Genomic DNA, 115,343 nt, shown 5'->3' with positions numbered 1-115,343 from the left:
CAGTAGAATTTGACGAGCCGCTGGTTGTCATCGAATAACGAGGCGAACATGCTGGATAAAATTGTCATCGCTAACCGTGGCGAAATCGCACTGCGTATTCTTCGTGCCTGCAAAGAGCTGGGCATCAAGACCGTCGCGGTGCATTCGACCGCGGATCGCGATCTGAAACACGTACTGCTGGCAGACGAGACCGTGTGCATCGGTCCGGCGCCGTCAGTCAAAAGCTATCTGAACATCCCGGCGATTATCGCTGCTGCCGAAATTACCGGCGCGGTCGCTATCCACCCGGGTTACGGCTTCCTGTCCGAGAACGCCAACTTTGCCGAGCAGGTTGAGCAATCCGGCTTTATCTTCATCGGCCCGAAAGCCGACACCATTCGCCTGATGGGCGATAAAGTCTCCGCGATCACCGCGATGAAGAAAGCGGGCGTACCGACCGTACCTGGCTCCGACGGCCCGCTGGGCGACGATATGGATAAGAACCGCGCCCATGCGAAACGCATTGGCTACCCGGTTATTATCAAAGCGTCTGGCGGCGGCGGCGGTCGCGGTATGCGCGTTGTGCGCAGCGACGCCGAACTGGCGCAGTCCATCTCCATGACCAAAGCGGAAGCGAAAGCCGCGTTCAACAACGACATGGTCTACATGGAGAAGTACCTGGAAAATCCGCGCCACATCGAAATTCAGGTGCTGGCGGATGGTCAGGGCAACGCTATCTATCTGGCAGAGCGCGACTGCTCCATGCAGCGTCGTCACCAGAAAGTGGTCGAAGAAGCGCCGGCACCGGGCATTACCCCGGAACTGCGCCGCTACATCGGCGAGCGCTGCGCGAAAGCCTGTGTGGATATCGGCTATCGCGGCGCGGGTACGTTCGAGTTCCTGTTTGAAAACGGCGAGTTCTACTTTATCGAGATGAACACCCGTATTCAGGTAGAGCATCCGGTTACCGAGATGATTACAGGCGTTGACCTTATCAAAGAGCAGCTGCGTATCGCTGCCGGTCAGCCACTCTCTATCAAACAGGAAGAAGTCGTGGTCAAAGGCCATGCGGTGGAATGCCGTATCAACGCCGAAGACCCGAACACCTTCCTGCCAAGCCCGGGTAAAATCACGCGCTTCCACGCGCCGGGCGGTTTTGGCGTTCGCTGGGAATCGCACATTTACGCCGGTTATACCGTACCGCCGTATTACGATTCCATGATTGGCAAGCTCATCTGCTACGGTGAAAACCGCGATGTGGCGCTGGCCCGTATGCGTAACGCCCTGCAGGAGCTGATCATCGACGGCATCAAAACCAACGTTGATCTGCAGACCCGCATCATGAACGATGAAAACTTCCAGCACGGTGGGACGAACATCCACTACCTGGAGAAGAAACTGGGCCTGCAAGAGAAATAAGCCCCGTTTCCCTGCTCAAGGCCAGCTTTGCTGGCCTTTATTTTTTATGGCTCCCCTGAAAGGCCAGGGTACAATCGCCGCTTTCTTCACTGACAGGGTATGACAATGGACAAACGTTTTGTTCAGGCCCATAAAGAAGCGCGCTGGGCGCTGTGGCTGACCCTCCTCTATCTCGCGGCCTGGTTAGTGGCGGCTTACTTACCTGATACGCAGCAGGGCTTCACCGGTCTGCCGCACTGGTTTGAAATGGCCTGCCTGCTGGTGCCGCTGCTGTTTATCTTGCTCTGCTGGCTGATGGTGCGTGTTTTCTTCCGCGACATGCCTCTGGAGGATAACGATGCAGCATGACGTGATTTTGCCGCTCGTAGCCTATCTGCTGGTGGTGTTCGGCCTGTCGCTGTATGCGATGCGGCGGCGCAGCAGCGGGAATTTCCTGAACGAATATTTCCTCGGCAGCCGCTCGATGGGCGGCGTGGTGCTGGCGATGACCTTAACCGCTACCTATATCAGCGCCAGCTCGTTTATTGGCGGGCCGGGAGCGGCGTATAAATACGGTCTCGGCTGGGTATTGTTGGCGATGATCCAACTGCCCGCCGTCTGGCTGTCGCTCGGCGTACTCGGCAAAAAGTTCGCGATTCTGGCGCGGCGCTATAACGCGGTGACGCTCAACGATATGCTCTACGCGCGCTTTCAGAGCCGCCTGCTGGTCTGGCTTGCGAGCCTGAGCCTGCTGGTGGCGTTTATCGGCGCGATGACGGTGCAGTTTATCGGCGGCGCGCGCCTGCTGGAAACCGCAGCGGGCATCCCTTATGAGACCGGCCTGCTGATTTTCGGCGTCAGCATCGCGCTCTACACGGCGTTCGGCGGCTTTCGCGCCAGCGTGCTTAACGACACGCTGCAAGGCCTGGTGATGTTAATCGGCACAATTGTGCTGCTGGTGGGCGTGGTACATGCCGCAGGCGGGCTGCACAGCGCGGTGGATAAGCTCCAGCATATCGATCCGCAGCTGGTTTCGCCGCAGGGCGCGGACGATATGCTGTCGCCGATGTTTATGACCTCGTTCTGGGTGCTGGTCTGCTTTGGCGTCATCGGACTGCCGCATACGGCGGTACGCTGCATCTCTTATAAAGACAGCAAAGCGGTGCACCGCGGAATTATTCTCGGAACGGTCGTAGTCGCGATCCTAATGCTCGGCATGCACCTTGCGGGCGCGCTTGGCCGCGCGGTGCTGCCGGATTTACACGTACCGGATCTGGTTATCCCGACCTTAATGGTCACCGTACTGCCGCCCTTCGCCGCCGGGATATTCCTCGCCGCGCCCATGGCGGCCATTATGTCGACCATTAACGCACAACTGTTGCAGTCATCGGCGACGATCGTCAAAGATCTGTGGCTGAATCTGCGCCCCGCGGAGATCCACAACGAAAAACGCCTGAAGCGGATATCATCGCTGATTACGTTAATCTTAAGCGTTCTGCTGCTGCTCGCCGCGTGGCGGCCGCCAGAGATGATTATCTGGCTTAACCTGCTTGCCTTTGGCGGGCTGGAAGCCGTGTTCCTCTGGCCGCTGGTGCTCGGACTGTACTGGGAGCGCGCCAACGCCGCAGGGGCGCTGTCGTCGATGATTGTCGGCGGCGTGCTTTACGCCCTGCTGGCCACCTTTAAAATACAGCTGCTCGGCTTTCATCCGATCGTGCCGTCGCTGCTGTTAAGTTTGCTGGCTTTTGTGGTGGGTAACCGTTTCGGTCGCCCGGCCGCGCAGGCCGCGTCTGTTTCTACTGCTAATGAATGAGTAATGCCATGCCCTGGATCCAACTGAAAATTAACACTACCGGCGCTCATGCCGAAGAGATTAGCGATGCGCTAATGGAAAGCGGCGCGGTCTCCGTGACCTTCCAGGACACCCACGACACGCCGGTGTTCGAGCCGCTGCCGGGTGAAACCCGTCTGTGGGGCGATACGGACGTTATCGGCCTGTTCGACGCCGAAACCGATATGCAGGACGTGGTCGCGATGCTGGAACACGCGCCGCGTCTCGGCGCGGGTTTCGCCCATAAAATCGAACAGCTGGAAGACAAAGACTGGGAGCGCGAGTGGATGGATAATTTCCACCCGATGCGCTTTGGCGAGCGTCTGTGGATCTGCCCGAGCTGGCGCGACGTGCCGGATGAAAACGCCGTGAACGTGATGCTCGATCCGGGCCTTGCCTTCGGCACCGGCACGCACCCGACGACCTCGCTTTGTCTGCAATGGCTGGACGGACTCGACCTGGCAGGTAAAACCGTTATCGATTTCGGCTGCGGCTCCGGCATTCTCGCCATCGCGGCGCTGAAGCTGGGCGCGGCGAAAGCGATTGGCATCGATATCGACCCGCAGGCCATTCAGGCGAGCCGTGATAACGCCCAGCGTAACGGCGTCTCTGAGCGCCTTGAGCTCTATCTGCCGGAAAACCAGCCGTCGGATATGCAGGCCGACGTGGTGGTGGCTAATATTCTCGCCGGCCCGCTGCGTGAACTGGCGCCGCTGATTAGTGTACTGCCGGTACAGGGCGGCCTGCTGGGGCTGTCCGGCATTCTGGCAAGCCAGGCGCAAAGCGTGTGCGAAGCGTATGACGGGCTGTTTACGCTCGATCCGGTCGTGGAAAAAGAAGAGTGGTGCCGCATCACCGGCGTGAAGCGATAACGTCTTGCCTGCTTCTTCGGGAGCGTCATCAATGATAAAAAAGCGCGGGATTTGCCGCGCTTTTTATTTTTTTATACACCGTTTTGATTTCTGGGCGCATCGCCATAACCGTATAATAACTGCGTGAAATGATTTATTTCACGAATAAAAACTCACTAATTATTCACGCAGAGAATTTGTTTATGGCTACGAAAATTGCTCGTTCGGTTCTGCTTACGCTGAGCCTGCTTCCCGCCCTGGCGATGGCCTCACACTGGAGTTATGAAGGCGAAGGCGCTCCCGAGCACTGGGGAGAGCTGGAGCCGGATTTCAGCCTGTGTCAGAAAGGCATGAACCAGTCACCCATTGATATCGACAATACGTTAAAAGCCCACGTCGTGCCGCTGAAAACCCACTATGTCGATGGCCCGTCGCTTATCCTCAACAATGGCCACACCGTGCAGGCGACACTGCCTGAAACCACGCAGGATAGCGTCACGATCGATGGCGTTGCCTATCGCCTACAACAGTTTCACTTCCACGCGCCGAGCGAAAATACCCTGCACGGCAAACACTTCGATCTGGAAATGCATCTGGTGCATAAAAACGCGGCGGGCGAGCTTGCCGTAGTGGCGGTGATGTTTAAGACCGGCGCGGCAAACGCCGAGCTTGAGAAACTCTGGCAGGCGCTTCCTGAGCACGCCGATGCCAGCCAGCCTCTGACTACAGCCATTGATATCAACAAGTTGCTGCCACAGGACAAAACCTATTACCGCTTCAGCGGCTCGCTGACAACGCCGCCGTGCAGTGAAGGGATCGCCTGGCTTGTCGTTAAACACCCTCTGACGCTCTCAGCGGCGCAGCTCGACAAATTCAAACAGCTTATGCATCACGATAATAACCGTCCCGTACAGCCTCTCCACGGACGCGTAGTCGTAGAATAATCCACTGCGGGCGGAAAAATCCGCCCATCTTTTCTCCAGCGTTTGCGCCCTTCTGCGGGAGATTAACCGGCCCCATAACGAGAGCCAGATCGCATTTTATCGCCTTTTTTGCGTATTTTATCGCCGTTTATAGCGCCTCACAGCGGACCGTTTCGTTAAAAAAAGAACGAATTCCGGGATTTTTTTAAAGCGCACTTTTTCATCACTTTTATTTAACGCAATGATTGTTAAGCCTAATTTATTAGGGGAATCCGTACACGCGCCGATTCATTGATCTGTCGCATCGGATTGTTCAAAGTTTGGCCTTTCATCTCGTGCAAAAAATGCGTAATATACGCCGCCTTGCAGGCACAGTATGGTCATTTCTTCACTCATGCGTATCGGACACTACCAGCTCAGAAATCGCCTGATCGCAGCACCGATGGCTGGCATTACAGACAGACCGTTTCGGACGCTGTGCTACGAGATGGGGGCAGGATTAACCGTCTCTGAGATGATGTCCTCTAACCCGGAAGTCTGGGCGAGTGATAAATCCCGGTTGCGGATGGTGCATGTGGATGAGCCCGGTATTCGCACCGTGCAAATCGCCGGCAGCGTGCCCGAAGAGATGGCGGAAGCCGCACGTATTAATGTGGAAAACGGCGCCCAGATTATTGATATCAATATGGGTTGCCCGGCTAAAAAAGTGAATCGCAAACTGGCAGGTTCAGCCCTTCTGCAATACCCGGAACTGGTGAAGTCTATCCTGACCGCGGTAGTTAACGCAGTGGACGTTCCCGTGACGTTGAAGATTCGCACCGGCTGGGATCCGGCTAACCGTAACTGTGTAGAAATTGCCCAATTGGCTGAAGAATGTGGTATTCAGGCGCTGACGATTCATGGCCGCACCCGCGCCTGTTTGTTTCAGGGCAACGCAGAATACGACAGCATTCGGACAGTTAAGCAGAAGGTCTCCATTCCGGTTATTGCGAATGGCGACATTACTTCCCCGCATAAAGCCAGAGCTGTGCTCGACTATACAGGGGCAGATGCTCTGATGATAGGTCGCGCGGCTCAGGGAAGACCCTGGATCTTTCGGGAAATCCAGCACTATCTGGACACTGGGGAGCTGCTGTCGCCACTGCCTCTGGCAGAGGTTAAGCGCTTGCTATGCGCGCACGTTCGGGAATTGCATGACTTTTACGGTCAGGCAAAGGGGTACCGAATTGCACGTAAACATGTGGCCTGGTATCTCCAGGAACATGCTCCAGATGACCAGTTTCGGCGCACATTCAACGCCATTGAGGATGCCAGCGAACAGCTGGAGGCGTTGGAGGCATACTTCGAAAATTTTGCGTAAACAGAAATAAAGAGCTGACAGAACTATGTTCGAACAACGCGTAAATTCTGACGTACTGACCGTTTCTACCGTTAACTCTCAGGATCAGGTGACTCAAAAGCCCCTGCGTGACTCGGTAAAACAGGCACTGAAGAACTATTTTGCTCAACTGAACGGTCAGGATGTGAATGACCTGTATGAGCTGGTACTGGCTGAAGTAGAACAGCCCCTGTTGGACATGGTGATGCAATACACCCGCGGCAACCAGACCCGCGCTGCGCTGATGATGGGTATCAACCGCGGTACGCTGCGTAAGAAACTGAAAAAATACGGCATGAACTAAGTTCGCTTAGTTAACTTGCTGATTAAAAAGGCGCTAACCGGCATGGGGAAGCGCCTTTTTTGTTTTCTGCTTCCTGTTGGCCGTCTTTCTCCCGCCTGGCCTGACAAATAGCGGCACCGCGCTACACTAATGACAATATCGTGCCAGAAATATCGGCGCCGTAGCGACATTGCTGAACACGGTTATACCTGTCAAATCCATTGTCATTCAGGGGTCTTAAATCACTTTCGCCGGGTTTTCGGCAGTGATAATGTTCAGCTCCCTTTGTCCCCACAGGCCCATCAGGCAAGGCCTGAGGATGCACGACCCTTTTTTGGATGAGACGCCATGCTGGTTAGTCATTACGACAATATCCTTGTTGTAACCTCGTTTATCGTGGCCATTCTGGCTTCAAGCACCGCGCTGAATATGGCTGGACGCGTGACCACCAGCAGCGGCTATGTCGCGCGCGTCTGGCTGGTTGGCGGCAGCGTCGCCATGGGGATCGGCATCTGGGCCATGCATTTTATCGGCATGCTGGCGATGAGCCTGCCGGTGACGCTGAGCTATGACCCGCTCATCACAGCGCTGTCGCTGCTGATTGCCATTGGTTCGTCGCTGTTCGCGCTGCAACTGGTGTGCGGCGCCGACTTAAACGTCTCGCGTCTTGTCCCCGGCACGCTGGTGCTGGGCTGCGGGATTGCGGCGATGCACTATACCGGCATGGCCGCGCTGCTGGTGGAGCCCGGTATTGTCTGGTCATGGGGCTGGGTGGCGCTGTCGGTCATCATTGCCCTGCTGGCCTCTGCGGCCGCGCTGTGGCTGACCTTCCGGCTGCGCCAGGATGTCGGACGCGTAGCGCTGATGCGCGCGGGCGCCGCCGTTATTATGGGTATAGCCATCGCGGGTATGCATTATACTGGCATGCTGGCGGCCAACTTCCCCGGCCATACGCACGCCACGCACATGGGCGTGAATACCCGCTGGCTGGCGCTCGTCGTGACGCTGGTGACCCTCGCCATTCTTGGCATTACGCTGCTGGTCTCGATGTTTGACGCGCGCCTGCAGGCGCGCACCTCGCTGCTCGCCTCTTCGCTTGCCGAAGCCAACAAGGAGCTGGCCCAGCTGGCGCTGCACGATACGCTGACCCGTCTGCCGAACCGCGTGCTGCTGGAGGATCGTCTCGATCAGGCCATCCATAAAGCCGATCGCGAAGCGAGCCGCTTTGCGCTGATGTTTATGGATCTCGACGGCTTCAAGGCGGTGAATGACGCTTACGGGCATAACACCGGCGACCGGCTGCTGGTTGCCGTCACCGAGCGTCTCAGGGAGCTACTGAAAGGGCAGTTTACGCTAGCGCGCATCGGCGGTGATGAGTTCGTGCTACTGGCGGAAACCGACGAGCCCAATGACGCGGCAGCGCTCGCCAACGCGCTGGTACATGCCATCGATAAACCGTTTTCGCTTGAGCCCTATGAACTGGTAGTGACGCTGAGCGTCGGCATCGCGTTCTACCCTCACGACGGCAAAAATGGTCGCGAGCTGATGTTTAACGCCGATGCCGCGATGTACCACACCAAGCATACTGGCCGTAACGGCTACAGCTTTTTCCAGCCCTCAATGAACACTCAGGCGCAAACCCAGCTTCAGCTGATGAACGATCTCTGGCTGGCGCGCGAGCGCAAAGAGCTGCGCCTGATGTACCAGCCGAAGTTTCAGGCGCCGTCCGGGCCGGTGGTCGGTTTTGAGGCGCTGCTGCGCTGGCAGCATCCGCAATACGGGCTGCTCTCCCCCGACGCCTTCCTGCCGCTCGCGGAAAAAACCGGGATGATTATCAGCATTGGCGAGTGGGTGCTGGATGAAGCCTGCCGCCAGTTGAATGCGTGGCACGAGGCGGGCCACCCGCAGTGGTCGGTCGCGGTCAACCTTTCTACCATGCAGTTTGAACAGCCGGATCTGGTGGAAATGGTGATGGGCTGTCTTGAGCGCCATCAGGTCGCGCCCGATAAGCTGATTCTGGAAGTGACAGAAACCACGGCGATGAGCAACCCGGATGAGAGCGTACGCCTGCTTACCCGGCTCACCGAGCTGGGCGTGAAGGCGTCTATCGATGACTTCGGCACCGGCTATTCGAGCCTGCTCTATCTGAAGCGGCTGCCCGCCAGCGAGCTGAAAATTGACCGCGCGTTTGTCAATGAACTGCGCGCCGAGGGCGAGGACGCGACGATTGTCTCTGCTATCGTCGCGCTGGCGAAAACCCTTAATTTGCGTGTCGTCGCCGAAGGCGTGGAAACCGTCGAGCAGCAGCAGTTTCTTACCGAGCTGGGCTGCAATACGCTCCAGGGCTATCTGCTCGGCAGGCCGTTGACGCCGGATGTGATCACCCGAGAGGGCGATAATCTGGAGCATCCGCAGACGGCGACAACCGTTGAACAACGCGAGCCTGGCTGAACTTTCCCCGGAGGTTAAACACCGCCGTTATTGCGCGATTAAAACCGCCGCGTCGTTATTTTCTGGGCGCGGCAGCATCCGCAACATATTGTCCACCAGCACGGGCGCTAATCTGAAAAGATCGCAAGTATCGGGCTGAAATAACCAGTTTTTCAGAATACCACTCAGGCAGCCGTGTAAAATCGTTAACATAATATCGACATCAAGCGAGCCTGCTATTTTGTTCTCCGCAATGCCCTGACGCAATAATTCCCCGACATAACGCCGGCTAAACCCAATTCGCTCGCGGATGTCGGCCTCTGAGGTCATCGAGTCATCAAATTCACATTTACGATACAGAATTTGCAACAACGCGCGCTGGCGCGGCGTGCTGGCGATATATTGCAGCGCGGCGATAAATGTCTCCCGTAATAAGAGCAAGGGGTCGCGCCAAACCTGCGCCGGAATCTGCGCACGAATAATGTCTCTTACGGGCAATTGCTGCTGCCAGATTTCATTAAACAGCTCCGCTTTGCTGGTGAAGTGCCAGTACACCGCACCGCGCGTCACTTCTGCGGCGCGCGCGATATCAGCAAGCGTGGTATGCGCCACCCCGCGCTCGGCAAACGTAAAGATAGCGGCATCGATCAACTGCTGGCGCGTTTTCAGCGCCTCTTGTTTGGTTCTCCGGGCCATAAATCACCTCGCCTTTTCCTGGCTGATATCCATTAAATTCTTTCCGGCGTTTTATCACAGCTTCTGTATTAAGACCTGTGATTTTTATATATAGATTTAAAGAATGATTTAATTAATTAGATGCGACAGCAAAATACATTTCTTGCACGAAATAATTTTACGCAGCCAGTAACAACTTAATTTCAGAAATCATAAATTTAAAAACAAATGAAGACCTTCCTTTGCTTTCTGATGCTTTTGCGATGTCCGATTAAATAAGGATTGCTGACACAGGCGCTCAATTATTTGTACGATAGCGCTCTGTTATTTTCATCTCACCCTTATTCCTGCTACCGGCCTGACGGTGGATATCGTATTACTGCTAATAAAGGAACAGCAATGACCAATTATGCCAGGCTTCTGCTTATGCCCCTTGGCCTGTACCTCTGTGCGTCAGGGATGACAGGTTGTGATAATCAAGCCGATAACGCCGCCGCAGCCTCTGCGCCTCAGGTGACGGTTCATGTGGTACAGCCAGCGTCCGTGGCGGTCGTCACCGAACTGCCGGGCCGCACCCGCGCATATCGCGTAGCGCAGGTGCGACCGCAGGTAAGCGGCATCGTCCTTAAGCGAAATTTCACCGAAGGCGCGGATGTCGAGGCCGGTCAATCGCTCTACCAAATAGATCCGGCGATGTATCAGGCCGCATGGCAAAACGCGCGGGGCAGCCTCGCCAAAGCGCAGGCCGCCGCCGAGATGGCGCGTCTGACGGTGCGACGCTACGCGGCGCTTACGGGAACGCAGTACATCAGCAAACAGGAGTATGACGAAGCGGTGGCGAACGCCCATCAGGCTGAGGCAAGCGTCGCGGCGGCGCAGGCTGCGCTGGAGAGCGCCCGTATTAACGTGGCCTGGACGAAAGTGACCTCGCCAATTAGCGGACGCATCGGCAAATCGAGCGTGACCGAAGGGGCGCTGGTCACCAGCAGTCAGGCGAATGAACTGGCGACGGTGCAGCAGCTCGACCCGATGTACGTGGATGTCACGCAGTCCAGCACCGATTTTCTGCGTCTGAAGCAAGCCATGGCGCAGGGGCAGGTTGAGAAAGAGAGCGATGCCGGTAACGTCGAGCTGGTGATGGAAAACGGCGATGCCTACCCGCTCAAAGGCAAACTGCAATTCTCCGACGTGACCGTGGATGAAAGCACCGGCTCGATCACACTACGGGCGATTTTCCCCAACCCGCAGCATCTCCTGTTGCCGGGCATGTTTGTTCGCGCCCGCATTCATGAAGGCGTGCAGCCTGACGCCATCCTTGTGCCGCAGCAGGGCGTCACCCGCACCCCGCGCGGCGAGGCGATGGTGATGGTGGTGAATGAGAAAAACCAGGTGGAAAACCGCATCGTCACCACAGGCCAGGCTATCAAAGAAAACTGGCTGGTTACCGGCGGACTTAAAACGGGCGAGAAAGTTATCGTCAGCGGATTGCAGAAAGCGCATCCGGGCGCCGTCGTGACACCCGTTACCGCGCCTGCGAAGTAAGGTGACGTCATGGCTAACTTTTTTATTCAACGTCCCATCTTCGCCTGGGTTCTGGCGATCATCATGATGATGGCGGGCGCACTGGCGATTTTACAGCTCCCCATCGCCCAGTATCCGACGATTGCGCCACCGGCTATTGCGGTCTCGGCAACCTATCCGGGCGCTGACGCCCGGACGGTGCAGGATACCGTGACGCAGGTTATCGAGCAGAATATGAACGGCATCGATAACCTGATGTATATGTCTTCCACCAGCGATTCGGCGGGCGGCGTGACCGTCACGCTGACGTTTACCTCCGGCACCGATCCCGATATCGCGCAGGTACAGGTGCAGAACAAGCTGCAACTGGCGATGCCACTGCTGCCGCAGGAGGTACAACAACAGGGCGTGAGCGTCGAGAAGGCCAGCAGCAGTTTCCTGCTGGTGGCCGGTTTTATCAGCGACAATCCGCTGCTGACGCAGGAGGATATCGCCGACTACGTCTCCTCCGATGTGAAAGACACCATCAGCCGCACCAATGGCGTGGGTGACGTACAGCTTTTCGGCGCGCAGTACGCCATGCGCATCTGGCTTAATCCGCATGCAATGAATAACTACCAGCTCACGCCGCTGGACGTTATCAATCAGCTGAAAGCGCAGAATAACCAGATAGCCGCAGGCCAGCTGGGCGGCACCCCCGCCGTACCGGGCCAGCAGCTGAACGCCTCGATCATTGCCCAGACGCGCCTTAAAGATCCGCAAGAGTTCGGCCGCGTGATGCTAAAAGTGAATCCGGACGGCTCGCAGGTGCGTCTGCGCGATGTGGCGCGCATTGAACTTGGCGGTGAAAACTACAATATGCTGACCAAAATTAACGGTCAGCCTGCGACGGGTCTTGGGATCAAACTCGCCACCGGCGCCAATGCGCTTGATACCGCGAACGCTATCAAAACCACGCTCGCCGATTTGCAGCGCTATTTCCCGCAGGGCATGAAAGTGGTTTACCCCTACGACACCACGCCATTTGTGAAGATCTCCATTCACGAGGTGGTGAAAACCCTGTTTGAAGCCATTATCCTGGTTTTCCTGGTGATGTATCTGTTCCTGCAGAACCTGCGCGCGACCCTTATCCCGACCATTGCCGTGCCGGTGGTGCTGTTGGGCACCTTTGCGGTGCTGGCGGCATTCGGCTATTCCATCAACACCCTGACGATGTTCGGGATGGTCCTGGCGATAGGGCTGCTGGTGGATGACGCCATCGTCGTGGTGGAAAACGTCGAGCGCGTGATGGTGGAGGAGAAACTGCCGCCCAAAGAGGCGACGCAGCTGTCGATGTCGCAGATCCAGGGCGCGTTGGTGGGGATTGCAATGGTGCTCTCCGCGGTCTTCGTGCCGATGGCGTTCTTTGGCGGCTCTACTGGCGCTATCTACCGCCAGTTTTCCGTGACTATCGTCTCTTCAATGGCGCTGTCAGTCCTGGTGGCGTTAATTCTCACGCCAGCCCTGTGCGCCACGCTGCTCAAACCGGTAAGCGATGACCACCACGCGCAAAAAGCGAAATTTTTCGTCTGGTTTAACGCGCGTTTCGATCTGAGCGTTAACCACTATACGCAAAGCGTGGGCGGTATCCTGCGCAAAACGGGGCGCTACCTTCTGCTGTATCTGCTGATTGTCGTCGGGATGACGGTGCTGTTTGTCCGCCTGCCAACCTCCTTTTTGCCGGAAGAGGACCAGGGCGTGTTTATGACGATGGTGCAGCTGCCGTCCGGTGCGACGCAGGCGCGCACCCAGCAGGTGCTCGACCAGGTAAGTCATTATTACCTGAATGACGAGAAAGCGAATGTCGAGTCCGTGTTTACCGTCAGCGGCTTTAGCTTCAGCGGCCAGGGACAGAACGCCGGGATCGCGTTTATCAGCCTGAAACCCTGGGAGGCGCGCGCCGGTCAGCAAAATAGCGTTGGGGCGATTGTCGCCCGCGCCAGCCATGCGTTCAGTAAAATCCAGGACGGGCTGGTGTTTCCGTTTAACCTGCCAGCCATTCTTGAGCTGGGCACTGCGACGGGCTTTGACTTCGAGCTTAAAGATCAGGCCAACCTCGGGCATGACGCGCTGACGCAGGCGCGTAATCAGTTGCTCGGCATGGTGCGTGAGCATCCGGATCTGCTGACGCGCGTTCGCCCGAACGGCCTTGAGGATACACCGCAGTTCAAACTGGATGTCGATCAGGAGAAGGCGCAGGCGTTGGGCGTCACTATCCCGGATATCAACCAGACGATTATGACCGCGCTGGGCGGCACATACGTGAATGACTTTATCGACCGGGGCCGTGTGAAAAAAGTCTATGTCCAGGCCGATGCCCCGTTCCGTATGCTACCCTCGGATATCGAGACGCTGTACGTGCGCGGCAGCGGCGGCGACATGGTGCCGCTCTCGGCGTTTACGACGGCGCACTGGATTTATGGCTCGCCGCGCCTGGAGCGCTATAACGGGATGCCGTCGATGGAAATACTGGGCGAGGCGGCCGCAGGTCGCAGCACCGGCGAAGCAATGGCGATGATGGAAAACCTCGCCAGCAAACTGCCTGCGGGTATCGGCTACGACTGGACGGGGCTTTCTTATCAGGAGCGGCTTTCCGGTAACCAGGCACCCGCGCTGTACGCTATCTCGCTGGTTGTGGTGTTCCTGTGTCTCGCGGCGCTTTATGAAAGCTGGTCGATTCCGTTTTCAGTGATGCTGGTGGTGCCGCTCGGGATTATCGGCGCGCTGCTGGCGGCGTCGCTGCGCGGGCTGAATAATGACGTCTATTTCCAGGTGGGCCTGCTCACGACGATCGGGCTGTCGGCAAAGAACGCCATTCTGATTGTCGAGTTCGCCAAGGATCTGATGGAAAAAGAGGGCCGGAGCCTGACGGAAGCAACACTTGAGGCGGTGCGCTTGCGTCTGCGTCCCATTCTGATGACCTCGCTGGCGTTTATTCTCGGCGTGCTGCCGCTGGTACTCAATCATGGCGCGGGCAGCGGCGCGCAGAACGCGGTCGGCACGGGTGTGATGGGCGGAATGCTGAGCGCCACGCTGCTCGCCATTTTCTTCGTACCAGTCTTTTTCGTGGTGATCCGTCGGCGCTTTATGAAACACGACGGCAAACCGTAAACCAGGTAAACAAGGCGCCTTGATGGCGCCTATGTTTTATTCCGCTTATCCTATTCCTCGCATGGCATTATCATTAAAAATCACGCAACCCATTACCGGCATTAGAGTATTATTCCGGGCTCGTTGCTACCGGTTCGATACAGACAAGTCTTATTCTCCATAATCTCTTCACATTAGCCCTGAATGACGCGGCGCTTTTCCATCTTTTTTACATTTCACATGAATTGCAATTATTGTCTGCTCAACGGGCGCCTGAACGCGTGATAACCTTCTTGTATTGTCCGCGCCCGATAAATTATTTATCAACTCATATCGTTTCGGGAGAGCGGTTTATTCTGTAGAGGTGAATAATGAAAAGATTCGTTCCCGCCGCGCTGCTGTGTACTTTACTGGCTGGCTGCGCGCATGATTCTCCTTGCGTCCCGGTGTATGACGATCAGGGCCGTCTGGTGCATACCAATACCTGCATGAAAGGCACAACGCAGGATAACTGGGAAACCGCGGGTGCCGTCGCGGGTGGCGCCGCCGCGCTTGCCGGGTTAACAATGGGCATTATCGCGCTGAGTAAATAAGGCAATGCCTGGCGGGTCATTTCTGCGCCCGCCTCGCTGCTTTAAAACGGTGCAGCCTCCGCCATAAGGTAAAATTTTGGCATTGCTTTGGCGCATAATAAAAAACGCCTTTGATTCACCTTTTGTTTTTAAACCTCATTGCTGCTTAATTTTATTTTATCGCGTGAGTTATCCCACAGGCTTTCCCATTGCTTGTTCCTGCAATATTAACGCAGGAAATCACTCGCCCGCTCCCCCGAATAAAACCCGCCTTATTTTGCTCCAAAATGTGGCGTACATTGTCTTTTTGCACTTTTTCAGTGCGCTTATTTTTTCCTTTTATGTCTACACTTCGCTTAATACATCAGCGCACTGCGTTTTCCGGCTGTTGTAAACCTGGCATTCCCTTTGCTTTACCCCCTATGGCTTACGCCACAGACAGCAAACTGGCGCCTCCCGGTCGCCTTATATCTATAACGATAATTCTCGCCACACAGGATGCATTATGAAGAAGATGATGATCGCCACTCTGGCCGCCGCTGGCACGCTGTTCGCCGTTGTTAATCAGGCCCATGCCGGCGCCACGCTGGACAGTGTGAAAAAGAAAGGTTTTGTACAGTGCGGCATCAGTGACGGTTTGCCGGGCTTTTCCTACGCGGACGCCAGCGGCAAATTTACCGGCATCGACGTTGATGTCTGCCGCGGCGTGGCCGCCGCTGTCTTTGGCGACGCCTCAAAAGTGAAATATACCCCGCTGACCGCGAAAGAGCGTTTTACCGCGCTGCAATCCGGCGAAGTGGATGTTCTCTCCCGTAATACGACCTGGACCTCATCGCGCGACGCGGGCATGGGTATGGCTTTCACCGGCGTAACCTATTACGACGGCATCGGCTTTTTAACCCATAACAAAGCGGGCCTGAAAAGCGCCAAAGAGCTGGACGGCGCGACGGTGTGTATTCAGGCGGGCACCGATACCGAGCTGAACGTGGCGGATTACTTTAAAGCCAACAAGATGAAATATACGCCGGTGACTTTCGACCGTTCCGATGAATCGGCCAAAGCGCTGGAATCGGGCCGCTGCGATACGCTCGCCTCCGACCAGTCTCAGCTTTACGCGCTGCGTATTAAGCTCAGCAACCCGGCGGAGTGGATCGTGCTGCCAGAAGTTATTTCCAAGGAACCGCTGGGCCCGGTCGTTCGTCGCGGCGATGAAGAGTGGTTCTCTATTGTGCGCTGGACGCTGTTCGCCATGCTGAATGCCGAAGAGATGGGCATCGATTCCAAAAACGTGGACGCTAAAGCCGCGAGTCCTTCGACACCGGATATGGCGCACCTGTTAGGTAAAGAAGGCGACTACGGCAAGGACCTGAAGCTTGATAATAAATGGGCTTACAACATTATCAAACAGGTCGGCAACTATGCCGAGATCTTCGAGCGTAACGTAGGCCAGGAGAGCCCGCTGAAGATCAAACGCGGCCAGAACAATCTCTGGAATAAAGGCGGGATCCAGTACGCGCCGCCGGTGCGTTAAGTATTACGCCGTTACGGGCGTCGCTTCGGCGGCGCCCAGCCCAGAGTTATGGTTGCCTGAGGTTTACTTATGTTCCATCGACGCCCTGGCGTGAAAGGACCTCTCTCCCTTTCCAGCCCTGCGGTTCGCGCATGGCTGTACCAGATTGTGGCGATTGTGGTCGTTCTTGGTATCGCCGCGTATTTAATTCACAACACCATTACCAACCTGAATAACCGGGGCATTACATCGGGGTTTGCGTTTCTGGATCGCAGCGCCGGGTTTGGCATCGTCCAGCATCTGATCGACTATGAGGAAGGCAACACGTATGGCCGCGTTTTCCTGGTCGGCCTGATGAATACGCTGCTGGTCTCCGCGCTCTGTATCGTTTTCGCCTCGTTCCTCGGCTTTTTTATCGGACTTGCGCGCCTGTCTGATAACTGGCTGCTGCGTAAGCTCTCTACGATTTATATCGAGACGTTCCGCAATATTCCCCCACTGTTGCAGATCTTCTTCTGGTATTTCGCGGTGCTGCGCAACTTGCCGGGGCCACGGCAGGCGGTGAGCGCTTTTGAGCTGGCGTTTCTGAGCAATCGCGGGCTCTACCTGCCCTCGCCAGAGGCGGGTGAAGGCGCGCTGGCGTTTGTCGGTGCCGTCATCATTGCGCTGGCGCTGGCTTACGGGCTTTATCGCTTTAATAAAAAGCATCAGATGAAGACCGGGCAATTGCGGCGCACCTGGCCGACGCTGCTGTTGCTTATCGTCGTGCTGCCGCTGCTGGCGCATCTGATCTTTGGGCCGGCGCTGCACTGGGATGTGCCTGAGCTTCGCGGGTTTAACTTCCGCGGCGGGCTGGCGCTGATCCCGGAACTGGCAGCCCTGACGCTGGCGCTTTCCGTCTATACCTCGGCCTTTATCGCCGAGATTATTCGCGCCGGGATCTTGTCCGTTCCACATGGACAGCACGAGGCAGCCCGCTCGTTAGGCCTGCCGAACCCGGTGACGCTGCGCCAGGTGATTATTCCGCAGGCGATGCGCGTCATCATTCCGCCGCTGACCAGTCAGTATCTGAATATTGTGAAAAACTCGTCGCTTGCCGCCGCTATCGGTTATCCGGATATGGTGTCGCTGTTCGCGGGCACCGTACTGAACCAGACCGGCCAGGCTATCGAGACGATTGCGATCACGATGTCCGTTTACCTCATTATCAGCCTGTCAATTTCGCTACTGATGAACCTGTATAACCGGCGTATAGCCCTGGTGGAGCGCTAAACCATGACGACAAAAGCGATATCGCCAGCCTTAGCACGCCCGGTCAATCGTGGCGCGCTGGGGTGGGTACGCAAAAATCTGTTCTCCAGCTGGGGCAACAGCCTGCTGACATTGTTTTGTCTGTGGCTGATGTGGGAGCTGATCCCGCCGCTGCTCAACTGGGCGCTTTTTCAGGCTAACTGGGTGGGCACCACGCGCGCGGACTGCACGAAAGACGGCGCCTGTTGGGTGTTTATTCATGCCCGCTTCGGCCAGTTTATGTATGGGCTGTACCCGCATGACGAACGCTGGCGTATTAATCTGGCGTTGCTTATCGGCTTGCTTTCCATCGTGCCGATGTTCTGGAACGCGCTGCCGCGACGCGGTCGCTATATCGCCTGCTGGGCAGTGGCTTACCCGATTGTGGTGTGGGGGTTGCTGTATGGCGGCTTCCTGGGCCTTGATCGTGTGGAGACCCGCCAGTGGGGCGGCCTGACGCTGACGCTGATTATCGCCGCGGTGGGGATCGCCGGTGCGCTGCCGCTCGGTATTTTGCTGGCACTAGGACGCCGCTCCCGGATGCCGGTCGTGCGGGTGCTGTCGGTTATCTTTATTGAGTTCTGGCGCGGCGTGCCGCTTATCACGGTGCTGTTTATGTCATCCGTGATGCTGCCGCTGTTTATGGCGGAAGGAACCAGCATCGACAAACTTATTCGCGCGCTGGTTGGGGTGATTTTGTTCCAGTCTGCCTATGTGGCGGAAGTGGTGCGCGGCGGATTACAGGCCTTGCCTAAGGGGCAATACGAAGCGGCGGAATCGCTGGCGCTGGGTTACTGGAAAACGCAGGGGCTGGTTATTCTGCCACAGGCGTTAAAACTGGTGATCCCGGGCCTCGTGAATACGATCATCGCCCTTTTTAAAGACACCAGTCTGGTCATTATTATCGGCCTTTTCGATCTGTTCAGTAGCGTGCAGCAGGCAACCGTCGATCCCGCATGGCTCGGGATGTCGACGGAGGGCTATGTTTTCGCCGCGCTGATCTACTGGATCTTCTGCTTTAGCATGTCGCGCTACAGCCAGCATCTGGAAAAGCGCTTTCACACCGGGCGTACGCCGCACTGAGGATAACCATGAGTCAAATTACACTGCAGCCTGCCGACGCGATGATTACGCTGGAAAACGTCAATAAATGGTACGGTCAGTTTCATGTGCTGAAAGATATTAATCTGAAGGTGAAACAAGGGGAACGTATTGTGCTTTGCGGGCCATCCGGCTCCGGGAAATCCACCACGATCCGCTGTATTAACCATCTGGAAGAGCATCAGCAAGGTCGCATCGTCGTTGATGGCATTGAGCTTAACGACGACCTGCGAAATATCGAGAAAGTACGTACTGAAGTGGGCATGGTATTTCAGCATTTTAATTTGTTCCCACATCTGACCGTATTGCAGAACTGTACGCTGGCACCGATTTGGGTGCGTAAGCTCCCTAAAAAAGAGGCCGAAGCGCTGGCGATGCATTATCTGGAAAGAGTGCGTATCGCGGAGCATGCACATAAATTTCCGGGACAGATCTCCGGCGGACAGCAGCAGCGCGTGGCCATCGCCCGCTCGCTGTGTATGAAACCTAAAATCATGCTGTTTGATGAACCAACCTCAGCCCTTGATCCGGAGATGGTAAAAGAAGTGCTGGATACGATGATTGGTCTGGCGGAATCTGGCATGACTATGCTGTGCGTAACGCATGAAATGGGCTTTGCGCGTACCGTCGCCGACCGGGTTATCTTTATGGACAGAGGTGAGATTGTAGAGGAAGCGCCGCCGCAGGCGTTTTTCTCCAGTCCACGCTCAGAACGCACCCGTGCATTTCTCTCCCAGGTTATTCATTAATAAAGGGATTATACGGTTAATCCCCGCTCACCTGAGCGGGGCTTTTTTACAGGTGTAGTGACCTGCTCCCCGTTGATTAATACACCGCGATGTTAGTAATGTCTTCATAAGCCACATGAGGACATCCCCATGAAGAAGCGTTTTTCCGACGAACAGATCATCAGTATCCTCCGCGAGGCTGAAGCCGGGGTTTCTGCCCGTGAGCTCTGCCGTAAGCACGCCATTTCCGACGCCACCTTTTACACCTGGCGCAAGAAGTATGGCGGTATGGAGGTGCCCGAGGTTAAGCGCCTGAAGTCGCTTGAGGAAGAGAACGCCAGACTCAAGAAGCTGCTTGCCGAAGCCATGCTGGATAAGGAGGCGCTTCAGGTGGCTCTGGGGCGAAAGTACTGACGACAGGCCAGAAGCGGGAAGCCGTTGAGTTTATGTGTGATGCAACCGGTCTGTCGCAACGTCGAGCCTGCAGGCTTACAGGTTTGTCTCTGTCGACCTGCCGCTACGAGGCTCAGCGTCCGGCGGTTGATGCGCATTTATCAGAGCGCATTATTGAGCTGGCACTGGAGCGCAGGCGTTTTGGCTACCGCCGCATCTGGCAATTACTGCGCCGTGAAGGCCTTCAGGTTAATCACAAGCGCGTGTACCGTCTTTATCATCTCAGCGGGCTGGGCGTAAAACGCAGACGACGTCGTAAAGGACTGGCAACGGAACGTCTGCCGCTGCTCCGCCCGGAAGCGCCCAACCTGACCTGGTCGATGGATTTCGTCATGGACGCACTGGCCACCGGTCGCAGGATAAAGTGCCTGACCTGTGTGGACGACTTCACGAAGGAGTGCCTGACAATTACCACAGCATTCGGGATTTCAGGCGTTCAGGTCACGCGTATACTGGACAGCATTGCACTGTTTCGAGGCTATCCGGCGACAATAAGAACTGACCAGGGGCCGGAGTTTACCTGCCGCGTACTGGATCAATGGGCCTTTGAGCATGGTGTTGAGTTGCGCTTAATCCAGCCGGGCAAGCCAACGCAGAACGGATTTATTGAGAGCTTTAACGGACGATTTCGCGATGAATGTCTGAATGAGCACTGGTTCAGCGATATCGTTCACGCCAGGAAAATCATTAATGACTGGCGGCAGGATTATAACGAGTGTCGTCCACATTCGGCACTGAATTATCAGACGCCATCAGAGTTTGCAGCACGGTGGCGAAATGAAAAATATGAAGATAAACAAACCGACATTACTAACTGACGGTTGTATCTAATACTGGGGGCAGGTCAGTAGCGCTATCTCAGGAATAGGTGATGAAGGTAAGAGAGGGTGCGGCAGCTGCCGGAAGAGTTAATCGCAGAAAACAAAAAAGCCCCATGCTTTCGCATGAGGCTTTTCCGTTTATTTGATGCCTGGCAGTTCCCTACTCTCGCATGGGGAGACCCCACACTACCATCGGCGCTACGGCGTTTCACTTCTGAGTTCGGCATGGGGTCAGGTGGGACCACCGCGCTACAGCCGCCAGGCAAATTCTTTTTAAATGCCGAACTTTAACCGAAAAACTGGTGCTGATACCCAGAGTCGAACTGGGGACCTCACCCTTACCAAGGGTGCGCTCTACCAACTGAGCCATATCAGCACACTAAATTTGATGCCTGGCAGTTCCCTACTCTCGCATGGGGAGGCCCCACACTACCATCGGCGCTACGGCGTTTCACTTCTGAGTTCGGCATGGGGTCAGGTGGGACCACCGCGCTACAGCCGCCAGGCAAATTCTGTCCGTCCACCGCTTACGCCATGAACGTTATCCGTCACAAGCTGAATTGTCTCTCAACACGCCAGACTTCTTTGGCGTTGTAAGGTTAAGCCTCACGGTTCATTAGTACCGGTTAGCTCAACGCATCGCTGCGCTTACACACCCGGCCTATCAACGTCGTCGTCTTCAACGTTCCTTCAGGAGACTTATAGTCTCAGGGAGAACTCATCTCGGGGCAAGTTTCGTGCTTAGATGCTTTCAGCACTTATCTCTTCCGCATTTAGCTACCGGGCAGTGCCATTGGCATGACAACCCGAACACCAGTGATGCGTCCACTCCGGTCCTCTCGTACTGGGAGCAGCCCCCCTCAATTCTCCAGCGCCCACGGCAGATAGGGACCGAACTGTCTCACGACGTTCTAAACCCAGCTCGCGTACCACTTTAAATGGCGAACAGCCATACCCTTGGGACCTACTTCAGCCCCAGGATGTGATGAGCCGACATCGAGGTGCCAAACACCGCCGTCGATATGAACTCTTGGGCGGTATCAGCCTGTTATCCCCGGAGTACCTTTTATCCGTTGAGCGATGGCCCTTCCATACAGAACCACCGGATCACTATGACCTGCTTTCGCACCTGCTCGAGCCGTCACTCTCGCAGTCAAGCCAGCTTATGCCATTGCACTAACCTCCTGATGTCCGACCAGGATTAGCTGACCTTCGTGCTCCTCCGTTACACTTTGGGAGGAGACCGCCCCAGTCAAACTACCCACCAGACACTGTCCCCACGCCAGATTATGGCGCCAGGTTAGAACATCAAACATTAAAGGGTGGTATTTCAAGGTTGGCTCCACGCAGACTGGCGTCCACGCTTCAAAGCCTCCCACCTATCCTACACATCAAGGCTCAATGTTCAGTGTCAAGCTGTAGTAAAGGTTCACGGGGTCTTTCCGTCTTGCCGCGGGTACACTGCATCTTCACAGCGAGTTCAATTTCACTGAGTCTCGGGTGGAGACAGCCTGGCCATCATTACGCCATTCGTGCAGGTCGGAACTTACCCGACAAGGAATTTCGCTACCTTAGGACCGTTATAGTTACGGCCGCCGTTTACCGGGGCTTCGATCAGGAGCTTCTCTTGCGATAACCCCATCAATTAACCTTCCGGCACCGGGCAGGCGTCACACCGTATACGTCCACTTTCGTGTTTGCACAGTGCTGTGTTTTTAATAAACAGTTGCAGCCAGCTGGTATCTTCGACTGACTTCAGCTCCACCCGCAGGGGCTTCACCTACATGTCAGCGTGCCTTCTCCCGAAGTTACGGCACCATTTTGCCTAGTTCCTTCACCCGAGTTCTCTCAAGCGCCTTGGTATTCTCTACCTGACCACCTGTGTCGGTTTGGGGTACGATTTGATGTTACCTGATGCTTAGAGGCTTTTCCTGGAAGCAGGGCATTTGTTACTTCAGCACCGTAGTGCCTCGTCATCACGCCTCAGTGTTAAAGTGAACCGGATTTACCTGGAACACACACCTACACGCTTAAACCGGGACAACCGTCGCCCGGCCAACATAGCCTTCTCCGTCCCCCCTTCGCAGTAACACCAAGTACAGGAATATTAACCTGTTTCCCATCGACTACGCCTTTCGGCCTCGCCTTAGGGGTCGACTCACCCTGCCCCGATTAACGTTGGACAGGAACCCTTGGTCTTCCGGCGAGCGGGCTTTTCACCCGCTTTATCGTTACTTATGTCAGCATTCGCACTTCTGATACCTCCAGCATGCCTCACAGCACACCTTCGCAGGCTTACAGAACGCTCCCCTACCCAACAACACATAGTGTCGCTGCCGCAGCTTCGGTGCATGGTTTAGCCCCGTTACATCTTCCGCGCAGGCCGACTCGACCAGTGAGCTATTACGCTTTCTTTAAATGATGGCTGCTTCTAAGCCAACATCCTGGCTGTCTGTGCCTTCCCACATCGTTTCCCACTTAACCATGACTTTGGGACCTTAGCTGGCGGTCTGGGTTGTTTCCCTCTTCACGACGGACGTTAGCACCCGCCGTGTGTCTCCCGTGATAACATTCTTCGGTATTCGTAGTTTGCATCGGGTTGGTAAGCCGGGATGGCCCCCTAGCCGAAACAGTGCTCTACCCCCGAAGATGAGTTCACGAGGCGCTACCTAAATAGCTTTCGGGGAGAACCAGCTATCTCCCGGTTTGATTGGCCTTTCACCCCCAGCCACAGGTCATCCGCTAATTTTTCAACATTAGTCGGTTCGGTCCTCCAGTTAGTGTTACCCAACCTTCAACCTGCCCATGGCTAGATCACCGGGTTTCGGGTCTATACCCTGCAACTTAACGCCCAATTAAGACTCGGTTTCCCTTCGGCTCCCCTATGCGGTTAACCTTGCTACAGAATATAAGTCGCTGACCCATTATACAAAAGGTACGCAGTCACCCTCTTACGAAGGCTCCCACTGCTTGTACGTACACGGTTTCAGGTTCTGTTTCACTCCCCTCGCCGGGGTTCTTTTCGCCTTTCCCTCACGGTACTGGTTCACTATCGGTCAGTCAGGAGTATTTAGCCTTGGAGGATGGTCCCCCCATCTTCAGACAGGATATCACGTGTCCCGCCCTACTCATCGAGCTCACAGCCTGTGTGCCTTCGTGTACGGGGCTGTCACCCTGTATCGCCGGCCTTTCCAGACCGTTCCACTGACACACAAGCTGATTCAGGCTCTGGGCTGTTCCCCGTTCGCTCGCCGCTACTGGGGGAATCTCGGTTGATTTCTTTTCCTCGGGGTACTTAGATGTTTCAGTTCCCCCGGTTCGCCTCACAGCACTATGTATTCATGCTGAGATAGTGTGACGAATCACACTGGGTTTCCCCATTCGGACATCGCCGGCTATAACGGTTCATATCACCTTACCGGCGCTTTTCGCAGATTAGCACGTCCTTCATCGCCTCTGACTGCCAGGGCATCCACCGTGTACGCTTGTTCGCTTAACCTCACAACCCGAAGAAGTCTTCGTGCTGCGAGTTTGAGAGACTCTGACACACCGCGCATTCCTTATTTACGGAAGAATGCAACAGCGTGTCTGTTTCAATTTTCAGCTTGTTCCGGATTGTTAAAGAGCAAATATCTCAAACGTGACTTAACAGTCAGTTTTGAGATATTAATCGGTAACGCCTTTCACTCATTACCAGCAGGTGGCGTCCCTTAGGGGATTCGAACCCCTGTTACCGCCGTGAAAGGGCGGTGTCCTGGGCCTCTAGACGAAAGGGACTTCGCTTTCGCAGACAACCCTGCTTCTTTACTTTTCTATCAGACAATCTGTGTGAGCACTACGAGGTTGTATCTTGCAGGTAAGGAGGTGATCCAACCGCAGGTTCCCCTACGGTTACCTTGTTACGACTTCACCCCAGTCATGAATCACAAAGTGGTAAGCGCCCTCCCGAAGGTTAAGCTACCTACTTCTTTTGCAACCCACTCCCATGGTGTGACGGGCGGTGTGTACAAGGCCCGGGAACGTATTCACCGTGGCATTCTGATCCACGATTACTAGCGATTCCGACTTCATGGAGTCGAGTTGCAGACTCCAATCCGGACTACGACGCACTTTATGAGGTCCGCTTGCTCTCGCGAGGTCGCTTCTCTTTGTATGCGCCATTGTAGCACGTGTGTAGCCCTGGTCGTAAGGGCCATGATGACTTGACGTCATCCCCACCTTCCTCCGGTTTATCACCGGCAGTCTCCTTTGAGTTCCCACCATTACGTGCTGGCAACAAAGGATAAGGGTTGCGCTCGTTGCGGGACTTAACCCAACATTTCACAACACGAGCTGACGACAGCCATGCAGCACCTGTCTCAGAGTTCCCGAAGGCACTCCCGCATCTCTGCAGGATTCTCTGGATGTCAAGACCAGGTAAGGTTCTTCGCGTTGCATCGAATTAAACCACATGCTCCACCGCTTGTGCGGGCCCCCGTCAATTCATTTGAGTTTTAACCTTGCGGCCGTACTCCCCAGGCGGTCGACTTAACGCGTTAGCTCCGGAAGCCACGCCTCAAGGGCACAACCTCCAAGTCGACATCGTTTACGGCGTGGACTACCAGGGTATCTAATCCTGTTTGCTCCCCACGCTTTCGCACCTGAGCGTCAGTCTTCGTCCAGGGGGCCGCCTTCGCCACCGGTATTCCTCCAGATCTCTACGCATTTCACCGCTACACCTGGAATTCTACCCCCCTCTACGAGACTCAAGCTTGCCAGTTTCAAATGCAGTTCCCAGGTTGAGCCCGGGGATTTCACATCTGACTTAACAAACCGCCTGCGTGCGCTTTACGCCCAGTAATTCCGATTAACGCTTGCACCCTCCGTATTACCGCGGCTGCTGGCACGGAGTTAGCCGGTGCTTCTTCTGCGAGTAACGTCAATTGCTGCGGTTATTAACCACAACACCTTCCTCCTCGCTGAAAGTACTTTACAACCCGAAGGCCTTCTTCATACACGCGGCATGGCTGCATCAGGCTTGCGCCCATTGTGCAATATTCCCCACTGCTGCCTCCCGTAGGAGTCTGGACCGTGTCTCAGTTCCAGTGTGGCTGGTCATCCTCTCAGACCAGCTAGGGATCGTCGCCTAGGTGAGCCTTTACCCCACCTACTAGCTAATCCCATCTGGGCACATCTGATGGCATGAGGCCCGAAGGTCCCCCACTTTGGTCCGAAGACGTTATGCGGTATTAGCTACCGTTTCCAGTAGTTATCCCCCTCCATCAGGCAGTTTCCCAGACATTACTCACCCGTCCGCCGCTCGTCACCCGAGAGCAAGCTCTCTGTGCTACCGCCCGACTTGCATGTGTTAGGCCTGCCGCCAGCGTTCAATCTGAGCCATGATCAAACTCTTCAATTAAAGTTTGATGCTCAAAGAATTAAACTGTTAGTTCGTAATGAATTAACTGTTGTTCACTTGAGACTTGATAATCATTTATCGTCCGAAGACGTTAAGATATCAGTGCCCCGAGTGCCCACACAGATTGTCTGATAAATTGTTAAAGAGCGGTGCGACGCGGCTTTCAGCCTGCTGTCGCGAGGTGGCGTATATTACGCTTTCCTCTTTCAGAGTCAACCCTTAATTTCAGGGTTTTTCTCTTTCCGACTCACCGTCGCTGTGTGATGTTTCTCATCAGCGCCGTGTCGATGGAGGCGCATTATAGGGAGTTCTCTTTTCACCGCAACAGGAAAATGACATAAAAATGTCTGACTGCTGCATTCCCCAGCAAAACCCCGTCTTATACGCATTTGCACACAGAGTTATCCACAATCCGTTATGATGCCGAAATTTTGCGAGCGCCACGCAAACGTTTTCGCTACAATGCAGCCCTGTTACTGAAGCGCTCTTTTTGAGGAGCGTGAGTCGGATTTCAGCGAAAAAAGCTGGAATTTCGCTAACGCTCTTCTGTAATGATCAAATCCAGGGGATTTATACATGCAACAACCTCGTCCTGTACGCCGCGCTCTGCTCAGCGTTTCTGACAAAGCCGGTATCGTCGACTTCGCGCGCGCTCTCTCTGCACGCGGCGTCGAACTCCTCTCAACCGGTGGTACGGCCAGCCTTCTGGCGCAGGCTGGTCTGCCGGTGACGGAAGTCTCCGACTACACCGGGTTTCCGGAGATGATGGACGGTCGCGTCAAAACGCTGCACCCGAAAGTGCACGGCGGCATTCTGGGACGCCGCGGTCAGGATGACGACACCATGGCGCAGCACGCTATCTCCCCGATTGATATGGTTGTGGTAAACCTTTATCCGTTCGCACAGACCGTTGCGCGTGACGGCTGCACGCTTGAAGACGCGGTGGAAAATATCGACATCGGCGGCCCGACCATGGTCCGCTCCGCCGCCAAGAACCATAAAGATGTGGCCATCGTCGTTAAGAGCAGCGACTACAGCGCCATCATTAACGAGCTGGACGCCAATAACGGCTCGCTGACCTTTGATACCCGTTTCGATCTCGCGATTAAAGCCTTCGAGCACACCGCCGCCTATGACAGCATGATTGCCAACTACTTCGGCAGCCTGGTGCCGGCCTATCACGGCGAAACGACAGCGCCTTCCGGCCGCTTCCCGCGCACGCTCAATCTGAACTTTATTAAGAAGCAGGATATGCGCTACGGCGAAAACAGCCATCAGCACGCTGCCTTCTATATAGAAGAAGAAATCAAGGAAGCTTCTGTCGCGACCGCACAACAGGTTCAGGGCAAAGCGCTTTCCTATAACAACATCGCTGATACCGACGCGGCGCTGGAGTGCGTGAAAGAATTCAGCGAACCGGCCTGCGTTATCGTGAAGCACGCCAACCCGTGCGGCGTGGCCGTCAGCGATTCTGCGCTTGAGGCTTATAACCGCGCATATCAAACCGACCCGACGTCCGCCTTTGGCGGCATCATCGCGTTTAACCGCGAGCTGGATGCCGAAACCGCGCAGTCGATCATCTCCCGCCAGTTCGTTGAGGTCATCATTGCCCCGTCCGCCAGTGAAGAAGCGCTGAAGATCACCGCCGCGAAGCAAAATGTCCGCGTGCTGGTTTGCGGCGAATGGCAGGCTCGCGTACCGGGTCTGGATTTCAAACGCGTCAATGGCGGCCTGCTGGTGCAGGATCGCGATCTTGGTATGGTGACCGAAGGCGATCTGCGCGTCGTGACCAAACGCCAGCCGACCGAACAGGAGCTGCGCGACGCCCTCTTCTGCTGGAAAGTAGCGAAATTTGTGAAATCCAACGCTATTGTTTATGCCCGCGAGAACATGACCATCGGTATCGGCGCCGGTCAGATGAGCCGCGTCTATTCCGCGAAAATCGCCGGAATTAAAGCCGGTGATGAAGGGCTGGAAGTGAAAGGCTCATCAATGGCCTCTGACGCGTTCTTCCCGTTCCGCGACGGCATTGACGCCGCGGCCGCCGTGGGCATCACCTGCGTTATTCAGCCGGGCGGTTCGATTCGCGACGATGAGGTTATCGCCGCTGCCGACGAGCACGGCATCGCCATGATCTTCACCGACATGCGCCATTTCCGCCATTAATCACGGAGCAACGATGAAAGTATTAGTCATTGGCAACGGCGGGCGCGAACACGCGCTGGCCTGGAAAGCCGTCCAGTCGCCGCGGGTTGAAACCGTCTATGTCGCGCCAGGCAATGCTGGTACCGCGCTGGAGCCCGCGCTGCAAAACGTCGCTATCAGCCCGACCGATATTCCGGCGCTGCTGCGTTTTGCGCAGAGTGAAAATATCGATCTGACGATTGTCGGACCGGAAGCGCCGCTGGTTATTGGCGTGGTGGACGCGTTTCGCGCCGCCGGTCTGAAAATCTTCGGGCCGACCAAAGGCGCCGCGCAGCTGGAAGGCTCCAAAGCGTTTACCAAAGATTTCCTGGCGCGCCATCGCATTCCGACGGCGGAATACCAGAACTTTACCGAGACCGAACCCGCGCTGGCGTATATCCGTGAAAAAGGCGCGCCGATTGTTATCAAAGCCGACGGTCTGGCGGCGGGTAAAGGCGTTATCGTCGCGATGACGCTGGAAGAAGCCGAAGCGGCCGTCCACGATATGCTGGCGGGCAATGCGTTTGGCGATGCGGGTCACCGCATCGTGGTTGAAGAGTTTCTGGATGGCGAAGAGGCCAGTTTTATCGTGATGGTGGACGGCGAGCATGTCGAACCGATGGCCACCAGCCAGGATCACAAGCGCGTCGGCGACGGCGACACCGGCCTCAATACCGGCGGCATGGGCGCTTACTCCCCGGCGCCGGTGGTCACCGACGACGTTTTCCAGCGCACCATGGAGCGCATCATATGGCCGACCGTGCGTGGCATGGCGGCCGAAGGCAATACTTATACCGGCTTCCTCTATGCGGGTCTGATGATAGACAAACAGGGCAACCCGAAAGTCATCGAGTTTAACTGCCGCTTCGGCGACCCGGAAACCCAGCCGATCATGATGCGTTTGCAGTCCGATCTGGTCGAGCTTTGCCTTGCAGCTTGCGACGGCAAACTTGATACGGTGAAATCGCAGTGGGATCCACGCCCGTCACTGGGTGTCGTGATGGCCGCAGGCGGCTATCCGGGCGATTACCGCACCGGTGATGTTATCCACGGCCTGCCGATTGAAGAGGTAGCCGATGGCGACGGCAAAGTGTTTCACGCCGGTACGACGCTGCGCGACGACGAGCGCGTCGTGACCAGCGGCGGTCGCGTCCTGTGCGTGACCGCGTTGGGTGACACGGTTGCGCAGGCGCAGGCGCGCGCTTACCGCTTAGCGGAAGACATTCACTGGGATGGCTGCTTCTGTCGCAAGGATATCGGCTATCGCGCTATTGCGCGCGAGCAGGCGAAATAACCGCAACGTATCGGGATAAACACCTGCAAAAAAGCGACGGCTCAGCCCGTCGCTTTTTTTATTGCCTCAGAAAGTGTCGGGCTGCGGCTGCCAGGCGCAAAAGTCTTCGTTCGCCACCAGCAACAGCTGGGTACCTTCTGGCGCCTCCAGCCAGGCGGCGCTGACGCGCGCCTTCGCGTGACGCTGGCGCTCCGAGAGACGCTCCTGCGCTCTTCTGTCGAACTCAGGCTGCACAATCTGCCCTTCACAGGTCGTTATGGTGCCGTCAGGGTTCCAGCGCCCCTGGCGCAGCACCACGCGCCCTGCGCGCAGCGCATCGCTGGTATTGCGCATCTGGGTGGCGCGGTATTGCCACAGGGCAATCTGATCGCTCGACAGCTGCTGCTTCTGGCCGTTCACTTCGCGCTGCATAAAGCTCAGCCCGCCGCGATCGTCAAAGCGCACCTTCACCTGTTCCGGCTGTTTGCTCTGAAGGCGGTAATCCACCGACGCGAGCGTGTCGTTTTGCCAGCGGTAATCACTGACGGAGGTGTTATCGCCAGACCACGGGCTGAATGCTGCCAGCAGATGTACGGAGCCGTCGTTATTGTCTTTACGCCACAGGCGCACGACACCGTCATCGGCAAGATAGCCGCTGGCGGTAAAGGGGGGAATGTCCGGGGTGGAACGACAGGCGGAAAGAAGCAGCGCGCCTGTCAGCGCCAGCAAACGCCAGCTAAACAAAAGGGGCGATTTCGCCCCTTCGTTAAAACCTTTCACTGCCACGCGGTTTATTTAACAGCGTCTTTCAGTGCTTTGCCAGAAACGAAAGCCGGCACGTTAGCTGCAGCGATTTTGATTTCTTTACCGGTCTGCGGGTTGCGGCCAGTACGCTCAGCGCGGTGGTTCACTTTGAAGGTACCGAAACCAACCAGCTGTACAGCATCGCCTTCTTTCAGAGACTCAGTAATCGCAGCCAGAGTGGATTCCAGAGCAGCTTTCGCTTGCGCTTTAGACAGGTCAGCCTTGTCTGCAATTACATCAATCAGTTGAGTCTTGTTCATAAGTTATCCTTACAATGTGTTTATCGCTTGCTAAGCATCGAGTGCGACGGAAATGCCTTGAAAGCACTCTCCTGCATACACGCACCGATAGCCACTTTTTTTCGCCTCCCAAATGTAGACCAGACGGGGGGCTAATTGGAAGCCTTCAGGTGAGACAAAACAGGCTGTAAATCACGTTTTATTGTCTCATTGCTGCAAATTTATACCGATATTACTGGTTCCATCCTCGCGCAGGTCTGCGCGTAAGCCTTTTATCAGCTCAATATCGCGTTCTTCGCAGGCGGCCAGCAGACGGAAAATTTCCCACTGGATATCCCATTCCTGCTCGACGGCCGGGTTCGCTTTCAGCTCATCATCGGTCATTTCGCGGCCCGCCTGGGTCATCTCCAGCATCGCCACGGTCGTAATGGACGTCTCGCTGACTTCAATCGCGTGCTCCAGCGTCTCGCCGCTCAGGCGCGAGTGGATAAGCTCGCTCAGCGCCACGCAGGCGTCGATGGCCGGATAAACGCCGTACAGATCGTAATCCTCCGCCACCGGAATCGCCTCTTCGAGCTTTTCGAGCTGGTTGTCGAAATTCACTTTGGCGTCTTTGACCGTCAGCGTTTCCCAGACGAGATCGAGAATGCGGCGGTAGAGCTGCGCATCGCCGAAGCCGGTCTGCTGGCAGAACATGGCGTAGTTCGGATACATCCGCTCGCACAGCGAGGCCATAAAGGTCTCGTGCTGCCAGGATTCCAGCTTTTCCAGCCGCAGATGAATAGGGTTTTGTAACATAGTGGCGTCTCACAAACCGAAAATTAGCGGCAGTGTACCTGAATCACCCCTGAATTTCCTGCCATCGTAGAAAGGCAGGACGACCCGATGCGACGGCGTCTGCCCAGCGCGTCGGCTCCGGCAGCCGGTAGCCTTTGGTGCAGCGCTGTACCCAGCCGAGCGCCGTGTCGATGCTGACGCGATGCCCCGTGGAGACAAACAGCGGATTGCAGCGCGCTTTACTGCGCCACACCCACGCCAGTTGCTCGCCCTTGTCCATCAGCGGTGCGACCGCGCCCGGCTCGTCGGAGAGCGGTTCAAACTTGCCGCAGAGCCGCTTTTTCGCAACGCCAATCGTCGGCACATCCACCAGCATGCCGAAGTGGCTGGCGACGCCGAGACGGCGCGGGTGCGAAATGCCGTGTCCGTCGACGAACAGCAAATCCGGCTTGGTCGACAGCATCTCCCAGGCGGCGAGCAGCGCCGGGTATTCGCGAAACGACAGAAAGCCGGGAATATACGGCATCGTGGTCGGGATACGCGCCACCTGGTACTCCACCAGCTCCAGCGAGGGGTACTTCAGCAGCACCATAGCCGCCCGCGTCACTTCACCGCCCTGTTCAAACCCGACATCCGCCCCGCCGATGAGCGTCGGCGGATCTTCATTTAACCGATCCTCGCGGACCACATTTGATGCCAGTTCGATTTGTTGTGCGCGAAGCGTCGCGAGATCCATAGTGACTCCTTACAGATGATAAGGCGCCGATAAGCGGTGAACCGCCTCGACGAAGGCCCCCGCATGTTCCGGAGGCACATCCTGATGAATGCCATGCCCCAGGTTGAACACATGGCCTTCCCCTTTACCGAAACCAGCAAGTATAGACGCCACTTCTTCTTCAATGCGGGCAGGCGCGGCGTAAAGCATCGAAGGATCCATGTTGCCCTGCAGCGCGACCTTATGCCCGACGCGACGGCGCGCATCGGCGATATCGGTCGTCCAGTCCAGCCCCAGCGCGTCGCAGCCAGTGTCTGCAATCGCCTCCAGCCACTGACCGCCGCCTTTGGTAAACAGCGTCACCGGTACGCGGCGGCCTTCGTTTTCACGCAGCAGCCCGTCGACGATTTTATGCATGTAATAGAGTGAAAACTGCTGATAGTCGCGCCCGGTCAGCACGCCGCCCCAGGTATCGAAAATCATCACCGACTGCGCGCCCGCGCGGATTTGGGCGTTCAGGTAGAGCGTGACGCTTTTCGCGAGCTTATCGAGCAGCAGATGCAGGGTTTGCGGCTCGGCGTACATCATTTTCTTGATAACGGTAAACGCTTTGCTGCTGCCGCCTTCCACCATGTAGGTGGCGAGCGTCCACGGGCTACCGGAGAAGCCAATCAGCGGCACTTCGCCTTTCAGCTCGCGGCGGATCGTGCGCACCGCATTCATCACGTAACCGAGCTCCTGCTCCGGGTCCGGCACCGGCAGCTTTTCGACGTCCGCTTTGCCTGTAATCGGCGAGGTAAAACGTGGGCCTTCACCCGCTTCAAAATAGAGTCCCAGCCCCATCGCATCCGGAATGGTCAGAATGTCCGAAAAGAGGATCGCCGCATCGAGCGGATAGCGGCGCAGCGGCTGTAGCGTCACTTCACACGCCAGCTCGGCATTTTTACAAAGCGACATAAAATCGCCCGCCTGCGCGCGGGTGGCCTTATATTCCGGCAGATAACGCCCGGCCTGACGCATCATCCACACCGGGGTGACGTCTACAGGCTGGCGTTGCAGGGCGCGCAGGTAACGATCGTTTTTCAGTTCGGTCATTTTTCTTATTCCTCAAGCGACAGGGCGCCATTGTACCACGTCATTCGTAGTCTGCCCGGCAGCGCGCCACGGTATCTTCTATCAGGCGGCGCGCCACGGTGCCCGGCGCGGGCAGCAGCGGCAGCTGGTCGTAGCGATACCAGCCCGCGTCGATGAGCTCTTTCGGATCGATTTTGATGTCGCCGCTGTCGTAGTCCGCGGTAAAGGCGGTCATCAGCGATTGCGGGAACGGCCAGGGCTGGGAGGTCACGTAGCGCAGATTTTTGACGCGAATGCTGCTCTCTTCCATCACCTCGCGCGCCACCGCCTGCTCCAGCGTTTCGCCCACCTCGACAAAACCGGCCAGCACGGTGTAGACGCCGTTGCGATGACGCGTGTGTTGCGCCAGCAAAATTTTATCCTCGCGGCGAATAGCCACAATGATGCATGGCGCAATTTGGGGGTAGTAGCGCTCGCGACAATGCCCGCAGAGCATTGCCCATTCGGTTTTACTCGGGTGCATCTCATGACCGCAGTAGCCGCAAAATTTATGCGAGCGGTAAAACTCGGCGAGCTGAACGCCCCGCCCCGCCAGCTGGAACAGCCCGGCATCAAGATCGATAAGCTGGCGCACCGAGGCCATGTCGTTATCGCGCTTCTGGAGCACCAGCCACACGGGCGCGTCTTCCCAGGTGCCAATTTGCAGCGCTTTTTCACCCGCCAGACCAAAATCCGCTGCCTGACCGTAAGGTAATTCCGCTTTTGGCAGCCATAATTTCTGTTCATGGCTGACTATCCACCAGCCATGGTCTAAATTTTCTAGAGTACGTTCCATAATTGATTGCGCTACCTCTGCGTCACTGGCACGTTATTAACATTGTTCTTACATATTTTGGGTCATTTGCGTTTTTACATCTTATATCTCATGGAGTCGATCATGCTAAACCAGCTAAAAAGTCTGACGGAACGCGTTGGTGGGAGTAATGAGTTAGTTGATCGTTGGCTTGGCGCCCGCAACCATCTGTTAGTCACCTATTACAAGATGGTCGGCATCAAACCCGGCAAGGAGCCGCTAACCGCGCTGGATGAACAGGCGCTGGACGATTTTTGTCACTGTCTGGTGGATTATCTCTCCGCCGGCCACTTTAATATTTACGAACGCGTCATCAGCGAAATGGAAGGCACCAGCCCGCTGGTCGCCGCCACGCAAATCTATCCGCAGCTGGAAGCCAACACCCAGCAAATCATGGATTTCTACGATACCCATCTGGAAAGCGCTATCGACCACGATAACTGCATGGAGTTTCAGGAAGCGCTTTCCGGCATCGGCGAGGCGCTCGCCGCCCGTTTCGCGCTGGAAGACCAGCTCATCCTGCTGGCGTTTGACAACAACCTGAGCGAAAGCGCCAATGACGAAGCCGGTCTCGCGCGTCCGGCTTGAGTTTGCACTGATTCGCGAGTAGTTTAATCACGTCCCCGCGCCTGTTGCGGGGTTTATCTTGTCGGAGTGCCCAGTGCGCGAGCACGGGCTGAGACCGTTAATTCGGGATCCGCGGAACCTGATCAGGTTAATACCTGCGAAGGGAACAAGAGTAATTCCATTATGCCCCGCTCAGGGTGCCGTCTGCCGCCCCTGAACGTCTGCAAACGCGGCGCGGGCGCATCTCCATTACTCCTCCGTTGTTCTGACAAGCCACTTCCTGACCGTTAACTGGAATGCGCTATGTCTGTATCAAACAAACCAGGCCGCCGCGAACAGCGCGCCGCCGCACAACGCTTCATCGACACGCTGGAAGGCACCGCTTTCCCCAATTCGCACCGCATCTACCTCACCGGCTCGCGCGAAGATATTCGCGTGCCGATGCGTGAAATCCGCCTGAGTCCAACGCTTACGGGCGGCACGAAAGAAAACCCGCACGTTGAACCCAACGAGCCGGTGCCGGTTTATGACACCTCTGGTCCCTATGGCGATCCGGCCGTGCGCATCGACGTACGCGAAGGGCTGGAAAAGCTGCGCAGCCGCTGGATAGACGCCCGCAACGACACCGAAACTCTGAGCGCGCGCAGCTCCGCCTATACCCGTGAGCGTCTCGCTGACGACGGGCTCGACGATCTGCGTTTTCACGGTCTGCTGACGCCGAAGCGCGCGCAGCCGGGTAAACGCGTCACGCAGCTGCACTACGCCCGCCAGGGCATCGTAACGCCGGAAATGGAGTTCATCGCCATTCGCGAAAACATGGGGCGCGAGCGCATTCGCTCCGGGGTACTGCGCCAGCAGCATCCGGGCGTTGGTTTCGGCGCGCGTCTGCCGGATAACATCACGCCGGAATTTGTGCGTGACGAAGTGGCCGCCGGGCGCGCCATTATCCCTGCTAACATCAACCACCCGGAATCGGAGCCGATGATTATCGGCCGCAACTTTCTGGTGAAGGTGAATGCGAATATCGGCAATTCGGCGGTGACGTCGTCGATTGAAGAAGAGGTTGAGAAGCTGGTCTGGGCCACCCGCTGGGGCGCCGATACGGTCATGGACCTCTCCACCGGGCGCTATATTCACGAAACCCGCGAATGGATCCTGCGCAACAGCCCGGTGCCGATCGGCACCGTCCCGATCTATCAGGCGCTGGAGAAGGCCAACGGGATCGCCGAAGATCTCAGCTGGGAGATGTTCCGCGACACGCTGCTGGAGCAGGCCGAACAGGGCGTCGATTACTTCACCATTCACGCTGGCGTGCTGCTGCGCTACGTACCGATGACCGCGAAACGCCTGACGGGTATCGTCTCGCGCGGCGGCTCGATCATGGCGAAATGGTGCCTTTCGCACCATAAAGAAAACTTTCTCTACGAACACTTCCGCGAAATCTGCGAAATTTGCGCCGCCTATGATGTGTCGCTATCGCTCGGCGACGGGCTGCGCCCGGGCTCTATCCAGGACGCCAACGACGAGGCGCAGTTCGCCGAACTCCACACGCTCGGCGAACTGACGAAAATCGCCTGGGAATATGACGTGCAGGTGATGATTGAAGGCCCCGGCCACGTGCCGATGCAGATGATCCGCCGCAACATGACTGAAGAGCTTGAGCACTGCCATGAAGCGCCCTTCTACACCCTCGGGCCGCTTACCACCGACATCGCGCCGGGCTACGATCACTTCACGTCGGGCATCGGCGCGGCGATGATAGGCTGGTTCGGCTGCGCCATGCTCTGCTACGTGACGCCAAAAGAGCACCTCGGCCTGCCGAACAAAGAAGATGTGAAGCAGGGGCTGATCACCTATAAAATCGCCGCCCATGCCGCCGACCTGGCGAAAGGGCATCCGGGCGCGCAGATCCGCGACAACGCGATGTCGAAAGCACGCTTCGAATTCCGCTGGGAAGATCAGTTCAACCTGGCGCTTGATCCTTTCACCGCCCGCGCGTATCACGACGAGACGCTGCCGCAGGAATCCGGCAAAGTGGCGCACTTCTGCTCTATGTGCGGTCCGAAATTCTGCTCGATGAAAATCACGCAGGAGGTGCGTGATTACGCCGCGCAGCAGGCCATCGATGCCGGGATGGCGGATATGTCTACCCACTTTCGCGCCCGCGGCGGCGACATCTATCTGCGTCAGGAGGAAGTGGAATGATGGAGCCGCTTTTCGCCCCTGTACCGCGCCGCCTGGGGCTTTATCCGGTAGTGGACAGCGTCGAGTGGATTGCGCGTCTGCTGGAGGCGGGCGTGCGCACGCTACAGCTGCGTATCAAAGATAAAACCGATGCCGGTGTCGAAGCGGATGTCCGCGCCGCCATCGACCTCGGAAAACGCTATCACGCCCGGCTGTTTATTAATGACTACTGGCGGCTGGCGATAAAACATCAGGCCTATGGCGTCCATCTTGGCCAGGAAGATCTGCAAACCGCCGACCTCAACGCTATCCGCGCCGCCGGGCTGCGGCTTGGCGTCTCCACCCATGACGATATGGAAATCGACGTGGCGCTTGCGGTGCGCCCCTCTTATATCGCGCTCGGCCACGTTTTCCCCACTCAGACCAAACAGATGCCCTCCGCCCCGCAAGGGCTGGCGCAACTGGCCGCACACGTGCAACGGCTCGGCGACTATCCGACCGTCGCCATCGGCGGCATCAGCCTTGCGCGCGCGCCTGCGGTGCTGAAAACGGGCGTCGGCAGCATTGCGGTGGTGAGCGCCATTACGCAGGCAGCCGACTGGCGCGCCGCGACGCAACAGTTACTGGAACTCGCGGGGGTGGGCGATGAATGACGCGGATTTTATGCGCTACAGCCGCCAGCTGCTGCTGGAGGATATCGCCATTGAAGGCCAGCAAACGCTGCTGGCGAGCCGCGTGTTGATCGTGGGCATGGGCGGGCTCGGCTCGCCCGCCGCGATGTATCTCGCAGGCGCGGGCGTTGGCACGCTATGGCTTGCCGATGACGACGCGGTACACATCAGCAATCTCCAGCGCCAGATCCTGTTTGGCGTCGGGGATATCGGGCAGCCGAAATCGCTCGCGGCGATGCGCCGTTTAAAAACGCTCAACCCAGCGATTGAAACGGTGGCTTTGAACCAGCGGCTTGAGGGGGATGCGCTGCATGAGGCGGTCTCCGGTGTCGATCTGGTGCTCGACTGCAGCGACAACATGACAACGCGCCAGGCCATCAATGCCGCCTGCGTGGCGCACGCCACGCCGCTTATCACGGCCAGTGCGGTCGGCATGGGCGGGCAAATCGCCACGTTTACGCCGCCTTTTGAGTACGGCTGTTACCGCTGCCTGTGGCCTGATGACAGCGAGCCGGAGCGCAACTGCCGCACCGCAGGCGTACTCGGCCCGGTCACCGGCCTGATGGGCACGCTACAGGCGCTGGAAGCCATTAAGCTGCTGTGCGGGGTGACGCCCAGCCACGGCGAGCTGCGCCTGTTCGACGCGCGCGCCAGCCACTGGCGCACCCTGACGCTACAGCGCGCCGCGGACTGCCCGGTTTGCGGAGGCAAGCATGCGCATTGAACTGAACGATGAGGCGATGCAGTGCGTCGAGGGACTCAGCGCAGCGCAGCTGCTGGAACAGTTAAAACTCGACAGGCCAGGTACGGCGCTCGCGGTCAACCAGACCATTCTGCCGCGCAGCCAGTGGCCCGATTATGCATTGCAGGAAGGCGACAGCCTGATGTTATTTCAGGTTATCGCAGGAGGCTGAGATGTTACGTATTGCAGATAAAACCTTTCATTCACGCCTGTTTACCGGCACCGGTAAATTTGCGTCATCCGCGCTGATGCTGGCGGCGCTGCGCGAAAGCGGCAGCGAGCTGGCCACGCTCGCCATGAAGCGCGTGGATCTGATGCGCCGCGATGACGCCCTGCTGGCGCCATTGCAGGATGCAGGCGTGGCGCTGCTACCGAATACCTCCGGCGCCAAAACCGCCGAAGAGGCGATTTTCGCTGCGCAGCTCGCCCGCGAGGCGCTGGGCACCCACTGGATCAAGCTTGAGATCCACCCCGACGCCCGCTGGCTGCTGCCGGACCCGATAGAGACGCTGCGGGCGGCAGAGAAACTGGTCGCGCAGGGGTTTGTAGTGCTGCCGTACTGCGGCGCCGATCCGGTGCTCTGTAAGCGTCTTGAAGAAGCGGGCTGCGCGGCCGTGATGCCGCTGGGCGCGCCGATTGGCTCGAATCAGGGACTGCAGACGCGGGCGCTGCTGGAAATTATCATCACGCAGGCGACGGTGCCGGTCGTGGTGGATGCGGGCATTGGGGCGCCGAGCCACGCCGCCGAGGCGCTGGAGATGGGGGCCGACGCTGTGCTGGTCAACACGGCAATCGCCGTAGCGCGCGATCCGGTGGCGATGGCGCGGGCATTCCGTCAGGCGGTCGAGGCGGGCCGCACCGGGTATGAAGCCGGGCTCGGCGCACGTACCACGCAGGCGCAGGCCACCAGCCCGCTGACCGGCTTTCTGGAGGCGCGGGCATGAAAACCTTTACTGACCGCTGGCGCACGCTCGACTGGGATGACATCCGCCTGCGCATTCACAGCAAAACCGGACGCGACGTGGCGCGGGCGCTCGCCGCTTCGCATCCAGACAGAGAAGACATGATGGCGCTGCTCTCTCCTGCAGCGCTGGAATATCTCGAGCCGCTGGCGCAGCGCGCGCAGCAGCTCACCCGCCAGCGCTTTGGCAACACCGTGAGTTTTTATCTCCCGCTTTATCTTTCTAATCTTTGTGCCAATGAATGTACCTATTGCGGCTTCTCCATGAGCAACCGCATTAAGCGCAAGACGCTGAATGACGAAGAGATAGCGCGCGAGTGCGCGGCCATTAAAGCGATGGGCTTTGAACATCTGCTGCTGGTGACGGGCGAACATCAGAACAAAGTGGGCATGGACTATTTTCGTCGTCACCTGCCAGCGATTCGCCGTCAGTTCGCCTCATTGCAAATGGAAGTGCAGCCGCTGTCACAGGCGGACTATGCCGAACTGAAAACGCTCGGCCTCGACGGCGTGCTGGTGTATCAGGAGACATACCATGAGGCGGTCTACGCGAAGCACCACCTGCGGGGCCATAAGCAGGACTTCTTCTGGCGGCTGGAGACGCCGGACCGGCTTGGGCAGGCGGGCATTGATCGTATCGGGCTTGGCGCGCTGACGGGCCTTTCCGACTGCTGGCGTACCGATAATTATCTGGTGGCGGAGCACTTGCTCTGGCTGCAACAGCGCTACTGGCAAAGCCGCTATTCGGTGTCGTTTCCGCGTCTGCGCCCCTGCGCGGGCGGCATTCAGCCCGCATCGGTGATGGATGAACGCCAGCTGGTGCAGCTTATCTGCGCATTCAGGCTGCTGGCCCCCGAGGTGGAGCTCTCACTCTCCACCCGCGAATCGCCGCATTTTCGCGATAACGTCGTCCCGATCGCCATTAACACCGTGAGCGCGTTTTCCCGCACGCAACCTGGCGGCTATGTCGGCGGACATGCCGAGCTGGAGCAGTTCACGCCGCATGACGAACGGCGTCCGGAAGAGGTCGCGGCAAGCCTGGCGCAGCGTGGGCTCCAGCCCGTCTGGAAAGACTGGGACGGCTTTCTGGGAAGAAGCGCGCAAACGCCCTGAAACTAAACGCAAACCAGGCGATATCTTTCGATATGTTACGCAAAAGGCGTTTTTGCCGTTTGAGGGAAACCTCGCGCGGTTTTACTCTACGCCTGCCGGTCGGGGATGGCCGGCCGGGGCGGTTCTGGTTGCTCTCTCTCTGCCGCCCCGCCTCACTCTCTGTACCGGACGTCAAAAAAAACCGGCTTTGGTAACCGGTTTCCGTTTTTGCGGCTTTCTTTGTGATGGGTAACACACAATCACATCAAAGCGGTTGTTGGGACAGGAGGTGGGGGATAAATATCAACTAAACAACAGCCACAGAGAGCGGATTATGAAAAATATCGTTTTATGCTGTGCCGCAGGAATGTCCACCAGCATGCTGGTTCAACGGATGAAAGACGCCGCCCAGAAAAAAGGCGTCGAGGTGGATATTAAGGCCGTTCCGGTCGCGGAGTTTAAAGATATTATCGGCACCGCCGACATCGTGCTGCTTGGCCCGCAGGTCAAATATGAACAGCCGAAATTCCAGGAGATCGCCGCTCCGCTGGGTAAAACTGTCGCCGTTATCGATATGATGGATTACGGCATGATGAAAGGCGATGTGGTGCTGGATAAAGCCCTTAAAATGCTGGAGCAATAACCAAATGGAAGATTTAGAGTCAATTATCATGGAGCTACTGGTCAATGCCGGTAGCGCGCGCAGCCAGGCGCTGACGGCTCTTCAACTGGCCCGCAAAGGCGACTTCGAGGGCGCCGAAAAAGCGATGGAAGAATCCCACGAGTTTGTTAAGCATGCGCATAAAATCCAGACGCAGCTTATCGGGCTCGACGAAGGCAGCGGTAAATTACCGGTTAACCTGATTACCGTTCACTCCCAGGATCATCTGATGAACGCGATGGTGATTCAGGATCTGGCGGGCGACCTGATTGAGATTTACCGCCGGCTCCCGCCGCGCAATTAATGTCGACGCAGTTCTGTCAGAAACTCGTTAGAGACGCCCGGTTCGCCGGGCGTTTTCTTTTGTGACTAAAATGGGTGAGGTGTTTTCCCCGGCGTTTTATGGCACAACATGGCATTCGTTGATTGCTGTCGTCACCGCAGGTGCCTGATGCCCGCCATTCCCGTTCCGTTTTATACCCTCTCCCTGCTGCTGATGCTGCTGGCAAAGGTCTGGCTGCAACGCCCTTGCGGCTACCGCACGCTCGCCACCTTTATCACCGGCTGCGCGCTACTGGTGCTGATGACTGCGCTGCGCTGGCAATTTGATGCGCCCCTGTTCCGACAGCTACAGTCAATGCTGGCGATTGCGCTGCCGCCGCTGGCATGGCGCTGTTTTTCCTGCGTAACCGGCCAAAGCCGCGCGTCTGAACGCATCGCCTCGCTGTTGCCCCCTGCCATCGCGCTTGCCCTGAATCTGATGGCGCCCATGACGACGGATGGCGTATTGATGCTGCTCTATGTCGGTTACGGCGCGGCGCTGATCCGTACAGCCTGGCGGGGTGCGGATGCGTTTATTCTGACCCGGCTGACAGATGCCCGCAGCACGTCGATAATGGCCTTTCTTGCCGGCGCGTTCCTTTGTTTCAGCGGTCTGACCGATCTGGCGATCATGCTCGATTTCACCTGGTATGACGGGGTGCAGGCCCCGCTCATTGTTGCTGTCTCCCAGGCGATACTGCTGCCGTTTATCTGCCTTGCCATCCTCTACAGCGGCAAGAAAATTCCCGCCGCTGACGAAACACCGATTCCACCACCCGCCGAAGAGTCAGCAACGGATGTGGATACCGATCTGCTCACGCTTTGTGAAACGCTGGAGGCGCGCCTGGGCGAACAGCGGTTGTTTCTCAATGACGACCTGACGCTCGATATGCTGGCGCGCAAGTGGGTGATCCCCGCCCGCCAGATTTCGCGGGCCGTCAATGCAACGCGTGGCTGTAATGTCTCGCAGTGGATTAACGGCTTTCGCATTCGCTATGCGCAACACCTGTTGCTCACCACCGATGCGCCGGTTACCCGCATCATGCTGGATGCAGGGTTTGCCACCAAATCCAACTTCAACCGTGAGTTTGTGCGGTTGAGCGGGATGAGCCCAACGGCGTTTCGTCGTGCAGCGGCGGATAATCAAGCGCCTGCTGCAGAAAAGCGCTGATCGTGTCGCTAAGCGTCTGATGAATGTCTGCCCGGCTTAGCGAGCCGCCATCGTCACACACAATGCCTTCGCCCGGATCGTGTTCCTCAATCAGCGCCTTCGCGCCAGGCTTGCAGAGCTGCATAAAGCTAAAATGCGTCGCGCCCGTGACGCTTTGCGCCCGCTGCTTCGCCGCCGGAATGTAACGCTGCAAATAGCCAGACTCCAGCCGGGCGGGTAGCGCGTCGCTGTCGGCCTGCGCGGACAAGATAAGCACCGGCACATTCAGCTGAGCGAGGCTCCCGGGCGTAAAACCGCGCGCCAGCCCCAAATCGAGAGAGACCACCGCGTTGATTCGTGGCTCGCGCTGGCTTTCCATTAACGGGCCGGATGCCGCCGGGCGATCGATACCCAGCGCAGGGATGAGCTTACAACTCGACAGTACGGCATGGTTTTTACAATCCCGTTGAAAGTGCCCGGCATCAAAACGCGCGCCTGCCAGCTCCATTACCGTCCAGCCGCCCAGAGAATGGCCGAGCGCGGCAATGCGACCGGTATCCACATCGCCAGCAATGGCGGGGTTGTCGATAAGCCTATTCATCACGCGGCGCAGATCGCGCGGGCGCTGCCAGAGCTGCCAGGCATCCTGCTGCGCTTTATTGCGGCTGGTTGTTCCCGGATGATCGGGTGCCGCGACAATATACCCCTGCGCCGCCATGCGTTGCGCCAGCCAGTTGAGGTTGCGCCAGTTGCCGCCATACCCGTGCGAGAGAAGTAGTAACGGATGCGCGCCACCAGCGGGCTGTGCGTTACGTAATGCTGGCGTGCCAACAAAAACCGGGTTGTCGCCCACCGTTTCAGTTTTGCCCGTTTGCGCCGTGGGATACCAGACGGCGACATCGAGCGGGCGAGCCTTATCTTCATCGAGATGCAACTGGCGAAAAGCGGTGTCGGCCTGGGTTATGCCGCTCAGAAGTAGCGTAAAAGAGAGGATCAGTGTGCGTATGGACATAGTGCGTTCCCTGTGGATGAACAGAACGCTGAGTGTGCCCGGCCCTTGTACGGCGGGCGGCCTGAAACGCGATCGAGGTCTTTTTAGTGAATTTCAGGCATAAAAAAACCCGCCGAAGCGGGTTTTTAGTCAGGCTAAGAACGATTACTCGTTGTCGTTGCCGCCCAGACCTGCGTTCAGCAGTTCTGCAAGGCTTGCAGACGCGTCTTCCGCAGTCACCTGCGGTGCAGCCGGCAGTTCGCCAGCAGCGCGACGGCGCATGCGATCCTGATGGTACGCGTAACCGGTACCCGCCGGGATCAGACGACCTACAATGACGTTCTCTTTCAGGCCGCGCAGTTCGTCGCGTTTGCCCGCAACGGCTGCTTCGGTAAGCACACGAGTCGTCTCCTGGAACGATGCCGCGGAGATGAAGGACTCGGTCGCCAGAGACGCTTTGGTGATACCCAGCAGGTCGCGCATGTAAGTCGCGCCGACTTTGCCATTCGCTTCCAGATCGCGGTTGGCGATCTTAACGCGAGAGTATTCAACCTGCTCACCTTCCAGGAACTCGGAGCTGCCCGCGTTCATGATGGTGGCTTTACGCAGCATCTGACGAACGATAACTTCGATGTGCTTATCGTTAATCTTAACGCCCTGCAGACGGTAAACGTCCTGCACTTCGTTAACGATGTAACGCGTTACAGCATGAACGCCACGCAGACGCAGGATGTCGTGCGGCGCTTCCGGACCGTCGGAAACCACGTCACCACGTTCTACACGTTCGCCTTCGAACACGTTGAGCTGACGCCATTTCGGGATCATCTCTTCGTACGGATCGCTACCGTCTACCGGCGTGATAACCAGACGACGTTTCCCTTTGGTTTCTTTACCGAAGGAAATGATGCCGCTGATTTCAGCAAGGATAGCCGGCTCTTTCGGACGACGTGCTTCGAACAGGTCAGCAACGCGCGGCAGACCACCGGTAATATCCTTGGTACCGCCGGATTCCTGAGGAATACGCGCCAGGGTGTCACCAGAGCTTATCTGAACGCCATCTTCCAGCTGAACAATTGCTTTACCTGGCAGGAAGTACTGAGCCGGCATGTCGGTGCCCGGGATCAGAACGTCGTTGCCGTTAGCATCAACGATTTTCAGTGCAGGACGCAGATCTTTACCGCCCGCGGTACGTTCAGCAGAATCCAGAACTACCAGAGAAGACAGACCGGTCAGCTCGTCGGTCTGACGAGTAATGGTCTGGCCGTCGATCATGTCAGTGAAGCGGATGAAACCACTTACTTCGGTGATAACCGGCATGGTGTGCGGATCCCAGTTTGCAACGGTTTCACCGCCAGCAACCTGCTCACCATCACCTTTCGCCATAACGGCGCCGTAAGGCACTTTATAGCTTTCTTTGGTACGGCCGAATTCGTCGATAAGTTTCAGCTCGGTGTTACGAGAGGTCACCACCAGCTTGCCTGAAGAGTTAACAACAGACTTCGCATTGCTGAGCTTGATGCTACCTTTGTTTTTCACCTGAATGCTGGATTCAGCAGCCGCACGAGATGCCGCACCACCGATGTGGAACGTACGCATCGTCAGCTGTGTACCCGGCTCACCGATGGACTGTGCCGCGATAACGCCGATGGCTTCACCTTTGTTGATGATGTGGCCACGTGCCAGGTCACGACCATAGCAGTGCGCACACACACCAAAGTCGGTGTCACAGGATACAACGGAACGCACTTTCACAGAGTCAACGGAGTTGGCTTCCAGAATGTCACACCACTGTTCGTGCAGCAGCGTGTTGCGTGGAACCAGAATATCCGCCGTACCCGGCTTCAGAATATCTTCCGCAGTAACACGACCCAGTACGCGATCGCGCAGCGGCTCTTTAACGTCACCACCCTCGATAACCGGGGTCATGGTGATGCCTTCCAGCGTGCCGCAATCGTCTTCGGTCACTACCAGATCCTGCGCCACGTCAACCAGACGACGGGTCAGGTAACCGGAGTTCGCGGTTTTCAGTGCGGTATCCGCCAGACCTTTACGAGCACCGTGAGTAGAGATGAAGTACTGGAGTACGTTCAGACCTTCACGGAAGTTCGCGGTGATCGGCGTTTCGATGATGGAGCCATCCGGCTTCGCCATCAGACCACGCATACCGGCAAGCTGACGAATCTGTGCCGCAGAACCACGCGCACCGGAGTCGGCCATCATGTAGATGCTGTTGAAAGAAACCTGCTGCTCTTCCTGACCGTCACGGTTAATCACGGTTTCAGTCTGCAGGTTATCCATCATCGCTTTGGATACACGATCGTTCGCCGCAGCCCAGATATCGATAACTTTGTTGTAACGTTCGCCCGCGGTTACCAGACCAGACTGGAACTGCTCCTGGATCTCAGCAACTTCAGCTTCCGCTTCAGAGATGATTTCGTGTTTTTTCTCCGGGATGACCATGTCATCAATACCAACGGATGCACCTGAACGCGCTGCATAAGCAAAGCCGGTGTACATCGTCTGGTCCGCAAAAATAACGGTCGGTTTCAGACCCAGAATACGGTAGCAAGTGTTCAGCATTTTGGAGATAGCTTTCTTGCCCAGCGCCTGGTTGACGATGGAGAAAGGCAGACCTTTCGGTACGATCATCCACAGAATGGCACGGCCAACGGTCGTGTCTTTCAGGCTGGTGTGCGCGACGAATTCGCCGTTAGCATCTTTTTCGTATTCAGTGATACGCACTTTAACGCGCGCATGCAGAGAGGCCAGGCCAGCGCGGTAAATACGCTCAGCTTCTTTCGGGCCAGTCAGCACCATGCCTTCGCCTTTGGCGTTAACACAGTCACGGGTCATGTAGTACAGACCCAGTACAACGTCCTGAGACGGAACGATGATAGGCTCGCCGTTCGCCGGAGACAGGATGTTGTTGGTAGACATCATCAGCGCACGCGCTTCGAGCTGGGCTTCCAGCGTCAGCGGTACGTGAACAGCCATCTGGTCACCATCGAAGTCGGCGTTATACGCCGCACAGACCAGCGGGTGCAGCTGGATAGCTTTACCTTCGATCAGTACCGGTTCGAACGCCTGAATACCCAGACGGTGCAGGGTCGGCGCACGGTTCAGCAGTACCGGGTGTTCGCGGATAACTTCGTCCAGGATATCCCAAACGACAGCTTCTTCGCGCTCAACCATTTTCTTCGCGGCTTTGATGGTGGTGGCGAGGCCACGCAGTTCCAGCTTGCCGTAGATGAACGGTTTGAACAGTTCCAGCGCCATTTTCTTCGGCAGGCCGCACTGATGCAGACGCAGGTACGGACCTACGGTAATAACGGAACGACCGGAGTAGTCCACGCGCTTACCGAGCAGGTTCTGACGGAAACGACCCTGCTTACCTTTGATCATGTCTGCCAGCGATTTCAGCGGACGCTTGTTGGAGCCGGTGATCGCACGACCGCGACGACCGTTATCCAGCAGGGCGTCTACCGCTTCCTGCAGCATACGTTTTTCGTTGCGTACGATGATGTCCGGCGCCGCCAGATCCAGCAGACGTTTCAGACGGTTGTTACGGTTGATCACGCGACGATACAGATCGTTCAGATCCGACGTTGCGAAACGACCGCCATCCAGCGGAACCAGCGGACGCAGATCCGGCGGCAGTACCGGCAGCACGGTCAGGATCATCCACTCCGGCTTGTTGCCAGACTGTACGAACGCTTCCAGCAGCTTGATACGCTTGGTCAGCTTCTTACGCTTGGTTTCGGAGTTGGTTTCGTTCAGTTCTTCGCGCAGCTGCTCGCACTCAGCTTCCAGATCCATGCTTTTCAGCAGAGCCTGAATAGCTTCGGCGCCCATTTTCGCGTCGAATTCGTCGCCGAACTCTTCCAGCGCGTCCAGGTACTGCTCTTCAGTCAGGATCTGGCTGCGCTCGAGGTTGGTCATGCCGCCCTCGATAACAACATAAGATTCGAAATACAGAACACGTTCGATATCGCGCAGCGGCATATCCAGCAGCAGACCGATACGGGACGGCAGAGATTTCAGGAACCAGATGTGGGCAGTCGGGGAAGCCAGTTCGATGTGGCCCATGCGCTCACGACGCACTTTAGTCTGGGTCACTTCAACGCCGCACTTCTCACAAATCACACCGCGGTGTTTCAGGCGCTTGTACTTACCGCACAGGCACTCGTAGTCTTTTACCGGCCCAAAGATACGGGCGCAGAACAGACCGTCGCGCTCCGGTTTAAAGGTACGGTAGTTAATGGTTTCCGGCTTCTTAACTTCACCGAAAGACCATGAACGGATCATGTCTGGCGAGGCCAGAGCAATTTTGATCGCATCAAACTCTTCGGTTTTAGTTTGCGCTTTCAGAAACTTTAATAAGTCTTTCACGGATTTGCTCCCGTCGGAGTTAGCACAATCTGGCGCCGGGTTTTACCCCGGCACCAGTGACCTGTTTGAGCGAGAGTTACTCGTCTTCCAGTTCGATGTTGATGCCCAGCGAACGAATCTCTTTCAACAGTACGTTGAACGATTCCGGCATGCCCGGTTCCATCTGATGGTTGCCATCCACGATGTTCTTATACATCTTGGTACGGCCGTTGACGTCATCAGACTTAACGGTAAGCATTTCCTGCAGGGTATAGGCGGCGCCGTAAGCTTCGAGCGCCCACACTTCCATCTCACCGAAGCGCTGACCACCGAACTGCGCCTTACCACCCAGCGGCTGCTGAGTAACCAGGCTGTAAGAACCGGTGGAACGAGCATGCATCTTGTCGTCAACCAGGTGGTTCAGTTTCAGCATGTACATGTAACCTACGGTTACCGGACGCTCGAACTGTTCCCCCGTACGGCCATCAAACAGGGTGATCTGACCGGAAGTCGGCAGGTCGCCCAGTTGCAGCAGCTCTTTAATTTCAGCTTCTTTCGCGCCGTCGAATACCGGCGTGGCGAGAGGCATACCTTTACGCAGGTTTTCAGCCAGACGCAGTACTTCGTCGTCGCTGAAGGTGTTCAGGTCAACTTTCTGACGAACATCCTGGCCGAGGTCGTAAGCTTTCTGGATGAATTCGCGCAGTTTCGCGACTTCTTCCTGACGTTTCAGCATGGCGTTGATCTTATCGCCGATACCTTTCGCCGCCATACCCAGGTGAGTTTCCAGGATCTGACCGATGTTCATACGCGACGGTACGCCCAGCGGGTTCAGTACGATGTCTACCGGCGTGCCGTTTTCATCGTAAGGCATATCTTCGATCGGGTTGATCTTGGAGATAACACCTTTGTTACCGTGACGGCCTGCCATCTTATCGCCCGGCTGGATCTGACGTTTAACGGCCAGATACACCTTAACGATTTTCAGCACGCCCGGCGCCAGATCGTCACCCTGAGTGATTTTGCGGCGTTTCGCTTCGAGTTTCTTCTCAAACTCGTGCTTCAGTTCGTCGTACTGTTCAGCCAGCTGTTCCAGCTGGTTTTGTTTCTCTTCGTCGGTCAGACCGAGTTCCAGCCAACGGTCGCGCGGCAGTTTGTCGAGCTTCTCAGCTTCAACGCCACCTGCGATCAGTACCGCACGGATACGGCTGAACAGGCCCGCTTCGAGGATCTGCAGTTCTTCAGACAGGTCTTTTTTGGCCTGCTTGAGCTGCATCTCTTCGATTTCGAGCGCACGTTTGTCTTTCTCCACGCCATCGCGGGTAAAGACCTGAACGTCGATAACGGTACCGGAAACGCCGTTCGGCACACGCAGAGAAGAGTCTTTAACGTCAGACGCTTTCTCACCGAAGATGGCGCGCAGCAGTTTCTCTTCCGGGGTCAGTTGGGTTTCACCTTTCGGGGTTACCTTACCTACCAGGATATCGCCGCCGGTGACTTCCGCACCGATGTAAACGATACCGGATTCATCCAGTTTAGAGAGCGCAGCTTCACCCACGTTCGGGATGTCGGCGGTGATCTCTTCCGGCCCCAGCTTGGTGTCGCGAGACACGCACGCCAGTTCCTGAATATGGATCGTGGTGAAACGGTCTTCCTGGACCACACGCTCGGAAACGAGGATGGAGTCTTCGAAGTTGTAGCCGTTCCACGGCATGAACGCTACGCGCATGTTCTGACCGAGCGCCAGTTCACCGAGGTCGGTGGACGGACCGTCTGCCAGCACGTCGCCGCGTTCAACCGGCTCATCCAGAGATACACACGGCATCTGGTTGATGCAGGTGTTCTGGTTAGAACGGGTATATTTGGTCAGGTTATAGATATCGATACCTGCTTCGCCCGGGTACATCTCGTCTTCGTTAACTTTAATAACGATACGGGATGCATCGACGTACTGAACGGTACCGCCACGTTTGGCAACGGCAGTTACGCCGGAGTCAACGGCAACAGCACGCTCCATACCGGTACCTACCAGCGGCTTATCAGCGCGCAGGGTCGGAACCGCCTGACGTTGCATGTTCGCACCCATCAATGCACGGTTGGCGTCATCGTGTTCCAGGAACGGGATCAGGGACGCACCGACGGAAACCACCTGCTGGGTGGAAACGTCCATATAGTCAACCTGGTCTGCGCTGAAGAGGCTGGATTCGCCTTTACTGCGGCAGGTGACCAGATCGTCGGCGAAGCGGCCTTCTTCGGTCAGGTTGGTGTTCGCCTGAGCGATGACGTAGTTACCTTCTTCGATAGCGGAGAGGTAATGAATTTCATCGGTCACAATGCCGTCGGTGACTTTACGGTACGGCGTCTCAAGGAAGCCATATTCGTTAGTCTGCGCGTAAACGGACAGGGAGTTGATAAGACCGATGTTCGGACCTTCCGGCGTTTCGATAGGACAGACGCGACCGTAGTGGGTCGGGTGTACGTCTCGAACTTCAAACCCTGCACGTTCACGGGTCAGACCGCCCGGGCCGAGTGCGGAGATACGACGCTTGTGCGTGATCTCAGACAGCGGGTTGTTCTGGTCCATAAACTGCGACAGCTGGCTGGAACCAAAGAACTCTTTAACCGCTGCGGAAATCGGCTTGGCGTTGATCATATCCTGAGGCATCAGGGTATCCAGATCGCCCAGAGACAGACGCTCTTTCACCGCACGCTCTACACGTACCAGACCAACACGGAACTGGTTTTCCGCCATTTCGCCTACGGAACGGATACGACGGTTGCCGAGGTGGTCAATATCGTCCACTTCGCCTTTACCGTTACGGATATCGATGAGCTTTTTCATCACGTCGATGATGTCAGCTTTGCTCAGGATACCGGAACCTTCGATCTCGTCACGCAGCAGAGAGCGGTTGAACTTCATGCGGCCTACCGCAGAAAGATCGTAACGATCTTCGGAGAAGAACAGGTTCTCAAACAGGCTTTCTGCCGCTTCACGCGTCGGCGGCTCGCCAGGACGCATCATGCGGTAGATTTCAACCAGCGCGCTCAGGCGATCGGTGGTCGGGTCGACGCGTACTGTCTCAGACATGTACGGGCCGTGGTCGAGGTCGTTGGTGAACAGCGTCTCGATACGTTTGTGACCAGACTGGCTCAGTTTCGCCAGCAGATCCAGGGACAGCTCCATGTTGGCCGGGCAAATCAGCTCGCCAGTGGAAGCGTCCACATAATCTTTCGCCGCAACTTTACCGGCGATGTATTCCACCGGTACTTCGATATGTTTGATTTCGTCTTTTTCGAGCTGGCGAATGTGACGTGCAGTGATACGACGGCCTTTTTCTACGTAGATTTTGCCGTTTGCTTCGATATCAAAGGACGCGGTTTCACCACGCAGACGCTCCGGAATCAGCTCCATCTGCAGTTTGTTATCGCGGATTTCGAAGACCACTTTTTCAAAGAACAGGTCAAGGATCTGCTCAGTGGTGTAATCCAGCGCGCGCAGGATGATAGTTGCCGGCAGCTTACGACGACGGTCGATACGGACAAACAGGTTGTCTTTCGGATCGAATTCGAAGTCCAGCCAGGAGCCACGGTAAGGAATGATGCGTGCGTTATACAGCACCTTACCAGAGGAGTGGGTTTTACCCTTGTCGCTGTCAAAGAAGACGCCCGGGCTGCGGTGCAGCTGAGAAACGATAACACGCTCAGTACCGTTAATAACAAAGGTACCGTTATCGGTCATGAGCGGGATTTCGCCCATGTAAACTTCTTGCTCTTTGATGTCTTTAACGGTGCCTTCCGGCGCTTCGCGCTCGTAGATCACCAGACGCAGCTTAACGCGCAGCGGTGCCGAATAGGTCACGCCACGGATTTGGCATTCTTTAACATCAAACACCGGTTCGCCAAGACGGTAGCTGACGTATTGCAGTTCCGAATTGCCGCTGTAGCTCTGAATCGGGAATACGGAGCGGAAAGCCGCTTCCAGACCGTACTGACCTTCAGGATCTTGCTCGATAAATTTCTGGAACGAGTCAAGCTGGATAGAAAGGAGATAGGGAACATCCAGAACTTGTGGACGTTTACCAAAATCCTTACGAATACGTTTTTTCTCGGTATAGGAGTAAACCATAGGGTTCCTCAGCTCGCTGACAAGTCGACCCACTCTGTCCATCGAAGGGACAGTTTATGCAGCACCATTTTGTTGACCGAAAAGTGGAACACTTTTCGCAATACCTGTTGCTATCACGCTTAAACCATTTCATTGCGATTTACACAGTGCCGGAGCGCTGTCGCAGTATATTAAGTCGTCGATAGAAACAAGCATTGACGGGTAACCAGCAGTAAAACAGTGTGAAACGCTACTGGTCCCCTAGCGCAAAAAGGCTGGTGACCAAAAAGTCACCAGCCATCAGCCTGATTTCTCAGGCTGCCACCAGAAGGGTTGGCTTATTTAACTTCAACTTCAGCGCCAGCTTCTTCCAGAGATTTTTTCAGAGCTTCAGCGTCATCTTTGCTCACGCCTTCTTTCAGAGCGGCCGGAGCAGATTCTACCAGGTCTTTAGCTTCTTTCAGACCCAGGCCAGTTGCGCCACGTACTGCTTTGATAACAGCAACTTTGTTAGCGCCAGCGGCTTTCAGAATAACGTCGAATTCAGTTTTCTCTTCAGCAGCTTCAGCAGCCGGGCCAGCAGCAACAGCTACAGCAGCAGCAGCAGAAACACCGAATTTTTCTTCCATTGCAGAGATCAGCTCAACAACGTCCATTACGGACATAGCGGATACTGCTTCAATGATTTGATCTTTAGTGATAGACATTTAATTGTTCCTGAATATCAGAATAAGTTTTATACGTAAGCAAATGCGTTGCGAGAGTAAGCGCTATTAAGCAGCTTCTTTTGCGTCGCGAACAGCGGCCAGAGTGCGAACCAGTTTGCCTGCAGAGGCTTCTTTCATGGTTGCCATCAGGCGTGCAATTGCTTCTTCGTAAGTCGGCAGAGTTGCCAGGCGATCGATCTGGGACGCCGGGATCAGCTCACCTTCAAAGGCAGCGGCTTTGACCTCAAATTTTGCATTCGCTTTCGCGAAATCTTTGAACAGACGAGCAGCAGCGCCCGGGTGTTCCATAGAGTATGCAATCAGGGTCGGACCAACAAACGCGTCTTTCAGGCACTCAAACTGAGTACCTTCAACAACACGGCGCAGCAGGGTGTTACGAACAACACGCATGTATACGCCAGCTTCGCGACCTGCTTTACGCAGTTCAGTCATTTTGTCTACAGTAACGCCACGGGAATCCGCAACAACCGCAGACAGCGCGCCTTTGGCTACTTCGCTGACTTCAGCAACAATCGCTTGTTTGTCTTGAAGATTTAAAGCCATTAGCTTTTGCTCCTGGATTTTAGCCGGGACAAGTCCCGGAACTCACTTCACTCATTCATACGAAAGAGCGTCGAAATACGGTGAGCAGAAACAAGCCAAAGACTACTTAAAAAATATTCTTCAGGTTCTGTCACCGTCTACGCAGGAAATTAAGCTTCTTACGAAACACCTGCGGTCTTGGACGGAGGCCTGGATAAGGCCAGGCTCCAACCGAAAATCTTTTATGCTCTGCTTAGCAGAACAATGGGCGTAAGATTGTAGACAAATCCGACGCCCACGTAAAGAGGCGAATTAGTTCGCCGCTGCGCTCAGACCAGACTGGTCTACCGCAACACCTGCGCCCATGGTGGTGGACAGGCTAACTTTCTTGATGTACACGCCTTTAGCAGAAGACGGTTTTGCTTTTTTCAGAGCAACCAGCAGCGCTTCCAGGTTTTCTTTCAGTTTGTCAGCGTCGAAATCCACTTTACCGATGGTGGTGTGAATGATGCCGTTTTTGTCGTTACGGTAACGAACCTGACCTGCTTTCGCGTTTTTAACCGCTTCAGCAACGTTCGGCGTTACAGTACCAACTTTCGGGTTCGGCATCAGGCCGCGCGGGCCCAGAACCTGGCCCAGTTGGCCAACAACGCGCATTGCATCCGGGGAAGCAATAACAACGTCAAAGTTCATTTCGCCTTTTTTGATCTGGTCAGCCAGATCTTCCATACCTACCAGCTCAGCGCCAGCTGCTTTAGCAGCTTCAGCGTTCGGGCCCTGGGCAAATACGGCTACGCGAACAGAACGGCCAGTACCGTGCGGCAGTACAGTTGCACCACGTACGTTCTGGTCAGATTTACGAGCGTCGATGCCGAGGTTTACAGCAACGTCAACGCTTTCTACGAACTTAGCGGTAGCCAGTTCTTTCAGCAGAGTGATGGCTTCGTTGATGTCGTACTGTTTGGTCGCATCAACTTTGTCACGGATCACACGCATGCGCTTGGTCAGTTTAGCCATTTCTTAGTCCTCCACTACCAGGCCCATGGAACGTGCAGTACCTTCGATGGAGCGAGTCATCGCTTCAATGTCGGCGCCAGTCATGTCAGCAGCTTTGGTCTGTGCGATTTCCTGCAGCTGAGCGCGGGTAATGGTACCCACTTTGTCTTTGTTCGGCTTACCGGAACCAGACTTGATACCAGCCGCTTTTTTCAGCAGTACAGCTGCCGGCGGGGTTTTGGTAACGAAGGTGAAAGAACGGTCAGCGTAAACGGTGATAACAACCGGAATCGGCAGACCTTTTTCCATGGAATCCGTTTTGGCGTTGAACGCTTTACAGAATTCCATGATGTTAACACCCTGCTGACCCAGAGCCGGACCGACCGGCGGGCTCGGGTTAGCCATACCAGCTGCAACCTGCAGCTTAACGTAGGCTTGTACTTTCTTGGCCATGAAAATTTCCTCAGTTGGGTCTAGCGCCTCAGAGAGGCTCCCCGTGATTAAAACGTTTTATGGGCTTGGCCCATAAAAACAAAAGGCGCGAAATTGTATTCCAATCTCGCGCCTTGTGCAACGGTTAACCGCTGCTTTTTCGAACTCAGCTTACGCTTTTTCTACCTGACTGAAATCAAGCTCAACCGGTGTAGCACGACCGAAAATAGACACCGATACTTTCAGGCGGCTCTTCTCATAGTCAACTTCTTCAACCACGCCGTTGAAGTCAGCGAACGGACCGTCGTTAACGCGAACCATTTCACCCGGCTCAAACAGCGTTTTCGGACGCGGCTTATCACCCACCTGCTGCAGGCGGTTCATGATAGCATCGACTTCTTTGTCGCTGATTGGTGCCGGACGGTCAGAGGTGCCGCCGATAAAGCCCATTACGCGCGGTACGCTACGCACCAGGTGCCAGCTTGCGTCGTTCATAACCATCTGAACTAACACATAACCGGGGAAGAATTTGCGCTCGCTCTTGCGACGCTGGCCGCCACGGATCTCCACAACCTCTTCGGTCGGAACCATGACTTCGCCAAACAACTCTTCCATGTTGTGTAATTTGATATGCTCACGCAGCGAAGTCGCTACGCGGCCTTCAAAACCGGAAAACGCCTGAACGACGTACCAGCGCTTTTTAGGTGCTTCAGACATCTCAGAACCTCAGGCCAGTGATAAAGGATACCAGGCGGACCAGAATACCATCCAGCCCCCACAGGATCAGTGACATTACAGCAGTCACTGCAGCCACGATTAATGTGGTGTGCAACGTTTCCTGGCGAGTCGGCCAAATAACCTTACGGACTTCGGTTCTCGCTTCACGGGCAAAGGCGACGGTAGCTTTACCTTTCGTCGTTAACAGCGCGACACCACCCGCTGCAGCAATCAGAATGACCACCGCAAGAGCACGCAGCGGCAGGGTAATCTCACGGTAAAGAAAGTTGCCTACGATAGCTACAATCAGCAGCGCAGCGACAACCAGCCACTTCATCACTTCCAGGCCGCGCCCGCTTCCTTGAGCTTCGGTATTCGCACTCATAAACCAACCTGTCATAGTAAATCAGACAAACATTTTTGCCCCGCACATGCGAGGCAAGCCAGACCGAATTGCTCTTTTTACATTGCGCTTCGGAGTTACGCTATCTGCAGAGCCTGTCTCAGCAATGATTATGTGGAATAAATCACTGATGAGCCAGGTTCTGGTTCGAGAGCGTGCAAAAAGGGCATCAAATGATGCCCTTTTATTGCGCATTGCGTCAAATGTTATCAGCGATTAGCCGAGAACTTTAGCAACCACGCCCGCGCCAACGGTACGGCCGCCTTCGCGGATTGCGAAACGCAGACCGTCGTCCATCGCGATCGGGTGGATCAGGGTGACAACCATTTTGATGTTGTCGCCCGGCATTACCATCTCTACGCCTTCCGGCAGTTCGATGGTACCGGTCACGTCAGTCGTACGGAAGTAGAACTGCGGACGGTAGCCTTTGAAGAACGGAGTGTGACGGCCGCCTTCATCTTTGGACAGAATGTACACTTCAGATTCGAACTTGGTGTGCGGCTTGATGGAGCCCGGCTTAGCCAGTACCTGACCACGTTCGATTTCTTCACGTTTGATACCACGCAGCAGAACACCTACGTTCTCGCCCGCACGGCCTTCGTCCAGCAGTTTGCGGAACATTTCAACGCCGGTACAGGTGGATTTCGCGGTGTCTTTGATACCAACGATTTCAACTTCTTCACCAACCTTGATGATACCGCGCTCTACACGACCGGTAACAACGGTACCACGACCAGAGATGGAGAATACATCTTCGATCGGCAGCAGGAACGGCTTGTCAATCGCGCGCTCCGGTTCCGGGATGTAAGAATCCAGGTGACCAGCCAGCTCGATGATTTTCTCTTCCCACTCAGCTTCGCCTTCCAGCGCTTTCAGCGCGGAACCGCGAACGATCGGGGTGTCGTCGCCCGGGAAGTCGTACTGAGACAGCAGCTCACGCACTTCCATCTCAACCAGTTCCAGCAGCTCTTCGTCATCAACCATGTCGCATTTGTTCAGGAACACGATGATGTACGGAACGCCTACCTGACGACCCAGCAGGATGTGCTCACGGGTCTGCGGCATCGGGCCGTCAGTCGCAGCAACAACCAGGATAGCGCCATCCATCTGAGCAGCACCGGTGATCATGTTTTTCACGTAGTCGGCGTGGCCCGGGCAGTCAACGTGCGCGTAGTGGCGAGTCGGGGTGTCATATTCAACGTGAGAGGTGTTGATGGTGATACCACGAGCTTTTTCTTCCGGCGCGTTATCGATCTGATCGAATGCACGAGCAGAACCACCGTAGGTTTTAGCCAGAACGGTAGTGATGGCAGCGGTCAGCGTTGTTTTACCATGGTCAACGTGGCCGATAGTACCGACGTTAACGTGCGGTTTTGTACGTTCAAACTTTTCTTTAGACATCGATTGTCCCTCTAAGACACGGATAAATCGGTGGTATCACCACATCAACCAGGCATTAGCCTGAATTTGTTGAATAGATCTACAGAAGAGAAACAGGGAGGAGATTGAGAAGTGGTGCTGATAGGCAGATTCGAACTGCCGACCTCACCCTTACCAAGGGTGCGCTCTACCAACTGAGCTATATCAGCACATCCTGGAGCGGGCAGCGGGAATCGAACCCGCATCATCAGCTTGGAAGGCTGAGGTAATAGCCATTATACGATGCCCGCATCCTGAAACTCGGCTACCCAGTTCTTTCTGTACAAAAAAGAAAATCTTTCTTGCTTGAGCTGGCAGGCTTACCGACCAACTCTGGCGACGCAATCGCGAAGCCGAAAGTGGTGGTGGGGGAAGGATTCGAACCTTCGAAGTCTGTGACGGCAGATTTACAGTCTGCTCCCTTTGGCCGCTCGGGAACCCCACCTGAACTTGATGGTGCCGGCTACCGGAATCGAACTGGTGACCTACTGATTACAAGTCAGTTGCTCTACCTACTGAGCTAAGCCGGCATCAAGTAGCGCGCATTCTAGGAATAGCAGCGCGCGCATGCAACAAAAAAATTGCTTAATCCGCTTTATCGCTCACATTTTGCGCACCACTGCGCATTTCTGATGCCTTTTCAGCCACTCATGCTGAAATAATCCACAGTTTAACGTTGTGCGTTATCGTTCGCGCAGAGCGTTAAAGAGGAAACCGCCCTCGTCAAAAAGAAGAGCGCTATCTATTACGTATGCCTGAAAAGGATAAACGCTGAGGGACGGATAAGGTTTATACAATTACGATCAAGAAGCGTGACGCTTTACCGAGAAAGGAAAGCACGGAAGATTTTTTCTTATTATTCCTTTTGATCTGATGTTACCCTCCTGCCCATTGTGAAATTCTCGCTTACCCGGCGTGCCATTAAGCGATCTAAGATGAAAGCATCACAGCGCTGAGCAAAGGGTTTTCATTTTGTCCTGAATGACAGGCAGAAGCATGCTTATGAGTAATAAAGATCAAACCTTAACGTCCCCTTACCTCCAGTTTAACCGGAGCCAGTGGGCAGCCCTGCGTGATTCAGTGCCGATGACGCTTACTGAAGGTGAAATTGCGCGTTTAAAGGGCATTAACGAAGACCTGTCTCTGGAAGAAGTGGCGGAGATTTATTTGCCGCTGTCACGCCTGCTCAATTTTTATATCAGTTCCAACTTACGTCGTCAGGCAGTACTGGAGCAATTCCTGGGCACCAATGGGCAGCGCATCCCTTATATCATCAGTATTGCCGGCAGCGTGGCGGTGGGTAAAAGCACAACTGCCCGTGTATTACAGGCGCTGCTAAGCCGTTGGCCTGAACATCGTCGCGTTGAACTGATTACGACTGACGGGTTTCTTCATCCCAACGCAGTGCTCAAAGAGCGCGATTTGATGAAGAAAAAAGGCTTTCCGCAGTCATATGATATGCATCGCCTGGTGAAGTTTGTTTCGGATATCAAGTCCGGCGTGCCGAACGTCACCGCACCGGTCTATTCACATTTAATTTATGACGTGATCCCGGATGGGGATAAGGTCGTCAATCACCCTGATATCCTCATACTCGAAGGGCTCAATGTGCTGCAAAGTGGCATGGATTATCCGCATGACCCACATCATGTATTTGTTTCCGATTTCGTCGATTTCTCAATTTATGTAGATGCGCCTGAAGATTTGCTCCAGCGCTGGTATATCAACCGTTTCCTTAAATTCCGCGAAGGGGCCTTTACCGATCCCGACTCATATTTCCATCACTATGCGCAGCTTTCAGAAGACGAAGCTGTCAGCATCGCCACACAACTATGGAAAGAAATTAACTGGTTGAATTTAAAAGAGAACATACTGCCAACACGTGAGCGCGCCAGTCTGATTATGACGAAGAGTGCTAATCATGCTGTCGAGTGTGTACGGTTGCGCAAATGATTGAGATATTAAAAAAGGGAGCTAAGCTCCCTTTTTTATTCCGCGCTTCGTAATGAGATTTCCCCGCCGACCCAGGGCTTGATAACATCATTTTGCTCAAGCAATAACGCGCCCTGATTATCGATGCCACGCGAAATACCGTATATTTCACGCTCACCGATAATAAGCTTAACCTGACGATGAATAAAATTATCCAGTTTTTCCCAACGAGCCAGAAAAGGAGCCAGCCCTTCCTGCTCGAACTCACGCAGTGAAGAACGCAGCTTTTCGATAAGCCTGACTGCCAACGTATTTCTGTCGACCTTAATGCCCGCTTCCTGAAGGTTGATCCAGCCCTGGTTGACAATATCGCTCTCAACCTGCCGCATTGCCAGATTAATACCGGCACCAATTACGATCTGCGCCGCGTCGCCTGTTTTGCCCGTCAGCTCAACGAGAATACCAGCCAGTTTTCTGTCATTCAGATACAGATCGTTTGGCCACTTTACCCGCACCTGATCGGCACCCAGCTCATGCAGCACTTCAGCCATTACGATACCGATGACCAGACTCAGGCCAATGGCCGCGGCGGGCCCTTGTTCAAGCCGCCAGTACATAGACAGATAAAGATTTGCACCAAACGGCGAAAACCATTTCCGCCCGCGGCGCCCGCGCCCCGCCTGCTGATACTCAGCAATGCATGCATCGCCAGAGTCAAGCTCTGAAAGCCGGTCCATTAAATACTGATTTGTAGAGTCGATAACCGGTAATACCGTTACCGAGCCAGATTTAATGTGGGAATGGATAAACGTCTCATCGAGCAACTGTATCGGTCCTGGCAGACTATATCCCTTGCCGGGCACTGTAAAAACGTCAATGCCCCAGTCACGTAGGGTCTGAATATGCTTATTGATAGCCGCCCGGCTCATACCGAGTTTTTCACCCAGCTGCTCGCCTGAATGGAAATCGCCATCGGCGAGAAGAGAAATCAGCGTCAAAGGAATCTTATTATCTTTCAAGCAATCGTCTCCACGGCATCCACCTCACCCGTTGCGCCAATAAAACGCACTTCTGGCTCAAGCCAGACATTAAATTTTTCACCCACGCGCCGGCGCACTTCATGCGCAAGCCTCACGACATCATCACTGGTCGCGCCATTCTCATTAATCAGCACCAGGGCCTGTTGACGGTGAACGGCAGCGCCACCGACCCTATGCCCTTTCATTTCGCAGCGATCGATAAGCCAGCCTGCCGCCAGTTTTACCTGCCCGTCATTTTGCGGGTAACGCGGGGCATCAGGGTAATGGATAAAGAGCGCACTGGCATCTTCTGCAGTAATCACCGGGTTTTTAAAGAAACTACCCGCGTTGCCGTATTCTTGAGGATCGGGAAGTTTCGTGCGACGCATATGGCATACCGCATCGAATACCTGGCGGGGCGTGACGGTACTGGCAGGCAGGCGCGTCAAATCGCCGTACGTAAGCACAGGCGACCACTGTTTTGGAAGGCGAAGGCCAACACCGGTAATCGCGTATTGATGCTGATAATCATGTTTAAATATGCTGTCGCGATAACCAAACCGGCAATCGATATTTCCAAGCCGGACAGTTTGACCGGATACGAGATCAAGACAGTCGACGTACAGACAAAATTGTCTGAACTCAACACCGTAAGCACCGATGTTCTGGATGGGCGAAGAGCCTGCACAGCCTGGGATCAACGCCAGGTTCTCAAGCCCGGCCATATTGTGGTCGAGGGTGAATTCCACAAGGCGGTGCCAGTTTTCTCCGGCGCCCGCATGGACCAACCATGCGTCAGGCTGTTCTTCTACCTGAATCCCCATAATACGGTTCAGAATAATGGTGCCGTCAAAATCATCAAGAAACAGTACGTTGCTCCCCTCGCCCAGAATCAACACAGCCTGAGAAGCGGCCTGAGCCTGCTGCCATGCTTCAGCCAGCTCTTTGGCAGTATGCGCCTTAACAATATTCTGCGCGCGTTTATCAATACCGAAAGTATTGTAGGGTTTAAGGGAGTTATTCATGCCGTTAGTCCTGATATCGAAACCTCGACAGTTTAACTGATTAGCCTGTTGATAGCTTGTCTCGCGCGTAAGTCGGGGAGACAAAAGCGGGGATGGTGATCCTTACGTCGGGTAGATGGAATATGCAGCGCGGGCGCAGTACAGTGGGTTGTTGAGAGGGGAAAAGGCGGGCGGTCTGACGTTCTTGTCTGGTACCCAGAAAGCAAAAACCCCTCAGCATCGCTGAGGGGTTCTTTATTTGATGCCTGGCAGTTCCCTACTCTCGCATGGGGAGGCCCCACACTACCATCGGCGCTACGGCGTTTCACTTCTGAGTTCGGCATGGGGTCAGGTGGGACCACCGCGCTACAGCCGCCAGGCAAATTCTGTCCGTCCACCGCTTTACGCCATGAACGTTTATCCGTCACAAGCTGAATTGTCTCTCAACACGCCAGACTTCTTTGGCGTTGTAAGGTTAAGCCTCACGGTTCATTAGTACCGGTTAGCTCAACGCATCGCTGCGCTTACACACCCGGCCTATCAACGTCGTCGTCTTCAACGTTCCTTCAGGAGACTTATAGTCTCAGGGAGAACTCATCTCGGGGCAAGTTTCGTGCTTAGATGCTTTCAGCACTTATCTCTTCCGCATTTAGCTACCGGGCAGTGCCATTGGCATGACAACCCGAACACCAGTGATGCGTCCACTCCGGTCCTCTCGTACTGGGAGCAGCCCCCCTCAATTCTCCAGCGCCCACGGCAGATAGGGACCGAACTGTCTCACGACGTTCTAAACCCAGCTCGCGTACCACTTTAAATGGCGAACAGCCATACCCTTGGGACCTACTTCAGCCCCAGGATGTGATGAGCCGACATCGAGGTGCCAAACACCGCCGTCGATATGAACTCTTGGGCGGTATCAGCCTGTTATCCCCGGAGTACCTTTTATCCGTTGAGCGATGGCCCTTCCATACAGAACCACCGGATCACTATGACCTGCTTTCGCACCTGCTCGAGCCGTCACTCTCGCAGTCAAGCCAGCTTATGCCATTGCACTAACCTCCTGATGTCCGACCAGGATTAGCTGACCTTCGTGCTCCTCCGTTACACTTTGGGAGGAGACCGCCCCAGTCAAACTACCCACCAGACACTGTCCCCACGCCAGATTATGGCGCCAGGTTAGAACATCAAACATTAAAGGGTGGTATTTCAAGGTTGGCTCCACGCAGACTGGCGTCCACGCTTCAAAGCCTCCCACCTATCCTACACATCAAGGCTCAATGTTCAGTGTCAAGCTGTAGTAAAGGTTCACGGGGTCTTTCCGTCTTGCCGCGGGTACACTGCATCTTCACAGCGAGTTCAATTTCACTGAGTCTCGGGTGGAGACAGCCTGGCCATCATTACGCCATTCGTGCAGGTCGGAACTTACCCGACAAGGAATTTCGCTACCTTAGGACCGTTATAGTTACGGCCGCCGTTTACCGGGGCTTCGATCAGGAGCTTCTCTTGCGATAACCCCATCAATTAACCTTCCGGCACCGGGCAGGCGTCACACCGTATACGTCCACTTTCGTGTTTGCACAGTGCTGTGTTTTTAATAAACAGTTGCAGCCAGCTGGTATCTTCGACTGACTTCAGCTCCACCCGCAGGGGCTTCACCTACATGTCAGCGTGCCTTCTCCCGAAGTTACGGCACCATTTTGCCTAGTTCCTTCACCCGAGTTCTCTCAAGCGCCTTGGTATTCTCTACCTGACCACCTGTGTCGGTTTGGGGTACGATTTCGTGTTACCTGATGCTTAGAGGCTTTTCCTGGAAGCAGGGCATTTGTTACTTCAGCACCGTAGTGCCTCGTCATCACGCCTCAGTGTTAAAGTGAACCGGATTTACCTGGAACACACACCTACACGCTTAAACCGGGACAACCGTCGCCCGGCCAACATAGCCTTCTCCGTCCCCCCTTCGCAGTAACACCAAGTACAGGAATATTAACCTGTTTCCCATCGACTACGCCTTTCGGCCTCGCCTTAGGGGTCGACTCACCCTGCCCCGATTAACGTTGGACAGGAACCCTTGGTCTTCCGGCGAGCGGGCTTTTCACCCGCTTTATCGTTACTTATGTCAGCATTCGCACTTCTGATACCTCCAGCATGCCTCACAGCACACCTTCGCAGGCTTACAGAACGCTCCCCTACCCAACAACACATAGTGTCGCTGCCGCAGCTTCGGTGCATGGTTTAGCCCCGTTACATCTTCCGCGCAGGCCGACTCGACCAGTGAGCTATTACGCTTTCTTTAAATGATGGCTGCTTCTAAGCCAACATCCTGGCTGTCTGTGCCTTCCCACATCGTTTCCCACTTAACCATGACTTTGGGACCTTAGCTGGCGGTCTGGGTTGTTTCCCTCTTCACGACGGACGTTAGCACCCGCCGTGTGTCTCCCGTGATAACATTCTTCGGTATTCGTAGTTTGCATCGGGTTGGTAAGCCGGGATGGCCCCCTAGCCGAAACAGTGCTCTACCCCCGAAGATGAGTTCACGAGGCGCTACCTAAATAGCTTTCGGGGAGAACCAGCTATCTCCCGGTTTGATTGGCCTTTCACCCCCAGCCACAGGTCATCCGCTAATTTTTCAACATTAGTCGGTTCGGTCCTCCAGTTAGTGTTACCCAACCTTCAACCTGCCCATGGCTAGATCACCGGGTTTCGGGTCTATACCCTGCAACTTAACGCCCAATTAAGACTCGGTTTCCCTTCGGCTCCCCTATGCGGTTAACCTTGCTACAGAATATAAGTCGCTGACCCATTATACAAAAGGTACGCAGTCACCCTCTTACGAAGGCTCCCACTGCTTGTACGTACACGGTTTCAGGTTCTGTTTCACTCCCCTCGCCGGGGTTCTTTTCGCCTTTCCCTCACGGTACTGGTTCACTATCGGTCAGTCAGGAGTATTTAGCCTTGGAGGATGGTCCCCCCATCTTCAGACAGGATATCACGTGTCCCGCCCTACTCATCGAGCTCACAGCCTGTGTGCCTTCGTGTACGGGGCTGTCACCCTGTATCGCCGGCCTTTCCAGACCGTTCCACTGACACACAAGCTGATTCAGGCTCTGGGCTGTTCCCCGTTCGCTCGCCGCTACTGGGGGAATCTCGGTTGATTTCTTTTCCTCGGGGTACTTAGATGTTTCAGTTCCCCCGGTTCGCCTCACAGCACTATGTATTCATGCTGAGATAGTGTGACGAATCACACTGGGTTTCCCCATTCGGACATCGCCGGCTATAACGGTTCATATCACCTTACCGGCGCTTTTCGCAGATTAGCACGTCCTTCATCGCCTCTGACTGCCAGGGCATCCACCGTGTACGCTTGTTCGCTTAACCTCACAACCCGAAGAAGTCTTCGTGCTGCGAGTTTGAGAGACTCTGACACACCGCGCATTCCTTATTTACGGAAGAATGCAACAGCGTGTCTGTTTCAATTTTCAGCTTGTTCCGGATTGTTAAAGAGCAAATATCTCAAACGTGACTTAACAGTCAGTTTTGAGATATTAATCGGTAACGCCTTTCACTCATTACCAGCAGGTGGCGTCCCTTAGGGGATTCGAACCCCTGTTACCGCCGTGAAAGGGCGGTGTCCTGGGCCTCTAGACGAAAGGGACTTCGCTTTCGCAGACAACCCTGCTTCTTTACTTTTCTATCAGACAATCTGTGTGAGCACTACGAGGTTGTATCTTGCAGGTAAGGAGGTGATCCAACCGCAGGTTCCCCTACGGTTACCTTGTTACGACTTCACCCCAGTCATGAATCACAAAGTGGTAAGCGCCCTCCCGAAGGTTAAGCTACCTACTTCTTTTGCAACCCACTCCCATGGTGTGACGGGCGGTGTGTACAAGGCCCGGGAACGTATTCACCGTGGCATTCTGATCCACGATTACTAGCGATTCCGACTTCATGGAGTCGAGTTGCAGACTCCAATCCGGACTACGACGCACTTTATGAGGTCCGCTTGCTCTCGCGAGGTCGCTTCTCTTTGTATGCGCCATTGTAGCACGTGTGTAGCCCTGGTCGTAAGGGCCATGATGACTTGACGTCATCCCCACCTTCCTCCGGTTTATCACCGGCAGTCTCCTTTGAGTTCCCACCATTACGTGCTGGCAACAAAGGATAAGGGTTGCGCTCGTTGCGGGACTTAACCCAACATTTCACAACACGAGCTGACGACAGCCATGCAGCACCTGTCTCAGAGTTCCCGAAGGCACTCCCGCATCTCTGCAGGATTCTCTGGATGTCAAGACCAGGTAAGGTTCTTCGCGTTGCATCGAATTAAACCACATGCTCCACCGCTTGTGCGGGCCCCCGTCAATTCATTTGAGTTTTAACCTTGCGGCCGTACTCCCCAGGCGGTCGACTTAACGCGTTAGCTCCGGAAGCCACGCCTCAAGGGCACAACCTCCAAGTCGACATCGTTTACGGCGTGGACTACCAGGGTATCTAATCCTGTTTGCTCCCCACGCTTTCGCACCTGAGCGTCAGTCTTCGTCCAGGGGGCCGCCTTCGCCACCGGTATTCCTCCAGATCTCTACGCATTTCACCGCTACACCTGGAATTCTACCCCCCTCTACGAGACTCAAGCTTGCCAGTTTCAAATGCAGTTCCCAGGTTGAGCCCGGGGATTTCACATCTGACTTAACAAACCGCCTGCGTGCGCTTTACGCCCAGTAATTCCGATTAACGCTTGCACCCTCCGTATTACCGCGGCTGCTGGCACGGAGTTAGCCGGTGCTTCTTCTGCGAGTAACGTCAATTGCTGCGGTTATTAACCACAACACCTTCCTCCTCGCTGAAAGTACTTTACAACCCGAAGGCCTTCTTCATACACGCGGCATGGCTGCATCAGGCTTGCGCCCATTGTGCAATATTCCCCACTGCTGCCTCCCGTAGGAGTCTGGACCGTGTCTCAGTTCCAGTGTGGCTGGTCATCCTCTCAGACCAGCTAGGGATCGTCGCCTAGGTGAGCCTTTACCCCACCTACTAGCTAATCCCATCTGGGCACATCTGATGGCATGAGGCCCGAAGGTCCCCCACTTTGGTCCGAAGACGTTATGCGGTATTAGCTACCGTTTCCAGTAGTTATCCCCCTCCATCAGGCAGTTTCCCAGACATTACTCACCCGTCCGCCGCTCGTCACCCGAGAGCAAGCTCTCTGTGCTACCGCCCGACTTGCATGTGTTAGGCCTGCCGCCAGCGTTCAATCTGAGCCATGATCAAACTCTTCAATTAAAGTTTGATGCTCAAAGAATTAAACTGTTAGTTCGTAATGAATTAACTGTTGTTCACTTGAGACTTGATAATCATTTATCGTCCGAAGACGTTAAGATATCAGTGCCCCGAGTGCCCACACAGATTGTCTGATAAATTGTTAAAGAGCGGTGCGACGCGGCTTTCAGCCTGCTGTCGCGAGGTGGCGTATATTACGCTTTCCTCTTTCAGAGTCAAGCGTTTATTTTCGCTTTCGTCTGCCTGACGGGCCGGTTTGTTTGCCGTTGTGCCGTGTCAGTGGAGGCGCATTATAGGGAGTTCTTCGCGCCTGACAACCCCTAATCTCAAAAAACTTTCCGTTCGATTACTTTCCAGGCAACACGTCTGAAAATGATACTAATCGCGGGTCAGGCGGGCGATTTCTTGTGCAAAAAGGGCCACCTGAGGCCAGTCTGTATAAACCACTTCTTTTGATGTATCGGTTTCGCCGCCAGTCATTTTCATAATCAGGCGAATCATAAAGCGGTCAAACCAGCGATAGCGCGGGTAGCGCAGCGCGCCCGCGAACACGGCGCAATGATCCGGATGCCACGGCGAGTTCAGCAGAAACTTGCGGGTATAGTTGTTGGTCTGTGGGGTGCGCTTTTCCGGTTTGCGTGCGACGAGGTTGACCGAGAAGAACGCGCCGGGCACCGCATTAAGCGCCTGCTCATGTTTTTTCACAAACGCGTCCAGCGTCGGATGGAAATGTCCGTAGCGAATCGATGCGCCGATCACCACCTTCTTATATTGCGTCCAGTCAGGCTCTTCTGCGCGATGCAGGTTAACGACATCCGTCGCCTCGCCCAGCTCCTGCAGCTGTGAGGCGATATAAAAAGCAATTTCGCGCGTTTGTCCGTCGCGTGTGGAAAACAGAATTAAGGTTTTCACGATAGTCTCCCTGTTATTCGCGCCAGAAGGTCGGGGTAAACAGCACCAGAAGCGTAAACACTTCCAGGCGACCGAAAAGCATATTGGCGATGAGTATCCACTTAGCGATGGGGTTCATGCTGGCGAAGTTATCCGCCACCACGCCAAGCCCAGGGCCAAGGTTATTGAGTGTTGCCACCACAGAGGCGAACGCGGAAAAGTCATCCACGCCGGTAGCGATAATCGCCAGCATGCTGACCAGAAACACCAGCGCATACGCTGAGAAGAATCCCCACACCGCTTCGAGGATACGTTCCGGCAATGCGCGGTTGCCAAGCTTAATACTGTAGACCGCGTTCGGATGCACCAGTCTTTTCAGCTCGCGATTGCCCTGCTTAAAGAGCAGCAGAATACGAATGACCTTAAGACCACCGCCCGTAGAGCCCGCGCACCCGCCGATGAATGCCGAACAGAGCAGCAGCACAGGCAGGAACAGCGGCCATTTCGCGATGCTGTCGGTGGTAAAGCCCGCCGTCGTCGCCATCGACACCACCTGGAAAAACGCCTGGTTGAGCGTCGTCACCGCCGAGTCATACGTATCATGGAACCAGAGCACCAGAGTACAGATGAACACCAGCGTCAGCTGCACGCCGATAAACATGCGAAACTCCGGGTCGCGCGAATAGACCTTCAGGCTGCGCCCGCTTAACAGGGAAAAGTGCAGCCCGTAATTACAGCCGGAGATCAGCAGAAAGATAGCAATAATGGTGTTGATGGTGGGGCTTGCGAAATACCCCACGCTCGCGTCATGGGTGGAAAACCCGCCGATGGCGATTGTGGCAAAGCTATGGCCGATGGCGTCAAACGCGGGCATACCGGCAAACCACAACGCCAGCGCGCACGCTACCGTCAGCAACACATAAATCAGCCACAGCGTCTTGGCTGTTTCGGCGATACGCGGGCGCATTTTATTATCTTTCAGCGGGCCGGGCATCTCGGCGCGATAGAGCTGCATGCCGCCCACGCCCAGAATCGGCAGTATCGCCACCGCCAGCACGATGATCCCCATACCGCCGAACCACTGCAGCATCTGCCGGTAGAACAGAATGGCGTGCGGCAACGAATCGAGGCCCACCAGCGTCGTGGCACCGGTCGTGGTCAGCCCGGAGAAGGACTCAAAAAAGGCATCGGTAATGGTGAGGTTAGGCCGTTCGGAGAAAATAAACGGCAATGCCCCGACGCTGCCCAGCACCGTCCAGAACAGCACCACTATCAAAAAGCCTTCGCGCGATTTCAGCTCACGCTTCTGATGGCGGTTCGGCCACCAGAGCGCCGCGCCAATCGTCAGGGCGACAAAAAAGGTTTGCGTAAAAGCGCGTCCCGCGCCGTCGCGGTAGAGCAGGGCCACCAGGCCGGGAATAATCATCGTCCCGGAAAACAGGATAACCAACAGACCAACGATTCGGGTAATGGCGCGAAAATGCATCTGCCGTTTCCTTTGGAATCAAAATGAAGGGGAGGATTATTATTCAACCGACAGCAAATGCAATGCGCCACGGCTAAAGTCGGCGAGCTTTGCTGAAAAAGCCGCCACCTGCGTCTGCGCCAGCGCCACCCTAAGCGCCACGCTTGCCTGAAATTCGCTCTGCACGACGCGGCCATTAAACTGGGCGAGCAGCGCTTCGACACCCGCGAGCTGCGCGTAATCACACAGCAACGTATATTCCGTCATCGGCACTTTGAGCGTGGTCGCAAGCTGCGCCAGCGCCTGCTGAACGCCGCCGCCATAGGCTTTCACCAGGCCGCCGGTGCCAAGCTTCACGCCGCCGAAGTAGCGCACCACCACTGCGGTCACTTCCCCGACGCCGCTGCCCATCAGCTGCGCGAGCATCGGTTTTCCGGCGGTGCCTGCCGGTTCGCCGTCGTCCGAGAAGCCCAGTTGCTGAGAATCATCGGGCGCGCCCGCAACCCAGGCCTGGCAATAATGCCGGGCGTCTGGGTAGTCGGCGCGCGCCTGCGCGACAAACGCTTTCGCCGCCTCCACGCCCTCGGTATGCCCGAGGAGCGTAATGAAGCGGCTCTTTTTGATCTCTTCCGTAAATATCACCGGCGCAGCCGGAACCAGCCAGCTCTCCATCAGGCCAGCTTCAGGTCCCGGGTCATATTTTCCACGCCGTGCTCGTGAATGATCACGTTATCTTCAATGCGAATGCCGCCAAACGGCTTCAGCGCTTCAATTTTCTGCCAGTTGAAATGCTTGCTGAACTCACCTTCTCGCCACGGCGCCAGCAGTGACTCGATAAAGTAAATTCCCGGCTCAATCGTCAGCACCATACGCGGCTGCACTACGCGCGTGCAGCGCAGATACGGATATTTCCCCGGCGCCGCCAGGTGCGTTCCGGTATCGTCCTGCATAAAGCCCGCGACGTCATGCACCTGTAAGCCCAGCGGGTGGCCGATACCGTGCGGCATAAACGGCCCGGTAATGTCCGCTTCCACCATCGCCTCTTCGCTGATGTCCGTGACTATCTGATGGCGGCGCAGCAGTTTCGCGATGCGCTGATGAAACTGGATATGGTAATCAATGTAGCTGACGCCCGCTTTCATGGTGCCAATCAGCGCCAGTTGCTCTTCATTCACATCTTTAATAAGGGCGGCGAAATCGCTGTCGCTGTCGGCGGCCCAGGTGCGGGTTAAATCCGCCGCATAGCCGTTATATTCCGCGCCCGCGTCCAGCAGGAAGCTGCGCATTTCAGACGGCGCACGGTGATCGAGACGGGTGTAATGCAGCACGGCGGCGTGTTCGTTCAGCGCCACGATATTGCTGTACGGCACGTCGGTATCGCGATGGCCAGTCGCGGTCAGGTAAGCGAGATTGATATCAAACTCGCTCATCCCGGAAAGAAACGCCTCATGCGCGGCGCGATGACCGTTAACCGCCGTCTTCTGCGCCTCGCGCATGCACGCCAGCTCATAATCCGTCTTATACGCGCGCCAGAAATGCAGGTAGTCGATAACCCCTTTCGGGTTCACTTTATCCGCCGGGATATCCAGCTTCAGCGCGCGCTCCGGCACCGGGCCGATATAGGCGATATTACCGCGCGCGGCAGGCAGCAGGCCGCCAATCTCATCGGCTTTCGGCAGCGCGATGATATCTATCTCTTGCGTCCAGAACGCGTTCGGCAGCGGCTCCACGTTATGCCAGTAATCCACCGGCAGATAAAACCACAGCTTTGGCTTATTGACGCCATCCACCAGCAGCCAGCAGTTCGGCACCTGGATTACGGGCACCCACGCCTTAAATTGCGGGTTCACCTTAAACGGATAAGCGTGATCGTCCAGAAAGACGTTAAACAGCTCGCCGGAGTGGATCAGCAGCGCGTCCAGGTTAAAACGGGCGAGAACATTGCGGGTACGCTCCTGGAGCGTATCCAGATGATTTTTATAGAGGGTGGTCAGCGAATCCATACTTTACCTTTAAAGTTTGAGCTCTCAACCCGGGCATCTTAGCACACCGGTTTATCACCCGAGCGTTTTCCACCATCCGTGATCGCGTTTGCAAATATTTAAACAGTAATTTGCATTTCATTAACATCAAATCCACACTCCGCTTCATCTGGTACGACCAGATCCCCTTGCTGGATTCAGGAGACCGACATGCTCTACAAAGGCGACACCCTGTACCTTAACTGGCTGGAAGACGGCATTGCCGAACTGGTGTTCGATGCCCCCGGCTCGGTGAACAAGCTTGATACCGCGACCGTGGCAAGCCTTGGCCACGCGCTGGATGTGCTGGAAAAAGAACCCCGTCTTAAAGCCCTGCTGCTGCGCTCAGAAAAAGCGGCGTTTATCGTCGGGGCCGACATTACCGAATTCCTCTCGCTGTTCCAGGTGCCCGCTGAGCAACTGAGCCAGTGGCTGCACTTCGCCAACAGCGTGTTTAACCGTCTTGAAGATTTGCCGGTGCCGACCCTTTCCGCCATCAACGGCTACGCGCTGGGCGGCGGCTGCGAATGCGTGCTGGCGACCGATTTCCGTCTCGCCACGCCGGATGCCCGCATCGGGCTGCCGGAAACGAAGCTTGGCATCATGCCGGGCTTTGGCGGCTCTGTACGTCTGCCCCGTCTGCTGGGCGCCGACAGCGCGCTGGAAATTATCGCCGCCGGTAAAGACATCACCGCCGACGCCGCGCTGAAAGTGGGCCTGGTGGATGCCGTCGTGAAACCGGAAAAACTGATTGAAGGCGCGCTGCGCATGCTGCGTCAGGCCATCGACGGCGATCTCGACTGGCAGGCCCGTCGCCAGCCGAAGCTTGAACCGCTGCGCCTGAGCAAAATCGAAGCCGCCATGAGCTTTACTATCGCCAAAGGCATGGTCATGCAGACCGCCGGTAAACACTACCCGGCGCCGATGACGGCGGTGAAAACCATCGAAGCCGCCGCCGGAATGGGCCGCGACGACGCGCTGGCGCTGGAGAATAAAAGCTTTGTTCCGCTGGCGCGATCTAACGAAGCACGCGCGCTGGTCGGCATCTTTTTAAACGATCAGTACGTCAAAGGGCTCGCGAAAAAACAAACCAAAGCGACGGAGACCCCGAAACAGGCGGCCGTGCTCGGCGCAGGCATCATGGGCGGCGGCATTGCGTACCAGTCCGCCTGGAAGGGCGTGCCGGTCATCATGAAAGATATAAATGAAAAGTCGCTGACGCTCGGCATCAGCGAGGCCAGTAAGCTGCTGAACAAACAGCTGGAGCGCGGCAAAATCGACGGGCTGAAGCTCGCGAGCGTCATTGCGACTATCCACCCGACGCTGGATTACGCGGGTTTTGAGCGTGCCGATGTCGTCGTAGAGGCCGTGGTCGAAAACCCGAAAGTGAAAAAAGCGGTGCTGGCGGAGACCGAAGACAAGGTGCGCCCTGATGCGGTGCTCGCGTCCAACACCTCCACCATTCCTATCAGCGAACTGGCGAGCGTGCTCAAGCGCCCGGAAAACTTCTGCGGTATGCACTTCTTCAACCCGGTGCACCGCATGCCGCTGGTCGAAGTGATCCGCGGCGAAAAAACCTCTGACGACACCATCGCGAAAGTCGTCGCCTGGGCCAGCAAAATGGGTAAAACGCCGATCGTCGTTAACGACTGCCCCGGCTTTTTTGTCAACCGCGTGCTGTTCCCTTACTTCGCCGGTTTCAGCCAGCTGCTGCGCGACGGTGCCGACTTCCGCCAGATTGATAAAGTTATGGAAAAACAGTTCGGCTGGCCGATGGGTCCGGCGTATCTGCTGGATGTCGTCGGCATCGATACCGCGCACCACGCCCAGGCCGTGATGGCGGCGGGCTTCCCGGAAAGAATGCAGAAAGACTACCGCGACGCTATCGACGCGCTGTTTGACGCCGGCCGCTTCGGGCAGAAAAACGGTAAAGGCTTCTACGCCTATAAAGAAGACAGTAAAGGCAAACCGCGCAAAGAACAGGACGATGCCGTCGACAGCCTGCTGGCGGAGGTGAGCCAGCCGAAACGCGCGTTCAGCGATGAAGAGATCGTGGCGCGCATGATGATCCCAATGGTTAACGAAGTGGTGCGGTGCCTGGAAGAAGGCATTATCGCCAGCCCGGCGGAAGCCGACATGGCGCTGGTCTATGGTCTCGGCTTCCCGCCGTTCCACGGCGGCGCGTTCCGCTGGCTCGACACCCAGGGCAGCGCGAAATATGTCGATATGGCACAGCACTATCAGCATCTGGGGCCGCTGTATGAAGCGCCTGCGGGGCTTCGCGACAAAGCGAGCCATAACGCGCCCTATTATCCCCAGGTTGAACCCGCCCAACCGGTGGGCAACCTGCAAACGGCTTAAGGAGTGACGAATGGAAAAGGTTGTAATTGTTGATGCTATCCGCACCCCGATGGGCCGCTCCAAAGGCGGCGCGTTTCGCCAGGTACGCGCGGAAGATCTCTCCGCGCACCTGATGCGCAGCCTGCTGTCGCGCAACCCGGCGCTGGACGCTAATGACATTGACGACATCTACTGGGGCTGCGTGCAGCAAACCCTGGAGCAGGGTTTTAACATCGCCCGCAACGCGGCGCTGCTGGCGGAAATCCCGCATCGCGTACCGGCCGTGACGGTAAACCGCCTGTGCGGCTCGTCAATGCAGGCGCTGCACGACGCGGCCCGCATGATAATGACCGGCGACGCCAGCGTCTGCCTCGTTGGCGGCGTGGAGCATATGGGCCATGTGCCAATGAACCACGGCGTCGATTTCCATCCCGGCCTGAGCCGCAACGTGGCTAAAGCCGCAGGCATGATGGGGCTGACGGCGGAAATGCTTTCGCGCATGCACGGCATCAGCCGTGAAATGCAGGACGCCTTCGCCGCCCGTTCGCATCAACGCGCCTGGGCCGCCACACAGGCCGGGCATTTTAAAAACGAAATCATGCCCACCAGCGGCCATGACGCGGACGGCGTGCTGAAACGCTATGATTTTGACGAAGTCATCCGCCCGGAGACGACAGCTGAAGGCTTATCACAGCTCAAACCGGCGTTTGATCCGGCCAATGGCACCGTGACGGCGGGCACTTCGTCGGCGCTCTCTGACGGCGCGGCAGCGATGCTGGTGATGAGCGAGTCGCGCGCGCGTGAACTCGGCCTGACGCCGCGCGCCCGTATTCGCTCGATGGCCGTCGTAGGCTGCGATCCGTCAATTATGGGGTATGGCCCGGTTCCTGCGTCGAAGCTGGCGCTGAAAAAAGCCGGTCTGACCGCGAGCGACATCGACGTCTTTGAAATGAACGAAGCGTTCGCCGCGCAGATCCTGCCGTGTATCAAGGATCTGGGCCTGATGGAGCAGATGGACGATAAGATCAACCTCAACGGCGGCGCGATCGCGCTCGGACACCCGCTCGGCTGCTCCGGCGCGCGCATCAGCACCACGCTTATCAACCTGATGGAGCGCCGCGACGCACAGCTTGGTCTCGCCACCATGTGTATCGGCCTCGGCCAGGGGATTGCGACGGTGTTTGAGCGCGTGTGAGAGCCTGCTCTCAATGTCATTGATGTCAGAGCAAGGCGGCAAGTGAATGAATCCCGGGAGCTTACTGGCGTAAGTGACTGAGGCGCGCGAACGCCGCCAATACCGCTATGACATCAAGGGCGCAGAGAGAAAAGTTTAGTTGCCGTTCTTCCCGCCTGTCAGGGGCGGGTTTTTTATTTTCCACGTTTGTGCCAGGCTTTTTTATCGCCCCTCACTTCAGGGAAAACCATGAAAGGATGCTTTACCTTCGCGCCGCTTGCCGCTGCGCTGTTTTTTACATTGCCTGCGCAGGCGCAACTGTCTGAAGAGACGCTGGCGCAGCGCTGTCTGGCGTTGCTTATTAATACGTCGCAAAATCACGCGTATATGCAGCAGGTGCTGAACGAATCCCGGATCGTGCCGGAGAGCATTGTCGTGGAGCGGTATGACGAAAACGTGGGGCAACAGCATATCGCGACGCAGTTGACTGCAAAGCTTGACCATCCGGAGCGCAAAAACAATACGCTGCTTTGCCTGCTGGAAAACGATCAGCCGCTGTATGTGTGGTCAGGGAAGGAAATTGCCGCCAGCCCGTAAGACGCAGGGCTGGCGTAACACTCGGCGGGTCAGATAAACGCGAAGGCGTCGCCGAACAGGCGGTCTTCACGCGCGCCGCGTTCGTTACAGAACAGGTCACGGGCGATTTTCGCCATCTCAAAACGTCCGGCGATATAAATATCATGCCCGGCAAGCGTCCCGAAATCCTGCATGACCGCCGTGAGGACGGTGCCGCTGCGCCCGCGCCACGCCTCGTCCGGCTGTTCAACGACCGGTACAATGTTGAGGTTCGGATGGTCTACCGACAGCGCTTCCAGCTCTGCCAGATCGTAGAGGTGTTTCTCTTCGCGCCCGCCCCAGTAAATCGTGATATCGCGATGCGGATTGCGTGCCAACGCCGTCAGCAGAATAGAACGCGCGTAAGAGAAGCCCGTTCCGCCTGCGATTAAAATCAGCGGACGCTCTTCGTCATCGCGCAGCCACGCCTCGCCATGAGGAATATCGACCACGATTTCCCGCTCTTTGAGAATGCGGTCCATTACCGCCATCGCATAGAGGTTAAGTTCCGACGCGCCGATATGCAGCTCGATAAAGCCCTGCTCATCCGGCGTGGAGGCCATAGAAAAGGGGCGCTTGTCCCGCTCATCCATTACCACCATCAGGTACTGACCTGCACGAAACGAAAAGGCCGCTTCCGGCACCAAACGAACGCGATAAACGGTATCCGTGATGGCTTCTACCGAGGTCACTTTACAGCTTAAGGTTGTCATGCGTTCCCTCTGTCGGGTCAATAATGCAACTGCAACGGCGGCGCGTCAGGCGCCTTTTCCGTCATGAAAAATCGCGAGCTCATCCCAGATGGCGTCGATACGCGCCGTCACATCGGGATCTTTTTTAATGGGTCTGCCCCACTCGCGCTGCGTTTCGCCCGGCCATTTGTTGGTGGCGTCGAGCCCCATTTTGGAGCCGAGACCGGAAACCGGCGAGGCGAAATCCAGATAATCGATCGGCGTGTTTTCCACCATCACCGTGTCGCGCGCCGGGTCCATACGGGTCGTAATGGCCCAGATAACATCGTTCCAGTCGCGCGCGTTCACATCATCATCGCAAACGATCACGAACTTGGTATACATAAACTGGCGCAGGAACGACCAAACGCCCATCATGACGCGCTTCGCGTGACCAGCGTACTGCTTGCGCATCGTCACGACCGCGAGCCGATAAGAGCACCCTTCCGGCGGAAGATAGAAATCCACGATTTCCGGGAACTGCTTTTGCAGAATCGGCACCAGAACTTCATTCAGCGCCACGCCAAGCACGGCGGGCTCATCGGGCGGACGGCCAGTATACGTCGAGTGATAAATCGCATCTTCACGCTGCGTCACGTGCGTCACGGTGAAAACCGGGAAATTATCAATCTCATTATAGTAACCGGTATGGTCGCCATACGGGCCTTCCGGCGCGACTTCGCCCGGTTCGATATACCCTTCCAGCACGATTTCCGCGCTGGCCGGGATTTCGAGATCGTTTGACAGGCACTTCACCACTTCCGTTTTGGTGCCGCGCAGCAGACCGGCAAACGCGTATTCAGAGAGCGTATCCGGCACCGGCGTCACCGCGCCCAGAATGGTGGCCGGGTCAGCGCCGAGCGCCACGGCAACCGGGAAACGCTCGCCCGGATGCGTCTGGCACCACTCCTGAAAATCGAGCGCGCCGCCGCGGTGCGAGAGCCAGCGCATAATCAGTTTGTTTTTGCCGATTAACTGCTGACGATAAATACCGAGATTCTGGCGCTCTTTATGCGGTCCGCGAGTCACCGTCAGGCCCCAGGTAATGAGCGGCGCGGCATCTTCCGGCCAGCACTGCATAATGGGAATACGGTTCAGGTCGACCTCGTCGCCCTGCCACACCTTCTGCTGACACGGCGCGTTACGCAGCCGCTTCGTCGGCATATTCAGCACCTGCTTAAACTGCGGCAGCTTGTCGAAGAGATCGCGAAAACCGCGCGGCGGCTCCGGCTCTTTGAGAAACGCCAGCAGCTTGCCGACTTCACGCAGCGCGGAGACATCATCCTGCCCCATGCCCATCGCTACGCGTTTTGGCGTGCCGAACAGGTTGCAGAGCACTGGCATGGTATGGCCTTTCGGGTTTTCAAACAGCAATGCCGGCCCGCCCGCCCGCAGCGTGCGGTCGGCGATTTCCGTCATCTCCAGATAAGGATCGACAGGCAATGTGATGCGCTTGAGTTCGCCCTGCTGCTCCAGCAGCGCCAGAAATTCGCGTAGGTCGTGGTATTTCATGCAGTTATTCGTGGCTTTAAAATAAGCTTTTTATTATACGGTGTTCGCCGCAGGCATGCCGTAATTTTGTTAAATTAACGTGAATCATCACCACAGGCTATAGCACAGCGCGGTATAATGCCCTTAGCGATCCTGAGGTGGTTTTGTTATGCTGGCGCGTCCGGCCATGTAAGAAGAGTCATTATGCAATCCTGGTATTTACTGTACTGTAAACGCGGGCAACTTCAGCGCGCCAAAGAGCACCTTGAACGACAGTCGGTGAACTGCCTTACGCCAATGATTACGCTCGATAAAATGGTACGAGGCAGACGCACTTCCGTCAGCGAGCCGCTCTTCCCTAACTATCTTTTCGTCCGGTTCGATCCGGAGGATATTCATACTACTACGGTCAGTTCCACGCGCGGCGTCAGCCATTTCGTCCGCTTCGGCTCAAGCCCCGCCATGGTGCCGCAAACCGTCATCGAACAGTTACTCGACTGGCAGCCGGAAAACGTGACCGACCCGGACACGCCGCACACTGGCGATATGGTCGTTATTACCGAAGGGGCGTTTGAAGGGTTGCAGGCGATTTTTACCGAGCCCGATGGCGAGGCCCGTTCCATGCTGCTGTTGAATTTGCTGAATAAGCAGGTGCTGCAGAGCGTGAAAAATACCGAATTCCGTAAAGTCTGACGGACAACGCGAACCGTAAAATGGCGGCGCGAGGCCGCCATTTGTCGTTAATGCGTCGCTTCGCCGATAACGCCGCCCGCGCCTGCGCCGACCGCCGCGCCTTTTAAGACGCTCTTACCGGTTGCCGCCGCCACGCCTGCGCCCACGACCGCGCCCGCCACGCCGCCTTTCCGCGCGGCTTTGCCTTTATCGCCTTTTTTCAGCATCGCGCCGGTACCCGCGCCAATGATGGCGCCGCCCGCCGCGCTTTTAACATCTTTGCCGGCGATAGCGCCCGCCGTCGCACCCAGCACTGCGCCGGTCGCGGTTTTGTCCATTGCCATGACCGACCCGCTCACCAGCATCATCAGCGCTACTGCTCCCGTCGTTACTTTTTTCATCATCGTCCCTCAGCTGTGAAAACAGGGAAAATCCCCGGCGGGAAGCTTATCACCGGGCTTTCAGGACGGGATGTATCAACAGCGTGCAAAAATACACACTCTGTGGGGTTCTGATTATCGCCTTACGCAGCACGGGCGCTTTTCAGAAACAGACGGGCCGCGTTAGCGTCAGTAGTTGCCTCCAGCCAGGCGGGATCGTCGCCGCGCCACTGCGCCACACGCGAGAGAATATGCGGCAGCCAGCATGGCTCGTTGCGACGCGATGCGGGTTTGGGCATGAGATCGCGCGGCAGCAAATACGGCGCGTCGGTCTCCAGCAGGAGACGGTCTGCCGGGATCACAGGCAGCAGCGCGCGCAGTTCGAGCCCGCGGCGCTCGTCGCATACCCAGCCGGTAATGCCCAGATACAGGCCACGCGACAGGCACGCCCGCGCCTCCTGCTCGCTGCCGGTAAAACAGTGCAGCACCGCGCCCGGCAGCTTATCCAGCCACGGATCCAGCAGCGCCAGAAAACGCGTATGCGCATCACGGCAGTGTAAAAACACCGGCAGCGCGAGCTCTGCTGCCAGCCGCAGCTGTTCGGTAAAGGCATGCTCCTGCTGCGCAGGCGTTGAAAAATTGCGGTTGAAATCGAGCCCGCATTCACCGATGGCCACTACCTGCGCGTCGCCTGCCAGCGCGCGCAGCCGCGCCGCGCTCTCGTCGCTCCAGGTGCTGGCGTCATGCGGGTGAACGCCTGCGGTCGCCCAACAGCCTTCATAGCGTTTCGCGAACGCGCAAGCGCGCTCGCTCTCGTCAAGCGAGGTGCCGGTAAAGAGCATGCGATTGACGCCCGCCGCCTGTGCCCGGGCGATCATCTCGTCCCTGTCGTGGTCAAACTGAGAGCTGGTTATATTCAGGCCAATATCAAACATCGCGCTTTCCATATGAAAACCGCCCTGACGGGCGGTTGGGTTATTCTTCTGCTTCTTCTGGATCCGCCTCGCGCGGACGCCGTTTCCCGACGTAAAAGCGCGAGAAGAAAATCCCGACTTCAAACAGGCAGTACATCGGTATCGCCAGCAACGTTTGCGAGAATACATCCGGTGGGGTGAGCAGCATCCCGACGACAAACGCGCCGACCAGGACATACGGGCGTTTCTCACGCAGATCCTGCGGCGTCGTGACGCCCATCCAGCACAGCAGCACAATCGCGACCGGGACTTCAAACGACACGCCGAAGGCCATAAACAGCGCCATGACGAAATCAAGATAGCTGGTGATATCCGTCGACACCACCACTCCGACGGGCGCGGTTTTGGTCAAAAAGCCAAACGCCAGCGGGAACACCACGAAGTAGGCGAACGCCATGCCGATATAAAAGAGCAGCGTACTGGACACCAGCAGCGGGACAATCAAGCGCCTTTCATGCTTGTAGAGCGCGGGCGCGACAAACGCCCAGACCTGATACAGGATAACCGGCGCGGAGAGGATCACCGATACCATCATGGTCAGCTTGATAGGCGTAAAGAACGGTGACGCGACATCGGTCGCTATCATGCTCGCGCCATGCGGCATCTGGCTGATAAGCGGCGCGGAAACCAGCTGATAGATATCGTTGGCGAAATAGACCAGCGCCAGGAAAATCACCAGCACCGCGATAATGCAGTTCAGCAGTCGCTTGCGCAGTTCAATCAGGTGACTGATTAGGGGTTGGGTATCTTCAACAGCCATGTCAGGATTTATCACTCACGGTAGAGACGGCATCAGGTTTGCGCACGCCAGCGGGCGCGGGCGCAGCGTCAGCGTTATTCCCGGCGTCAGGGTGTACGGACTCCGCCGCCGCAGGTTCCATCGCCGCATCAGTCGCTGGGGCGTGCGGGACATCCTGCTGCGGCTTTTGTGCGGGCGACTGAGCCTGATGCTCGGCTTTGGCAGGCGTCACGCCCTGATGTTCGGCCTCGTTGCCTTTAACCAGCGGGTTGTGGATCGTGTGGGCTTCGTCGCTCGCCTTTTCCGGGTCGTTAACGTTGTAAGACCGCTTCATCGATTCCGCCGCCTCACGCAGTTCATCCATGGAGGCCTTCAGCTCCGGCGTGAGGTTATCGATGCTCGCTTTTTCCACTTTTTTCAGGCTTTCCTGAAACTCCTGGATCTTCAGCTCCTGGGTCAGTTCATTCTGCACGGTGGTCGCAAGCGAGCGCAGCGCGCGTACCCAGCCTGCGACGGTCCGGACAGCCACAGGCAAACGCTGCGGCCCCAGTACGATAAGGCCGATAATAAACACCAGCAGCAGTTCGCCAAATCCAATATCAAACACGGATTACACCTGCTCTTTATCACGTTTCTTGGCGTCGTCAGCCTCGACGTCGCTTTTGGTTTCGCTGATTCGTTTATCCTGCGCGTCAGGCGCAGTGAAATCTGCATCCTGGCTCTGTTTCTGTTTATCGTCATCACCCATCGCTTTTTTAAAGCCTTTGATGGATTCACCGAGATCGGAGCCCAGCGAGCGTAACTTTTTGGTGCCGAAAAGCAGAACAACCAGAACAGCGATAATCAATAACTGCCAGATACTGATGCCACCCATACATTTCCTCAGTTACCAGTGATAATGGTATTCATCAGGCCACAGTATACCCGTGGCCGTTACATAACAATGCCTGCTAGTCGGTGCGCCGCCAGCCGATAAGCCAGACGAGGATCCCGCCTGCCATCAGCCATCCGGGCGACATACCCCAGTCAGGACGATTGATAAAGAGCAGCGTGCCGCTCAGCATCAGCGTGGCGCCAATGCCAAACAGATACCGCGATTGTCCTTGCTTCACGCGGTGCTCCTGCAGCTCATGGGCAATCTTATCAACACTTTGTTGCAGTTGTTTGCCTTGCCGCAGGCTGTTGTAGACCAGTTCAGGGATTTCCGGGATTTTCTCGGCCCAGAATGGCGCTTTTTCCTTAAAGGAGCGTACCAGCGCCGGGAAACCCACCTGATCTTTGATCCAGCTTTCCAGAAAAGGTTTCGCCGTTTTCCATAAATCGAGCTGCGGATAGAGCTGACGCCCGACGCCTTCAATATACAGCAGCGTTTTTTGCAGCAGCACCAGCTGCGGCTGCACTTCCATATTGAAGCGACGCGCGGTGTTAAACAGGTTCAGCAGGACATGACCAAACGAAATATCCGCGAGCGGTTTTTCAAAAATCGGCTCACAGACGGTACGAATAGCCGACTCGAACTCTTCCACGTTTGTGTCTGGCGGAACCCAGCCTGAATCAACGTGCAGCTCCGCCACGCGGCGGTAGTCGCGGTTGAAGAAGGCGATAAAGTTTTCCGCCAGATAGCGCTTATCTTCTTTGTTCAGTGAGCCCACGATGCCGCAGTCGATGCCGATGTATTGCGGGTCATGCGGGTGGTCATGGCTGACAAAAATGTTGCCCGGATGCATATCGCCATGGAAGAAGCTGTCGCGAAAGACCTGGGTAAAGAAGACCTGAACGCCGCGCTCGGCGAGCAGCTTCATGTCGGTTCCGTTGGCTTCCAGCGCCGCGACGTCGTTGACCGGGATCCCATAGATGCGCTCCATCACCATCATCGTCGGGCTGCAGTAGTCCGAGTAGACTTCCGGGATGTAAAGCATCGGGCTGTTTTCAAAATTACGGCGCAGCTGGATGGCGTTAGCGGCTTCACGCAGCAGATCGAGCTCATCAAGCAGCGTTTTTTCATACTCGCGCACGACTTCCATCGGGCGCAGACGGCGACCGTCCGGCAGCAGACGCGGCACCCATCGCGCGAGGCGGTAAATCAGCTTCATATCCGCTTTAATGACCGGCAGGATATCGGGGCGGATCACCTTAATGACCACCTCTTTGCCGTTCTCTTTCAGACGCGCGGTATGCACCTGCGCAATAGAGGCGGACGCGAGCGGGGTAATATCGAAGTCATCAAACCAGGCCTCGACGGGTTGATCGCCCATCGCTTTTTCGATCTGCTGTTTCGCGAGCCGGCCATCGAAGGGGGCGACGCGATCCTGCAACAGCGCCAGCTGATCGGCGATAACCGGCGGGAAGAGATCGCGGCGGGTCGAGAGCATCTGGCCAAACTTGATCCACACCGGGCCCAGCTCCTGCAATGCCAGACGCAAGCGCGTGCCAAGCTCAAGGTCTTTGTGGCGGTTTGGCAGCCAGAACAGCCCGCGACGCCAGACCCGCAGCGGCAACGTAAGACGCATGCGCGGGATAAGCTCATCCAGGCCGTAGCTCAGGAACGTTTTAATGATGAAATAAAGGCGCCGAATTTCACCTGGCGTCATTTGCCCTCCAGTTTATCCAACCGTTTGGTTAATCCTTCCAGGCTGCGCTCGATAGCCGAAATCTCTTCGGCAAACCAGGCGACTTCCAGCGCGCCCGGCGCGACGCGCCACTCTTCTGTCATCGCTTGCGCAAGATTTTGCTGATTGCGCGTAAAGCCTTTTTGCAGCAGTTGCCCGCCACGACGCATTACACGACCAATGCCTTCCGCCGCGATATCTCCGACCCACGGTGCCAGCAATCCGGCAGGGTCAAACTCGGCCATATCCATCAGCGCGACGAAATTCTGCACCACCTGCAAATCGCCCTGCACTTCCAGCTCGCCGCTGCGGATAAGCGCGGTCAGCTGCTGGCGGTCCTGCAGTTTCGGCAACACGGAAAGCCGGGTGATGACGGTACAATCCGCCTCGCCTTCCCATTTGCTGAGCACATCCAGTTGCTGCTCGCTGAACACCAGCACCAGCGGCGTGGAAATCTCTTCAAGCGTCACGCGCAGTACCTTGCCCTGCAGGCGCTGGCGCGGCGCTTTCAGCGCGCTCTCGCGATACAGGAACGTGTTCAGCGCGCCTTCAATGCCTGCCATCATTAGCGGAGTGAAACGCATCCGGCACCTCCTCAGAATTTGTAGCCGCGATGCAGCGCTACGATCCCGCCGGTCATGTTGTAGTAGTTGACGTTCTCAAAGCCCGCGTCGTTCATCATCGCCTTCAGGGTTTCCTGATCAGGATGCATGCGGATAGATTCGGCGAGATAACGATAGCTGCCAGCGTCTTTAGCCACCAGTTCGCCAACGCGCGGCAGAATATGGAAAGAGTAAGCGTCATACGCTTTGTTCAGCGGCTCAAATACCGGTTTGGAGAACTCCAGCACCAGCAGACGACCACCCGGCTTCAGCACGCGAAACATGGAGCGCAGCGCTTTTTCTTTATCGGTGACGTTACGCAGGCCGAAGGAGATAGTGATGCAGTCAAAGGTGTTATCCGGGAACGGCAGCGCTTCTGCATTAGCCTGAACATACTCGACGTTGCCGACGATGCCGGTATTACGCAGCTTTTCGCGGCCCATTTTCAGCATGGAGTCGTTGATATCGGCGAGTACGACTTTGCCGCTCTCGCCCACCAGACGGGAAAATTTGGCGGTCAGATCGCCGGTGCCGCCCGCCAGGTCTAGCACCTTCTGGCCGCGACGCACGCCGCTGCAATCGATAGTGAAGCGCTTCCACAGACGATGAATGCCAAACGACATCAGGTCGTTCATGACATCATATTTCGCCGCCACGGAGTGGAAGACCTGCGCCACCATATCCGCTTTTTGCTCTTTCGCTACGGTCTGAAAGCCAAAGTGCGTTGTATCTTGTGAATCTTCAACCATCTCAGTGCCTGCTTATCAAGGAAATGTTTGTGAAGTGTAACAGATTGGCCGCAATTGCCCTACGATTCAAGGCGGCATTGCCGCGCCGCTCAGCGCTCGCCCGCGACGCGAAACGCCGCTAAGTGGCTGTTTTCATCGGGAGCGTTAGTAAGCGCGTCGGCATCGGGGAGCGCAAACGCCTCTTCGTCCTGCGTCGCCTGTTCGACCAAATCCGGATTAATCTCGCGCTTCACCTCGACGCCCATCCCGCGGAACGCCTCCGCCTGCGCGAGCAGATTGCCGCGCCCGGTGGTGAGCTTTTTCATCGCCTGCCGGTAGCTGTCGCTGGCTTTGTCGAGGTTCTGACCGATGGCGCTCATGTCGTCCACGAACAGCCGCATTTTGTCGTACAGGCGGCTCGCGCGATCGGCTATCTGCTGGGCGTTGCGGCTTTGATGCTCATAACGCCAGAGGTTAGAAATGGTGCGCAGCGCCACCAGCAGCGTGGTCGGGCTCACCAGCATAATATTGTTTTTTAACGCCTCGCTGATGAGCTCCGGCTGTTTATCGATAGCCAGTAAAAATGCGGGCTCGACCGGGATAAACATCAGCACGTAATCCAGCGTGCGAAGCCCAGGCAGTTGCTGGTAATCCTTGCGGCCGAGAAGCCGGATATGGTTACGGATTGCGGCGATATGCTCGTTGATGGCCAGATCGCGGCTGTAGTCATCCTCCGCGTTGAAATAACGCTCGTAGGCCACGAGGGTCATTTTAGCGTCAATCACCACATCCTTGCCCTGCGGCAGACGAACAATGACGTCCGGCTGCATGCGGCTGCGGTCGGCAAGCTGAATATTGACCTGCGTTTCATACTCATGCCCTTCGCGCAGGCCTGAGGCCTCCAGCACACGGGCAAGCACCACTTCGCCCCAATTGCCCTGGGCTTTGTTGTCGCCTTTTAACGCGCGCGTCAGGTTGATGGCTTCCTGCGCCATTTGCGCATTCAGCTGCTGAAGATTGCGGATTTCGTGGGCAAGTGTGTGGCGCTCGCGCGCCTCCTGCCCGAAGCTTTCCTGCACCTGGCGGCGAAAGCCGTCGAGCTGCTCACGCAGCGGCGACAGCAGGCCATTAAGGCTCTGGCGGTTTTGCTCGTCGACCTGGCGACGGCTCTGCTCAAAAATACGGTTGGCGAGGTTTTCAAACTGTTCGCTAAGGCGTTGTTCGCTGCTCATCATCTGGCGCAGCTTTTCTTCGGCATGCACCTGCGTGGCTTCAAGCCGCGTAGTGACTTCGCGCAGATCGGATTCCAGCGAACTGTTGATTTCACGCAGGTTGCGCAGCTCGTTATTAAGCAGCTCGCATTCGTCGCGCCAGTGCTGGTTATGCGCCAGCGCCTCGCGAGCGGCGCTTAGCTCGCCATAGATATCGCGCTGCTCCGCCAGCAGCTCCGCTTTCTGTTGGGCCGTGCGCAGGCCCGACATGAGCCAGCCTACCGCAACGCCCGCCAGCGCGACCACCGCTAACACCAGATATGAAATTTCCACCACGCCTCCTGCCTGAACCGCGCATTACGCCAGAGAGGATTGTGCTGTACATAATTCCAGAGGAAAAGCGTTTTTCTGTAAGGCGCGTTATTCCTGCGAGACATTACGCAAAAAGGCCGGCAGAGTGCCGGCCTGAAAGGAACGATCAGAGAAGACGGCGCGCCGCTTCCACCACAATTTTCACCGCGTGGCTTTCGGTTTGTTTCATGGTTTCCGCGTTCGGGATCTCTTGCTGGGTGCGATTGACGATAACGCCCGCCACCATCCCGGCACGCAGGCCCTGGCTTGAACACATGGTCAGCAGCGTAGCGGATTCCATTTCATAGTTCATCACGCCCATCGACTGCCACTCTTTCATGGAGCCGTTAAAGCGGCTCACCACGCGGCCGGAGAAGGTGTCGTAACGCTCCTGGCCTGGATAGAAGGTGTCGGAAGACGCGGTCACGCCGATGTGCGTGGTGGCGCCAACGGCTTTCGCGGCTTCCACCAGCGCGGTGGTGCAGGCGAAATCGGCAACCGCCGGGTATTCCATCGGTGCGAAGTGCAGGCTGGCGCCGTCAAGGCGTACCGACGCGGTGGTGACCAGCACGTCGCCGACGTTGATGTGCGGCTGGATGGCACCGGTGGTGCCCACGCGCAAGAAGGTGCGGATGCCGAGCTGCGCCAGTTCTTCAACAGCGATAGAGGTCGACGGGCCGCCGATGCCGGTGGAGCAAATAATGACCGCTTTGCCGTCAAGCTCGGCGCGCCAGGAGGTGAATTCACGGTGGGAGGCCAGTTTAACCGGCTTATCCATCAGCGCGGCGATCTTTTCCACTCGCTCCGGGTCGCCGGGAACAATCGCAAGCTCTGCACCCTGAAGATCGCTTTTTTTAAGGCCGAGGTGAAAAACATCAGACATAGGTGACTCCTCTGTGGGTCGGTTTGTCAGGAGAAGCAAAACGGTACTTTACAGAACCTTTCCGGCGTTTTTCGTGACCGGATTCACTTCAAAAGAAAGGAGTTGCATTAATTTTCCATTATTTCGTGATAGCGATCACATTCACAACCCGAAAAGCGCGATCACGGCTCTTTAATGCCGAGGTTTGCCACACCCACTCCCGCCGCCTGCAGGCTATAGTTATCGGACGCGCTAAAACAATAACGGGTACGGAGAATGCCATGACCAACACAACTGACCATCCGGCGGGCTTTGCCGCTGCGGTCTCCCCTGTCGCTTCAACGGTAGTTCATACGCCGCAGGATGCCATTATCGCGGGCGAAACCTCGATCCCGACACAGGGCGAAAATATGCCGGCTTATCACGCCCGCCCGCGCGAGGTCGACGGCCCGCTGCCGGTGGTAATCGTGGTGCAGGAGATTTTCGGCGTGCATGAACATATTCGCGATATCTGCCGTCGCCTGGCGCTGGAAGGCTATCTGGCGGTGGCGCCGGAGCTCTATTTCCGTCAGGGCGATCCGAATGACTATGAGGATATCGCGTCGCTGATAAGCAATCTGGTTTCGAAAGTACCGGATGCGCAGGTGCTGGCGGATTTAGACCATGTCGCAAGCTGGGCGTCGCGCAACGGCGGCGACGCGCATCGTCTTACGCTGACGGGCTTCTGCTGGGGCGGTCGCATTGCCTGGCTGTATGCCGCGCATAATCCGCAGCTGAAAGCCGCGGTGGCCTGGTATGGCAAGCTTCTCGGCGATAAGACGCTGAACTCGCCGAAACATCCGGTGGATATCGCGACCGATCTTACCGCGCCGGTGCTGGGCCTGTATGGCGCGCAGGATACCGGCATTCCGCTGGAAAGCGTGGAGACTATGCGCCATGCCCTGCGCGCGGCGAATGCCAGTGCGGAGATCGTGGTTTACCCGGACGCGGGCCACGCGTTTAACGCCGATTATCGCCCGAGTTACCACGAGGCATCCGCGAAAGATGGCTGGGAGCGGATGCTGGCGTGGTTTCAGACATACGGTGGTAAGAAAGGATAAGAAAATCGCCCGGTGAGCCGGGCGATTTTTTGCGTGTGGCGATGGGATACATGGCGGGTGCGCTGCGCTTATCCGCCCTACATAGATGTGAAAGCTGTTTTTCGTAGGGCGGGTAAGCGAAGCGCCGCCCGCTATCATCACTACATCACATCATTACACCGGTTACGCCTGACGCAGGTTCTGCGCCGCTTTCACCATATTGGCAAGGGCCGCGCGGGTCTCCGGCCAGCCGCGGGTTTTCAGGCCGCAATCCGGGTTCACCCACAGACGCGCCTGCGGAATACGCTGCGCGGCTTTCTTCAGCAGCGCTTCAATCCACGCCACGTCCGGCACGTTCGGCGAGTGAATGTCGTACACGCCCGGCCCGATTTCGTTCGGGTATTCAAACTCTTCGAACGACTCCAGTAGCTCCATATCTGAACGTGACGTTTCAATGGTGATCACGTCCGCATCCAGCGCCGCGATAGAGTCCATGATGTCGTTGAACTCGCAATAACACATGTGGGTGTGAATTTGGGTATCGTCCTTCGCGACGGCGGCATTCAGACGAAACGCCTCCACGCCCCAGGCGAGATACGCGTCCCAGTCGCTGCGCTTAAGCGGCAGCCCTTCACGCAGCGCCGGTTCGTCAATCTGGATAATGCCAATGCCTGCGGCTTCGAGGTCCGCGACTTCGTCGCGCAGCGCCAGCGCAATCTGTTTCGCGATGGTTTCGCGAGAGACATCCTCACGCGGGAACGACCAGCACAGGATCGTTACCGGGCCCGTCAGCATCCCTTTCACCGGTTTGTCGGTCAGCGACTGCGCGTATTTCGCCCACTCGACCGTAATCGGCGCCGGACGGCTAATGTCGCCAATCACCACCGGCGGCTTCACGCAGCGGGAGCCGTAGCTCTGCACCCAGCCGTTCTGGGTGAAAACGAAACCATCGAGATGCTCGCCGAAATATTCCACCATGTCGTTACGCTCGGCTTCACCGTGCACCAGCACGTCAAGGCCCAGACGCTCCTGCTCGACGATCGCCTGTTTAATATGTTCCGCGATGCCGGTACGGTAGTTTGCCGCATCCAGATTGCCCTTTTTGAAATCCAGACGCAGGCCGCGAATTTCCGTTGTCTGCGGGAAAGAGCCAATCGTCGTGGTCGGCCAGTCCGGCAGGTTAAAGCGGGCGCGCTGCGCTTCGGCGCGCACCGGGTACGCATGGGCGCGCTGGCTGTCCTGCGGAGTAATCGCCTGCAGGCGCTCCGCCACCGCCGGGTTATGCACGCGGGCCGAGTGTTTACGGGCCTGGATCGGCGCGCTCCACTGGTCGATTTTCGCCGTATCGCCGCTGTTCAGCGCGTCACGCAGCAGCGCCAGCTCCTCACATTTTTGCAGCGCGAAGGCAAACCAGCTTTTCACCTCGGCATCCAGACGGGTCTCGACGCTGAGATCAATCGGGCTGTGCAGCAGCGAGCAGGAAGAGCCGACCCAAAGTTCGCGCTGCCCGGCGACCGCCTTCAACTGCGCATATTTTTCGCTGAGATCGGCGCGCCAGACGTTACGCCCGTTAATCACACCCGCCGAGAGCAGCCACTCCTGCGGCAGGCGACGATGCAGTTCGTTCACGTCGTCATGGCCGTGCACCAGGTCAACATGCAGCCCCTGCACCGGCAGCGCGGTGATAGTGTCGAGATTGTCGCTCACGCCTTCAAAATAGGTGGTGAGCAGCAGTTTAGTCTGGCCTTTCAGCGCCTCGTAAGCCGGTTTGAACGCCTCAAGCCACGCCTGCGGCAGCTCCAGCACCAGCGCCGGTTCGTCAATCTGCACCCACTGGATGCCGCGCTTCGCAAGCTCCGCCAGCACCTGCTGGTAGACAGGCAGGATCTCGTTCAGCAGCGAGAGACGATCAAAGTGTTCGCCCTTCACTTTGCCAAGCCACAGGTAAGTGACCGGGCCCAGCAGCACCGGCTTAACGTGGTGGCCGAGCGCCAGCGCTTCGTCCACTTCGTCCAGCAGCTGCGTCCAGGTCAGCGCAAACTGCTGGCCTTTGGTGAATTCCGGCACCATGTAGTGATAGTTGGTGTTAAACCATTTCGTCATTTCGGCAGCGGCGGCGGGCTCGCCGGTTGGCGCGCGGCCACGGCCAATGCGGAACAGGGTATCAATATCGACGGTGCCGTCGGCGTTCTGATGGCGCGCCGGAACGTTACCGAGCAGCAGGCTGGTGGTCAGAACATGATCGTACCAGGCGAAATCCCCCACCGGCAGCAGATCGATTCCCGCCGCTTTTTGCTGCTCCCAGTGGCGTGCGCGCAGCTCGCGGCCCACCGCCAGTAACTCTTCACGCGTGCTCTTGCCCGCCCAGTAGCTCTCTTGCGCTTTTTTCAGTTCGCGACGCAGGCCGACGCGGGGAAAACCGAGGGTGTGATTATGGATAGTCATGATGTTCTGCCTCTCTTAAGAATGAGTCGTCAGGAGATGAATCTGTTCGTCTGATCTTCTTAATTAATCCGTGTGTATTTCGGATTTCGGGAAGGCGGCAAGCTGGGGAATCCCCGGGAGCTTACTGAAGTAAGTGACCGGGGCGAGCCAGTGCAGCCAACGCACCAGAAATTCGAAAGACGACGGATTTGGACGTCCAGATGTTTACACATCCATAATTGGCAGTTACTGTATATTCCTCAAGCGCAAAATGTTCATGGCCAAGTGAAGGACTTTCATGATCGAGATAAAACACCTGCGAACGCTCCAGGCGCTGCGCAATTGCGGCTCGCTGGCGGCGGCGGCGGCCTCGCTGCATCAGACCCAATCGGCTCTTTCACACCAGTTCAGCGATCTGGAGCAGCGTCTTGGCTTCCGGCTGTTTGTGCGTAAAAGCCAGCCGCTGCGCTTTACGCCGCAGGGCGAGATCCTGCTGCAGCTGGCAGCGCAGGTGCTGCCGCAGATTAGCCGCGCGTTGCAGGCGTGCAACGAACCGCAGCAGACGCGGCTGCGCATCGCGATTGAGTGCCACAGCTGCATTCAGTGGCTGGCCCCGGCGCTGGAGGCGTTTCGCCAGCGCTGGCCGCAGGTGGAGATGGATTTCAAATCGGGCGTGACGTTTGACCCGCAGCCCGCGCTGCAGCAGGACGAACTCGATCTGGTGCTGACCTCGGACATCTTGCCGCGCAGCGGCCTGCACTATTCGCCGATGTTTGATTTTGAAGTGCGTCTGGTGGTCGCGCCGGATCATCCGCTGGCGACCAAAGCCCAGGTGACGCCGGAAGATTTCGCCAGCGAAACGCTGCTGATTTACCCCGTGCAGCGCAGCCGCCTTGACGTCTGGCGTCACTTTTTACAGCCTGCGGGCGTCAGCCCGACGCTGAAAAGCGTCGATAACACGCTGCTGCTGATCCAGATGGTGTCGGCACGTATGGGCATTGCCGCCCTGCCGCACTGGGTCGTGGAGAATTTCGAGCGTCAGGGGCTGGTGGTGACGCGCGCGCTGGGCGACGGATTATGGAGCCGGCTGTACGCTGCGGTGCGAGATGGCGAGCAGCGTCAGCCGGTGACGGAGGCGTTTATTCAGCAGGCGCGTCAGCACGCCTGTGATTCACTGCCGTTTGTGCGGAGCGCGGCGCGACCCAGCGTCGGTGGACCCATAGAGAAGCCACTATCACCGCTCCCCCAATGATAAAGCTCGGCCAGTGGGGCTGCTCCTGCCAGATGGCGAGGTTGACCAGCAGCCCGGCGGGCACATGCACGTTATTCATAATGCCGAGCGTGCCGGCGTCCACCTGCGTGGCGCCGTAGTTCCACATGAAATATCCCAGCCCGGACGCCGCGACGCCAAGCCACACCAGAATGCCCCATTGCAGGCCGGTGGTCGGCAGCTTCTGCGGGTTGCCGAGCGCAAACCAGGCGATGACCGCCACCACAAACGCCCCAAGATAGAACCACGAAAACGCGCTGTGCTGCGGCATCGGGTGCGTCTCCATCAGGCGTTTATAGCCCACCATCCCGATGGCGAAACTGATATTCGCCAGCTGTACCAGCATCAGCCCGGTCCAGAAGTGATCGCTCACTTTGTCATAGCGGATGATCGCCGCGCCAATGACCGCCAGACCCGCGCTTAACGCGTAGCCCCAGCGCAGCGGGCGACGACTCAGCAGATCGTAAATCAGCGTGATATAGAGCGGCGTCAGAACGGTAAACAGCAGAAATTCCGAGACGGTGAGGTAAAGATAAGCCCGGAAGCTGAACAGGTACATCACGCCCAGCTGCAGCGCGCCCACCAGCATATAGAGCGAAAGCGTTTTCAGGCTCTGGCCACGGGTGCGTAAAAACGGCAGAAACACCAGCGCCGCCAGCCCGACGCGCATCAGCACGGAAAAGTAGCTGTCCACATGGCCCGCGAGGTATTCGCCGATCAGGCTAAAAGAGAAGGCCCACAGGATCGTGGTGATGATGAGTAACGCCACAATAATCATCTCAAAGAAAACAAAGAGAGGCATTGTAGCGAAGCTGCTGGCGAAAAGTTGCACTATTTGGTTGACAAGTGGTTACCGATAAACCACTTGTCATCCGAAAAATTACGCGAGGAAAAGTTTACGCAGGTAGTGCGGTACGGCATCTTCGGCGTTCGTGCCGATAACTTCCAGCTCCGGCAACAGGTCTTTGAGACGCTGATGGGCATTGCCCATAATGCAGCCTTTGCCTGCCATGGAGAGCATTTCCGCGTCGTTCATGCCGTCGCCGAACGCGATGCAGGACTCCAGCCCATAGCCCATCGCTTTGGCGACCGCTTCCAGCGCATGGCCTTTAGACACGCCGCCCGCCATGACTTCAAGACAAGTAAGCGTCGAAAAGCTGACATTGACGCGATCGCCCCAGCGGGCGTTGATAGCCTGCTCCAGCGGCAGCAGTTTTTCATGCACGTCGCAGGTGAAGAAGACTTTACTGACGCCCTGAGGCTCCAGCAACGCCGGTTCAAACAGCGAATATTTAAAGACGGCCTCTTTAAAATATTTCAACTCGTCCGGGCGTTCGCGGCTCATAAACCACTCGTCGTCGCGATAAACGTTGGTGATGATATCCGGGTTGTCGCGCACCACGCCGAACAGATCGGCGGCGATATCGGTGTCGAGATTATGGGTGAAGACCAGATTGCCGTCGGTGTCGTGCACCCGCGCGCCGTTGGAGGTGATCATATAGGCCTTGATCTCAAGGCCGTCGCGGATCTGCCCAACGTCGATATGGTGGCGGCCCGTCGCGAAAACAAAATTCACGCCGCGGGCGGTGAGTAATTTGAGCGTTTGTTTGGCAAACGGCGTCAGTGCATGGTCAGGGGCTAAGAGTGTGCCGTCTAAATCAGACGCAACGACCTGATACATAATAAAGAAAACCTCTGGTGGAGCGACCAGACGCTCCGGTCGCGAGTAATCAGTTATGCTCGTCGAAGAAATCGACAATGGCATTCAGCGCTTCGGCGCGCATGGCGTCCTGCTCAAACAGGATCTCATGGTACGCGCCTTTAATGACGTAAGGTTTACCCCCCCAACACGGGTGGCCCGCCGCGGCGCGAAGTTCACAGAAGCGGTCGTGCGAGCGGTTATCCACCACACGTTCCAGTTCTGCCTGGAGTAACAATAGCGGCGTGGTGCTGTCGGTGGCCCCCGCCAGCACCTGTTCTCCTGCCTGGATGCCTTCCCGTACCCAGTGGTATGTCGGCCCGCCGACGCGCAGCTGCGGTTCGTCGGCATAAAAACGTAAATTGCGCCGGTAACGCGCGTGGCTGTGGGTCAGCACGTTGAGGCTAAAAGGCAGCGGCCGCCAGCGTCCGGTGCCCATGGCGTAGCCGTCGCGCAGCGACGGATACTCTTCTGCCCAGTCGAGAATTGAGCGCAGCATCCAGTCCGGCAGGCGGATAATAATGCCGAACATCGGCGCGCACAGCGCCACGGCATCAAACGCTTTGGGGTTACGCAGTTGAAACAGCGTCCCAATCGCCCCGCCCATTGAATGCGCCAGCAGATAGCGCTTACGCCACGGCCCTGTCGCGACCTCCTGCTGCCAGAAGCGCTCGAAATCATCGACATAATCGCTGAAGTTCACGACGTGGCCGCGGTGCGGATCGTCAAGCAGACGTCCGGAACGCCCTTGCCCACGGTGGTCGATGATCAACACATCAAACCCGCAGTGGAACAGATCGTAAGCGAGTTCCGCATATTTTACGTAGGATTCAATGCGCCCGGGGCAGACGACGATAACGCGATCGTGGTTTTCGGCACGAAAACGCACAAAGCGCACCGGAATATCATCCACCCCTAAAAATTCGTCTTCTTCACGCTGCTGCCAGAACGCCGTCAGCGGCCCCATGGTGAACGCCGCGAATCCTGTTTCCCGTGAAAACCAACCGTTCCTGTGTCTGGTCATGGTCCTTATTGCTCCGCATCCACGCCTGTCCGGGCTTTTTTGTGATTCGTAGCACATACCTCAACAATAGCGTATTGTGGCATAAAAGTGCGCAATCAGGGAGCTTCGCATGACCTTCGAGTGGTGGTGTACCTACCTTCTGACAACCCTTATTCTCAGCCTCTCGCCGGGTTCCGGCGCGATTAACACCATGAGCACCGCCATCAGTCACGGGTATCGCGGCGCGGCGGCATCCATCGCCGGGCTACAGACCGGTCTGGCGCTGCATATCGTGCTGGTGGGTATCGGGCTGGGCGCGCTGTTTTCCCGCTCGCTGATGGCATTCGAAGTGCTGAAATGGGCGGGGGCGGCGTATCTCATCTGGCTTGGCATTCAGCAGTGGCGCGCCGCGGGCGCTATCGATCTTAACGCGCTGGCGCAAAGCCAGCCGCGCAGCAAACTCTTTAAGCGCGCGGTGTTCGTGAATCTCACCAACCCGAAAAGCATCGTGTTCCTCGCCGCGCTGTTCCCGCAGTTTATTGTGCCGCACCAGCCGCAGGTGATGCAGTACGTGGTGCTCGGCGTGACGACCGTGGTGGTGGATATCATCGTGATGATTGGCTATGCGACGCTTGCGACGCGTATCGGCGGCTGGATCAAAGGCCCGCATCAGATGAAGGCCCTGAATAAGGTGTTTGGTTCGCTGTTTATGCTGGTCGGCGCGCTGCTTGCTACCGCGCGCCGCGCCTGATTAGCGAGAGAGAATAAGATGGATGCCAAAGCCGGTGAACAGCGCGCCGGCCATGCCGTCGATCCACTTCGCGAGGCGCTGGTAGCCGCGACGCATTTTCGGCAGCGCAAAGACGCTCGCCACCAGCGCAAACCACGCGAAGGTTTCCAGCGCTATCAGCACGAAGATGCCCCAGCGCGCGCTGGTGCCGACGCTGTCGCTGACAAACAGTGAAAACACGCTGCCGAAGTAAATCACCGCCTTCGGGTTCGCCAGGTTGGTGAGCATCCCTTTCAGGAAACTGCGCCCGCGCGCGGCCAGCTCTACCGGCGGCGCCTCGTTCGTCGCGGCGCTTTTCTTCAGCGCCCCGCGCAGCATCTGATACCCCATCCAGCACAGATAAAGCCCGCCGCCCACCACAATGATGTTATGCAGCCAGGCCATTTTTTCGAGGATGAGATGCAGGCCGAGCAGCGCCACGCCGGACCAGACCATGACGCCGGCGGTAATGCCCAGCACGCCCATCAGCGCCTCTTTGCGCGAGCGGCTGGCCGCCGTTTGCGAGACGAAAAAGAAGTCGGGGCCGGGGCTTGCGAGCGCCACCAGATGTACCATCGCGACGGTAAAGAACAGCGTTAACATAGGAGTTTGCCAGGTAAAATCAGAGAACATTCATCCTGGCATGTTTGCGCGGGGCTGACTACTCTTCGTCGTCGCCGTCTACGTGCTCGCGAATGAGCGTCATAAACGGCCTGCCGAAGCGCTCCAGTTTGCGGGTGCCGACGCCGTTAATACCGAGCATTTCGCCAGGGCTGAGCGGCATCTGCTCGGCCATTTCAATCAGCGTCGCGTCGTTAAAGACGACATACGGCGGAATATTCTCTTCATCGGCGATGGCTTTACGCAGTTTGCGCAGTTTGGCGAACAGCTTACGGTCGTAATTGCCGCCGTAGGATTTCTGCGCCACGCGCGGTTTCAGGGCCGCCACGCGCGGTACCGCCAGCATCAGCGGGGCTTCGCCGCGCAGGAACGGACGCGCCGCTTCGGTGAGCTGGAGCGCCGAGTGCTGCGCGATATTCTGCATCACCACGCCCAGATGAATGAGCTGACGGATAACGCTGACCCAGTGCTCCTGGCTTTGATCGCGCCCGATGCCGTACACCTTGAGTTTGTCGTGCCCGAGCTCGCGGATGCGCTGGTTATTCGCCCCGCGCAGCACTTCCACCACATATCCCATACCAAAGCGCTGCTCGACGCGCGCGATAGCCGACAGCGCTTTCTGCGCGTCCACCAGCCCGTCATAGCGGCGCGGCGGATCGAGACAGATATCGCAGTTGCCGCACGGCGCCTGGCGCCCTTCGCCGAAGTAATTGAGCAGCACCAGACGGCGGCAGGTTTGCGCCTCGGCGAACGCGCCCATCGCGTTAAGCTTATGGCGCTCGATATCCTGAAGCGGGCCGGGCGCTTTTTCTTCCAGGCAGCGGCGTAGCCAGGCCATGTCCGCCGGATCGTAAAACAGCATCGCTTCAGCAGGCAGGCCGTCGCGCCCGGCGCGGCCCGTCTCCTGATAGTAAGATTCGATATTGCGGGGAATATCGAAGTGCACCACAAAGCGCACGTTGGGCTTGTTGATGCCCATGCCGAACGCCACGGTCGCCACGACGATTTGTAAGTCGTCGCGCTGGAATTTTTCCTGTACCGAGGCGCGTACCTCGTGCTCAAGCCCTGCGTGGTAGGCGGCGGCGCTGATGCCGCGGCTTTGCAGACGCGCGGCGGTGTCTTCTACTTTCGCGCGGCTGTTGCAGTAGATGATGCCCGATTTACCGCGCTGTTCCTGGACATAACGCATCAGCTGATCGAGCGGTTTGAATTTCTCCATCAGCATGTAGCGGATATTCGGCCGGTCAAAGCTGCTGATTTCAATCAGCGGATCCTCAAGGCCCAGCAGGCGTACGATATCGCGCCGCGTGGTGTCGTCCGCCGTGGCGGTGAGCGCCATAAAGGGCACCGCCGGGAAGCGCGCGCGAAGCTGGCCGAGCGCCGCGTATTCCGGGCGGAAATCGTGGCCCCACTGCGAAATGCAGTGCGCCTCGTCCACCGCGACCATCGCCAGGTTCCAGTAGCTCAGGCTATCGATGAAGTTATCCATCATCAGCCTTTCCGGTGCGATATACAGCAGACGCACCTGCCCGCTACGACAGCCCGCCATCACGGCCTGCTGCTCGTCGCGGCTCTGCGTCGAGTTCAGGCACGCCGCCGCCACGCCGTTCGCGAGCAGCTGATCGACCTGATCTTTCATTAAGGAAATAAGCGGAGAAACCACCACGGTCAGACCGGTTTTCACCAGCGCCGGGATTTGATAACACAGCGATTTGCCGCCACCGGTGGGCATCACCACCAGGCAGTCGCGCCCTTCAAGCACCGCGTCGATAATGGTGGCCTGGCCTGGACGGAACTGCTGATAGCCAAAGGTTTCCTGTAAAACCTGCTTAGCCAGCGTTTCCTGACTGTAAACTTCCGCCTGCGCCACACTCACTCCAGATACTGAAAATAAAACAGGCGCTATTTTCAGCGCCTGCGTCGGAAACTGCAATGCCTCAGAAGAGATCGTTAAGCATAACCCCAAAGCCAAAGCGAGTCTGGCTAAAGTTGTAATCAATTAACGATTCGCCGTAGCCGCTGTAGAGCTGCGTATAGAGACGCACATGTCTCGTTATCGGGTAGCTTAAGCCAAGCTCGGCGCCGCCGTAGCCTGTGTTCCAGTTATACTGGCCCTTCACGCTCCAGATAGCCTCGCCCCACTGGTAACCCACCTTGAGCTGGTAGTAACCCATGTACTTGGTGATATCCGGGTTGTCATCGGTATTGCCCAGCACATACCACGGCTTCACTTCCACCAGCCAGTTGTCGTTTTGCGCCATCAGACGGGCGTAAGCGCGGTTCCAGCTGCGGGAGGTCGGGTCGGAGCGGCCGTTGGACTGATGGTTAAAGCCCACTTCCACGTCGCGCAGCGTCCAGCCGGCGAGCTGATAATCGGTCGCGAAACCTAAGAACAGCTGCGGCTCGTAGTTGGTCTCACGAAACGGCGACGACTGACCGCTGTTGGAGAGCTGCCACCAGGATTTCTGAGTATAAGACGCGCCCAGTACTGAGTTCGGCCCCACAATGCCCCGCCAGAACGGGAACGCCAGGCTCAGCTGAAACTTCACTTCATCTTTACGCGCGTTATCTGCCCAGTCGTAAGACTTGATCGCTTCTTTATTGAGATCGTCGGTGACGGTATAGAGCACATAGTTGCTCTCGTACGGGTAGAGCGTAAACGGGTTATCGTGCTCCTGAAGCAGGTTGGCGATAATGCTGCCGCGAACGGCAGGCGCATCATGCACCTCTTTAATCGTCGCTTCCTGTGCTAATGCTGTGCATGGCAGCAACGTTGCCGCCATAAAACAACCCAGAAACGTGCGCATCGGCAGTGTTCTCCTGAACAAATATTTCGATGATGAATTATTATCCGGCAGCCATTCTACATATTTATTTCGCGTCTGCTTAGTCCTGCTTTCTTAAACTGGAAAGCAACAAATGGGAAGCATAAAATCAACATTCCTTTAACCTTGTGTGCCATCCCTTTTTGGTCGAGGAATTCATCATGTCCGCAACCCTGCTGACTGCGCAAGAAGCTCTGCAACTGGTCGGCGAAATCTTTGTTTATCACATGCCCTTTAACCGCGCCCTCGGGCTGGAGCTGGAACGTTACGAGAAGGAATACGCCCAGCTCGCGTTCAATAACCAGCCGATGCTGGTGGGTAACTGGGCGCAGAGCATTCTGCACGGCGGGGCGATTGCGTCGGCGCTGGATGTGGCGGCGGGTCTGGTGTGCGTCGGCAGCACGCTGACGCGCCACGACAGTATCAGCGAGGAAGAACTGCGCCAGCGGCTGTCCCGCATGGGTACTATCGACATGCGCGTCGATTACCTTCGCCCCGGCCGCGGCCAGCGCTTTACGGCCTCCAGCACGCTGCTGCGCGCGGGCAATAAAGTCGCGGTGGCGCGTGTGGAATTACATAACGAAGAGCAGGTTTATATCGCCAGCGCCACGGCCACCTATATGGTGGGGTAACCTGCGCAATACTGATAAACTGCTCACACTTTTATCGAGCCAAGAGTTTCACATGGATGCTAAACAGACGCGTCAGGGCGTGTTATTCGCGCTTGCCGCTTATTTTATCTGGGGCATTGCGCCCGCCTATTTCAAGCTGATTCAGGCGGTTCCCGCCGATGAGATCCTGACGCACCGCGTTATTTGGTCATTCTTCTTTATGCTGGCGTTAATTAGCCTGAGCCGCCAGTGGGGCTCGGTAAAACGCTTATTCGCCACGCCGAAAAAGGTGTTCAGTCTGGCGCTCAGCGCTGTACTGGTGGGCGGCAACTGGTTGCTGTTTATCTGGTCGGTGAATAATCATCATCTGCTGGAAGCAAGCCTCGGCTATTTCATTAACCCGTTGGTGAACGTGCTGCTGGGGATGATTTTCCTCGGCGAGCGTTTTCGCCGGATGCAGTGGCTGGCGGTACTACTGGCCGCCTGCGGCGTGCTGGTGCAGCTCTGGACATTCGGCTCGCTGCCGGTTATCGCGCTCGGCCTTGCCTTTAGCTTCGCCTTCTACGGCCTGGTGCGTAAAAAGATCATGGTAGATGCGCAAACCGGCATGCTGATGGAAACCCTGTGGCTGCTGCCAGTCGCGGCGATTTACCTGTTCGGCATCGCCGACAGCCCCACCAGCCACATGGGCAGCAACCCGTGGTCGCTGAATCTGCTGCTGATGGCCGCAGGCGTCGTCACGACCATTCCGCTGCTCTGCTTTACCGCCGCCGCGACGCGCTTGCGTCTCTCCACGCTCGGCTTTTTCCAGTACATCGGCCCGACGCTGATGTTTCTGCTGGCCGTCGCCTTTTATGATGAAGTCCCGGGCCCGGATAAAATGGTGACCTTCGGGTTTATCTGGCTGGCGCTGGCGATATTTATTATGGATGCGCTGTATACCCAACGGCGTTTGCGTCGTAGTTAAGCACGTACTGCCGCAGCAGGGCGTTAGTTCGCCTTGCTGTTGGCGCTTACACCATATCCCCCCAACGCTCACCTACTGATATTTGCCGGTCTCGCGCCTTGCAACACAAGGGGCCGTGCTTATAATTCCGCTTTTACGCGTTGAGCCTTCTCCCCGGCAATCAGAAGGCGTTAAAGGTATTTTAATGTCAGCCCTGCTTGCTTTCTTTTTCCCCCCGCGCACGGCCAGAATGCGACGCCTGCCTTATCTGGCATGGCTTATCGGTTTGCTGTTCGGCCTGTGCCTGATACTTGCTATCGCGCCTGACGATGTGGCGCTGGCTCTCGTTTTAATTTCGCCCTTGCTGTATTACCGCGCTGGCGCATTGCGCGCGCGTGACGCCGGGCTGAAAGCGCGCAATTATCTGTTCTATTCACTGGCCATGTGGGTTACCGGGATAGTCATCGCTTATCTGCGAGGTTTCGAGCCAGGCAGCACAGAATACCTGACGTTCGGCGGCAGTTTTCAGGTAGTGATGACGCTGCTGCTGCTGGCCGCACCGGCACCTGCCGTCGCAAAAAAAGCGCAATAAAATCGGGCGGTAATGTCGCTCACCCCAGCAAAATTCAGGCATTAAGGAGCCTTCAGGATGTCCAGCATGGAAAACAATAAAAACCACTACGACTTTATGGCAGACGAGAAGTTAAGCGATAAATGGAAAACGCGCTTTACGTTCATTGAGGAGCATGGTTATCCTGGCGTTCTTTTTCCGACCCCGGAGTGGAGTAGCGCGCTGAAAAAGATGGGCTTTATGGCACGCCTTAAGGTGATGATCAATTTCTTCACTTACTTTTTCTCCTTCATTTATCTGGCTATCCTTGGCCTGTGGAAGAAAAGTATTATTTGCGTGATAGCCTTTTTCATCGTCGGTTTTATTACCGTGCTGCTGGGTATAAAAGGACTGATCTATATCGTACCGATCTATTTTGCCTTACGTACCAACACCTGGTATTACGATCTGAAAGTCAAAGGCAAGCAGGACTGGAGCCTGTAAGGGCCTGCGCATTGCGCCATAAAAAAGCCTCTTCGGTTGAAGAGGCTTTTTTGCATTTACAGCCAGTTCTTACGCTTGAAGTAGAGATAAGGCGCGAGACCGGCCAGCAGCATGGCGACAATCGCGGCGGGATAGCCGTAGCTCCAGTGCAGCTCCGGCATAAACTCGAAGTTCATCCCGTAGCTGGAGGCCACCAGCGTCGGCGGCAGGAACACCACGGACACCACCGAGAAGATTTTGATGATGCGGTTCTGCTCGATATTGATAAAACCCATCGCCGCCTGCATCAGGAAGTTCACCTTCTGGAACAGCGACTCGTTGTGCGGCAACAGGGATTCGATATCGCGCAGGATCTCACGCGCCTGCTCCAGCTGGCCGCCCGGCAGACGCGCCTTGCGCACCAGAAAGTTCAGCGCGCGCTGGGTATCCATCAGACACAGCCGCACCTTCCAGCCGGTATCTTCCAGCTCCGCGAGCGTCGAAAGCGCCTCGTCATATTCATCGCCCTGGTGCCCTTCCATGATAACGCGGCTCAGGTTTTCGAGATCGCTGTAGATGTTTTCTATCTCATCCGCCAGCTGTTCAATTTTGGTTTCAAACAGATCCAGCAGCAGTTCATACGCGTTGCCGTCCATCATCGACTGGCTGCGGGCGCGCATGCGGTAGAGACGAAACGCGGGCAGTTCGCGCTCGCGCAGCGTAAACAGACGACCGTTGCGGATAGTGAACGCCACGGTGGAGTTACCGCCGTGATCTTCCGCGTCTTCATAAAAGAAAAACGAGTGAATGTGCAGCCCGTCTTCATCTTCGAAGAAACGGGCGGAGGCTTCGATATCCTCCAGTTCCGGGCGTGTCGCCAGGCTTTGGTCAAGTTCCGTTTGCACGCGCTGTCGTTCGCTCTCTTCCGGCTCCACCAGATCAATCCAGATGGAATCTTTCAGCGAAACGGCCTCGTCAACTTCGAGGCGGGACAGTTTGTTGTTTTCCAGTTGAAATGCGCTCAGCATGACCGGGACTCCCAAAAAAACAAATTCTGGACAGTTCGGTTGGGCACACAGAAACAGATTGGGTTTCAGACCATTAAACAGCCTGACTCAGCGCGACGGGAGAGAAAACAGTCGCTGACAACCACTAAGGCCATCAGCGTAAGAGGATAGCCTTAGGAGTTGTTCCTGTTTGACAGGGTTTTGAGCCAGCATCTACTGGGTGTGTCCAAGGCGAATGTCCTCTTAGCGTAATCGTGGGCGCATGTTACGCCACCAAAAATTAGGCGTCAACACGTACACTTAAGATAAAACACCTCAATGATTGATGGGAATTATAGTGCCTGCGGGCGCGTTTTGCCGGAGCGTTTTCGCGCTTCGCTTCTCCCCGTCGCGGGCGATTATCGCCGCGTCAGATGACAGAAAATCCGGCCTCGCGTGAAGAAAAGAAAAAGGCCGCTGACGCAACGCGCCGGCGGCCTTTTGCCTGAGAGTGAAAGCATCAGACGTTTTCGAGGCGCGCATAGGCGGCCACCAGCCATTTGATGCCCTGCCCGTTGAACGCCACCTGCAGACGGCTGTGTTCGCCGCTGCCTTCGAGATTCACAATCGTGCCTTCGCCGAATTTCGGGTGGCGCACGCGCTGGCCGAGCTTGTAGCCGGAATCATTCTGCGCCACCGGCGCGCCCAGCTGCTTATGGCTGACCGGGCGGCTGACGCTCGCGCGCAGGCGCACCTCTTCCACGCAGCCTTCCGGCAGCTCGGCGATAAAACGCGAAGGTCGGTGATACGCCTCTTTGCCATACAGGCGACGGGTTTCAGCGTAGGTCAGCGTCAGCTTCTGCATGGCGCGGGTAACGCCCACGTAGGCCAGGCGACGCTCCTCTTCCAGACGTCCACCCTCATCAAGCGACATCTGGCTTGGGAACATCCCCTCTTCCATCCCGACGATAAACACCTGCGGAAACTCCAGCCCTTTGGCGGAGTGCAGCGTCATCAGCTGCACCGCGTCCTGCCAGGCGTCGGCCTGCCCTTCGCCCGCTTCCAGCGCCGCGTGGGACAAAAATGCCTGCAGCGGCATTAAATCTTCGTCTTCTTCGTTGTAGCTGAACTGGCGCGTCGCCGTCACCAGTTCCTCTAAGTTTTCGATACGCGCCTGGCCTTTCTCGCCTTTTTCCTGCTCATACATCAGCCACAGGCCGGAGTCTTTGATGACCCGGTCGGTCTGGACATGCAGCGGCATATCGATGGTGTCATGCGCCAGCGCGTCGACAAGCTCAAGGAAGCGCTGAAGCGCGCTGGCGGCGCGTCCGGCCAGCGCTTTTTCCTGCAACAGCTGACGGCACGCCTGCCAGAGCGTGAGCTGGCGGTCGCGCGCGGTCTGGCGCACCACATCCAGCGTGCGATCGCCAATGCCGCGCGTCGGCGTATTCACCACGCGCTCGAAGGCCGCATCGTCGTTGCGGTTGGCGATAAGACGCAGGTACGCCAGCGCGTCTTTGATCTCCTGGCGTTCGAAGAATCGCATGCCGCCGTAGATACGGTACGGCATGCTCGCCTGCAACAGCGCCTCTTCCAGCACGCGCGACTGGGCGTTGCTGCGATACAGAATGGCGCAGTCTTGCAGCGCACCGCCGTTCTCCTGCCACACCTTGATGCGGTTCACCACAAAGCGCGCTTCGTCCAGCTCGTTGAACGCGCAGTAAAGGGAAATAGGCTCGCCGTCGCTGCCGTCGGTCCACAGCTCTTTGCCGAGGCGACCGGCGTTATTGGCGATAAGGGCGTTGGCGGCGTTGAGAATATTGTTGGTGGAGCGGTAGTTCTGCTCCAGACGAATAGTCTGCGCGCCCTGGAAATCGTTCAGGAAGCGCTGGATGTTTTCGACCTGCGCGCCGCGCCAGCCGTAAATCGACTGGTCATCGTCGCCGACAATCATGACCTTGCCGGTGTCGCCCGCCAGCAGGCGGATCCAGGCGTACTGAATGCCGTTGGTGTCCTGAAACTCATCCACCAGAATATTGGTGAAGCGCTCTCGGTAGTGGTTAAGGATATGCGGTTTGTTGAGCCACAGCTCATGGGCGCGCAGCAGCAGTTCGGCGAAATCCACCAGGCCTGCGCGGTCGCACGCCTCCTGGTATGCCTGATAGACCTTCTGCCAGGTCTGCTCTACCGGGTTGCCGTAGCTCTCGATATGGTGCGGGCGCAGGCCCTCATCTTTTTTGCCGTTGATGTACCACATCGCCTGGCGCGGCGGCCACTGCTTCTCGTCCAGATTCATCGCCTTGATAAGACGCTTGAGCAGACGCAGCTGATCGTCGCTGTCGAGGATCTGGAAATCCTGGGGGAGATTCGCGTCCATATGGTGCGCGCGCAGCAGACGGTGGGCGAGGCCGTGGAACGTGCCGACCCACATGCCGCCCTGGCTGGTGCCCATCAGCTGGCCGATACGATGACGCATCTCCGCCGCCGCTTTGTTGGTAAAGGTCACCGCCATGATGGAGTACGGCGAACAGTTTTCTACCATCATCAGCCAGGCGATACGATGCACCAGCACGCGCGTCTTACCGCTGCCTGCACCTGCCAGCACCAGCATATTGCTGCGCGGCGCGGCTACGGCTTCGCGCTGTTTATCGTTAAGGCTGTCGAGCAGGTAAGAAACGTCCATTGGCACCGCCGCGTTAAAAACAGGAAAAACACAAAACGCCCGCAGGCGTCTCGCAGACCAGGCTTATGTCATGACAGGGCGGCGACGCAGAGCGACGCTCGCCAAAAACCTGGAATTATATACAGAGTAGTGATGATTATATCAGCGAGGTCAGGGATGCCAACCGCGAAATCTCAAGATGCGGCAACAAGCGGCTGTCGTCGATTTGCATCAGATCGCCTTCCAGCAGGTTTATCCAGCACGCCTGAGCGCCCGCGCGGATAGCGCCCGCAACGTCAGTGGTCAGGTCATCGCCGACATGCAGGAGCGCCTCGGGCGCCACGCCGAGCTTCTGCGCCGCCAGATGGTACATATCGCCGTAAGGCTTGGCGCGGCCATGCGGCCCGGCGCGCAGCACAAACTGAAACAGGCCGCCGAGGCCAAACTGCTCCGGTTCGGCGTTTCCGTTGGTGATAGCCACCAGCGGCCACTTTTTCGCGAGCTGCTGTAAGGCGTCGAGGTTTTCCGTCGGCACCTCGATGCGGCTGCGCCAGCGGGCGAAATTCACCATCGCGTCGTTCGCGCCCTCGGACGCCTCGTGCGCGGAAAGCCCGGCTTCGAGCATTACCTGTTCAATCGCGCGCCGCCGCCATTCGGTGACATCATGATAAATCTCCGGCTCCTGCTGGCGCAGCGCGGCGCGGGCGCGGTGGAGATCGGCGGCGGTGAAGGCGTTGAGGCGCGGATGATAACGCTGCATAAACGCCAGCGTCTCCTGCTCGGTGCGGGCGATAACCGGGCGGTTATCGTAAAGCGTATCGTCAAGGTCAAACGTCAGGGCGGCAATGCTGCCAAGCGGACGGTAAAAGTACATTACGGTTTTCCTCGTCTGGCGCGTGGATGCGCCGCGTCGTATACCGAAGCCAAATGCTGGAAATCAAGATGGGTGTAAATCTGGGTGGTAGAGAGATTCGCGTGACCGAGCAGCTCCTGCACCGCGCGCAGATCGCCGCTTGATTCCAGCATATGCGTCGCAAAGGAGTGGCGAAGTTTATGAGGATGCACATGGCTGTTCAGCCCCTGCTTAATTCCCCACTCCGCGAAGCGTTTCTGCACGTTGCGCGCCGAGATGCGCTTGCCCTGCTTTGATAAAAACAGCGCGTCATCGTCGGGGCCAAACAGCTCGCGCAGGTTGAGCCAGTGTTCAATCCAGGCGACCGCGCTGCGCCCTATGGGCAGACGCCGCTCTTTGCTGCCTTTACCCATCACCCACACTTCGCCGCTGGCGAGGTCGAGATGATGGCAGTCGATGTTGACCAGCTCCGAAAGACGCAGCCCCGCGCCGTACATTAATTCCAGCATCGCGCGGTCGCGCACGGCCAGCGGATCGTTAAGATCGATATCCAGCAGCCGGTTCACATCATCGACATCGATATTTTTCGGCAAATGCCGCGGCGTTTTCGGCGTGGTGATGCCTTTCGCCGGGTTCGCTTTCAGCTCGCCCTGGCTGACCTGCCAGTCGAAGAAACTGCGCAGCGCCGACAGACGCAGCGCCAGGCTTGACGGCCCCAGCCCCGCGCGGCGGCTACGCACCGCGAGCGAGCGCACCATCGCGGCGTCGCACTCCGCCCAACTTTTCAGCCCCGCCTCGCCCGCAAGCCCAACGAGCGCCGACAGCTGGCGTTCATAATTAACCAGCGTGACCGGGCTGAGCTGGCGCTCGACTTTCAGGTAACGCAGAAAGCGCTCGACGGCTGGCTGGAGTGGCGACGCAGTCATACGCGTTCTATCCAGCGCGCCAGCAGATCCGGCAGCATCAGCGACAGCTCGTGCAACAGCTGCGTGCCCTGCCCCTGCTGATAATGCTGTGGGTCGCGGCTGCTGAAGATCAGCACGCCGAGCTCGCCATGTTCGCCAAGCAGCGACATCGCCACCGAGCCCACGGCTTTTGCTTCCGGCAGCACCACCAGCAGCTCCGGGCCGTTCAGCGTGCCCAGATAATGCGTCTGCTGGCCGAGACGCTGGATACGTACCGGCTCAAACGCCTGACGCGACAGCGCCAGATGCGTAAACCCGGACGGCGCGCCGAGACGCCAGCGCTCGGGAAACAGGCGGATGTTCGCGCCCGCAAGGCCCATATCGCGCGCCCAGCGGTTCAGGCGCTCCAGCATCTCCTGAAGGCTGCCCGCGCAGGCGAGCCGCCCCTGCAGCTTCAGCAGACGATAGAAAAGCCCTTCGTTGGCGCTCGCCTGCTCCATCAGCAACGTCATGTTTTCTTCCAGTTCGTTGATGTGGTTGCGCGCGCGCGCCATATGCCACTCCACCAGCGAGACCGTTCCACGCACCGGGTGCGGCACGCGGATCTGCTCAACCATCGCGGCGTTGCGGATGAAAAAATCGGGATAACGCAGCAGGTAATCGAGCACCGCGTCGTCATCGAGCGCCGCCAGGTTCTCCTGCTGTTCTCCAGCCTTACTCATAAGTGAATAAATCCATCATAAACGTGGGTGGCGGGGCCGGTCATAAAGAGCGGATTGCCTGGCCCTTTCCAGGCGATATCCAGCCGACCGCCGGGTAAATCAACGCGCACCTGGGCTGCCAGCAGACCCTGCTGAATGCCGACCGCGACCGCGGCGCATGCGCCGCTGCCGCAGGCCTGGGTTTCGCCGGCGCCGCGCTCGAAGACGCGCAGCCGGATATGTTCCGGGTTCATCACCTGCATAAAACCGATGTTGGCGCGCTCCGGGAAGCGCTCGTGGCTTTCCATCAGCGGGCCGAGCGTCTCCACCGGCGCGGTGCTGACATCATCGACCTGAATCACGCAGTGGGGGTTGCCCATTGAGACCACGCCGCACAGCACGGTCTGCTCGGCGGCGCGCATGATGTACGTCTTCTCGGCCTTATTGGCGCGAAACGGCACCAGCGAGGGCTCAAACACCGGTTCGCCCATGTTCACGCGCACCAGTTCGTCTTCATTGACGGTTAAAATCATCCGCCCGTTCGCCGTACTGACGCGGATATCGCGTTTGTTAGTGAGCCCTTTCAGGCGTACAAACCGCGCGAAGCAGCGCGCGCCGTTGCCGCACTGGGCTACTTCGCTGCCGTCGGCGTTGAAAATGCGATAGTGAAAATCAAGGTCAGGATCGTAAGGCGGCTCGACGATCAGTAGTTGATCGAACCCCACCCCATGATGTCTGTCCGCCAGACGGCGGATCATCTCAGGGGAAAAAAAGACGTTTTGCGTCACCGCGTCCACGACCATAAAGTCGTTACCCAGGCCATGCATCTTAGCGAACTGCATTGTTGTACTCCGTTTGCGCGGTTACGAGGAGATTACTGCGTGCTCACCTGCGTCGGGCCATCGACATCGCCACGGTTGTTGGTATCCGGGATTGTCGACTGGGTTTGCGGAGCCGGCGCTTTCTGCGGCTGGGCTTTGCTGTCTGCTGGCGGGAAGTAAAGCGGGCCTTTGAGGCCACAGCCGGTGAGGCTAAACAGCGTCAGCATCACTGCCAGAGAGCGAAAAATCGTTTTCATTTATCGGTGCCTGTTGTTCATTCATCTGTTTTCTATCATCGCAGGTGAAGATGCAAAAGCAAGAGTTTGCGTAACGCGGGATGACACAAAAGCCGTCCTGACCGCCGGTTTCTATTCCCCGCTATTGCTTTTATACTGCCGCCATTGCGTACAACAGGAAGCAGATATGAACGACAGCGAATTTCACCGCCTGGCCGACGGCCTGTGGATGACCATTGAAGAGCGTCTCGACGCATGGGACGGCGACAGCGATATCGACTGCGAAATCAACGGCGGCGTGCTGACGCTGTCGTTTGAAAACGGCAGCAAAATCATTATCAACCGTCAGGAGCCGCTGCATCAGGTGTGGCTGGCGACCAAACAGGGCGGTTATCACTTCGACTATAAAAACGACGAATGGGTCTGCGATCGCAGCGGCGAAGGGTTCTGGGATCTGCTGGAAACCGCCGCCACGCAGCAGGCGGGCGAAGCGGTCAGCTTTCGTTAATCAGGACTGATATTGCTGTAACAGCGGCGTGGCGCTGTCGTCATCTTTGAGCGGCGTCACGGCGCTGATGGTCTGGGTACGGAACGGGATCACCTGCTGGCGGCCATCCACCTTCACAATCTGGTAGAACTGCGGCAGGTTAAAGTTCACGAAGCTCGAACCGTAGGTAAAGCGGTCATGGGACGACGAATAGAACCGGCTCACGTCGCGCACCAGCTCCTCTTTGCTCCCCTCGCAGTGGTGATACACCTCGGCGCGGTTGCTTTCATCGAGAATATAGATGTTAAAGCCGTCGTCGTTGGTCTCTTCGAAGAAGAACTGAATAATCCCTTCGCTCGCAAACCCATCCACCACCGACGGCAACTCGACATGATCGGTTTCAACCTGCACCGATAACCCGTGCAGTTTGTTATGCGAAATCGCGCCGTAAAACTCGATGGCGTTTTCCAGCTTCTGTACCGAGACGTTCAGGCGCTCGAAGAACAGGCCCCACGTCTGGCCCGCCACGCGCAGCGCTTTGAAGCGGCCCGGCTCAAGGCGGGTGCTGGAGAGGCGGAACTCAATGCATTCGGAGACCAACTGCTGCACCCGGGTGCGGATCAGGCCGCGCAGGTGCTGGCTGTAGCAAAAGACTTCTACGCTGTCCGGCGGCGCGGCGTCCTGATGCATTTTGCCGAGAATGGTTTTCAGCGCTTCGATCATCGCCTGCTCGCCGTTGAAATGCAGCGTGCGCACTTCGTTCCACGAGTTGCGATACAGCAAGTCGATGCTGCCTACCAGGCACTGCTGCTGTTCGCCGAAGCTGAATACGTCGAGCTTGCGGAAATCGAAATGCACCACCTGATTGCGGAAGGCCGCCGTCGGGTCATATTCAAGGTTGACGATAATCGCCAGATGACGGATTTCGCACGGGCTGTAGAGCGCTTTCGGCGTCGGCGCGGGCAGGCGCAGCGGGAAATGGCTCGATACGTCAGCCACCAGCTCCTGCAGCTTCGGCAGATCGCAAATGCCGTTGCCCTTAATAAACAGGCGGGTGCGCGACGTCAGCAGGCCATTAAACCAGGCCCAGGCCACCAGCTTATTAAGATAACGGTTATATTCCAGCGGCTGATGGCTGATGATGGAATCCATGCTCGGCGCGCGGTTGTAAAGATACCAGCCGGTGCGGTTGGCGCGGCCAGGCGGCACATGGATGAAGGTCAGCGTCGGCTCAGAGAGATCCGGCGAAATTTGCGGGTTTACCAGCGTGACTTTGCCCGGCAGCGCTTCAAACGCGGCGTAGAGCTTGCGCGTCAGCACGCCGATATCCTGCGGGCTCGCGGAGACGCTCAGGTTGTTGCGGCGCGCAAAGCGGATCAGATTGCGGTAGCTCTGCATCATCGCATCGAGCAGCTCGTTGTGCGCCTCGCGCACCTGGTCGATTTTCCAGTTGGCGCGGTTATCGAGCATCGAGAGGCGCGCGTCGTCCCAGCCCCACGCTTTCACCAGTTGGCTTAATACCTCGCGGCGCCAGCCAACGCAGGCGCGCTCGCGAGAAAGCTTTTCGCACACTTTCAGATAGAAACAGCGGCGCACGAGATCAAGTCGCGCGGTGTCGTCGATAGCGGTCAGGTAGTGCGTCACGCGCTCCAGCATCATGCAGTAGGGATCGAGCCCGAAGGAGACGATTTCCCCGTCGTGCAGGCGCTGTTTGATGTCTTTCGCCAGCAGGCGGGTATTCGGGTATTCCCAGGAATAGGCTTCCAGCAGCAGCGTTTTCAGCACGGCTTTATAAGGAGAATCGATGCTTTTATAAAGCTGCCAGAGGCTCGCGCCGAAATACTCTTCGGCAGACAGCGAACTCAGGCCGCCCAGGTCCAGCCACTCGTTCGGCGTCAGCACGCCCTGAGCGTAGAGCGTCATCACGTAATCGTCGTAATGCTCTTCTTCATCGCCCGGCACCATGTTCCACAGGATGCGCTTGCCCGCCATGCGCACGGCGGTGCGGTAGAATTCGTCCAGCAGCAAAATGTGCTGCGTGGAGCCGCAGTCTTCGCCGCCGAGGCTGCCGCTTTCATTATGGCGGAAGCGGTTTTCGTCAATCAGGAAGAAACTGACCTCGACGCCAAGCGACGCCGCCCAGCTTTCCAGCAGGCTGCATTTGCGTTGCAGCAACTGGCGCTCGTCATTATCAAGCCATGCCTGGTGGCAGACCCAGATGTCGAGATCGGACGAACAGCTCTGGCCCACGGAGGAGGTGCTGCCCATCGAATAGATGCCGGTAATCGGCAGTTCACCCTTCACCGTTTGCTGCGCAGGCATGCCGCGCTGCGTTTCGAGCTCGTTCAGGTAGTGGCGTTGGGTTTCATCAGGCGTGTAGAGGCAAATGCCGTAGGGAACGTTACCTTCAAGGTATCCCGGCATCAGCGGATGGTGATAGTGCAATAATGTTGGCAGCAGACTGTAGACCTGTTGGAAAGCAGGCCCCATGGCAGCAAGCGCGCGATCCACACGCAATTGATTGATGGCATCCAGTCTCTGTTTCAGAGTCTCAATATAGAGGTACAAGACGTATCGCCTGATGGTTACAGAATGTAAACGATGTTCACCGTTGTGTCGCCCTTGTGATTATGGTGTGGCGGGCGGACAAATGGTTTAAAACGTGATCAATCTAACACCTTGTAGATTGACCGTAAAGAAAGATGCGCTACAGATAATTATAGCACCGCTCCCCTGCCCCGACGCCTTTCTCTGTTGCGCCTGCGCGCCGCGTCTCGCCGCCGTTTGACCTGACAGCCTTCCGCTAACAGTGGTAGGATGATTAGCAGACGACATTTACGGTATCAAGCATGTTAGACAATGTATTAAGAATTGCCACCCGGCAAAGTCCGCTGGCGCTCTGGCAGGCACAATATGTTAAGCAACGGCTGGAAGCCTGCCATCCGGGGCTGACGGTCGAACTGGTGCCGATGGTGACGCGCGGCGACGTGATCCTCGATACGCCGCTGGCAAAAGTGGGCGGCAAGGGCCTGTTCGTGAAAGAGCTGGAGCTCGCCATGCTCGATGGCCGCGCCGATATCGCGGTGCACTCCATGAAAGATGTGCCGGTCGAATTCCCGGAAGGGCTGGGTCTGGTCACGATTTGCGAGCGCGAAGATCCGCGCGACGCCTTTGTTTCCAACCAGTATAAAAGCCTCGACGACATGCCTGCGGGCAGTATCGTCGGCACTTCCAGCCTGCGCCGCCAGTGTCAGATAGCCGCCCGCCGCCCGGACCTCATCATCCGCTCGCTGCGCGGCAACGTCGGCACACGCCTGAGCAAACTCGACAACGGCGAGTATGACGCCATTATTCTGGCGGTCGCGGGCCTTAAGCGTCTGCAACTCGACGCGCGTATTACCAGTGCCCTCGCGCCGGAAGTGTCGCTGCCCGCCGTCGGCCAGGGCGCCGTCGGCATTGAGTGCCGCCTTGACGATACGCGCACCCGCGATCTGCTTGCACCGCTCAATCATGACGAAACCGCCGTGCGCGTGCGCGCGGAACGCGCCATGAACACACGGCTTGAAGGCGGCTGCCAGGTGCCTATCGGCAGCTACGCGGAGCTCAAAGACGGCGAATTGTGGCTGCGCGCGCTGGTCGGCGCGCCGGATGGTTCGCGCCTCGTGCGCGGCGAACGTCGCGGAGCGCCGCATGAGGCGCAGGCGCTTGGCGTTTCGCTCGCCGAAGAGCTCTTAAACCATGGCGCGCGCGAAATCCTCGCCGAAGTCTACCAGGGGGACGGCCCCGCATGACGATTCTGGTCACCCGCCCCTCTCCCGCCGGGGAGGAATTAGTGAGCCGTCTGCGCGCACTGGGGCAGGAGGCCTGGAGTTTTCCGCTGATCGAATTCTGCCCCGGCCAGGAACTCCCGCAGCTGCCTGCGCTGCTCGACGCGCTCAAACCCGACGATCTGCTGTTCGCCCTCTCGAAACACGCGGTCAGTTTTGCCAACGCGCATTTGCAGCGTCTGGGGCATCGCTGGCCGCGCGCGGTGGAGGCATTCGCCATCGGGCGCACCACGGCGCTGGCGCTGCATCAGGTCAGCGGATTGCACATCCACTACCCGCGCGATCGGGAAATCAGCGAAGTCTTGCTACAATTACCTGAATTACAAAACGTTGCCGGCAAGCGCGCGCTGATCCTGCGGGGCAACGGCGGCCGCGAGCTGTTAGGGGAAGCCTTAACGGAGCGCGGCGCGGCGGTCACGTTTTGCGAATGCTATCAACGTAGCGCGAAGATTTACGACGGCACGCAGGAAGCGCATCGCTGGCACACCCGCGGCATCACGACGCTGGTGGTGACCAGCGGTGAAATGCTGCGTCAGCTGCATGACCTGATGCCGCCGTGGTATCGCGCGAACTGGTTGCTGCGCTGTCGGCTGGTGGTCGTCAGCGAGCGTCTGGCGACTCTCGCCCGGGAACTGGGCTGGCAGAACATTCTGGTCGCTGATAATGCCGATAACGACGCGCTGCTGCGCGCGTTGCAATCACTCTTACACGGGAAGCCACAATGACGGAACAACAACACACCCCTGCTACGGTTGAAGAAACCCCGCAGGTTGTGGAGACAACGCCACAGCCGGAACCGACCGCGAAAAAAGACCGCACCGGCAAAACCGCGCTGGCGCTCAGCGCTGTGGCCATCGCCATTGCGCTGGCGACGGGCGCGGGACTGTGGACCTGGAGCAAGAAACAGGCCGACAACCAAAATGCCAACAGCGATACCCTCGCCACCCAGTTAACCTCGCTGCAAAACGAGCAGCAGGCCCAGAAAGCGGCGCTGGAAAAAACCATTAAAACGCAGGCGGACGCCCTCGCGGCAGCGAACCGCCAGCAGGAAGCGATGGCGCGCGAACTGGATGAAGTCCAGAAGAAAGTTGCGACCATCTCCGGCAGCGACGCCAAAACCTGGCAGCTCGCGCAGGCGGATTTCCTGGTGAAGCTCGCCGGGCGTAAGCTCTGGAGCGATCAGGACGCCACGACCGCCGCCGCGCTGCTGAAAAGCGCCGACGCGAGCCTCGCTGACATGAACGATCCGAGCCTTATCACCGCGCGCCGCGCGCTGACGGATGACATCGGTGCGCTGGCGAACATCACGCAGGTGGATTACGACGGCATCATCCTTAAGCTCAACCAGCTCTCTAACCAGGTCGACAACCTGCGCCTTGCCGATAACGACAGCGACGATGCGCCGATGGACAGCGACGGCAGCGAACTCTCCAGCTCGCTGAGCGAATGGCGTCAGAATCTGGTGAAAAGCTGGCATAACTTTATGGACAGCTTTATTACCATCCGCCGCCGCGATGACACCGCCGTGCCGCTGCTGGCCCCGAACCAGGATGTCTACCTGCGCGAGAATATTCGCTCGCGTCTGCTGGTGGCCGCGCAGGCCGTGCCGCGTCATCAGGATGAGATTTACAAGCAGTCGCTCGATAACGTCTCCACCTGGGTGCGTGCGTATTACGACACTAACGATGCGGGCACCAAAGCGTTTCTTGAGTCCATCGACAACCTGAGCCAGCAGAGCATCAGCATGGACGTGCCGGACACCCTGCAAAGCCAGGCGATTCTGGAAAAACTCATGCAGACACGCGTGCGTAGCCTGATGGCGCAGCCGTCGGTGCCGGGCGATGCCGCCGCGCCGCAGGTGGATGATCCGCAGACGCAGACATCGCCTGCGCCAGCGCCGACGACGCAGGGAGAACAGTAATGCTGAAAGTCTTATTGCTGTTTCTGCTGTTGATCGCCGGGATCGTGGTCGGCCCGATGGTGGCGGGTCATCAGGGTTATGTGCTGATCCAGACTGATACCTGGAATATTGAAACCAGCGTCACCGGCCTCGCGATCATTCTGATCCTCTCGCTGGTCGTGCTGTTCGCGCTCGAATGGCTGCTGCGTCGTCTGTTCCGCACCGGCGCGCGCACCCGTGGCTGGTTCGCTGGCCGCAAACGCAGCCGCGCGCGTAAGCAAACCAAACTGGCGCTGTTGAAGCTTGCCGAAGGCGACTATCAGCAGGTTGAAAAACTGATGTCGAAAAACGCCGATCACGCCGAACAGCCGGTGGTGAACTATCTGCTGGCTGCCGAAGCGGCGCAACAGCGCGGCGACGAAGCGCGTGCGAATCAGCACCTTGAGCGTGCGGCCGAGCTGGCGGATAACGATCAGATCCCGGTTGAGATCACCCGCGTGCGTCTGCAGCTGGCGCGCAACGAAAATCACGCCGCCCGTCACGGCGTGGACCGCCTGCTGGAAATCACGCCGCGTCATCCGGAAGTGCTGCGACTCGCGGAACAGGCGTATATCCGCACCGGCGCCTGGAGCTCGCTGCTGGATATCATTCCTTCGATGCAGAAAGCGAATGTGGGCGATGATGAACACCGCGACGCGCTGACGCGTCAGGCCTGGATCGGGCTGATGGATCAGGCGCGCGCCGATCAGGGTAGCGACGGTCTGAAAGCCTGGTGGCGCAACCAGAGCCGCAAAACCCGTCACCAGCCGGCATTGCAGGTCGCGATGGCGGAGCATCTGATTGAGTGCGACGACCATCAGACCGCTCAGGAGATTATCCTGGACGGCCTCAAACGCCAGTATGATGATCGTCTGGTGTTGCTGATGCCCCGTCTTAAAGCCGGTAACCCGGAACAGCTGGAAAAAGCGCTGCGCCAGCAGATCAAAACCTACGGCGACCGCCCGCTGCTCTGGAGCACCTTAGGCCAGTTGCTGATGTCGCACGGCGAATGGAAAGAGGCGAGCCTCGCGTTTCGCGCCGCTATCCAGCAGCGGCCAGACGCCTTCGACTACGCCTGGCTTGCCGACGTGCTCGACCGGCTTCATCAGCCCGAAGAGGCCGCGGCGATGCGCCGCGACGGCCTGCTGCTGACGCTACAGCAAAATGCCCCGCAATAATCCCCACCCCTCTTCGGAGGGGTTTTTTATATCTGCTGTCCGGGGAAAATCACTAAGATAAGTGACTGGGGTGGGAGCTCAGCCAGGACGGCCACGGCGCGAAAGCCCTTTCCGCCTGTGTGTCAGATTTCGTGGTGTGGCAAGGCGGCAAGCAAGAGAACCCCCA

The 115,343-nt window shown here is 57.0% G+C and carries 97 protein-coding genes, 7 tRNA genes, 7 rRNA genes and 1 riboswitch (1 of these 112 cut by a window edge); of the genes, 46 read left to right on the top strand and 65 right to left on the bottom strand.

Going from position 1 to position 115,343, the window contains the following annotated elements; translation table 11 throughout:
• From accB to AFK67_RS01840, 9 genes are all read left to right on the top strand, one after another.
• Nucleotides 1-38 carry the 3' end of an acetyl-CoA carboxylase biotin carboxyl carrier protein gene (accB, locus tag AFK67_RS01880; protein ID WP_007720899.1) on the top strand. The gene continues 436 nt to the left of window position 1, outside the view, so the window shows 38 of its 474 coding nt (coding positions 437-474); its start codon lies off the left edge, out of view; its stop codon occupies nt 36-38.
• 10 nt (nt 39-48) lie between these two features.
• Nucleotides 49-1,398, top strand: a complete 1,350-nt coding sequence (accC, locus tag AFK67_RS01875) for an acetyl-CoA carboxylase biotin carboxylase subunit (RefSeq protein ID WP_007704799.1) — start codon at nt 49-51, stop codon at nt 1,396-1,398.
• A gap of 105 nt (nt 1,399-1,503) precedes the next feature.
• Nucleotides 1,504-1,746 carry a YhdT family protein gene (locus AFK67_RS01870; RefSeq protein WP_007720903.1) on the top strand — a complete coding sequence of 81 codons (243 nt, stop codon included), beginning with the start codon at nt 1,504-1,506 and terminating at the stop codon, nt 1,744-1,746.
• Nucleotides 1,736-3,190 carry a sodium/pantothenate symporter gene (gene panF, locus AFK67_RS01865; protein ID WP_007720908.1) on the top strand — a complete coding sequence of 485 codons (1,455 nt, stop codon included), beginning with the start codon at nt 1,736-1,738 and terminating at the stop codon, nt 3,188-3,190. The genes AFK67_RS01870 and panF overlap by 11 nt, the downstream gene beginning before the upstream one ends.
• An 8-nt stretch (nt 3,191-3,198) precedes the next feature.
• Complete coding sequence (gene prmA, locus AFK67_RS01860; RefSeq protein ID WP_007720911.1) at nt 3,199-4,080, top strand: 50S ribosomal protein L11 methyltransferase; 882 nt, start codon at nt 3,199-3,201, stop codon at nt 4,078-4,080.
• Between the two features lie 182 nt (nt 4,081-4,262).
• Nucleotides 4,263-5,003 (top strand): carbonic anhydrase, encoded by a 741-nt coding sequence (locus AFK67_RS01855; RefSeq protein ID WP_038884936.1) that lies wholly within the window; start codon nt 4,263-4,265, stop codon nt 5,001-5,003.
• Nucleotides 5,004-5,376: 373 nt separating this feature from the next.
• Nucleotides 5,377-6,342, top strand: a complete 966-nt coding sequence (dusB, locus tag AFK67_RS01850; RefSeq protein WP_032992256.1) for a tRNA dihydrouridine synthase DusB — start codon at nt 5,377-5,379, stop codon at nt 6,340-6,342.
• 25 nt (nt 6,343-6,367) lie between these two features.
• Nucleotides 6,368-6,664: a DNA-binding transcriptional regulator Fis gene (gene fis / locus AFK67_RS01845; RefSeq protein WP_000462905.1), complete on the top strand. Its 297-nt coding sequence runs from the start codon at nt 6,368-6,370 to the stop codon at nt 6,662-6,664.
• 327 nt (nt 6,665-6,991) lie between these two features.
• Nucleotides 6,992-9,094, top strand: coding sequence for a putative bifunctional diguanylate cyclase/phosphodiesterase (locus AFK67_RS01840; protein ID WP_007720923.1), 2,103 nt, complete (start codon nt 6,992-6,994; stop codon nt 9,092-9,094).
• Between the two features lie 27 nt (nt 9,095-9,121).
• On the opposite strand, the gene envR is transcribed toward AFK67_RS01840, so the two are convergent.
• Nucleotides 9,122-9,769: an acrEF/envCD operon transcriptional regulator gene (envR, locus tag AFK67_RS01835; protein ID WP_007720926.1), complete on the bottom strand. Its 648-nt coding sequence runs from the start codon at nt 9,767-9,769 to the stop codon at nt 9,122-9,124.
• Nucleotides 9,770-10,147: 378 nt separating this feature from the next.
• On the opposite strand from envR, the gene AFK67_RS01830 reads away from it, so the two are divergent.
• From AFK67_RS01830 to AFK67_RS01790, 8 genes are all read left to right on the top strand, one after another.
• Nucleotides 10,148-11,290, top strand: coding sequence for an efflux RND transporter periplasmic adaptor subunit (locus AFK67_RS01830; RefSeq protein ID WP_038884929.1), 1,143 nt, complete (start codon nt 10,148-10,150; stop codon nt 11,288-11,290).
• 9 nt (nt 11,291-11,299) lie between these two features.
• On the top strand, nt 11,300-14,419 hold the full coding sequence (locus AFK67_RS01825; protein ID WP_007720931.1) for an efflux RND transporter permease subunit: 3,120 nt from the start codon (nt 11,300-11,302) through the stop codon (nt 14,417-14,419).
• A 350-nt stretch (nt 14,420-14,769) separates the two neighbouring features.
• Nucleotides 14,770-14,991 carry a putative periplasmic lipoprotein gene (locus tag AFK67_RS01820; RefSeq protein WP_007720934.1) on the top strand — a complete coding sequence of 74 codons (222 nt, stop codon included), beginning with the start codon at nt 14,770-14,772 and terminating at the stop codon, nt 14,989-14,991.
• A gap of 484 nt (nt 14,992-15,475) precedes the next feature.
• Nucleotides 15,476-16,501 carry an amino acid ABC transporter substrate-binding protein gene (locus AFK67_RS01815; RefSeq protein ID WP_007720937.1) on the top strand — a complete coding sequence of 342 codons (1,026 nt, stop codon included), beginning with the start codon at nt 15,476-15,478 and terminating at the stop codon, nt 16,499-16,501.
• A gap of 69 nt (nt 16,502-16,570) precedes the next feature.
• Entirely contained in the window at nt 16,571-17,752 is a 1,182-nt protein-coding gene (locus AFK67_RS01810; protein ID WP_007720940.1) for an amino acid ABC transporter permease, read from the top strand.
• Between the two features lie 3 nt (nt 17,753-17,755).
• Entirely contained in the window at nt 17,756-18,853 is a 1,098-nt protein-coding gene (locus AFK67_RS01805; protein ID WP_007720943.1) for an amino acid ABC transporter permease, read from the top strand.
• Between the two features lie 8 nt (nt 18,854-18,861).
• Entirely contained in the window at nt 18,862-19,620 is a 759-nt protein-coding gene (locus tag AFK67_RS01800; RefSeq protein ID WP_007720946.1) for an amino acid ABC transporter ATP-binding protein, read from the top strand.
• Nucleotides 19,621-19,749: 129 nt separating this feature from the next.
• Nucleotides 19,750-20,870 (top strand): IS3 family transposase gene (locus AFK67_RS01790; RefSeq protein ID WP_085958808.1). Its coding sequence is split into 2 segments (ribosomal slippage): nt 19,750-20,008 and nt 20,008-20,870, totalling 1,122 coding nucleotides; the frame shifts between segments, so codons are not numbered across the junction.
• Between the two features lie 150 nt (nt 20,871-21,020).
• On the opposite strand, the gene rrf (AFK67_RS01785) is transcribed toward AFK67_RS01790, so the two are convergent.
• From rrf (AFK67_RS01785) to AFK67_RS01760, 6 genes are all read right to left on the bottom strand, one after another.
• Nucleotides 21,021-21,136 (bottom strand): 5S ribosomal RNA (gene rrf / locus AFK67_RS01785).
• Nucleotides 21,137-21,173: 37 nt separating this feature from the next.
• Nucleotides 21,174-21,249 (bottom strand) — tRNA-Thr (locus AFK67_RS01780).
• A gap of 14 nt (nt 21,250-21,263) precedes the next feature.
• A 5S ribosomal RNA gene (gene rrf, locus AFK67_RS01775) occupies nt 21,264-21,379 on the bottom strand.
• Nucleotides 21,380-21,468: 89 nt separating this feature from the next.
• A 23S ribosomal RNA gene (locus AFK67_RS01770) occupies nt 21,469-24,372 on the bottom strand.
• A gap of 202 nt (nt 24,373-24,574) precedes the next feature.
• Nucleotides 24,575-24,650 (bottom strand) — tRNA-Glu (locus AFK67_RS01765).
• A gap of 80 nt (nt 24,651-24,730) precedes the next feature.
• Nucleotides 24,731-26,271: ribosomal RNA gene (locus tag AFK67_RS01760) — 16S ribosomal RNA — on the bottom strand.
• Together the 16S, 23S and 5S rRNA genes with 2 tRNA genes alongside form the textbook arrangement of a ribosomal RNA operon.
• Nucleotides 26,272-26,847: 576 nt before the next feature.
• On the opposite strand from AFK67_RS01760, the gene purH reads away from it, so the two are divergent.
• Nucleotides 26,848-28,437, top strand: a complete 1,590-nt coding sequence (purH, locus tag AFK67_RS01755) for a bifunctional phosphoribosylaminoimidazolecarboxamide formyltransferase/IMP cyclohydrolase (protein WP_007718563.1) — start codon at nt 26,848-26,850, stop codon at nt 28,435-28,437.
• A gap of 13 nt (nt 28,438-28,450) precedes the next feature.
• Nucleotides 28,451-29,749, top strand: a complete 1,299-nt coding sequence (purD, locus tag AFK67_RS01750) for a phosphoribosylamine--glycine ligase (protein WP_007718562.1) — start codon at nt 28,451-28,453, stop codon at nt 29,747-29,749.
• Between the two features lie 66 nt (nt 29,750-29,815).
• Here the strand turns inward: purD and AFK67_RS01745 are convergent, their stop codons facing one another.
• The 6 genes from AFK67_RS01745 to nudC all read right to left on the bottom strand — a co-directional run bounded on the left by AFK67_RS01745 (nt 29,816) and on the right by nudC (nt 34,172).
• Nucleotides 29,816-30,514: a DUF1481 domain-containing protein gene (locus AFK67_RS01745; protein ID WP_158409085.1), complete on the bottom strand. Its 699-nt coding sequence runs from the start codon at nt 30,512-30,514 to the stop codon at nt 29,816-29,818.
• Between the two features lie 5 nt (nt 30,515-30,519).
• The gene (hupA, locus tag AFK67_RS01740; protein WP_002884342.1) at nt 30,520-30,792 is read right to left on the bottom strand and encodes a nucleoid-associated protein HU-alpha; all 273 of its coding nucleotides are present in this window, start codon (nt 30,790-30,792) and stop codon (nt 30,520-30,522) included.
• A gap of 186 nt (nt 30,793-30,978) precedes the next feature.
• Nucleotides 30,979-31,569 (bottom strand): YjaG family protein, encoded by a 591-nt coding sequence (locus tag AFK67_RS01735; RefSeq protein WP_007718559.1) that lies wholly within the window; start codon nt 31,567-31,569, stop codon nt 30,979-30,981.
• 43 nt (nt 31,570-31,612) lie between these two features.
• Entirely contained in the window at nt 31,613-32,284 is a 672-nt protein-coding gene (nfi, locus tag AFK67_RS01730; protein ID WP_007718558.1) for a deoxyribonuclease V, read from the bottom strand.
• A gap of 9 nt (nt 32,285-32,293) precedes the next feature.
• Nucleotides 32,294-33,358: a uroporphyrinogen decarboxylase gene (gene hemE, locus AFK67_RS01725; RefSeq protein WP_007718557.1), complete on the bottom strand. Its 1,065-nt coding sequence runs from the start codon at nt 33,356-33,358 to the stop codon at nt 32,294-32,296.
• Between the two features lie 40 nt (nt 33,359-33,398).
• Nucleotides 33,399-34,172, bottom strand: a complete 774-nt coding sequence (nudC, locus tag AFK67_RS01720; protein ID WP_007718556.1) for an NAD(+) diphosphatase — start codon at nt 34,170-34,172, stop codon at nt 33,399-33,401.
• Between the two features lie 102 nt (nt 34,173-34,274).
• Here nudC and AFK67_RS01715 point away from each other — a divergent pair, with 102 nt between their 5' ends.
• From AFK67_RS01715 to AFK67_RS01670, 10 genes are all read left to right on the top strand, one after another.
• Entirely contained in the window at nt 34,275-34,778 is a 504-nt protein-coding gene (locus AFK67_RS01715; RefSeq protein WP_007754852.1) for an Rsd/AlgQ family anti-sigma factor, read from the top strand.
• A 52-nt stretch (nt 34,779-34,830) separates the two neighbouring features.
• Nucleotides 34,831-34,940: riboswitch (TPP riboswitch) on the top strand.
• 120 nt (nt 34,941-35,060) lie between these two features.
• Nucleotides 35,061-36,962, top strand: coding sequence for a phosphomethylpyrimidine synthase ThiC (gene thiC / locus AFK67_RS01710; RefSeq protein ID WP_007727265.1), 1,902 nt, complete (start codon nt 35,061-35,063; stop codon nt 36,960-36,962).
• Nucleotides 36,959-37,594 carry a thiamine phosphate synthase gene (thiE, locus tag AFK67_RS01705; RefSeq protein ID WP_038884335.1) on the top strand — a complete coding sequence of 212 codons (636 nt, stop codon included), beginning with the start codon at nt 36,959-36,961 and terminating at the stop codon, nt 37,592-37,594. The genes thiC and thiE overlap by 4 nt, the downstream gene beginning before the upstream one ends.
• Nucleotides 37,587-38,336, top strand: a complete 750-nt coding sequence (locus tag AFK67_RS01700) for a HesA/MoeB/ThiF family protein (protein ID WP_038884332.1) — start codon at nt 37,587-37,589, stop codon at nt 38,334-38,336. The genes thiE and AFK67_RS01700 overlap by 8 nt, the downstream gene beginning before the upstream one ends.
• The gene (thiS, locus tag AFK67_RS01695) at nt 38,326-38,526 is read left to right on the top strand and encodes a sulfur carrier protein ThiS (protein WP_032967459.1); all 201 of its coding nucleotides are present in this window, start codon (nt 38,326-38,328) and stop codon (nt 38,524-38,526) included. Before AFK67_RS01700 ends, thiS begins: the two co-directional genes overlap by 11 nt.
• Before the next feature lies 1 nt (nt 38,527).
• On the top strand, nt 38,528-39,298 hold the full coding sequence (thiG, locus tag AFK67_RS01690; RefSeq protein WP_032967460.1) for a thiazole synthase: 771 nt from the start codon (nt 38,528-38,530) through the stop codon (nt 39,296-39,298).
• Nucleotides 39,295-40,428, top strand: coding sequence for a 2-iminoacetate synthase ThiH (gene thiH, locus AFK67_RS01685; protein WP_007727270.1), 1,134 nt, complete (start codon nt 39,295-39,297; stop codon nt 40,426-40,428). Before thiG ends, thiH begins: the two co-directional genes overlap by 4 nt.
• 313 nt (nt 40,429-40,741) lie before the next feature.
• Entirely contained in the window at nt 40,742-41,050 is a 309-nt protein-coding gene (locus AFK67_RS01680; protein WP_007727278.1) for a PTS sugar transporter subunit IIB, read from the top strand.
• A gap of 4 nt (nt 41,051-41,054) precedes the next feature.
• Nucleotides 41,055-41,372 (top strand): PTS lactose/cellobiose transporter subunit IIA, encoded by a 318-nt coding sequence (locus tag AFK67_RS01675; RefSeq protein ID WP_038884329.1) that lies wholly within the window; start codon nt 41,055-41,057, stop codon nt 41,370-41,372.
• 108 nt (nt 41,373-41,480) lie between these two features.
• On the top strand, nt 41,481-42,560 hold the full coding sequence (locus AFK67_RS01670) for a helix-turn-helix domain-containing protein (RefSeq protein WP_235047937.1): 1,080 nt from the start codon (nt 41,481-41,483) through the stop codon (nt 42,558-42,560).
• Here the strand turns inward: AFK67_RS01670 and AFK67_RS01665 are convergent.
• The 14 genes from AFK67_RS01665 to AFK67_RS01600 all read right to left on the bottom strand — a co-directional run bounded on the left by AFK67_RS01665 (nt 42,466) and on the right by AFK67_RS01600 (nt 57,750).
• Nucleotides 42,466-43,551: an alpha/beta hydrolase family protein gene (locus tag AFK67_RS01665; RefSeq protein WP_032967462.1), complete on the bottom strand. Its 1,086-nt coding sequence runs from the start codon at nt 43,549-43,551 to the stop codon at nt 42,466-42,468. The two genes, AFK67_RS01670 and AFK67_RS01665, sit on opposite strands and share 95 nt — an antisense overlap.
• A gap of 144 nt (nt 43,552-43,695) precedes the next feature.
• Nucleotides 43,696-47,919 carry a DNA-directed RNA polymerase subunit beta' gene (gene rpoC / locus AFK67_RS01660; RefSeq protein WP_007754816.1) on the bottom strand — a complete coding sequence of 1,408 codons (4,224 nt, stop codon included), beginning with the start codon at nt 47,917-47,919 and terminating at the stop codon, nt 43,696-43,698.
• Nucleotides 47,920-47,995: 76 nt separating this feature from the next.
• Entirely contained in the window at nt 47,996-52,024 is a 4,029-nt protein-coding gene (gene rpoB / locus AFK67_RS01655; RefSeq protein WP_038884326.1) for a DNA-directed RNA polymerase subunit beta, read from the bottom strand.
• Between the two features lie 317 nt (nt 52,025-52,341).
• Nucleotides 52,342-52,710: a 50S ribosomal protein L7/L12 gene (gene rplL, locus AFK67_RS01650; protein WP_007727297.1), complete on the bottom strand. Its 369-nt coding sequence runs from the start codon at nt 52,708-52,710 to the stop codon at nt 52,342-52,344.
• 66 nt (nt 52,711-52,776) lie between these two features.
• On the bottom strand, nt 52,777-53,274 hold the full coding sequence (rplJ, locus tag AFK67_RS01645) for a 50S ribosomal protein L10 (protein ID WP_007704673.1): 498 nt from the start codon (nt 53,272-53,274) through the stop codon (nt 52,777-52,779).
• Nucleotides 53,275-53,565: 291 nt separating this feature from the next.
• Nucleotides 53,566-54,270, bottom strand: coding sequence for a 50S ribosomal protein L1 (rplA, locus tag AFK67_RS01640; protein WP_007704670.1), 705 nt, complete (start codon nt 54,268-54,270; stop codon nt 53,566-53,568).
• A 3-nt stretch (nt 54,271-54,273) separates the two neighbouring features.
• Nucleotides 54,274-54,702, bottom strand: a complete 429-nt coding sequence (rplK, locus tag AFK67_RS01635; RefSeq protein ID WP_004387082.1) for a 50S ribosomal protein L11 — start codon at nt 54,700-54,702, stop codon at nt 54,274-54,276.
• A 150-nt stretch (nt 54,703-54,852) separates the two neighbouring features.
• Nucleotides 54,853-55,398, bottom strand: coding sequence for a transcription termination/antitermination protein NusG (gene nusG, locus AFK67_RS01630; RefSeq protein ID WP_001287521.1), 546 nt, complete (start codon nt 55,396-55,398; stop codon nt 54,853-54,855).
• Between the two features lies 1 nt (nt 55,399).
• Nucleotides 55,400-55,783 (bottom strand): preprotein translocase subunit SecE, encoded by a 384-nt coding sequence (gene secE / locus AFK67_RS01625; RefSeq protein WP_007727302.1) that lies wholly within the window; start codon nt 55,781-55,783, stop codon nt 55,400-55,402.
• A 234-nt stretch (nt 55,784-56,017) separates the two neighbouring features.
• On the bottom strand, nt 56,018-57,202 hold the full coding sequence (gene tuf / locus AFK67_RS01620; protein WP_038869252.1) for an elongation factor Tu: 1,185 nt from the start codon (nt 57,200-57,202) through the stop codon (nt 56,018-56,020).
• 112 nt (nt 57,203-57,314) lie between these two features.
• Nucleotides 57,315-57,390: transfer RNA gene (locus tag AFK67_RS01615), tRNA-Thr, on the bottom strand.
• A 6-nt stretch (nt 57,391-57,396) separates the two neighbouring features.
• Nucleotides 57,397-57,471: transfer RNA gene (locus AFK67_RS01610), tRNA-Gly, on the bottom strand.
• 109 nt (nt 57,472-57,580) lie between these two features.
• Nucleotides 57,581-57,665, bottom strand: a tRNA-Tyr gene (locus AFK67_RS01605).
• A 9-nt stretch (nt 57,666-57,674) separates the two neighbouring features.
• Nucleotides 57,675-57,750, bottom strand: a tRNA-Thr gene (locus tag AFK67_RS01600).
• 472 nt (nt 57,751-58,222) lie between these two features.
• Here AFK67_RS01600 and coaA point away from each other — a divergent pair.
• On the top strand, nt 58,223-59,173 hold the full coding sequence (gene coaA / locus AFK67_RS01595; protein WP_201765393.1) for a type I pantothenate kinase: 951 nt from the start codon (nt 58,223-58,225) through the stop codon (nt 59,171-59,173).
• Nucleotides 59,174-59,208: 35 nt separating this feature from the next.
• On the opposite strand, the gene birA is transcribed toward coaA, so the two are convergent.
• From birA to pepQ, 10 genes are all read right to left on the bottom strand, one after another.
• Nucleotides 59,209-60,171: a bifunctional biotin--[acetyl-CoA-carboxylase] ligase/biotin operon repressor BirA gene (birA, locus tag AFK67_RS01590; RefSeq protein WP_007733584.1), complete on the bottom strand. Its 963-nt coding sequence runs from the start codon at nt 60,169-60,171 to the stop codon at nt 59,209-59,211.
• On the bottom strand, nt 60,168-61,196 hold the full coding sequence (gene murB, locus AFK67_RS01585) for a UDP-N-acetylmuramate dehydrogenase (protein WP_007733583.1): 1,029 nt from the start codon (nt 61,194-61,196) through the stop codon (nt 60,168-60,170). The genes birA and murB overlap by 4 nt, the downstream gene beginning before the upstream one ends.
• A gap of 243 nt (nt 61,197-61,439) precedes the next feature.
• Nucleotides 61,440-61,555, bottom strand: a 5S ribosomal RNA gene (rrf, locus tag AFK67_RS01580).
• 91 nt (nt 61,556-61,646) lie between these two features.
• Nucleotides 61,647-64,550 (bottom strand): 23S ribosomal RNA (locus tag AFK67_RS01575).
• 202 nt (nt 64,551-64,752) lie between these two features.
• A tRNA-Glu gene (locus AFK67_RS01570) sits at nt 64,753-64,828 on the bottom strand.
• Between the two features lie 80 nt (nt 64,829-64,908).
• Nucleotides 64,909-66,449 (bottom strand): 16S ribosomal RNA (locus tag AFK67_RS01565).
• 375 nt (nt 66,450-66,824) lie between these two features.
• Complete coding sequence (gene hemG / locus AFK67_RS01560) at nt 66,825-67,358, bottom strand: menaquinone-dependent protoporphyrinogen IX dehydrogenase (protein WP_007717189.1); 534 nt, start codon at nt 67,356-67,358, stop codon at nt 66,825-66,827.
• A gap of 13 nt (nt 67,359-67,371) precedes the next feature.
• Nucleotides 67,372-68,823, bottom strand: coding sequence for a Trk system potassium transporter TrkH (gene trkH / locus AFK67_RS01555; protein WP_007754806.1), 1,452 nt, complete (start codon nt 68,821-68,823; stop codon nt 67,372-67,374).
• A gap of 39 nt (nt 68,824-68,862) precedes the next feature.
• Nucleotides 68,863-69,474 (bottom strand): IMPACT family protein, encoded by a 612-nt coding sequence (locus tag AFK67_RS01550; protein WP_007717184.1) that lies wholly within the window; start codon nt 69,472-69,474, stop codon nt 68,863-68,865.
• The gene (pepQ, locus tag AFK67_RS01545) at nt 69,474-70,805 is read right to left on the bottom strand and encodes a Xaa-Pro dipeptidase (protein ID WP_007717181.1); all 1,332 of its coding nucleotides are present in this window, start codon (nt 70,803-70,805) and stop codon (nt 69,474-69,476) included. The genes AFK67_RS01550 and pepQ overlap by 1 nt, the downstream gene beginning before the upstream one ends.
• Before the next feature lie 189 nt (nt 70,806-70,994).
• Between pepQ and fadB the strand changes: the two genes are divergently transcribed.
• From fadB to AFK67_RS01530, 3 genes are all read left to right on the top strand, one after another.
• The gene (gene fadB, locus AFK67_RS01540; RefSeq protein WP_007717180.1) at nt 70,995-73,184 is read left to right on the top strand and encodes a fatty acid oxidation complex subunit alpha FadB; all 2,190 of its coding nucleotides are present in this window, start codon (nt 70,995-70,997) and stop codon (nt 73,182-73,184) included.
• A 10-nt stretch (nt 73,185-73,194) separates the two neighbouring features.
• Nucleotides 73,195-74,358 (top strand): acetyl-CoA C-acyltransferase FadA, encoded by a 1,164-nt coding sequence (gene fadA / locus AFK67_RS01535; protein ID WP_007717179.1) that lies wholly within the window; start codon nt 73,195-73,197, stop codon nt 74,356-74,358.
• A gap of 228 nt (nt 74,359-74,586) precedes the next feature.
• Nucleotides 74,587-74,934: a hypothetical protein gene (locus AFK67_RS01530; protein WP_038885132.1), complete on the top strand. Its 348-nt coding sequence runs from the start codon at nt 74,587-74,589 to the stop codon at nt 74,932-74,934.
• A gap of 29 nt (nt 74,935-74,963) precedes the next feature.
• On the opposite strand, the gene fre is transcribed toward AFK67_RS01530, so the two are convergent.
• Nucleotides 74,964-75,665 carry an NAD(P)H-flavin reductase gene (gene fre / locus AFK67_RS01525; protein WP_007717175.1) on the bottom strand — a complete coding sequence of 234 codons (702 nt, stop codon included), beginning with the start codon at nt 75,663-75,665 and terminating at the stop codon, nt 74,964-74,966.
• 45 nt (nt 75,666-75,710) lie between these two features.
• Complete coding sequence (gene ubiD, locus AFK67_RS01520) at nt 75,711-77,195, bottom strand: 4-hydroxy-3-polyprenylbenzoate decarboxylase (protein WP_007717173.1); 1,485 nt, start codon at nt 77,193-77,195, stop codon at nt 75,711-75,713.
• A 183-nt stretch (nt 77,196-77,378) separates the two neighbouring features.
• Between ubiD and rfaH the strand changes: the two genes are divergently transcribed.
• Complete coding sequence (gene rfaH, locus AFK67_RS01515; protein ID WP_007717171.1) at nt 77,379-77,867, top strand: transcription/translation regulatory transformer protein RfaH; 489 nt, start codon at nt 77,379-77,381, stop codon at nt 77,865-77,867.
• A gap of 47 nt (nt 77,868-77,914) precedes the next feature.
• Here rfaH and AFK67_RS01510 read toward each other — a convergent pair whose 3' ends face one another.
• The 10 genes from AFK67_RS01510 to udp form a co-directional block, all read right to left on the bottom strand.
• Nucleotides 77,915-78,247 carry a hypothetical protein gene (locus AFK67_RS01510; protein ID WP_038875321.1) on the bottom strand — a complete coding sequence of 111 codons (333 nt, stop codon included), beginning with the start codon at nt 78,245-78,247 and terminating at the stop codon, nt 77,915-77,917.
• 122 nt (nt 78,248-78,369) lie between these two features.
• The gene (tatD, locus tag AFK67_RS01505; RefSeq protein WP_032966883.1) at nt 78,370-79,161 is read right to left on the bottom strand and encodes a 3'-5' ssDNA/RNA exonuclease TatD; all 792 of its coding nucleotides are present in this window, start codon (nt 79,159-79,161) and stop codon (nt 78,370-78,372) included.
• 40 nt (nt 79,162-79,201) lie between these two features.
• A complete protein-coding gene (gene tatC, locus AFK67_RS01500; protein WP_007717159.1) occupies nt 79,202-79,960 on the bottom strand; it encodes a Sec-independent protein translocase subunit TatC in 759 nt (252 codons plus the stop codon).
• Nucleotide 79,961: 1 nt separating this feature from the next.
• Nucleotides 79,962-80,546 carry a Sec-independent protein translocase protein TatB gene (gene tatB / locus AFK67_RS01495; RefSeq protein ID WP_007717156.1) on the bottom strand — a complete coding sequence of 195 codons (585 nt, stop codon included), beginning with the start codon at nt 80,544-80,546 and terminating at the stop codon, nt 79,962-79,964.
• Nucleotides 80,547-80,549: 3 nt separating this feature from the next.
• Nucleotides 80,550-80,813, bottom strand: a complete 264-nt coding sequence (tatA, locus tag AFK67_RS01490) for a Sec-independent protein translocase subunit TatA (protein WP_007717153.1) — start codon at nt 80,811-80,813, stop codon at nt 80,550-80,552.
• A gap of 76 nt (nt 80,814-80,889) precedes the next feature.
• Nucleotides 80,890-82,530, bottom strand: a complete 1,641-nt coding sequence (ubiB, locus tag AFK67_RS01485; RefSeq protein ID WP_007717151.1) for a ubiquinone biosynthesis regulatory protein kinase UbiB — start codon at nt 82,528-82,530, stop codon at nt 80,890-80,892.
• Nucleotides 82,527-83,132, bottom strand: a complete 606-nt coding sequence (gene ubiJ, locus AFK67_RS01480) for a ubiquinone biosynthesis protein UbiJ (protein ID WP_007717148.1) — start codon at nt 83,130-83,132, stop codon at nt 82,527-82,529. Before ubiJ ends, ubiB begins: the two co-directional genes overlap by 4 nt.
• An 11-nt stretch (nt 83,133-83,143) precedes the next feature.
• Nucleotides 83,144-83,899 carry a bifunctional demethylmenaquinone methyltransferase/2-methoxy-6-polyprenyl-1,4-benzoquinol methylase UbiE gene (gene ubiE, locus AFK67_RS01475; RefSeq protein ID WP_007704556.1) on the bottom strand — a complete coding sequence of 252 codons (756 nt, stop codon included), beginning with the start codon at nt 83,897-83,899 and terminating at the stop codon, nt 83,144-83,146.
• Nucleotides 83,900-83,988: 89 nt separating this feature from the next.
• Nucleotides 83,989-85,422, bottom strand: coding sequence for a DNA recombination protein RmuC (gene rmuC / locus AFK67_RS01470; RefSeq protein WP_007717147.1), 1,434 nt, complete (start codon nt 85,420-85,422; stop codon nt 83,989-83,991).
• 145 nt (nt 85,423-85,567) lie between these two features.
• Complete coding sequence (gene udp, locus AFK67_RS01465; protein ID WP_007717145.1) at nt 85,568-86,323, bottom strand: uridine phosphorylase; 756 nt, start codon at nt 86,321-86,323, stop codon at nt 85,568-85,570.
• A gap of 260 nt (nt 86,324-86,583) precedes the next feature.
• Between udp and AFK67_RS01460 the strand changes: the two genes are divergently transcribed.
• Nucleotides 86,584-87,402 carry a dienelactone hydrolase family protein gene (locus AFK67_RS01460; RefSeq protein WP_007717139.1) on the top strand — a complete coding sequence of 273 codons (819 nt, stop codon included), beginning with the start codon at nt 86,584-86,586 and terminating at the stop codon, nt 87,400-87,402.
• A 162-nt stretch (nt 87,403-87,564) separates the two neighbouring features.
• Here AFK67_RS01460 and metE read toward each other — a convergent pair whose 3' ends face one another.
• Complete coding sequence (metE, locus tag AFK67_RS01455) at nt 87,565-89,826, bottom strand: 5-methyltetrahydropteroyltriglutamate--homocysteine S-methyltransferase (RefSeq protein ID WP_007717137.1); 2,262 nt, start codon at nt 89,824-89,826, stop codon at nt 87,565-87,567.
• A gap of 277 nt (nt 89,827-90,103) precedes the next feature.
• Between metE and metR the strand changes: the two genes are divergently transcribed.
• Complete coding sequence (gene metR, locus AFK67_RS01450; RefSeq protein WP_007717134.1) at nt 90,104-91,057, top strand: HTH-type transcriptional regulator MetR; 954 nt, start codon at nt 90,104-90,106, stop codon at nt 91,055-91,057.
• Here metR and AFK67_RS01445 read toward each other — a convergent pair.
• The 3 genes from AFK67_RS01445 to pldB all read right to left on the bottom strand — a co-directional run bounded on the left by AFK67_RS01445 (nt 90,945) and on the right by pldB (nt 93,798).
• Nucleotides 90,945-91,844 carry a carboxylate/amino acid/amine transporter gene (locus AFK67_RS01445; protein WP_032966881.1) on the bottom strand — a complete coding sequence of 300 codons (900 nt, stop codon included), beginning with the start codon at nt 91,842-91,844 and terminating at the stop codon, nt 90,945-90,947. The two genes, metR and AFK67_RS01445, sit on opposite strands and share 113 nt — an antisense overlap.
• A 111-nt stretch (nt 91,845-91,955) precedes the next feature.
• Nucleotides 91,956-92,756: a sugar/pyridoxal phosphate phosphatase YigL gene (gene yigL / locus AFK67_RS01440; protein ID WP_007717132.1), complete on the bottom strand. Its 801-nt coding sequence runs from the start codon at nt 92,754-92,756 to the stop codon at nt 91,956-91,958.
• A gap of 49 nt (nt 92,757-92,805) precedes the next feature.
• Nucleotides 92,806-93,798, bottom strand: a complete 993-nt coding sequence (gene pldB, locus AFK67_RS01435) for a lysophospholipase L2 (RefSeq protein WP_007717131.1) — start codon at nt 93,796-93,798, stop codon at nt 92,806-92,808.
• 109 nt (nt 93,799-93,907) lie between these two features.
• Between pldB and rhtB the strand changes: the two genes are divergently transcribed.
• Nucleotides 93,908-94,528: a homoserine/homoserine lactone efflux protein gene (rhtB, locus tag AFK67_RS01430; protein WP_007717130.1), complete on the top strand. Its 621-nt coding sequence runs from the start codon at nt 93,908-93,910 to the stop codon at nt 94,526-94,528.
• On the opposite strand, the gene rhtC is transcribed toward rhtB, so the two are convergent.
• The 3 genes from rhtC to pldA form a co-directional block, all read right to left on the bottom strand.
• Complete coding sequence (rhtC, locus tag AFK67_RS01425) at nt 94,529-95,149, bottom strand: threonine export protein RhtC (RefSeq protein WP_007717128.1); 621 nt, start codon at nt 95,147-95,149, stop codon at nt 94,529-94,531.
• A gap of 58 nt (nt 95,150-95,207) precedes the next feature.
• The gene (gene recQ / locus AFK67_RS01420; RefSeq protein ID WP_007717122.1) at nt 95,208-97,037 is read right to left on the bottom strand and encodes an ATP-dependent DNA helicase RecQ; all 1,830 of its coding nucleotides are present in this window, start codon (nt 97,035-97,037) and stop codon (nt 95,208-95,210) included.
• Nucleotides 97,038-97,104: 67 nt separating this feature from the next.
• Nucleotides 97,105-97,974, bottom strand: a complete 870-nt coding sequence (gene pldA / locus AFK67_RS01415; protein WP_007717116.1) for a phospholipase A — start codon at nt 97,972-97,974, stop codon at nt 97,105-97,107.
• Nucleotides 97,975-98,153: 179 nt separating this feature from the next.
• Here pldA and yigI point away from each other — a divergent pair, with 179 nt between their 5' ends.
• The 4 genes from yigI (at nt 98,154) to AFK67_RS01395 (ending at nt 100,603) form a co-directional block, all read left to right on the top strand.
• Nucleotides 98,154-98,624: an acyl-CoA thioesterase YigI gene (gene yigI, locus AFK67_RS01410; RefSeq protein WP_007717106.1), complete on the top strand. Its 471-nt coding sequence runs from the start codon at nt 98,154-98,156 to the stop codon at nt 98,622-98,624.
• 52 nt (nt 98,625-98,676) lie between these two features.
• Nucleotides 98,677-99,570 (top strand): EamA family transporter RarD, encoded by an 894-nt coding sequence (gene rarD / locus AFK67_RS01405; protein WP_007717103.1) that lies wholly within the window; start codon nt 98,677-98,679, stop codon nt 99,568-99,570.
• Between the two features lie 184 nt (nt 99,571-99,754).
• Nucleotides 99,755-100,141 carry a hypothetical protein gene (locus AFK67_RS01400; RefSeq protein WP_032966878.1) on the top strand — a complete coding sequence of 129 codons (387 nt, stop codon included), beginning with the start codon at nt 99,755-99,757 and terminating at the stop codon, nt 100,139-100,141.
• A 57-nt stretch (nt 100,142-100,198) separates the two neighbouring features.
• Nucleotides 100,199-100,603 carry a DUF2628 domain-containing protein gene (locus AFK67_RS01395; protein ID WP_007717099.1) on the top strand — a complete coding sequence of 135 codons (405 nt, stop codon included), beginning with the start codon at nt 100,199-100,201 and terminating at the stop codon, nt 100,601-100,603.
• A 56-nt stretch (nt 100,604-100,659) separates the two neighbouring features.
• Here AFK67_RS01395 and corA read toward each other — a convergent pair whose 3' ends face one another.
• The 8 genes from corA to lptM all read right to left on the bottom strand — a co-directional run bounded on the left by corA (nt 100,660) and on the right by lptM (nt 107,767).
• A complete protein-coding gene (corA, locus tag AFK67_RS01390) occupies nt 100,660-101,610 on the bottom strand; it encodes a magnesium/cobalt transporter CorA (RefSeq protein ID WP_007671093.1) in 951 nt (316 codons plus the stop codon).
• A gap of 152 nt (nt 101,611-101,762) precedes the next feature.
• Entirely contained in the window at nt 101,763-101,819 is a 57-nt protein-coding gene (ysgD, locus tag AFK67_RS23605) for a YsgD/CorL family protein (RefSeq protein WP_366927576.1), read from the bottom strand.
• A 269-nt stretch (nt 101,820-102,088) separates the two neighbouring features.
• On the bottom strand, nt 102,089-104,251 hold the full coding sequence (gene uvrD, locus AFK67_RS01385) for a DNA helicase II (protein ID WP_038875347.1): 2,163 nt from the start codon (nt 104,249-104,251) through the stop codon (nt 102,089-102,091).
• A gap of 136 nt (nt 104,252-104,387) precedes the next feature.
• Nucleotides 104,388-105,104 (bottom strand): 5-amino-6-(5-phospho-D-ribitylamino)uracil phosphatase YigB, encoded by a 717-nt coding sequence (yigB, locus tag AFK67_RS01380; RefSeq protein WP_007717088.1) that lies wholly within the window; start codon nt 105,102-105,104, stop codon nt 104,388-104,390.
• Nucleotides 105,104-106,009 carry a tyrosine recombinase XerC gene (gene xerC / locus AFK67_RS01375; protein ID WP_007717085.1) on the bottom strand — a complete coding sequence of 302 codons (906 nt, stop codon included), beginning with the start codon at nt 106,007-106,009 and terminating at the stop codon, nt 105,104-105,106. The genes yigB and xerC overlap by 1 nt, the downstream gene beginning before the upstream one ends.
• Nucleotides 106,006-106,710: a DUF484 domain-containing protein gene (locus AFK67_RS01370; protein WP_007717082.1), complete on the bottom strand. Its 705-nt coding sequence runs from the start codon at nt 106,708-106,710 to the stop codon at nt 106,006-106,008. Before AFK67_RS01370 ends, xerC begins: the two co-directional genes overlap by 4 nt.
• Nucleotides 106,707-107,531, bottom strand: a complete 825-nt coding sequence (gene dapF / locus AFK67_RS01365; RefSeq protein WP_007717081.1) for a diaminopimelate epimerase — start codon at nt 107,529-107,531, stop codon at nt 106,707-106,709. The genes AFK67_RS01370 and dapF overlap by 4 nt, the downstream gene beginning before the upstream one ends.
• 32 nt (nt 107,532-107,563) lie before the next feature.
• Complete coding sequence (lptM, locus tag AFK67_RS01360; RefSeq protein ID WP_007717077.1) at nt 107,564-107,767, bottom strand: LPS translocon maturation chaperone LptM; 204 nt, start codon at nt 107,765-107,767, stop codon at nt 107,564-107,566.
• Nucleotides 107,768-107,933: 166 nt separating this feature from the next.
• On the opposite strand from lptM, the gene cyaY reads away from it, so the two are divergent.
• Nucleotides 107,934-108,254, top strand: a complete 321-nt coding sequence (gene cyaY / locus AFK67_RS01355; RefSeq protein WP_007717069.1) for an iron donor protein CyaY — start codon at nt 107,934-107,936, stop codon at nt 108,252-108,254.
• Here cyaY and cyaA read toward each other — a convergent pair whose 3' ends face one another.
• A complete protein-coding gene (gene cyaA, locus AFK67_RS01350) occupies nt 108,255-110,801 on the bottom strand; it encodes a class I adenylate cyclase (protein WP_007754703.1) in 2,547 nt (848 codons plus the stop codon).
• A gap of 281 nt (nt 110,802-111,082) precedes the next feature.
• Between cyaA and hemC the strand changes: the two genes are divergently transcribed.
• The 4 genes from hemC to hemY are packed head-to-tail and all read left to right on the top strand — an operon-like array spanning nt 111,083 to nt 115,177.
• Entirely contained in the window at nt 111,083-112,024 is a 942-nt protein-coding gene (gene hemC, locus AFK67_RS01345; protein WP_007717061.1) for a hydroxymethylbilane synthase, read from the top strand.
• Complete coding sequence (hemD, locus tag AFK67_RS01340) at nt 112,021-112,785, top strand: uroporphyrinogen-III synthase (protein WP_032966877.1); 765 nt, start codon at nt 112,021-112,023, stop codon at nt 112,783-112,785. The genes hemC and hemD overlap by 4 nt, the downstream gene beginning before the upstream one ends.
• Nucleotides 112,782-113,981 carry a uroporphyrinogen-III C-methyltransferase gene (gene hemX, locus AFK67_RS01335; RefSeq protein WP_007717055.1) on the top strand — a complete coding sequence of 400 codons (1,200 nt, stop codon included), beginning with the start codon at nt 112,782-112,784 and terminating at the stop codon, nt 113,979-113,981. Before hemD ends, hemX begins: the two co-directional genes overlap by 4 nt.
• Nucleotides 113,981-115,177, top strand: a complete 1,197-nt coding sequence (gene hemY, locus AFK67_RS01330) for a protoheme IX biogenesis protein HemY (RefSeq protein ID WP_038875369.1) — start codon at nt 113,981-113,983, stop codon at nt 115,175-115,177. The genes hemX and hemY overlap by 1 nt, the downstream gene beginning before the upstream one ends.
• The last annotated feature ends 166 nt before the right edge of the window (nt 115,178-115,343 follow it).

The sequence above is a fragment of the Cronobacter dublinensis subsp. dublinensis LMG 23823 genome (assembly GCF_001277235.1).
GTDB classification, from domain to species: Bacteria; Pseudomonadota; Gammaproteobacteria; order Enterobacterales; family Enterobacteriaceae; genus Cronobacter; species Cronobacter dublinensis.
The sequence above is the reverse complement of the archived record's forward strand: the minus strand, read 5'-3'. Positions and strand labels throughout refer to the sequence as shown.

Coding starts and splice junctions, on each gene's coding strand:
- accC (WP_007704799.1), top strand. CDS start 49: ATGCTGGATAAAATTGTCATCGCTAACCGTGGCGAAATCGCACTGCGT.
- AFK67_RS01870 (WP_007720903.1), top strand. CDS start 1,504: ATGGACAAACGTTTTGTTCAGGCCCATAAAGAAGCGCGCTGGGCGCTG.
- panF (WP_007720908.1), top strand. CDS start 1,736: ATGCAGCATGACGTGATTTTGCCGCTCGTAGCCTATCTGCTGGTGGTG.
- prmA (WP_007720911.1), top strand. CDS start 3,199: ATGCCCTGGATCCAACTGAAAATTAACACTACCGGCGCTCATGCCGAA.
- AFK67_RS01855 (WP_038884936.1), top strand. CDS start 4,263: ATGGCTACGAAAATTGCTCGTTCGGTTCTGCTTACGCTGAGCCTGCTT.
- dusB (WP_032992256.1), top strand. CDS start 5,377: ATGCGTATCGGACACTACCAGCTCAGAAATCGCCTGATCGCAGCACCG.
- fis (WP_000462905.1), top strand. CDS start 6,368: ATGTTCGAACAACGCGTAAATTCTGACGTACTGACCGTTTCTACCGTT.
- AFK67_RS01840 (WP_007720923.1), top strand. CDS start 6,992: ATGCTGGTTAGTCATTACGACAATATCCTTGTTGTAACCTCGTTTATC.
- envR (WP_007720926.1), bottom strand. CDS start 9,769: ATGGCCCGGAGAACCAAACAAGAGGCGCTGAAAACGCGCCAGCAGTTG.
- AFK67_RS01830 (WP_038884929.1), top strand. CDS start 10,148: ATGACCAATTATGCCAGGCTTCTGCTTATGCCCCTTGGCCTGTACCTC.
- AFK67_RS01825 (WP_007720931.1), top strand. CDS start 11,300: ATGGCTAACTTTTTTATTCAACGTCCCATCTTCGCCTGGGTTCTGGCG.
- AFK67_RS01820 (WP_007720934.1), top strand. CDS start 14,770: ATGAAAAGATTCGTTCCCGCCGCGCTGCTGTGTACTTTACTGGCTGGC.
- AFK67_RS01815 (WP_007720937.1), top strand. CDS start 15,476: ATGAAGAAGATGATGATCGCCACTCTGGCCGCCGCTGGCACGCTGTTC.
- AFK67_RS01810 (WP_007720940.1), top strand. CDS start 16,571: ATGTTCCATCGACGCCCTGGCGTGAAAGGACCTCTCTCCCTTTCCAGC.
- AFK67_RS01805 (WP_007720943.1), top strand. CDS start 17,756: ATGACGACAAAAGCGATATCGCCAGCCTTAGCACGCCCGGTCAATCGT.
- AFK67_RS01800 (WP_007720946.1), top strand. CDS start 18,862: ATGAGTCAAATTACACTGCAGCCTGCCGACGCGATGATTACGCTGGAA.
- purH (WP_007718563.1), top strand. CDS start 26,848: ATGCAACAACCTCGTCCTGTACGCCGCGCTCTGCTCAGCGTTTCTGAC.
- purD (WP_007718562.1), top strand. CDS start 28,451: ATGAAAGTATTAGTCATTGGCAACGGCGGGCGCGAACACGCGCTGGCC.
- hupA (WP_002884342.1), bottom strand. CDS start 30,792: ATGAACAAGACTCAACTGATTGATGTAATTGCAGACAAGGCTGACCTG.
- AFK67_RS01735 (WP_007718559.1), bottom strand. CDS start 31,569: ATGTTACAAAACCCTATTCATCTGCGGCTGGAAAAGCTGGAATCCTGG.
- nfi (WP_007718558.1), bottom strand. CDS start 32,284: ATGGATCTCGCGACGCTTCGCGCACAACAAATCGAACTGGCATCAAAT.
- hemE (WP_007718557.1), bottom strand. CDS start 33,358: ATGACCGAACTGAAAAACGATCGTTACCTGCGCGCCCTGCAACGCCAG.
- nudC (WP_007718556.1), bottom strand. CDS start 34,172: ATGGAACGTACTCTAGAAAATTTAGACCATGGCTGGTGGATAGTCAGC.
- AFK67_RS01715 (WP_007754852.1), top strand. CDS start 34,275: ATGCTAAACCAGCTAAAAAGTCTGACGGAACGCGTTGGTGGGAGTAAT.
- thiC (WP_007727265.1), top strand. CDS start 35,061: ATGTCTGTATCAAACAAACCAGGCCGCCGCGAACAGCGCGCCGCCGCA.
- thiE (WP_038884335.1), top strand. CDS start 36,959: ATGATGGAGCCGCTTTTCGCCCCTGTACCGCGCCGCCTGGGGCTTTAT.
- AFK67_RS01700 (WP_038884332.1), top strand. CDS start 37,587: ATGAATGACGCGGATTTTATGCGCTACAGCCGCCAGCTGCTGCTGGAG.
- thiS (WP_032967459.1), top strand. CDS start 38,326: ATGCGCATTGAACTGAACGATGAGGCGATGCAGTGCGTCGAGGGACTC.
- thiG (WP_032967460.1), top strand. CDS start 38,528: ATGTTACGTATTGCAGATAAAACCTTTCATTCACGCCTGTTTACCGGC.
- thiH (WP_007727270.1), top strand. CDS start 39,295: ATGAAAACCTTTACTGACCGCTGGCGCACGCTCGACTGGGATGACATC.
- AFK67_RS01680 (WP_007727278.1), top strand. CDS start 40,742: ATGAAAAATATCGTTTTATGCTGTGCCGCAGGAATGTCCACCAGCATG.
- AFK67_RS01675 (WP_038884329.1), top strand. CDS start 41,055: ATGGAAGATTTAGAGTCAATTATCATGGAGCTACTGGTCAATGCCGGT.
- AFK67_RS01670 (WP_235047937.1), top strand. CDS start 41,481: ATGGCATTCGTTGATTGCTGTCGTCACCGCAGGTGCCTGATGCCCGCC.
- AFK67_RS01665 (WP_032967462.1), bottom strand. CDS start 43,551: ATGTCCATACGCACACTGATCCTCTCTTTTACGCTACTTCTGAGCGGC.
- rpoB (WP_038884326.1), bottom strand. CDS start 52,024: ATGGTTTACTCCTATACCGAGAAAAAACGTATTCGTAAGGATTTTGGT.
- rplL (WP_007727297.1), bottom strand. CDS start 52,710: ATGTCTATCACTAAAGATCAAATCATTGAAGCAGTATCCGCTATGTCC.
- rplJ (WP_007704673.1), bottom strand. CDS start 53,274: ATGGCTTTAAATCTTCAAGACAAACAAGCGATTGTTGCTGAAGTCAGC.
- rplA (WP_007704670.1), bottom strand. CDS start 54,270: ATGGCTAAACTGACCAAGCGCATGCGTGTGATCCGTGACAAAGTTGAT.
- rplK (WP_004387082.1), bottom strand. CDS start 54,702: ATGGCCAAGAAAGTACAAGCCTACGTTAAGCTGCAGGTTGCAGCTGGT.
- nusG (WP_001287521.1), bottom strand. CDS start 55,398: ATGTCTGAAGCACCTAAAAAGCGCTGGTACGTCGTTCAGGCGTTTTCC.
- secE (WP_007727302.1), bottom strand. CDS start 55,783: ATGAGTGCGAATACCGAAGCTCAAGGAAGCGGGCGCGGCCTGGAAGTG.
- tuf (WP_038869252.1), bottom strand. CDS start 57,202: ATGTCTAAAGAAAAGTTTGAACGTACAAAACCGCACGTTAACGTCGGT.
- coaA (WP_201765393.1), top strand. CDS start 58,223: ATGAGTAATAAAGATCAAACCTTAACGTCCCCTTACCTCCAGTTTAAC.
- murB (WP_007733583.1), bottom strand. CDS start 61,196: ATGAATAACTCCCTTAAACCCTACAATACTTTCGGTATTGATAAACGC.
- trkH (WP_007754806.1), bottom strand. CDS start 68,823: ATGCATTTTCGCGCCATTACCCGAATCGTTGGTCTGTTGGTTATCCTG.
- AFK67_RS01550 (WP_007717184.1), bottom strand. CDS start 69,474: ATGGAGAGCTGGCTGGTTCCGGCTGCGCCGGTGATATTTACGGAAGAG.
- pepQ (WP_007717181.1), bottom strand. CDS start 70,805: ATGGATTCGCTGACCACCCTCTATAAAAATCATCTGGATACGCTCCAG.
- fadB (WP_007717180.1), top strand. CDS start 70,995: ATGCTCTACAAAGGCGACACCCTGTACCTTAACTGGCTGGAAGACGGC.
- fadA (WP_007717179.1), top strand. CDS start 73,195: ATGGAAAAGGTTGTAATTGTTGATGCTATCCGCACCCCGATGGGCCGC.
- AFK67_RS01530 (WP_038885132.1), top strand. CDS start 74,587: ATGAAAGGATGCTTTACCTTCGCGCCGCTTGCCGCTGCGCTGTTTTTT.
- fre (WP_007717175.1), bottom strand. CDS start 75,665: ATGACAACCTTAAGCTGTAAAGTGACCTCGGTAGAAGCCATCACGGAT.
- ubiD (WP_007717173.1), bottom strand. CDS start 77,195: ATGAAATACCACGACCTACGCGAATTTCTGGCGCTGCTGGAGCAGCAG.
- rfaH (WP_007717171.1), top strand. CDS start 77,379: ATGCAATCCTGGTATTTACTGTACTGTAAACGCGGGCAACTTCAGCGC.
- AFK67_RS01510 (WP_038875321.1), bottom strand. CDS start 78,247: ATGAAAAAAGTAACGACGGGAGCAGTAGCGCTGATGATGCTGGTGAGC.
- tatD (WP_032966883.1), bottom strand. CDS start 79,161: ATGTTTGATATTGGCCTGAATATAACCAGCTCTCAGTTTGACCACGAC.
- tatC (WP_007717159.1), bottom strand. CDS start 79,960: ATGGCTGTTGAAGATACCCAACCCCTAATCAGTCACCTGATTGAACTG.
- tatA (WP_007717153.1), bottom strand. CDS start 80,813: ATGGGTGGCATCAGTATCTGGCAGTTATTGATTATCGCTGTTCTGGTT.
- ubiB (WP_007717151.1), bottom strand. CDS start 82,530: ATGACGCCAGGTGAAATTCGGCGCCTTTATTTCATCATTAAAACGTTC.
- ubiJ (WP_007717148.1), bottom strand. CDS start 83,132: ATGCGTTTCACTCCGCTAATGATGGCAGGCATTGAAGGCGCGCTGAAC.
- ubiE (WP_007704556.1), bottom strand. CDS start 83,899: ATGGTTGAAGATTCACAAGATACAACGCACTTTGGCTTTCAGACCGTA.
- udp (WP_007717145.1), bottom strand. CDS start 86,323: ATGTCTGATGTTTTTCACCTCGGCCTTAAAAAAAGCGATCTTCAGGGT.
- AFK67_RS01460 (WP_007717139.1), top strand. CDS start 86,584: ATGACCAACACAACTGACCATCCGGCGGGCTTTGCCGCTGCGGTCTCC.
- metE (WP_007717137.1), bottom strand. CDS start 89,826: ATGACTATCCATAATCACACCCTCGGTTTTCCCCGCGTCGGCCTGCGT.
- metR (WP_007717134.1), top strand. CDS start 90,104: ATGATCGAGATAAAACACCTGCGAACGCTCCAGGCGCTGCGCAATTGC.
- yigL (WP_007717132.1), bottom strand. CDS start 92,756: ATGTATCAGGTCGTTGCGTCTGATTTAGACGGCACACTCTTAGCCCCT.
- pldB (WP_007717131.1), bottom strand. CDS start 93,798: ATGACCAGACACAGGAACGGTTGGTTTTCACGGGAAACAGGATTCGCG.
- rhtB (WP_007717130.1), top strand. CDS start 93,908: ATGACCTTCGAGTGGTGGTGTACCTACCTTCTGACAACCCTTATTCTC.
- rhtC (WP_007717128.1), bottom strand. CDS start 95,149: ATGTTAACGCTGTTCTTTACCGTCGCGATGGTACATCTGGTGGCGCTC.
- pldA (WP_007717116.1), bottom strand. CDS start 97,974: ATGCGCACGTTTCTGGGTTGTTTTATGGCGGCAACGTTGCTGCCATGC.
- yigI (WP_007717106.1), top strand. CDS start 98,154: ATGTCCGCAACCCTGCTGACTGCGCAAGAAGCTCTGCAACTGGTCGGC.
- rarD (WP_007717103.1), top strand. CDS start 98,677: ATGGATGCTAAACAGACGCGTCAGGGCGTGTTATTCGCGCTTGCCGCT.
- AFK67_RS01400 (WP_032966878.1), top strand. CDS start 99,755: ATGTCAGCCCTGCTTGCTTTCTTTTTCCCCCCGCGCACGGCCAGAATG.
- AFK67_RS01395 (WP_007717099.1), top strand. CDS start 100,199: ATGTCCAGCATGGAAAACAATAAAAACCACTACGACTTTATGGCAGAC.
- corA (WP_007671093.1), bottom strand. CDS start 101,610: ATGCTGAGCGCATTTCAACTGGAAAACAACAAACTGTCCCGCCTCGAA.
- uvrD (WP_038875347.1), bottom strand. CDS start 104,251: ATGGACGTTTCTTACCTGCTCGACAGCCTTAACGATAAACAGCGCGAA.
- yigB (WP_007717088.1), bottom strand. CDS start 105,104: ATGTACTTTTACCGTCCGCTTGGCAGCATTGCCGCCCTGACGTTTGAC.
- xerC (WP_007717085.1), bottom strand. CDS start 106,009: ATGACTGCGTCGCCACTCCAGCCAGCCGTCGAGCGCTTTCTGCGTTAC.
- AFK67_RS01370 (WP_007717082.1), bottom strand. CDS start 106,710: ATGAGTAAGGCTGGAGAACAGCAGGAGAACCTGGCGGCGCTCGATGAC.
- dapF (WP_007717081.1), bottom strand. CDS start 107,531: ATGCAGTTCGCTAAGATGCATGGCCTGGGTAACGACTTTATGGTCGTG.
- lptM (WP_007717077.1), bottom strand. CDS start 107,767: ATGAAAACGATTTTTCGCTCTCTGGCAGTGATGCTGACGCTGTTTAGC.
- cyaY (WP_007717069.1), top strand. CDS start 107,934: ATGAACGACAGCGAATTTCACCGCCTGGCCGACGGCCTGTGGATGACC.
- hemC (WP_007717061.1), top strand. CDS start 111,083: ATGTTAGACAATGTATTAAGAATTGCCACCCGGCAAAGTCCGCTGGCG.
- hemD (WP_032966877.1), top strand. CDS start 112,021: ATGACGATTCTGGTCACCCGCCCCTCTCCCGCCGGGGAGGAATTAGTG.
- hemX (WP_007717055.1), top strand. CDS start 112,782: ATGACGGAACAACAACACACCCCTGCTACGGTTGAAGAAACCCCGCAG.
- hemY (WP_038875369.1), top strand. CDS start 113,981: ATGCTGAAAGTCTTATTGCTGTTTCTGCTGTTGATCGCCGGGATCGTG.